This is a genomic window from Cupriavidus sp. CER-90 (genome assembly GCF_057652055.1).
Map to the genome: position 1 here is coordinate 681,883 of NZ_JBYGYM010000001.1, position 111,906 is coordinate 793,788.

Annotated in this window: 103 protein-coding genes and 2 pseudogenes (2 of these 105 cut by a window edge); 54 read left to right on the forward strand and 51 right to left on the reverse strand. The window is 66.8% G+C overall.

Annotation, left to right across the window (positions count from 1 at the left end; genetic code table 11):
• Nucleotides 1-625, reverse strand: the 5' portion of a protein-coding gene (locus AC24R4_RS03035) for a dihydrolipoyl dehydrogenase (RefSeq protein ID WP_487522196.1). It extends 782 nt beyond the left edge of the window; only the first 625 of its 1,407 coding nucleotides appear in the window; its start codon is at nucleotides 623-625; its stop codon lies beyond the left edge, outside the window.
• Nucleotides 626-840: 215 nt separating this feature from the next.
• Nucleotides 841-1,575, reverse strand: a complete 735-nt coding sequence (locus AC24R4_RS03040) for a glutathione peroxidase (RefSeq protein ID WP_400394840.1) — start codon at nucleotides 1,573-1,575, stop codon at nucleotides 841-843.
• A 236-nt stretch (nucleotides 1,576-1,811) separates the two neighbouring features.
• On the opposite strand from AC24R4_RS03040, the gene AC24R4_RS03045 reads away from it, so the two are divergent.
• Entirely contained in the window at nucleotides 1,812-3,557 is a 1,746-nt protein-coding gene (locus tag AC24R4_RS03045) for a dipeptidase (protein WP_400394837.1), read from the forward strand.
• 80 nt (nucleotides 3,558-3,637) lie between these two features.
• Here the strand turns inward: AC24R4_RS03045 and AC24R4_RS03050 are convergent, their stop codons facing one another.
• The 3 genes from AC24R4_RS03050 to AC24R4_RS03060 all read right to left on the reverse strand — a co-directional run bounded on the left by AC24R4_RS03050 (nucleotide 3,638) and on the right by AC24R4_RS03060 (nucleotide 5,957).
• On the reverse strand, nucleotides 3,638-4,117 hold the full coding sequence (locus tag AC24R4_RS03050; RefSeq protein ID WP_101682206.1) for a nuclear transport factor 2 family protein: 480 nt from the start codon (nucleotides 4,115-4,117) through the stop codon (nucleotides 3,638-3,640).
• Between the two features lie 166 nt (nucleotides 4,118-4,283).
• On the reverse strand, nucleotides 4,284-5,360 hold the full coding sequence (locus AC24R4_RS03055; RefSeq protein WP_400394844.1) for an alpha/beta fold hydrolase: 1,077 nt from the start codon (nucleotides 5,358-5,360) through the stop codon (nucleotides 4,284-4,286).
• Nucleotides 5,361-5,654: 294 nt separating this feature from the next.
• Nucleotides 5,655-5,957, reverse strand: a complete 303-nt coding sequence (locus tag AC24R4_RS03060) for a hypothetical protein (protein ID WP_487522197.1) — start codon at nucleotides 5,955-5,957, stop codon at nucleotides 5,655-5,657.
• 438 nt (nucleotides 5,958-6,395) lie between these two features.
• Here AC24R4_RS03060 and AC24R4_RS03065 point away from each other — a divergent pair, with 438 nt between their 5' ends.
• A complete protein-coding gene (locus tag AC24R4_RS03065) occupies nucleotides 6,396-7,373 on the forward strand; it encodes a hypothetical protein (RefSeq protein ID WP_400394603.1) in 978 nt (325 codons plus the stop codon).
• 120 nt (nucleotides 7,374-7,493) lie between these two features.
• Here the strand turns inward: AC24R4_RS03065 and AC24R4_RS03070 are convergent, their stop codons facing one another.
• Complete coding sequence (locus AC24R4_RS03070; RefSeq protein ID WP_400394601.1) at nucleotides 7,494-8,486, reverse strand: tripartite tricarboxylate transporter substrate binding protein; 993 nt, start codon at nucleotides 8,484-8,486, stop codon at nucleotides 7,494-7,496.
• A 176-nt stretch (nucleotides 8,487-8,662) separates the two neighbouring features.
• Nucleotides 8,663-10,417, reverse strand: a complete 1,755-nt coding sequence (locus AC24R4_RS03075) for an FAD-dependent oxidoreductase (protein ID WP_400394599.1) — start codon at nucleotides 10,415-10,417, stop codon at nucleotides 8,663-8,665.
• Between the two features lie 427 nt (nucleotides 10,418-10,844).
• On the opposite strand from AC24R4_RS03075, the gene scpC reads away from it, so the two are divergent.
• The 8 genes from scpC to AC24R4_RS03115 all read left to right on the forward strand — a co-directional run bounded on the left by scpC (nucleotide 10,845) and on the right by AC24R4_RS03115 (nucleotide 17,897).
• Complete coding sequence (scpC, locus tag AC24R4_RS03080; protein WP_400394597.1) at nucleotides 10,845-12,371, forward strand: succinyl-CoA:acetate CoA-transferase ScpC; 1,527 nt, start codon at nucleotides 10,845-10,847, stop codon at nucleotides 12,369-12,371.
• 298 nt (nucleotides 12,372-12,669) lie between these two features.
• Nucleotides 12,670-12,942 (forward strand): hypothetical protein, encoded by a 273-nt coding sequence (locus AC24R4_RS03085; protein ID WP_153948771.1) that lies wholly within the window; start codon nucleotides 12,670-12,672, stop codon nucleotides 12,940-12,942.
• 9 nt (nucleotides 12,943-12,951) lie between these two features.
• The gene (locus tag AC24R4_RS03090; protein ID WP_487522198.1) at nucleotides 12,952-13,476 is read left to right on the forward strand and encodes a helix-turn-helix transcriptional regulator; all 525 of its coding nucleotides are present in this window, start codon (nucleotides 12,952-12,954) and stop codon (nucleotides 13,474-13,476) included.
• 112 nt (nucleotides 13,477-13,588) lie between these two features.
• Nucleotides 13,589-14,548 carry a patatin-like phospholipase family protein gene (locus AC24R4_RS03095; RefSeq protein ID WP_487522199.1) on the forward strand — a complete coding sequence of 320 codons (960 nt, stop codon included), beginning with the start codon at nucleotides 13,589-13,591 and terminating at the stop codon, nucleotides 14,546-14,548.
• A complete protein-coding gene (locus tag AC24R4_RS03100) occupies nucleotides 14,532-15,371 on the forward strand; it encodes an AraC family transcriptional regulator (protein ID WP_487522200.1) in 840 nt (279 codons plus the stop codon). Before AC24R4_RS03095 ends, AC24R4_RS03100 begins: the two co-directional genes overlap by 17 nt.
• An 81-nt stretch (nucleotides 15,372-15,452) precedes the next feature.
• Nucleotides 15,453-15,851, forward strand: coding sequence for a cupin domain-containing protein (locus AC24R4_RS03105; protein WP_487522201.1), 399 nt, complete (start codon nucleotides 15,453-15,455; stop codon nucleotides 15,849-15,851).
• 220 nt (nucleotides 15,852-16,071) lie between these two features.
• Nucleotides 16,072-16,440 (forward strand): hypothetical protein, encoded by a 369-nt coding sequence (locus AC24R4_RS03110; protein WP_487522202.1) that lies wholly within the window; start codon nucleotides 16,072-16,074, stop codon nucleotides 16,438-16,440.
• Nucleotides 16,441-16,661: 221 nt separating this feature from the next.
• Nucleotides 16,662-17,897: a BON domain-containing protein gene (locus AC24R4_RS03115; RefSeq protein WP_487522203.1), complete on the forward strand. Its 1,236-nt coding sequence runs from the start codon at nucleotides 16,662-16,664 to the stop codon at nucleotides 17,895-17,897.
• An 87-nt stretch (nucleotides 17,898-17,984) separates the two neighbouring features.
• Here AC24R4_RS03115 and AC24R4_RS03120 read toward each other — a convergent pair whose 3' ends face one another.
• Nucleotides 17,985-19,928, reverse strand: coding sequence for a methyl-accepting chemotaxis protein (locus AC24R4_RS03120; protein WP_487522204.1), 1,944 nt, complete (start codon nucleotides 19,926-19,928; stop codon nucleotides 17,985-17,987).
• A 216-nt stretch (nucleotides 19,929-20,144) separates the two neighbouring features.
• Nucleotides 20,145-20,914: pseudogene (locus AC24R4_RS03125) on the reverse strand (SDR family NAD(P)-dependent oxidoreductase).
• Nucleotides 20,915-21,075: 161 nt separating this feature from the next.
• On the opposite strand from AC24R4_RS03125, the gene AC24R4_RS03130 reads away from it, so the two are divergent.
• Nucleotides 21,076-21,702 (forward strand): TetR/AcrR family transcriptional regulator, encoded by a 627-nt coding sequence (locus AC24R4_RS03130; RefSeq protein WP_487522205.1) that lies wholly within the window; start codon nucleotides 21,076-21,078, stop codon nucleotides 21,700-21,702.
• A gap of 72 nt (nucleotides 21,703-21,774) precedes the next feature.
• Complete coding sequence (locus AC24R4_RS03135) at nucleotides 21,775-23,073, forward strand: MFS transporter (protein ID WP_400394932.1); 1,299 nt, start codon at nucleotides 21,775-21,777, stop codon at nucleotides 23,071-23,073.
• A gap of 24 nt (nucleotides 23,074-23,097) precedes the next feature.
• Here AC24R4_RS03135 and AC24R4_RS03140 read toward each other — a convergent pair whose 3' ends face one another.
• On the reverse strand, nucleotides 23,098-23,964 hold the full coding sequence (locus AC24R4_RS03140) for a LysR family transcriptional regulator (RefSeq protein ID WP_400394929.1): 867 nt from the start codon (nucleotides 23,962-23,964) through the stop codon (nucleotides 23,098-23,100).
• Nucleotides 23,965-24,083: 119 nt separating this feature from the next.
• On the opposite strand from AC24R4_RS03140, the gene AC24R4_RS03145 reads away from it, so the two are divergent.
• The 4 genes from AC24R4_RS03145 (at nucleotide 24,084) to AC24R4_RS03160 (ending at nucleotide 26,922) form a co-directional block, all read left to right on the forward strand.
• Nucleotides 24,084-24,506 (forward strand): VOC family protein, encoded by a 423-nt coding sequence (locus tag AC24R4_RS03145; RefSeq protein WP_029050737.1) that lies wholly within the window; start codon nucleotides 24,084-24,086, stop codon nucleotides 24,504-24,506.
• Nucleotides 24,507-24,549: 43 nt separating this feature from the next.
• Nucleotides 24,550-25,245, forward strand: a complete 696-nt coding sequence (locus AC24R4_RS03150) for a fumarylacetoacetate hydrolase family protein (protein ID WP_400394927.1) — start codon at nucleotides 24,550-24,552, stop codon at nucleotides 25,243-25,245.
• 392 nt (nucleotides 25,246-25,637) lie between these two features.
• Nucleotides 25,638-26,087: a copper resistance protein CopQ gene (locus tag AC24R4_RS03155; RefSeq protein WP_400394926.1), complete on the forward strand. Its 450-nt coding sequence runs from the start codon at nucleotides 25,638-25,640 to the stop codon at nucleotides 26,085-26,087.
• Nucleotides 26,088-26,316: 229 nt separating this feature from the next.
• Nucleotides 26,317-26,922, forward strand: a complete 606-nt coding sequence (locus AC24R4_RS03160; protein ID WP_400394925.1) for a TetR/AcrR family transcriptional regulator — start codon at nucleotides 26,317-26,319, stop codon at nucleotides 26,920-26,922.
• A 338-nt stretch (nucleotides 26,923-27,260) separates the two neighbouring features.
• On the opposite strand, the pseudogene xth reads toward AC24R4_RS03160, so the two are convergent.
• Nucleotides 27,261-28,037, reverse strand: a pseudogene (gene xth / locus AC24R4_RS03165) (exodeoxyribonuclease III); the annotation flags it as partial.
• 116 nt (nucleotides 28,038-28,153) lie between these two features.
• Here xth and AC24R4_RS03170 point away from each other — a divergent pair.
• Both AC24R4_RS03170 and AC24R4_RS03175 read left to right on the forward strand, forming a co-directional pair.
• The gene (locus tag AC24R4_RS03170; protein ID WP_400395841.1) at nucleotides 28,154-30,487 is read left to right on the forward strand and encodes an ATP-dependent DNA helicase; all 2,334 of its coding nucleotides are present in this window, start codon (nucleotides 28,154-28,156) and stop codon (nucleotides 30,485-30,487) included.
• Nucleotides 30,488-30,566: 79 nt separating this feature from the next.
• Nucleotides 30,567-30,893, forward strand: coding sequence for a thioredoxin family protein (locus AC24R4_RS03175; protein ID WP_153948749.1), 327 nt, complete (start codon nucleotides 30,567-30,569; stop codon nucleotides 30,891-30,893).
• A 103-nt stretch (nucleotides 30,894-30,996) separates the two neighbouring features.
• Here AC24R4_RS03175 and AC24R4_RS03180 read toward each other — a convergent pair whose 3' ends face one another.
• The gene (locus AC24R4_RS03180) at nucleotides 30,997-31,518 is read right to left on the reverse strand and encodes a hypothetical protein (protein WP_487522206.1); all 522 of its coding nucleotides are present in this window, start codon (nucleotides 31,516-31,518) and stop codon (nucleotides 30,997-30,999) included.
• A gap of 294 nt (nucleotides 31,519-31,812) precedes the next feature.
• Nucleotides 31,813-32,286 carry an Lrp/AsnC family transcriptional regulator gene (locus AC24R4_RS03185; protein ID WP_153948748.1) on the reverse strand — a complete coding sequence of 158 codons (474 nt, stop codon included), beginning with the start codon at nucleotides 32,284-32,286 and terminating at the stop codon, nucleotides 31,813-31,815.
• Between the two features lie 206 nt (nucleotides 32,287-32,492).
• On the opposite strand from AC24R4_RS03185, the gene hppD reads away from it, so the two are divergent.
• The 3 genes from hppD to AC24R4_RS03200 all read left to right on the forward strand — a co-directional run bounded on the left by hppD (nucleotide 32,493) and on the right by AC24R4_RS03200 (nucleotide 36,411).
• Nucleotides 32,493-33,566: a 4-hydroxyphenylpyruvate dioxygenase gene (gene hppD, locus AC24R4_RS03190; RefSeq protein ID WP_400395316.1), complete on the forward strand. Its 1,074-nt coding sequence runs from the start codon at nucleotides 32,493-32,495 to the stop codon at nucleotides 33,564-33,566.
• A 193-nt stretch (nucleotides 33,567-33,759) separates the two neighbouring features.
• Nucleotides 33,760-35,148 carry an amino acid permease gene (locus tag AC24R4_RS03195; protein WP_400395318.1) on the forward strand — a complete coding sequence of 463 codons (1,389 nt, stop codon included), beginning with the start codon at nucleotides 33,760-33,762 and terminating at the stop codon, nucleotides 35,146-35,148.
• 66 nt (nucleotides 35,149-35,214) lie between these two features.
• Nucleotides 35,215-36,411: an amino acid aminotransferase gene (locus AC24R4_RS03200; RefSeq protein ID WP_400395320.1), complete on the forward strand. Its 1,197-nt coding sequence runs from the start codon at nucleotides 35,215-35,217 to the stop codon at nucleotides 36,409-36,411.
• A 106-nt stretch (nucleotides 36,412-36,517) separates the two neighbouring features.
• Here the strand turns inward: AC24R4_RS03200 and AC24R4_RS03205 are convergent, their stop codons facing one another.
• Nucleotides 36,518-37,273, reverse strand: a complete 756-nt coding sequence (locus AC24R4_RS03205) for an SDR family NAD(P)-dependent oxidoreductase (RefSeq protein ID WP_487522207.1) — start codon at nucleotides 37,271-37,273, stop codon at nucleotides 36,518-36,520.
• 161 nt (nucleotides 37,274-37,434) lie between these two features.
• Here AC24R4_RS03205 and AC24R4_RS03210 point away from each other — a divergent pair, with 161 nt between their 5' ends.
• Nucleotides 37,435-38,355: a LysR family transcriptional regulator gene (locus AC24R4_RS03210; protein ID WP_487522208.1), complete on the forward strand. Its 921-nt coding sequence runs from the start codon at nucleotides 37,435-37,437 to the stop codon at nucleotides 38,353-38,355.
• A gap of 127 nt (nucleotides 38,356-38,482) precedes the next feature.
• Nucleotides 38,483-39,172 (forward strand): hypothetical protein, encoded by a 690-nt coding sequence (locus AC24R4_RS03215; RefSeq protein WP_487522209.1) that lies wholly within the window; start codon nucleotides 38,483-38,485, stop codon nucleotides 39,170-39,172.
• Between the two features lie 15 nt (nucleotides 39,173-39,187).
• Here the strand turns inward: AC24R4_RS03215 and nfsB are convergent, their stop codons facing one another.
• The 3 genes from nfsB to AC24R4_RS03230 all read right to left on the reverse strand — a co-directional run bounded on the left by nfsB (nucleotide 39,188) and on the right by AC24R4_RS03230 (nucleotide 42,123).
• Nucleotides 39,188-39,841, reverse strand: a complete 654-nt coding sequence (gene nfsB / locus AC24R4_RS03220) for an oxygen-insensitive NAD(P)H nitroreductase (protein WP_487522210.1) — start codon at nucleotides 39,839-39,841, stop codon at nucleotides 39,188-39,190.
• 174 nt (nucleotides 39,842-40,015) lie between these two features.
• A complete protein-coding gene (locus AC24R4_RS03225) occupies nucleotides 40,016-41,452 on the reverse strand; it encodes a heavy metal sensor histidine kinase (RefSeq protein WP_487522211.1) in 1,437 nt (478 codons plus the stop codon).
• On the reverse strand, nucleotides 41,449-42,123 hold the full coding sequence (locus AC24R4_RS03230) for a heavy metal response regulator transcription factor (RefSeq protein ID WP_400394420.1): 675 nt from the start codon (nucleotides 42,121-42,123) through the stop codon (nucleotides 41,449-41,451). The genes AC24R4_RS03225 and AC24R4_RS03230 overlap by 4 nt, the downstream gene beginning before the upstream one ends.
• Before the next feature lie 185 nt (nucleotides 42,124-42,308).
• On the opposite strand from AC24R4_RS03230, the gene AC24R4_RS03235 reads away from it, so the two are divergent.
• From AC24R4_RS03235 to AC24R4_RS03245, 3 genes are read left to right on the forward strand one after another with little or no spacing between them, the layout of a single operon-like run.
• Nucleotides 42,309-45,527 carry an efflux RND transporter permease subunit gene (locus tag AC24R4_RS03235; protein WP_400394421.1) on the forward strand — a complete coding sequence of 1,073 codons (3,219 nt, stop codon included), beginning with the start codon at nucleotides 42,309-42,311 and terminating at the stop codon, nucleotides 45,525-45,527.
• On the forward strand, nucleotides 45,524-46,708 hold the full coding sequence (locus AC24R4_RS03240; protein WP_400394423.1) for an efflux RND transporter periplasmic adaptor subunit: 1,185 nt from the start codon (nucleotides 45,524-45,526) through the stop codon (nucleotides 46,706-46,708). Before AC24R4_RS03235 ends, AC24R4_RS03240 begins: the two co-directional genes overlap by 4 nt.
• Nucleotides 46,709-46,728: 20 nt before the next feature.
• On the forward strand, nucleotides 46,729-48,198 hold the full coding sequence (locus AC24R4_RS03245) for an efflux transporter outer membrane subunit (protein ID WP_487522212.1): 1,470 nt from the start codon (nucleotides 46,729-46,731) through the stop codon (nucleotides 48,196-48,198).
• A gap of 176 nt (nucleotides 48,199-48,374) precedes the next feature.
• Here AC24R4_RS03245 and AC24R4_RS03250 read toward each other — a convergent pair whose 3' ends face one another.
• The 4 genes from AC24R4_RS03250 to AC24R4_RS03265 form a co-directional block, all read right to left on the reverse strand.
• Complete coding sequence (locus AC24R4_RS03250; protein ID WP_487522213.1) at nucleotides 48,375-48,920, reverse strand: hypothetical protein; 546 nt, start codon at nucleotides 48,918-48,920, stop codon at nucleotides 48,375-48,377.
• A 1,397-nt stretch (nucleotides 48,921-50,317) separates the two neighbouring features.
• On the reverse strand, nucleotides 50,318-52,684 hold the full coding sequence (locus AC24R4_RS03255) for a chitinase (RefSeq protein WP_487522214.1): 2,367 nt from the start codon (nucleotides 52,682-52,684) through the stop codon (nucleotides 50,318-50,320).
• 294 nt (nucleotides 52,685-52,978) lie between these two features.
• Complete coding sequence (locus tag AC24R4_RS03260) at nucleotides 52,979-53,632, reverse strand: response regulator transcription factor (protein WP_400397505.1); 654 nt, start codon at nucleotides 53,630-53,632, stop codon at nucleotides 52,979-52,981.
• The gene (locus AC24R4_RS03265) at nucleotides 53,629-54,045 is read right to left on the reverse strand and encodes a response regulator transcription factor (RefSeq protein WP_400397502.1); all 417 of its coding nucleotides are present in this window, start codon (nucleotides 54,043-54,045) and stop codon (nucleotides 53,629-53,631) included. Before AC24R4_RS03265 ends, AC24R4_RS03260 begins: the two co-directional genes overlap by 4 nt.
• A gap of 312 nt (nucleotides 54,046-54,357) precedes the next feature.
• On the opposite strand from AC24R4_RS03265, the gene AC24R4_RS03270 reads away from it, so the two are divergent.
• Together AC24R4_RS03270 and AC24R4_RS03275 are read left to right on the forward strand one after the other, a co-directional pair.
• Nucleotides 54,358-55,368: a helix-turn-helix transcriptional regulator gene (locus AC24R4_RS03270; protein WP_487522215.1), complete on the forward strand. Its 1,011-nt coding sequence runs from the start codon at nucleotides 54,358-54,360 to the stop codon at nucleotides 55,366-55,368.
• The gene (locus AC24R4_RS03275) at nucleotides 55,361-55,837 is read left to right on the forward strand and encodes a DUF3331 domain-containing protein (protein ID WP_400397614.1); all 477 of its coding nucleotides are present in this window, start codon (nucleotides 55,361-55,363) and stop codon (nucleotides 55,835-55,837) included. The genes AC24R4_RS03270 and AC24R4_RS03275 overlap by 8 nt, the downstream gene beginning before the upstream one ends.
• 112 nt (nucleotides 55,838-55,949) lie before the next feature.
• On the opposite strand, the gene AC24R4_RS03280 is transcribed toward AC24R4_RS03275, so the two are convergent.
• Complete coding sequence (locus AC24R4_RS03280) at nucleotides 55,950-56,423, reverse strand: Dps family protein (RefSeq protein ID WP_487522216.1); 474 nt, start codon at nucleotides 56,421-56,423, stop codon at nucleotides 55,950-55,952.
• Nucleotides 56,424-56,667: 244 nt separating this feature from the next.
• Here AC24R4_RS03280 and AC24R4_RS03285 point away from each other — a divergent pair, with 244 nt between their 5' ends.
• On the forward strand, nucleotides 56,668-58,194 hold the full coding sequence (locus AC24R4_RS03285) for a sensor histidine kinase (RefSeq protein ID WP_487522217.1): 1,527 nt from the start codon (nucleotides 56,668-56,670) through the stop codon (nucleotides 58,192-58,194).
• 87 nt (nucleotides 58,195-58,281) lie between these two features.
• On the opposite strand, the gene AC24R4_RS03290 is transcribed toward AC24R4_RS03285, so the two are convergent.
• Together AC24R4_RS03290 and AC24R4_RS03295 are read right to left on the reverse strand one after the other, a co-directional pair.
• On the reverse strand, nucleotides 58,282-58,419 hold the full coding sequence (locus AC24R4_RS03290) for a hypothetical protein (RefSeq protein ID WP_487522218.1): 138 nt from the start codon (nucleotides 58,417-58,419) through the stop codon (nucleotides 58,282-58,284).
• Nucleotides 58,420-58,427: 8 nt separating this feature from the next.
• Nucleotides 58,428-58,691 carry a hypothetical protein gene (locus tag AC24R4_RS03295; RefSeq protein ID WP_487522219.1) on the reverse strand — a complete coding sequence of 88 codons (264 nt, stop codon included), beginning with the start codon at nucleotides 58,689-58,691 and terminating at the stop codon, nucleotides 58,428-58,430.
• 713 nt (nucleotides 58,692-59,404) lie between these two features.
• Between AC24R4_RS03295 and AC24R4_RS03300 the strand changes: the two genes are divergently transcribed.
• On the forward strand, nucleotides 59,405-61,528 hold the full coding sequence (locus AC24R4_RS03300) for a di-heme oxidoreductase family protein (RefSeq protein WP_487522220.1): 2,124 nt from the start codon (nucleotides 59,405-59,407) through the stop codon (nucleotides 61,526-61,528).
• 83 nt (nucleotides 61,529-61,611) lie between these two features.
• Nucleotides 61,612-62,598, forward strand: a complete 987-nt coding sequence (locus AC24R4_RS03305) for a glycosyl hydrolase (RefSeq protein WP_487522221.1) — start codon at nucleotides 61,612-61,614, stop codon at nucleotides 62,596-62,598.
• Between the two features lie 32 nt (nucleotides 62,599-62,630).
• Here AC24R4_RS03305 and AC24R4_RS03310 read toward each other — a convergent pair whose 3' ends face one another.
• A complete protein-coding gene (locus AC24R4_RS03310; protein ID WP_487522222.1) occupies nucleotides 62,631-63,635 on the reverse strand; it encodes a hypothetical protein in 1,005 nt (334 codons plus the stop codon).
• Nucleotides 63,636-63,879: 244 nt separating this feature from the next.
• Here AC24R4_RS03310 and AC24R4_RS03315 point away from each other — a divergent pair, with 244 nt between their 5' ends.
• Nucleotides 63,880-64,587, forward strand: a complete 708-nt coding sequence (locus AC24R4_RS03315) for a glutathione S-transferase N-terminal domain-containing protein (protein WP_400395124.1) — start codon at nucleotides 63,880-63,882, stop codon at nucleotides 64,585-64,587.
• A gap of 29 nt (nucleotides 64,588-64,616) precedes the next feature.
• Here the strand turns inward: AC24R4_RS03315 and AC24R4_RS03320 are convergent, their stop codons facing one another.
• The gene (locus AC24R4_RS03320; RefSeq protein ID WP_400395122.1) at nucleotides 64,617-65,435 is read right to left on the reverse strand and encodes an IclR family transcriptional regulator; all 819 of its coding nucleotides are present in this window, start codon (nucleotides 65,433-65,435) and stop codon (nucleotides 64,617-64,619) included.
• Between the two features lie 101 nt (nucleotides 65,436-65,536).
• On the opposite strand from AC24R4_RS03320, the gene AC24R4_RS03325 reads away from it, so the two are divergent.
• Complete coding sequence (locus AC24R4_RS03325) at nucleotides 65,537-66,508, forward strand: Bug family tripartite tricarboxylate transporter substrate binding protein (RefSeq protein ID WP_400395120.1); 972 nt, start codon at nucleotides 65,537-65,539, stop codon at nucleotides 66,506-66,508.
• Between the two features lie 29 nt (nucleotides 66,509-66,537).
• The gene (locus AC24R4_RS03330) at nucleotides 66,538-68,901 is read left to right on the forward strand and encodes a cytochrome P450/oxidoreductase (RefSeq protein ID WP_400395118.1); all 2,364 of its coding nucleotides are present in this window, start codon (nucleotides 66,538-66,540) and stop codon (nucleotides 68,899-68,901) included.
• A 49-nt stretch (nucleotides 68,902-68,950) separates the two neighbouring features.
• On the opposite strand, the gene AC24R4_RS03335 is transcribed toward AC24R4_RS03330, so the two are convergent.
• Both AC24R4_RS03335 and AC24R4_RS03340 read right to left on the reverse strand, forming a co-directional pair.
• Nucleotides 68,951-69,952, reverse strand: a complete 1,002-nt coding sequence (locus tag AC24R4_RS03335; RefSeq protein WP_487522224.1) for a class I SAM-dependent methyltransferase — start codon at nucleotides 69,950-69,952, stop codon at nucleotides 68,951-68,953.
• 214 nt (nucleotides 69,953-70,166) lie between these two features.
• Nucleotides 70,167-71,231: a VWA domain-containing protein gene (locus tag AC24R4_RS03340; RefSeq protein ID WP_487522225.1), complete on the reverse strand. Its 1,065-nt coding sequence runs from the start codon at nucleotides 71,229-71,231 to the stop codon at nucleotides 70,167-70,169.
• A gap of 72 nt (nucleotides 71,232-71,303) precedes the next feature.
• Between AC24R4_RS03340 and AC24R4_RS03345 the strand changes: the two genes are divergently transcribed.
• Genes AC24R4_RS03345 through AC24R4_RS03360 form a run of 4 tightly spaced genes read left to right on the forward strand, consistent with a single transcriptional unit; the run spans nucleotide 71,304 to nucleotide 75,317 of the window.
• Nucleotides 71,304-72,245, forward strand: coding sequence for a S1C family serine protease (locus tag AC24R4_RS03345; RefSeq protein ID WP_487522226.1), 942 nt, complete (start codon nucleotides 71,304-71,306; stop codon nucleotides 72,243-72,245).
• Between the two features lie 12 nt (nucleotides 72,246-72,257).
• Nucleotides 72,258-73,271 (forward strand): AAA family ATPase, encoded by a 1,014-nt coding sequence (locus tag AC24R4_RS03350; RefSeq protein WP_487522227.1) that lies wholly within the window; start codon nucleotides 72,258-72,260, stop codon nucleotides 73,269-73,271.
• Entirely contained in the window at nucleotides 73,249-74,247 is a 999-nt protein-coding gene (locus tag AC24R4_RS03355; protein ID WP_487522228.1) for a DUF58 domain-containing protein, read from the forward strand. Before AC24R4_RS03350 ends, AC24R4_RS03355 begins: the two co-directional genes overlap by 23 nt.
• Nucleotides 74,244-75,317, forward strand: a complete 1,074-nt coding sequence (locus AC24R4_RS03360) for a VWA domain-containing protein (protein WP_487522229.1) — start codon at nucleotides 74,244-74,246, stop codon at nucleotides 75,315-75,317. Before AC24R4_RS03355 ends, AC24R4_RS03360 begins: the two co-directional genes overlap by 4 nt.
• Nucleotides 75,318-75,338: 21 nt before the next feature.
• Here AC24R4_RS03360 and AC24R4_RS03365 read toward each other — a convergent pair whose 3' ends face one another.
• The 3 genes from AC24R4_RS03365 to AC24R4_RS03375 all read right to left on the reverse strand — a co-directional run bounded on the left by AC24R4_RS03365 (nucleotide 75,339) and on the right by AC24R4_RS03375 (nucleotide 78,186).
• On the reverse strand, nucleotides 75,339-75,812 hold the full coding sequence (locus tag AC24R4_RS03365) for a PaaI family thioesterase (RefSeq protein ID WP_092598502.1): 474 nt from the start codon (nucleotides 75,810-75,812) through the stop codon (nucleotides 75,339-75,341).
• 122 nt (nucleotides 75,813-75,934) lie between these two features.
• Nucleotides 75,935-77,176, reverse strand: coding sequence for a GGDEF domain-containing protein (locus AC24R4_RS03370; protein ID WP_487522230.1), 1,242 nt, complete (start codon nucleotides 77,174-77,176; stop codon nucleotides 75,935-75,937).
• Nucleotides 77,177-77,412: 236 nt separating this feature from the next.
• Nucleotides 77,413-78,186 carry an IclR family transcriptional regulator gene (locus AC24R4_RS03375; RefSeq protein WP_487522231.1) on the reverse strand — a complete coding sequence of 258 codons (774 nt, stop codon included), beginning with the start codon at nucleotides 78,184-78,186 and terminating at the stop codon, nucleotides 77,413-77,415.
• A 192-nt stretch (nucleotides 78,187-78,378) separates the two neighbouring features.
• Between AC24R4_RS03375 and AC24R4_RS03380 the strand changes: the two genes are divergently transcribed.
• Complete coding sequence (locus AC24R4_RS03380; protein WP_400394452.1) at nucleotides 78,379-79,605, forward strand: MFS transporter; 1,227 nt, start codon at nucleotides 78,379-78,381, stop codon at nucleotides 79,603-79,605.
• Here AC24R4_RS03380 and AC24R4_RS03385 read toward each other — a convergent pair whose 3' ends face one another.
• The 5 genes from AC24R4_RS03385 to AC24R4_RS03405 form a co-directional block, all read right to left on the reverse strand.
• Nucleotides 79,606-80,373, reverse strand: a complete 768-nt coding sequence (locus AC24R4_RS03385; RefSeq protein ID WP_400394453.1) for a class I SAM-dependent methyltransferase — start codon at nucleotides 80,371-80,373, stop codon at nucleotides 79,606-79,608.
• Nucleotides 80,374-80,440: 67 nt separating this feature from the next.
• Nucleotides 80,441-81,310: an ABC transporter permease gene (locus tag AC24R4_RS03390; protein WP_400394455.1), complete on the reverse strand. Its 870-nt coding sequence runs from the start codon at nucleotides 81,308-81,310 to the stop codon at nucleotides 80,441-80,443.
• A gap of 19 nt (nucleotides 81,311-81,329) precedes the next feature.
• Nucleotides 81,330-82,202, reverse strand: coding sequence for an ABC transporter ATP-binding protein (locus AC24R4_RS03395; protein WP_400394457.1), 873 nt, complete (start codon nucleotides 82,200-82,202; stop codon nucleotides 81,330-81,332).
• Nucleotide 82,203: 1 nt separating this feature from the next.
• Nucleotides 82,204-83,229, reverse strand: a complete 1,026-nt coding sequence (locus tag AC24R4_RS03400; protein WP_400394458.1) for an ABC transporter substrate-binding protein — start codon at nucleotides 83,227-83,229, stop codon at nucleotides 82,204-82,206.
• A 42-nt stretch (nucleotides 83,230-83,271) separates the two neighbouring features.
• Complete coding sequence (locus tag AC24R4_RS03405) at nucleotides 83,272-84,150, reverse strand: TauD/TfdA dioxygenase family protein (protein ID WP_400394459.1); 879 nt, start codon at nucleotides 84,148-84,150, stop codon at nucleotides 83,272-83,274.
• 210 nt (nucleotides 84,151-84,360) lie between these two features.
• On the opposite strand from AC24R4_RS03405, the gene AC24R4_RS03410 reads away from it, so the two are divergent.
• From AC24R4_RS03410 to AC24R4_RS03430, 5 genes are all read left to right on the forward strand, one after another.
• Entirely contained in the window at nucleotides 84,361-85,344 is a 984-nt protein-coding gene (locus AC24R4_RS03410; protein WP_487522232.1) for an aliphatic sulfonate ABC transporter substrate-binding protein, read from the forward strand.
• 171 nt (nucleotides 85,345-85,515) lie between these two features.
• Nucleotides 85,516-86,607, forward strand: a complete 1,092-nt coding sequence (gene pdhA, locus AC24R4_RS03415) for a pyruvate dehydrogenase (acetyl-transferring) E1 component subunit alpha (RefSeq protein ID WP_400394107.1) — start codon at nucleotides 85,516-85,518, stop codon at nucleotides 86,605-86,607.
• A complete protein-coding gene (locus AC24R4_RS03420; protein WP_400394106.1) occupies nucleotides 86,600-87,580 on the forward strand; it encodes an alpha-ketoacid dehydrogenase subunit beta in 981 nt (326 codons plus the stop codon). The genes pdhA and AC24R4_RS03420 overlap by 8 nt, the downstream gene beginning before the upstream one ends.
• 23 nt (nucleotides 87,581-87,603) lie before the next feature.
• Complete coding sequence (locus AC24R4_RS03425; protein WP_400394104.1) at nucleotides 87,604-88,737, forward strand: dihydrolipoamide acetyltransferase family protein; 1,134 nt, start codon at nucleotides 87,604-87,606, stop codon at nucleotides 88,735-88,737.
• Between the two features lie 155 nt (nucleotides 88,738-88,892).
• The gene (locus AC24R4_RS03430) at nucleotides 88,893-89,549 is read left to right on the forward strand and encodes a peroxiredoxin (protein ID WP_153946026.1); all 657 of its coding nucleotides are present in this window, start codon (nucleotides 88,893-88,895) and stop codon (nucleotides 89,547-89,549) included.
• Nucleotides 89,550-89,904: 355 nt separating this feature from the next.
• On the opposite strand, the gene AC24R4_RS03435 is transcribed toward AC24R4_RS03430, so the two are convergent.
• Nucleotides 89,905-90,867: a chemotaxis protein gene (locus tag AC24R4_RS03435; protein ID WP_400394102.1), complete on the reverse strand. Its 963-nt coding sequence runs from the start codon at nucleotides 90,865-90,867 to the stop codon at nucleotides 89,905-89,907.
• A 489-nt stretch (nucleotides 90,868-91,356) separates the two neighbouring features.
• On the opposite strand from AC24R4_RS03435, the gene AC24R4_RS03440 reads away from it, so the two are divergent.
• A complete protein-coding gene (locus tag AC24R4_RS03440; protein ID WP_400394101.1) occupies nucleotides 91,357-92,739 on the forward strand; it encodes an NCS2 family permease in 1,383 nt (460 codons plus the stop codon).
• A 573-nt stretch (nucleotides 92,740-93,312) separates the two neighbouring features.
• Nucleotides 93,313-93,627 (forward strand): H-NS histone family protein, encoded by a 315-nt coding sequence (locus AC24R4_RS03445; RefSeq protein WP_092598452.1) that lies wholly within the window; start codon nucleotides 93,313-93,315, stop codon nucleotides 93,625-93,627.
• Nucleotides 93,628-93,655: 28 nt separating this feature from the next.
• On the opposite strand, the gene AC24R4_RS03450 is transcribed toward AC24R4_RS03445, so the two are convergent.
• A complete protein-coding gene (locus AC24R4_RS03450; protein ID WP_487522233.1) occupies nucleotides 93,656-94,225 on the reverse strand; it encodes a hypothetical protein in 570 nt (189 codons plus the stop codon).
• 269 nt (nucleotides 94,226-94,494) lie between these two features.
• Nucleotides 94,495-95,424: a LysR family transcriptional regulator gene (locus tag AC24R4_RS03455; protein WP_487522234.1), complete on the reverse strand. Its 930-nt coding sequence runs from the start codon at nucleotides 95,422-95,424 to the stop codon at nucleotides 94,495-94,497.
• A 128-nt stretch (nucleotides 95,425-95,552) separates the two neighbouring features.
• Here AC24R4_RS03455 and AC24R4_RS03460 point away from each other — a divergent pair, with 128 nt between their 5' ends.
• Both AC24R4_RS03460 and ahbB read left to right on the forward strand, forming a co-directional pair.
• Nucleotides 95,553-96,785, forward strand: coding sequence for an MFS transporter (locus tag AC24R4_RS03460; RefSeq protein ID WP_487522235.1), 1,233 nt, complete (start codon nucleotides 95,553-95,555; stop codon nucleotides 96,783-96,785).
• Nucleotides 96,786-96,939: 154 nt separating this feature from the next.
• Nucleotides 96,940-97,938: a siroheme decarboxylase subunit beta gene (gene ahbB, locus AC24R4_RS03465; protein ID WP_487522236.1), complete on the forward strand. Its 999-nt coding sequence runs from the start codon at nucleotides 96,940-96,942 to the stop codon at nucleotides 97,936-97,938.
• 1 nt (nucleotide 97,939) lies between these two features.
• Here ahbB and ubiT read toward each other — a convergent pair whose 3' ends face one another.
• From ubiT to AC24R4_RS03485, 4 genes are all read right to left on the reverse strand, one after another.
• Nucleotides 97,940-98,392: a ubiquinone anaerobic biosynthesis accessory factor UbiT gene (gene ubiT / locus AC24R4_RS03470; protein ID WP_400397288.1), complete on the reverse strand. Its 453-nt coding sequence runs from the start codon at nucleotides 98,390-98,392 to the stop codon at nucleotides 97,940-97,942.
• Nucleotides 98,389-99,315, reverse strand: coding sequence for a U32 family peptidase (locus tag AC24R4_RS03475; RefSeq protein WP_487522237.1), 927 nt, complete (start codon nucleotides 99,313-99,315; stop codon nucleotides 98,389-98,391). Before AC24R4_RS03475 ends, ubiT begins: the two co-directional genes overlap by 4 nt.
• Before the next feature lie 72 nt (nucleotides 99,316-99,387).
• On the reverse strand, nucleotides 99,388-100,416 hold the full coding sequence (ubiU, locus tag AC24R4_RS03480; protein WP_487522238.1) for a ubiquinone anaerobic biosynthesis protein UbiU: 1,029 nt from the start codon (nucleotides 100,414-100,416) through the stop codon (nucleotides 99,388-99,390).
• Nucleotides 100,417-100,503: 87 nt separating this feature from the next.
• A complete protein-coding gene (locus AC24R4_RS03485; protein ID WP_487522239.1) occupies nucleotides 100,504-101,349 on the reverse strand; it encodes an IclR family transcriptional regulator in 846 nt (281 codons plus the stop codon).
• 196 nt (nucleotides 101,350-101,545) lie between these two features.
• On the opposite strand from AC24R4_RS03485, the gene AC24R4_RS03490 reads away from it, so the two are divergent.
• From AC24R4_RS03490 to AC24R4_RS03505, 4 genes are all read left to right on the forward strand, one after another.
• On the forward strand, nucleotides 101,546-102,994 hold the full coding sequence (locus AC24R4_RS03490) for an NAD-dependent succinate-semialdehyde dehydrogenase (protein ID WP_400396208.1): 1,449 nt from the start codon (nucleotides 101,546-101,548) through the stop codon (nucleotides 102,992-102,994).
• A 72-nt stretch (nucleotides 102,995-103,066) separates the two neighbouring features.
• Nucleotides 103,067-104,224 (forward strand): iron-containing alcohol dehydrogenase, encoded by a 1,158-nt coding sequence (locus AC24R4_RS03495; protein ID WP_400396210.1) that lies wholly within the window; start codon nucleotides 103,067-103,069, stop codon nucleotides 104,222-104,224.
• A gap of 193 nt (nucleotides 104,225-104,417) precedes the next feature.
• A complete protein-coding gene (locus AC24R4_RS03500; RefSeq protein ID WP_092598422.1) occupies nucleotides 104,418-104,576 on the forward strand; it encodes a DUF3309 family protein in 159 nt (52 codons plus the stop codon).
• 39 nt (nucleotides 104,577-104,615) lie between these two features.
• Nucleotides 104,616-104,804, forward strand: a complete 189-nt coding sequence (locus tag AC24R4_RS03505; protein WP_153946014.1) for a DUF3008 family protein — start codon at nucleotides 104,616-104,618, stop codon at nucleotides 104,802-104,804.
• Between the two features lie 96 nt (nucleotides 104,805-104,900).
• Here AC24R4_RS03505 and AC24R4_RS03510 read toward each other — a convergent pair whose 3' ends face one another.
• From AC24R4_RS03510 to AC24R4_RS03520, 3 genes are read right to left on the reverse strand one after another with little or no spacing between them, the layout of a single operon-like run.
• On the reverse strand, nucleotides 104,901-105,518 hold the full coding sequence (locus AC24R4_RS03510; RefSeq protein WP_487522240.1) for a ParB-like protein: 618 nt from the start codon (nucleotides 105,516-105,518) through the stop codon (nucleotides 104,901-104,903).
• Between the two features lie 17 nt (nucleotides 105,519-105,535).
• On the reverse strand, nucleotides 105,536-106,015 hold the full coding sequence (locus tag AC24R4_RS03515) for a hypothetical protein (RefSeq protein ID WP_487522241.1): 480 nt from the start codon (nucleotides 106,013-106,015) through the stop codon (nucleotides 105,536-105,538).
• Between the two features lie 17 nt (nucleotides 106,016-106,032).
• A complete protein-coding gene (locus AC24R4_RS03520; RefSeq protein WP_487522242.1) occupies nucleotides 106,033-106,890 on the reverse strand; it encodes an SDR family oxidoreductase in 858 nt (285 codons plus the stop codon).
• Nucleotides 106,891-107,142: 252 nt separating this feature from the next.
• Here AC24R4_RS03520 and AC24R4_RS03525 point away from each other — a divergent pair, with 252 nt between their 5' ends.
• Nucleotides 107,143-107,793: a ParB-like protein gene (locus AC24R4_RS03525; RefSeq protein WP_487522243.1), complete on the forward strand. Its 651-nt coding sequence runs from the start codon at nucleotides 107,143-107,145 to the stop codon at nucleotides 107,791-107,793.
• Between the two features lie 48 nt (nucleotides 107,794-107,841).
• Here AC24R4_RS03525 and AC24R4_RS03530 read toward each other — a convergent pair whose 3' ends face one another.
• From AC24R4_RS03530 to AC24R4_RS03540, 3 genes are all read right to left on the reverse strand, one after another.
• Nucleotides 107,842-108,435, reverse strand: coding sequence for a hypothetical protein (locus AC24R4_RS03530; protein WP_487522244.1), 594 nt, complete (start codon nucleotides 108,433-108,435; stop codon nucleotides 107,842-107,844).
• Between the two features lie 106 nt (nucleotides 108,436-108,541).
• On the reverse strand, nucleotides 108,542-109,627 hold the full coding sequence (locus AC24R4_RS03535) for a DNA topoisomerase IB (protein WP_487522972.1): 1,086 nt from the start codon (nucleotides 109,625-109,627) through the stop codon (nucleotides 108,542-108,544).
• Between the two features lie 4 nt (nucleotides 109,628-109,631).
• Nucleotides 109,632-109,832, reverse strand: a complete 201-nt coding sequence (locus AC24R4_RS03540) for a hypothetical protein (protein ID WP_487522245.1) — start codon at nucleotides 109,830-109,832, stop codon at nucleotides 109,632-109,634.
• 88 nt (nucleotides 109,833-109,920) lie between these two features.
• Here AC24R4_RS03540 and AC24R4_RS03545 point away from each other — a divergent pair, with 88 nt between their 5' ends.
• Complete coding sequence (locus tag AC24R4_RS03545; protein WP_487522246.1) at nucleotides 109,921-110,484, forward strand: DUF4142 domain-containing protein; 564 nt, start codon at nucleotides 109,921-109,923, stop codon at nucleotides 110,482-110,484.
• A gap of 7 nt (nucleotides 110,485-110,491) precedes the next feature.
• On the opposite strand, the gene AC24R4_RS03550 is transcribed toward AC24R4_RS03545, so the two are convergent.
• Both AC24R4_RS03550 and AC24R4_RS03555 read right to left on the reverse strand, forming a co-directional pair.
• The gene (locus AC24R4_RS03550) at nucleotides 110,492-111,427 is read right to left on the reverse strand and encodes an alpha/beta hydrolase family protein (protein ID WP_400397259.1); all 936 of its coding nucleotides are present in this window, start codon (nucleotides 111,425-111,427) and stop codon (nucleotides 110,492-110,494) included.
• Nucleotides 111,414-111,906, reverse strand: partial view of a DUF3182 family protein gene (locus AC24R4_RS03555; protein WP_487522247.1) — the final stretch only. Its footprint extends 698 nt past the window's final position; 493 of the gene's 1,191 nt are visible here — the last part of the coding sequence; the start codon falls outside the window, past its right edge; its stop codon occupies nucleotides 111,414-111,416. Before AC24R4_RS03555 ends, AC24R4_RS03550 begins: the two co-directional genes overlap by 14 nt.

A 111,906-nucleotide genomic window follows, 5' to 3' on the forward strand; every position in this document is an offset into this window, starting at 1 on the left:
GGCCCACGCCACCGCCGACGCCGAACACGCGCACCCGCACGCCCAGCCGGGACAGCGCCTGCCCCAGTTCCAGCCCGATCACGCCGGGGCCGAACACGGCCACGCTGGCGGGCAGGTCCTGCCACGAGAACACGTCGTCGTTGATGATCAGACGGTCACCGAACACCGTGAACGACGGCGGCACGGCCGGACGCGATCCGGTGGCGATCACCACGCGGCTAGCCCGCACCACGGTATTGGCGCCCACCTGCAGCACCGTGTTGTCGATGAACTGTGCATAGCCGCGCAGGCGGTCTTCCTCGGGAATGTTGTCGACGCCGCGCACCACAAAGCCGACGAAGCGGTCACGCTCGCTGCGTACGCGGTCCATGACCTGGCGGCCGTCGATGCGGACCGGCCCGTCCACGTGTACCCCGAATGCGGCGGTATGGCGCGCCTCGTGGGCCGCCTCGGCTGCCGCGATCAGCAACTTCGACGGCATGCAGCCCACACGGGCGCAGGTGGTGCCATAGGCGCCGCCCTCGATGACCACGGCACGCTTGCCCGCGGCGATGGCCGCGCGATACGCTGCCAGCCCGGCGGTCCCTGCGCCAATCACTGCCACGTCGGTCTGAATCGTTTTCATGTGCGTTTCCTGTTCGTGAGTCTGCTTTGCGTCAATCGGCGGATGGGATGACACCGTCCTCGCCATGGCGCGGCCAAGGGCGATGCCATCGGGTCCGGCGACTGCCGGCCCGCACCGCCGCCGGCTGGCCGGCGGAAGGTTGCGGGGGGGCGTTGCGGGGGGCGATAAAAGGTGCCCAGGACACCGGCCGGGGGAGCCGGGCCCGGGCGGGAGGATCAGGCGGCCGCCAGGTACTGTTCCAGCGCGGCGGCACCGCCAACGAGCTTGCCGTTGATGAACACCTGCGGCGCGGTCATCTCGCCGGACATGGCGCCCAGCACCTTGCCGCGGATCTTGTTGTCCAGCGGCACGTCGATGTACTCGTAGCCCTTGTCCTGCAGCAGTTGCTTGGCCTTTGCGCAATGCGAGCAGCCCACCTTCGAGAACACCACCACCTGGTCGGGACGCTTCGCGTTCGGCGCGATGTAGTTCAGCATCGTGTCGGCATCGGACACCTTGAACGGGTCGCCCGGTTCTTCCGGCTCGATGAACATCTTGTCCACCACGCCGTCCTTCACGACCATCGAATAGCGCCAGCTGCGCTTGCCAAAGCCCAGGTCGGCCTTGTCCACCAGCATGCCCATGCCGTCGGTGAACTCGCCGTTGCCGTCGGGGATCATCACGATGTTCTCGGACTCCTGGTCCTTGGCCCACTCGTTCATCACGAAGGTGTCGTTGACCGACACGCACAGGATCGCGTCCACGCCGGCAGCGCGGAACGCCGGGGCCAGCTCGTTGTAGCGCGGCAGGTGGGTCGACGAACACGTCGGGGTGAAGGCGCCCGGCAGCGAGAACACCGCAACGGTCTTGCCGTTGAACAGTTCGGCCGTGGTCACGTCCTTCCATTCGTTGTTGTCACGCACACGAAACGTCACATTGGGAACGCGTTGGCCTTCACGGGATTGCAGCATCGAAATCACTCCTTGGGTGAGTTAGGCGCCACGTGTTGTGGCGATGGAGTGGATTGTCGCGGTCTGAATGTGATCCGTAAAATTCATTGTCTCAACCGAGCCGATTGATAATTTCTATGATCAATCGGAGGAATCCGATTGCTTTTGACTATCAAGCACGGTTTGGAATGCTTCCGCTCCCACATCGGCGTCGTTATCATGCGGGCACACAAAAACCATGAAGGGACAACCGCTCCATGACTCGCCTGCCCATCCGGCTACCCGCCGCGACCCTGCTGGCCGCCACCCTGTTCGCCCTCGGCGCCACGAGCGCCACCAGCGCCACGGCGGCCACGCTGGCCAAACCGGAACTCGACCAGCTGGTGGCCAGCGCCACGGCCACCCCGCCCGCCAGTTTCGGCGCGTTCCTGGACGCTGCCGTCAGGGCCGACCCGAAGCTCGCTGCTTCGGTACGCGCCTACCGGGCCAGGCGGCCGCTCAAGGGCGACGACCTGGTCAACATCGGCCGCCTGCTGGGCGTCTACAACCGCGTGCACAACCAGCAGGCGGTGCTGGACAGCATCACCGAAATGGTGGCGCTGCGCACCGTGCGCGACGACAAGGTGCCGCAGCACGAAAACCCTGCCATCGTCGCGTTCGGCAAGCTCGTCGAGCGCATGGCGAACGACTTCGGCCTGCAGTTCCGCAACGTCGACAACCGCGTGTTCGAGGTGACGCTGCCGGGCCAGGGCAAGGAGACGTTCGGCATCCTTACGCACGCCGACGTGGTGCCCGTGGTGGCCGACGAATGGGTGCTCGACGACGGCACGAAGCTGGACCCGTTCCGGGTCACGCGCGTGGGCGATTACCTCTACGGCCGCGGCACCATCGACGACAAGGGATCGATTGCGGCGGCGCTCTTCGCCATGAAGACCGTGCGCGAAAGCGGCGTGCCGCTGGCGCGCACGATCCGCCTGATGATCGAGACCACCGAGGAAACCGGCGGCGACGGCATGAAGTACTACCGCGACAAGACCGCCCTGCCCGAGTACAACATCGTGCTCGACAGCAAGTACCCGGCCGTGGTGGCCGAAAAGGGCTCTGGCGCGCTGACCGTGCGCTTTCCGGACCAGCCCGCCGACGGCAAGCAGGCGGCCATCGTCGCGATGGCCGGCGCCGCATCGGCAAACGCGATTCCGCAGACGGCCACCGCCCGCATTGCCGGCGGCGACCTGAACGCCGTGGCCGCCACGCTGGAGCAGGCGCGGGCGGCCTTCATCGCCCAGCAAGCCGCGCAGGGCAAGTTCACGATCGACATCGCACGCAACGGCGACGCCATCGACGTGAAGGTCACTGGCTCGTCGGCCCACGGGTCGCGTCCCGAAGAAGGCGTGAACCCCGTGCCGCGCCTGGCGATGTTCCTGCAGGCGTCGGGCGTGCCATTCGCGGACAACCAGTACGCGCGCGCCACGCGCTACCTCACGGACCTGTACGGCACCGGCTACCTGGGCGAGAAGATGGATGTGGGCTATCGCGACGACTTCATGGGCCCGTTGACGATGTCGCCGACGCTGATCCGCGAGCGCAACGGCAAGCTCGAGGTCACGGCCAATGTGCGCATGCCGCGCGGGTCCACGCCCGACGCCCTGCGCGCGAAGATCGCCGAGCGCATCCAGGCCTGGGGCGCGCAGACGCACACCGCGCTGGAGATCCAGCACGAACAGGGCGACTGGATGGCCCGCGACCCCAAGGGCGCCTGGCTCTCGACGCTGCTGAACATCTACGGCGACACCACGGGGCTCGAAGCCAGGCCGGTGCCCACGGCCGGCAGCACGACGGCCAAGCTGATGCCGAACGCCATCAACTTCGGCCCGGCCATGCCCGGCAAGAAGTACACCGCGCACAACGCCAAGGAGTACAAGGAAGTCTCCGACCTGAACCTGGACATGCAGATGTTCACGGAGATGCTGGTGCGCGTGGGCAACCTGCTGAAGATGCAGTGATGCAATAAGCCGTGATGCAAGGCGCCCTCTCCCGCCAGCCGGGAGAGGGCCGCCACCGCGCGCGCCCGGTGGGCGGCGCCTCAGAACCCCAGATCGCTCAGGCCCGGATGGTCATCGGGCCGGCGGCCCAGCGGCCAGTGGTACTTGCGGTCCGCCTCGCGGATCGGTGCGTCGTTGATGCACGCGAACCGGCGGCGCATCAGGCCGTTTTCGTCGAATTCCCAGTTCTCGTTACCGTACGACCGGAACCAGTTGCCCGAGTCGTCGTGCCATTCGTACGCAAAGCGCACCGCGATGCGGTTGCCGTCGTGTGCCCAGAGCTCCTTGATCAGCCGGTAGTCGAGTTCCTTCTGCCATTTGCGCGTGAGGAAGGCCACGATATCGTCGCGTCCGTTCACAAATTCGGCACGGTTGCGCCAGGCGCTGTCGACCGTATAGGCCAGCGCCACGCGGTGCGGGTCACGCGTGTTCCAGCCGTCTTCGGCCGCGCGCACCTTGGCGGCGGCGGTCTCCAGCGTGAACGGCGGCAGGGGCGGACGAACTTCGGGTTGGCTCGACATGGGAAGGCTCCTTGGGAATCGGAAAAAACTGAAAATCAATCGGAAATCGGTGACGAAGCTGGCAGATCCGTATGTAGACAGATCTGTATCATAGTGTTGAGTAGACAGACCTGTATGTCAAGCGGCAATTCGTCGCAGCGCCCGGCTCGTGTGCGATCCGGGGCCGCTAGACACGCTGCCGGTCAAACCCCGATTCGCGCGCCAGGACAATCGCCTGCGAGCGATTCTCGACCTCGAGTTTCGAGAAAATGCTGGTGATGTGGTTACGCACGGTTTTTTCGCACAGCCCCAGGTGGGCGGCGATCTGCGCGTTGTCGCGGCCCTGCGCGATCAGCACGACGATGTCGCGTTCGCGCCGCGTCAGGGCGCCGAAGGCCGGGTCGGTGGACGGCGCCGGCGCCGGCAGGAAGGCGCGCACTTCCTCGATCCAGCGGTCCCACGCCGGCTCGGTTTCCAGCAGCAGGTGGTTCCCGCTGTCCAGCGGCACGAAGCGGGCGTTGGGAATCATGCTGGCGATCAGCCGCCCTTCGTCGAACGGCACCCGCGCATCGCGTACGGCATGCATCACCAGCGTCGGGCAGCTGACCCGCGGCAGCAGGTCCACCACATCGATCTCGTTGAAGACGCGCATGAAGCGCGCGGCATTGACCGGCGATGTGGACACGCGTTCCAGTTCATTGAACCAGCGGTGTTGCTCGGCGGTGCCGCCCGGAATGAACTGTGTGGTGAAGAACTGCCGGAACGCCGGATTTTCCTGACCCCAGCCAATCTCGGCCAGCCGGATCATCAGATCGGCCTCTTCGCGCATGGCGTCGCCCTGGTTGCGCTTGAGCCGCCCCCGCGCGTAGCCGCCGTGCAGCACCAGATGGCTGACGCGCTCGGGATGCGCCACGGCGTAGGCCACGGCGATCGACGCCCCCTGCGAGATGCCCAGCAACGCAAACGGCTCCACGGCCATGGCATCGACGATGGTTTCCAGGTCGCGCAGCCAGGCATCGAACGACAGGTCTTCCACGTGGCGATCGGAAAGGCCGCAGCCGCGTTCGTCATAGCGGATCAGCGTGTGCTGCTCGGACAGCGCGCACAGCATATGGCTCCACACCGGGCTGCCCACGTCGAACTCGAGGTGGCTCATCCAGTTGGCGGCCTTCACCAGCGGCGGCCCGCTGCCCGTGATGGCGTACGCCAGGCGTACGCGGTCCGGGCTGGTGCATAGGCGAATCTGCTGCTTGAGCATCGGCATGGGCGGGTCGCGCACGGGGCAGGATACGGCAGACGCGGCGCGCCGCCGTGCAACGTCCGGCAACAGATCGCCGCGTCCGGCCGAGCCGGGCGACTCACCTATCTTAGACAACGATCTCCAGCGCGCCGACATCAACACCGACTGCCGGCCCCGCCATGTGCGGAAGGCCAGACGCGGTGCATGGATGGTGCGCCGGATGCCGTACACCAGGGGCGGTGTCTCGCGACGGAAGTTGAAAGGCCCGGCACTGCGGCAGGTGGTCTGCCGCGGCTAGGCGAAGCGCGCTAGCGCACGTCAGGCCGCGCGCATCGCGCAGTCCCCCGGGGCGCCGACGCTGCGCGCGCCGTCGGTGTACGCGTCGCGCGAACCGATGCGGTTGCCGCCATCGCTGAAGGCATCACGCGGGCCCATTCGCGCGCCATCCGCATAGGGATCGAAGGTGCCACGCAGGCACGATGACGTGCTGACGTGCAGCGTCGATCCATTCGACGGAACGAATACTTCGCTCCACGCGGCGTGGGCGGTCTGGGTAATGCCGATGGTCAATGCGGAAACGGCTGAAACGGCAAGCAGGGTCTTGGCAACTTTCGTACACATCTCGACGACTCCAATCTTTCGAACTCCAATCAGAAGAACAACACGGAGGGCTGTGGGCCGGAATGGCATTGGCCGATCCGTGGAGTCATTGTCGGAAATCGCTGGCGAGCGTGTAGGTGACCGGTGTCCCGGTTTTTGCCCGCTTCGGGGGAAAACCCGGTGCCCGCGCGTGGGACTTCGGTCCCGTGCAGGCGAACGGAGCGGGCCGGTGGCGCACAGCGGCGGTCTGCAGGCCGCGTCCAGCATGGCATGGCAGGTAGTCCTATCGTAATTCCCCGAGTAAACCCGCGCCAAGGACGCACGTCCCGCTTTCCGGTGCCGATTCCGATGAAAACGATTGCAGTCGGGACACCGGCCTCACGCGCGACACCCCGAAACGTCCGAGTATCCGCCCCACGTCCTCCATGGGACGGATTTCACGTATCAAGGAGTTTCGCAATGCAAGCTGTATCCCTTTCCGCCGACACACAACGCTATGCCCGCTGCATCGCCGCTTCACGCCGCATCCGATGGGACATCGACCAGGACGTGATTCGCGGCCGCACGTTCGACCTTTCGCACAAGTTCATGCCCGACGGCCTGTCGCTCGTCGACGAACTGCCCTTCCTGAGTGCCTCGGAGCAGCGATTCCTGAGCCAGGTGCAAGGCCGCACCTACGCCAACATGTTCGGGCTGGTGGAGCGCTTTGTCAGCGCCAAGGTACTGGAGTTGACCGGGCAACACGCGCTGGGCGACCAGGTCGCGCTGGAGGCCCTGATCCGCTTTTCCGACGAGGAACTGAAGCACCAGGAACTGTTCCGCCGCATCGAACGGCTGGCCGCGCAGGACATGCCGGAAGGCTATCGCTTCGACGCCCAGCCCAACGACGTGGCCGCGTTCGTGCTCGGCAAGCGCACATGGGCCGTGCTGGCCGTGATCTGCCAGCTCGAACTGTTCTCGCAGGCGCACTATCGCGCCAGCATCGGCACGGCGCCGGACGTATCCGAGCTGTTCAAGGACGTGTTCCTGTACCACTGGCGCGAGGAATCGCAGCACGCGATCCTGGACGAACTGGAGTGGATCCGCGAGAACACCCGCGTCAGCGACGCCGAGCGCGATGCGGCGATCGACGACATGCTAGCGATCGTGGGCGGCTTCGACGCGATCCTGCAGGCACAGGCCCACGCCGATGCGGCCTACTTCATGCGCGTGATCCGCGGCGCGCAGGATGCCCCGCATGCGCCGGACGTGGAGGCGGTGATCCTGAAGGCGTACCGCTGGACGTACATCGTGACCGGCATGTTCGAACCGCGCTTCTCCCGGCTGCTGGAGGAGATGACGACCGAGGCACAGCGCGCACGCATCCAGGCCGGCGCCGCGCCGCTGATGTACGCGATGCCGGCCAACGGCGCGCCGATGCCGGCGATGGCGGCCTGAGCCAGCCGGCGGTCCGCCAGTCTGGAGATCCGGCTATCTGGCGGACCGGCGCCCCGCGATGCTTCCCCGGGGCGCGTTACCCAGGCGCTACGCGTGCATTACGCGTGCGTTACGCGCGCGTTACTCGGGCGTGATCCCGGCCTGCTTGATCTGTGCGGCCCAGCGAACCATTTCCTTGCGCAGCATGGCATCGGCCTGGGCCGGGCTCATCGTCAGCGGCTCGAAGCCTTCCTTGAGTAGCCGCGCCTTGAGTTCGGGCTGGGCCAATGCCGCATTGAGCGTCTGGTTCAGCTTTGCCAGCACGTCCCTGGGCGTACCGGCCGGCGCACTGACGATGAACCACGTCTCGAACACGTAGTTCGGCAGGCCGGCTTCGGCCATGGTGGGCACGTCGGGCATCAGCGGCGAACGCCTGGGCCCGGTCACGGCCAGCGCGCGCAGCTTGCCGGCCTGCACGTGCGGCAGCGCCGCGGACAGCACCGGGAAGCTCATCTGCACCTGGCCGGCAATCGTATCCACCAGGGCCGGGCCACCGCCCTTGTAGGGCACATGCAGGATGTCGGTGCCGGACTCGGTCTTGAACAGTTCGGCCGCCATATGGAACGTGCTGCCCGACCCGGCCGATCCGAAGCTCAGCTTGCCCGGCTGCGCCCGGGCCAGGGCCACCAGCTCCTTGACGCTCTTCACCGGCAGCGCGTTGTTGACCACCAGCACGTGCTGCGACGTGCCCATGGTGCCGACCGACGCAAAATCCCTGGCCGTATCGAATGGCAATTTGGCGAATAGCGACGGATTGACCGCCAGGGCCACGTTGTTGATGGCCAGCGTGTAGCCGTCGGGCTTCGACTTGGCCAGCTGGTCCATGCCGATATTGCCCGAAGCGCCGGCACGATTGTCGGCCACGATCGACTGCCCCAGCTGCTTGCCCCACGCATCGGTGATCAGCCGGCCAGCGATGTCCACGCTGCCGCCGGGTGCGAATGGCACGATCAGGCGGATGGGACGGTTGGGAAAGCTGTCTGCGGCCAACGAAGGCACGGCGGCAAGCGTGGCAGCCATCGCCGCAACGGCAATGCCCGCACGCCTGGCAAGGCTGGCGAAGGAAATACCCATGATGATCTGTCTCCTGGTTGGTGCGCCGGGCTTGGGCCCGGTCGAATACCTGAATCGCCCTGTCCGGCACGGTTTCGGACAAGGCGCAGGCAGTGTAACCATGAAACAAAGCGCAGGGTTATCGTCTTCAGAACGACATTGATGCCCTCAACTCACGAATCGGACATCGTTCGCGATCAAACCCGGGCGTGTTCCAGCGTGGCCAGGTAGTGGTGGATCTGCGCTACCACGGCCGCGCCCTCGCCCACCGCCGCGGCCACGCGCTTGGTCGAGCCCGACCGGACATCGCCGATCGCGAACACGCCGGGCACGCTGGTTTCGAGCGTGTAGTCGGCCCGTTCGGTACAGGAGTGGTGCGCGTCGTAGCCGGTCAGGATGAAGCCCTTGTTGTCGGTCTCCACATGGCACGAGCGCAGCCACTCGGTGTTGGGCGCGGCGCCGATGAACAGGAACACGTGACGCATCGGAACGGCCACGCACTCCGGCCCTTTGGCGCGCTCCTTGTACCGGACCGTGGAAAGCCAGCCATCGCCCTCCATCGCCGTGATTTGCGCATGGGTGTGCAGATGCACGTTCGGCAGGCCATTGAGCCGGTCGATCAGATAGCGCGACATGGTGGCCTCCAGCCCTTCGCCGCGCACCAGCATGTGCACTTCGGCCGCGTGCGACGCCAGGTACACCGCCGCCTGGCCAGCCGAATTGCCGCCGCCCACCAGCATCGCGTGTTCGTCCTTGCAGAGCTTGGCCTCCACTGGAGACGCCCAGTAGTACACGCCGCGTCCCTCGTAGCGTTCTAGCGAGTCGATCTCGGCACGCCGGTATTGCGCGCCGCTGGCGATCACCACGGTGCGCGTGGGAATGCGGCGGCCATCCTGCAGTTCGAGTTCGATCGGATTTTCGCCACAATGCAGTGCCTTGGCTTCTAGCGGAATGGCGATGTGGGCGCCGAACTTGAGCGCCTGCACGAACGCGCGGCCGGCCAGCGCCTGGCCGGAAATGCCGGTCGGAAAGCCCAGGTAGTTTTCGATGCGGGCACTGGCGCCGGCCTGGCCGCCCGGCGACCGGCAATCGAGCACGGCCACCGACAGCCCCTCGGACGCGGCATAGACGGCCGTCGCCAGGCCGGCCGGACCGGCCCCGACCACGATCACGTCATAGACATGGTCCGGATCGAATTCGGGCACCAGCCCCAGGCAACTGGCAAGCTGGCCTTCGTCCGGCGCGCGCAGCACGCTGCCGTCGGGGCAGATCACCATCGGGAAATCGCTCTGGGGCGCCTTGCTGATGTCGAGCAGGCAGGTGGAATCGGTATCGGTCTCGATGTCGATGACCCGGTGCGGATGGCCGTTGCGGCGCAGGAACGCCTGCAATGCCAGCAGCAACGGCTCGGTGCCCTTGCCGACCAGCACCGGCCCGCCCCCCTGCTCGATCAGCCCCACCCGACGCAGGATCAGCGCGCGCATGATGCGCTCGCCCAGGTCGGCCTCGGCCACCAGCAGCGCCCGCAGGCTGGGTGGCGGGACCACCAGGATGGTCACATCCTCCAGCGCCACCGCATCCACCAGCGCCGGCTTGCCGGTCAACTGTCCGACTTCGGCCAGGAACTGGCCCGGGCCTTCCTCCGTAATCGGCGTACGGTGGCCCAACCCGTCACGACGGTCGATCCGCACGCGCCCGGCCAGCACCACGTGCATGCCGCGACCCGCATCGCCGACCTGGAAGATCAGCTCGCCGGCCCGCCATGTGTGAACCTCGCCAAAACGCCGGATACGGTCGATCTCGGCTTGCGTCAACGTGGGGAACATCTGGTGCCGGCGCGTTTCCAGGTTCGAGAACGGCGCCTCGAGTTCGGTCAGCGTTGGCTGCGCAGCCGGTGCGTCATCGGTGTCAGGATGGGCGTCGAGTTCCGACGTCGCCTGGGTCATCTCCATGCTTTCCCCCGTTGCTGTGAAGCGGCCGGCCACGCCGGCGCGTGATGCATCGATCGAAGACTGCGAAGACTGCCTGGCCGGGCATGCCGGCCGCGCTGGAAAGCATAGTAGCCCCGCCAGCCCGGAAACACAGCCGCGATGTTCGCGCCCCCGAAAACGGTTCGGCATGCACCACTCTTGCGCAGGATCATGAAGCCAGGACAAGGCTCCATGTATGGTTCTCGCCGCCCTCTCCTTGCCACACGCTACGCCGGTAGCGTGCCATCTGCATGACTATGAAAAATCCGACTGAACTTCAGAGCTTTAAATCATGGTGAGAATATTAAGCGGTCGCTACACTGTGCTACGCGCCTCCAAGACGCACCGTCCGTCATGGACCCACGAGGCCCCTGGCGGCAGATCAGACAGCCCCCAGCAAGGAGACTAGATGTACCGCGATCGCATTCGCCTGGCCGCCCTCCAGGACAGGATCATGTCGGCCGATGAAGCCGCAGGCCTAATCCGGGACGGCATGACCGTCGGCATGAGCGGATTCACGCGTGCCGGCGACTGCAAGGCCGTTCCCGTCGCGCTGGCGCGCCGCGCCGCCACCGATCCGCTCCAGATCACGCTGATCACCGGCGCCTCGCTGGGACACGATACCGACAAGATCCTGGCCGACAGCAACGTGCTGGCGCGCCGCCTGCCGTTCCAGTCCGACGCCACGCTGCGCCGCAAGATCAACGGCGGCGAGGTCATGTTCATCGACCAGCATCTGGGCGAGACCGCCGAACTGCTGCGCAGCGGCCAGATCGGCCCGGTGGACATCGCGGTCATCGAGGCCACCGCCATTACCGAATCGGGCGGCATCGTGCCTACCACCTCGGTCGGCAACTCGGCCAGCTTCGCCAAGATGGCGAAGCAGGTCATCATCGAGCTGAACCTGAGCATGCCGAGCGGGCTGGAAGGCCTGCACGACATCGCCTTCCCCGTGCAGCGGCCGTATCGCCAGCCCATCCCGCTGATTGCCGTGGAGCAGCGCATCGGCCTGCCCTACATCCCCGTCGACCCGTCGCGCATCGCGGCCATCGTCATCACGCAAGCCGACGACAGCCCGTCGAACGCGCTGCCGCCCGATGCCGAGACGAGCCAGATTGCCGGCCACCTGAATGCGCTGCTGGAGCGCGAAGTGCGCGCCGGCCGCCTGTCGCCAACCCTGCAGCCGCTGCAGGCCGGCATCGGCACCATCGCCAACGCGGTGCTGCACGGCCTGGCCGATTCGCCATTCCATGATCTGACGATGTATTCCGAGGTGCTGCAGGACAGCACCATCGCGCTGATCGACGCCGGCAAGATGCGCGTTGCCTCGGCGGCGTCGATGACGCTGTCCGCGCCGGTGTATCGCCGCGTGCTGGACAACATTGAGCACTACAAGAGCAAGCTCGTATTGCGTCCGCAGGAGATCAGCAACCACCCCGAGGTGCTGCGCCGGCTGGGCCTGATCACAATCAACACGGCGCTGGAATGCGACATCTACGGCAACGTCAACTCCACGCACGTGGGCGGCACGCACATGATGAACGGCATCGGCGGCTCGGGCGACTTCGCGCGCAATGCGTATTTGTCGGTCTTCGTCACCAAGTCGGTGGCCAAGGACGGCAAGATCTCCAGCATCGTGCCGATGGTGACGCACGTGGACAACAGCGAGCACGACGTGGACATCCTCGTCACCGAGCATGGCCTGGCTGACTTGCGCGGCCTGGCGCCGCGCGAGCGTGCGCTGCAGGTCATCAACAACTGCACCGACCCGGCCTACCGCGACGGCCTGCTCGACTACTACCGCCGGGCCTGCCTGCGCGGCGGGCAGACGCCCCATGTGCTGGAAGAAGCGTTTGCCTGGCACACCCACTACCGCGACCACGGCACCATGCTGACGGCCGCGGGCAAGCCGGCAAACGAACCGCTGGCGGCCTGACCGCCCGTCCGCGCCAGCCGCCCCTCCGGACCCGCAGCATGTGTTGCGGGTCCGATGGCGCTTCAGGCCCCGCGCTCGCGGCGGCCGGTTCCAAGGCGTCGTCGCCACCCTCCCGTTGGATCTCCAGTCCGTGTCCCGGACGCTCGCCGACACATGTTCGTGCGAGTTTGTGTCTTTTGTGTCCAAATCGCCATTTTCCCGGCGCGGCCTGATAGGGTCTCTCCCACTGCTTTTCGTCAACCGTCTCGCAGATTGTCAGTTGACAACTCGCGAGCTGCCGCATATCGTGGGAGGCCTGATGGGTCGGGATAAACATCCAAGAAAGGAAATCGAAGCCGCAGTCCAGTACGCCGAGGGCGAATTCTGGCGTTGCAAGCTGGGCGGATCGCATGCCTGGGGCAAGCTGTACTGCCCCTATCACTGCGCCGCCTGCCGCTGCGGAGAATTCTGCATCGTGTCGATCTGGAGCACGCCGCGCAACCCGGAACTGCATGCCCGGTTCCTGCGTCGCGTGGTGGACCACTGCGCCATCCATCAAGACCGCAAAGCGCCCCCTGGTGTCTCGCACTGACAGGACAACATGGAATACAACTTCACCCTGAAATACCAGCTCCCCGATTCGGACAACGACCACGACGACGTGGTGGAGCGCCTTGGGGCCAGCGGCTGTGACGATGCGCTGGTCGGCATCGGCATGCCGGGACGCATTGCGCTGATGTTCGCGCGCGAGGCTGACACGGCCCATGGCGCCATCGTCAGCGCGCTGGCCGATGTGCGGCGCGCCGCGCCGCACGCGCGGCTGATCGAGGCCACGCCGGACCTGGTCGGCCTGACCGATGTGGCCGAGGCCGTCGGGGTCTCGCGGCAGAACATGCGCAAGCTGATGACCAGCTATCCCGCGTCGTTTCCGCTGCCGGTGCACGAAGGGTCCGCGTCGGTCTGGCACCTGGCGGACGTGCTGCGCTGGCTGGCGCAGCGCGGCAGCTATGACCTGGACCCCGCGCTGGTCGATGTGGCCGAAGTCACGATGCAGGTGAACCTGGCACGCAGCGCCACGCGCCTGGTGCCGGAAATCCGGCAGCAACTCGAGCCGCTGGTGGCCTGACGGGTCATTTCCACCCTGCCGGCCCTTTTTGCCGGACCGGAAGTGGCCTATCCTCTCCACACCACAATCTGTTCAAACCCCGACGGGCGAGGCTGCCCAGATCCTGAAGACCATGGAAAAGACTGCATTCGTGTTCGCCGGCGGCGGCAGTTTGGGCGCCATCGAAGTCGGCATGCTCCGCGAGCTGGTGAGCTGGGGCGTCGCGCCGGATCTGGTCATCGGTGCCTCCGCCGGTGCCATCAACAGCGCCTACTTCGCCAGCAACCCTCACCCCGATGGCATTTCGAAGCTGGAAGGCCTGTGGCGCAGCATCACGCGGGCCGAGGTGCTGCCGTGGTCGTGGCGCAGCATGCTTGGGATGATCATTGGCAATCGCGGCCATCTGGTGGAGTCGATGGCGCTGAAGCGCCTGCTGAAGCGCCATCTGGGGGACGCACGCGTGGAGGACGCGGCCCTGCCGCTGCACATTGTCGCCACCGACATGCATAGTGGCGCGGAAGTCCTGCTGTCGTCGGGCAATATCGTCCAGGCCGTGCTGGCCAGCGCGGCCATCCCGGGCGTCTTCCCGCCCGTGGAAATCAACGGCCAGAAGCTGATCGACGGCGGCGTGGCGAACAATACGCCCGTGTCCACGGCCATCCGGCTTGGCGCCACGCGCATCATCGTGCTGCCGGCGGGCTTTGCATGCGCCGAACGGCGTCCGCCCAAGGGCGCGATCGAACATGCGTTCAATGCGCTGTCGCTGCTGGTGGCGCGGCAACTGGTGCATGACCTGGAACGCTGGGGCGAGCATGCCCACATTGCCGTGGTGCCGCCCCTGTGTCCGCTCGATGTCTCGCCGTACGACTACAGCCGATGCGGCGAGCTGATCGACCGCGCGGCCGCGGCGACGCTGGCCTGGCTGCGCGCCGACGGTCTGTCGAGCCGCCGGGTGCCCGGCGCGCTGGAACCGCACGCGCACGATGCCGAAAACCCGAGCTGCAGCGCCGACATCGGCCTGCCCCCGGCCGGCGCCCCGCATGCCCACCCCCACACCCATGACCACTCGACCACGCATGGCGGCGTCCACTGACGCCGGCATTGCGCTGCCGGGCAAGCGCGACTGGGTGCAACGCGACGCGTCGGCGCGCCAGATGGAACGTATCGAGGCGTTTTTCGGCGGCCATGGCTATGACATGCACCGCCATGACACCTATGCCATCGGCTGCACGCTGGCCGGCGTGCAGAGCTTTTCCTATCGACGGGGCATGGTTCATAGCCAGCCAGGTGGCACCATCGTGCTGCATCCGGACGAGCCGCACGATGGCCATGCCGGCACCGACGCGGGATTCCACTACCGCATGCTTTACATCGAGCCTGCGCTGATCCAGCGCGTGCTGGGCGGCAGACCGCTGCCATTCGTGGCCGGTGGCCGTTCCGACGATCCGCGGCTGTTTGCGGCGGCCGGCACCTTGCTTCAGGCCATGGACAGCACCCTGGACCCGCTGGAGGAGGACGACGCGATCTTCGACCTTGCGCACGCGCTGGCCGCGGCGGCCGGGGCGGCGCGCGGACGCCAGGCGGTGGACTACCGCGCCGCCGAGCTGGCCCGGACCTGCCTGCAGGACAACCTGGAGCGTCCGGTGACACTCGACGAGCTGGAGCAGGCCACTGGCCGCGACCGCTGGAGCCTGTCGCGGGACTTCCGGGTGCTCTTTGGCACCAGTCCGCATCGCTATCTGGTGATGCGCAGGCTGGACATGGTCAGGCGGCTGGCAGCGGCCGGGCAGTCGCTGGCCGACGCCGCCGTCTGCGCCGGGTTCACCGACCAGAGCCATATGACCCGCCATTTCACACGCGCCTTCGGGCATTCGCCGGGCCGCTGGCTGCGCGCGTTGCGAGGCGCCGCGACCTGAGCCTGCACGATCGTACAAGACCGTGCGCCGACACAGGCGCAGACTCGGCCGCCTGTCCCATACGCCACAAGGAGCCTTGTCATGCAGCCATCGCCCGTCGCAGTCCCCGCCCATCGCGCTGCCAGCGCGGTCAATTTCACCCAGAAGCTGAGCCTGTTCACCGACCACTGGCAGCCGCGCGTCATTGCCGAAATGAACGACTACCAGTTCAAGATCGTCCGGATCGAGGGGGAGTTCATCTGGCACCAGCATGCCGATACCGATGAGACGTTTATCGTGCTCGACGGCCAGTTGCGCCTCGACTTTCGCGATGGCCACGTGATCGTCAACGCGGGCGAAATGTACGTGGTACCCAAAGGCGTCGAGCACAGGCCGGTCGCGGAGGCGGAAGTCCGCATGCTGCTGATCGAGCCGCGCGGCGTGGTCAACACTGGCGACCAGGGCGGCGACCGCACGGCGCGGAACGACGTCTGGATCTGACGCGCCGGCGGTCTGGTCGTTGGCATTTCCCCAACGCATCGCGAGGCCAGGTGTTGGAATGACGTAGCAGTTTGCCTAGTTTTATCCGCCGAATGTGACGGGCGCCAGGCGCCCAGCCGGCATTTGGCGATGGCATGTTCCCTGCAATCAGACGCATCGAGCGCGGCGCCGCGTCTCGACCCTGATCCGGAGCGTATTGCTCCTTTCCCGGAGAACTGCCATGTTGATTCCGCCACAGTTGCGGCCGGGCGTCGTCGCGCCGCCTCCCCCCTGCCAAGTCCACCTCATCCGCTACCGGATTCGCGACGTTATCCTGCTGCTGCGCGTCCTGCTGCTCTGCTTCCACACGGCCGCCCATGCGGACAAGGCATTACCCGCACCCGCCACGCCGCGTCCCACGAATTTTCTGGAAGCGGTGGCCACAGACTACGCGAACAGCCACCCGTTCAACACGGTGGAGGGCATTGCCCCGGTGCGCCAGCCCCATGCGGTGCCCGGCGATCCTGTGCCTGCGCCGCCGGCCCCCGCTTCGCCCGCCACGAGCGTTCCGCCGCCGGCCACGAACATCCGCCGCGTGAACACGCAGTGAGCCAAAGCGCACCCTCCGGGGGCGTGCAGTCTTTACACGCAGCCGCGCAAGGCTTGCATGGAACGGGGTGGTTTCCCGAGCGCCCGGCCGCCCGCCATGCCAGTCCACACAAGGCGTAGCCGCCACGGTACGGAACTTGCCAGATTGTACGAATGGCCAGCGGTGCGACGCGGCACGCCGCATTGCACGCATGGCGATCCCGCAACCTTCAGGAGCGCAATATGGGCGACTACCACAGCGAGCGCAATCGCCGGAACACCCCCTGGCGAGCCGATGACAACCGTCGCGACGACGACCTGGGCGATCCCTGGGACGATGGCCGCGGCTCACGCTGGCAGGATCAGGACTGGCAGCCCGAATCGTTCGGTAACGACTGGGACGACGCGCGGCGCCGCCAGCGGCTGACGCCGGGGCAGCTAAGCGAAGGCGGACCGGCACCATCGGGCTATCGCGGCCGGCAGGATCACGGCAGCGATCTGCAATACGGACTGAACGGCGGCTATGGCGAGTCCCCGGAAGACGACCAGGACTGGCGCCAGCGAGAGCAATACCGCAGCCGCCAGTACGCCAGCGAATATGGCGATTACGGCGATCTGGGCGATGAGCACAGGCGCGCCGACTATGGCGTGCACCGCCGGCAGGGCGAGTTTGGCCAGTATGGCTCCGGCGGCAACTACGGCAATGACGAAGAGGACGACCGCGGTCGCGGTGACCCCTGGCAGCGCAGCCAGCCGGGCCGGGGGTCGGGCGAACGGCGCGACGAACGCGGCTTCGGCAGTGCCGACCAGGCCTGGCTGCGCACGGCAGAGCAACGCGCCCCGGCATATCGGGGCCAGGGCGGCGGCCAGCACAGCGGTCAGGGCAGCGGCCACACCGCCTACTTCAACGACCTGCGCAGCGATACCCGCTACTGGACGGAGCCGCGCGACGAGTGGGGCGAAAGCCGTCCCGACTACCACGCGCAACGCTACGGGCGCGACTACATGGGCGGCGGCAGCGATGACCGGGAGCGCGGCTATTCCCCATCCGGACGCGACGCCGGCGCACGCTGGCGCGATGCGCGGCGGGACCATGACGACGACCGCGAAACGGAGCATGGCGCGCTCTACAACCTGGGCCACCGCATCGGCCAGGCCGTCAGCGACTGGTTCGGCCCCGGCGCCATGGAAAAGCGCACCGGCCCGCGCGGCTACACGCGCACCGACGAGCGCATCCGCGACGAGATCTGCGAACGGCTGACCTTCACCACCGGCATCGACGTGCGCGAGGTGTCGGTCGACGTCGACAAGGGCAAGGTCACGCTTGGCGGCACGGTGCAGACGCGCGGCCAGAAATACGATATCGAGGATCTGGCCGACAACACGTTCGGCGTGACGGAAGTGGAAAACAACATCCGCGTCCAGCGCCAGGACGTGGATGCCGCCGTCACCGGCGCCGGCGGCTTCAACGGCTGGTAAGGCCGGTCAAGCCCGCCGGAAAGACGCGCCCGCTGCGAAGCGGGCGCTTTGCTTCCAGGGGCTTCCGTTTTACGCGTTTTACGCGATCTATGCCGCGAGCCGGAACACGCTCACCGTCTGCTCCATGCGCTCGGCCTGTTCCTGCAGGGCCCGGGCCGCCGCCGCGGCCTCTTCCACGAGCGCGGCGTTCTGCTGGGTGACCTCGTCCATCTGGGTGACCGCCTGGTTGACCTGCGCAATGCCGCCGCTCTGCTCGTGCGACGCGCGGCTGATCTCGTCCATCATCGTCGTCACGCGCTGCACCGCCGTCACCACTTCGCTCATGGTGGCAGCGGTATCGACGGCCAGCGCCGTGCCATCGGCGACACGGCCTGCCGACTGCGAAATCAGCGTGCGGATTTCCTTGGCCGAATTGGCGGCGCGCTGGGCCAGCGTGCGTACCTCGCCCGCCACCACCGCGAAGCCTCGCCCTGCCTCGCCGGCGCGGGCAGCCTCGACGGCCGCATTGAGCGCCAGGATATTCGTCTGGAACGCAATGCCGTCGATCACGGCGATGATATCGACGATCCGGCGCGAATCGGCCTCGATCTCGCTCATGGTCTGGCGCATGCGGCCTACCGACTCGCCACCCGCCACGGCAATGCCGGCGGCTTCGGCAGCCAGCGTGCTGGCCTGGCTGGCGTTGCCGGCGTTCTGCTGCACGATCGACGTCAGTTCCTCCATGCTGGCCGCGGTCTGCTCCAGCGACGACGCCTGCGCCTCGGTGCGCTGCGACAGGTCCGCATTGCCTTGCGCGATCTGCCCGGCCGCCACCAGCACGTTCTGCGCGCTGTCGCGCGTATCGCCGATGATGCCGCGCCATGCCTCCACCAGCGTCATAAGGTGCCGCTTGACGTCGCTGAGTTCGTCCCGGCCGCGCGCCGCGATCTGCACGCCCAGGTCGCCGTCGTTGATGCGTGCCACCAGGTCGGCCACATCGCGCACGTCGTCACGCATGCCACGGCTGAATCCGGCAAACAGGTAGAGCGCGCCGCCCACGGTCAGCAGCGCAATGGCGGCCAGCACAGCCAGCTTGCGCTGCTCGGCGGCCACGCGCCGCGCCAGCATGACGTCCGCCAGGGCCGTGAACTCGCGGCTGACCGCTGATACGGCTTCGATGGCGGCGGTGCCCTCGGCAAAGTACGACTTGGCGTCGATCGTGATACCGGCCGAGCCCAGCATGCTGACCTTGAGCGTGCGATAGAAGTTGTCCACGGCCGCCAGCTGCTTCATCGCCGCACCCACACGGGCCTGATACTGCGGCGCGGCGCGTTCCACGCGCGCCATGTCGCGGCGCGCCGCCTCCAGCCCGTCCAGGATCTGGTCGGCCAGCGCGGCCAGCTCGGCCTGCTGCGCGGCGTCGGAATAGCCGCCCTGCGCGATGATGCCGGCGCCCCGCCCGCGTGCCAGCGCGCTGACTTCGGCCAGCTTGGGCATCGGACCCACCGCGAGGTTGATCAGGTAGTAGGAGCCGGCCTCGGGGTCAAGCGCCAGCGACGAATGGTCGGCCACGTCGCCGATGAACAACCGCGTCTGCCTGACCAGCGCGGTATGGCGCTCGAATAGCGGCGCGGCAGGCGTGTCGAAGCCAAGCTTGCGGATCTGCTGCCAGGATTCGTCCAGCTTCTGTACGTCGGGCGCGATGCCAAACGATTCGATGGCGGCCGATTCCCCCAGCAGGCCGGCCAGATGCTGCGCGGCCTTGGCGTCGGCCGCCTCGAAGGTGGGCCGGAAACTGGCGTTGCCGAGCAGCACGCCATTGGCGGCGCCCCGGCGTACCTGCGTTTCGCGCATGAAGTCCAGCGCGATGCCGACGAGCTTCAGGCCGCGCTGCTCGTCCTGCGTGTCGCGGATCGACTGCACCGACTGGTTCAGCACCGCAAACAGCGCCCCGCCCAGCGGGATCAGGAACAGTACGGACAGCAGCACCAGCTTGCGCGTGATGGTCAGGCGGGACATCAGCCCGATGGCGGGGGTCAGGAATGCGGTCACGATCGTCCTGGTTTCAAGGGTCTCATAGCCCGCTGTAACGGCTTCAATTCATAGGAATAAAGCCATTTTTCCCGCTATTTCGCTGACTTTTTGATGTCGCACAACTTCAGTGCGTTCGGCGCACAACGCCAGTGCCGAATGCCCAGGAAAAGCGCGGGCCGGCCGCCCATGCATGCAGCCGGCCGCGCGCTGGTGCGCTGCGCGGAGGACGCGGTGCTACGCCGTGGCGCCGCCGTCCAGGCCGATGGTCTGCCCCGATATATAACGGCCCGCCGGCGATGCCAGCAGCACCGCCAGGCCGGCGACGTCGCTGGCCTCGGCGATGCGGCGCATCGGGATATTGGCCGACAACGCCTTCTCGCGTTCGGGGTCGCCCCACAGCGCGTCGCGCGAGAAGTCCGTGCGCACCGGACCCGGGTTGATGCTGTTGACGTTGATGTTGTACTGGCCCAGCGTCTGCGCCAGGTTGCGCATGGCCAGATCGGTGGCGCCCTTCGAGATGCTGTACAGGGCCAGCATGGCCGAGCCGAGCCGCGCCGCGCGGCAATGCTCGACATGAAGATGATCGAACCGTCCTTGCGTTCGATCATCTGCGGCGCCAGCGCGTTCACCAGCACCAGGTTGCCGCGCACGTTGCCGGCCATCACCTCGTCGAACTGCTCCGGCCCCTGCCCCAGCATCGAACCGACCGCCGTGCTGCCGGCGGCGTTCAGGACCAGCGCATCCACGCGACCGAACCTGGCCAGCACCTGGTCGGCAAAGGCGCGCACGCTGTCGAGGCTGACGATGTCGCAGGCAATGCCCGTGGCATCGATGCCCTGTTCGCGCAAGCCGGCCGCCACCTTGTCGGACACCGCGGCGTCGCGGCCCGACACCACCACGCGGGCGCCGGCCTGGCCCAGGGCGCGCGCCATTTCCAGGCCCATGCCCTTGGTGGAGCCGGTGACGACCGCGACGCGGCCAGACATATCGAACAGTTTGAACATGACAGGTTCTCCTTTGGGGATGAGGAACAGGTTGCAACACTTCCATTGCCGGCCGTCCGCTGCTCTTTTGCATGACGACCAACATTTATTGAATAAAGTATGGACATCATCTAAAATCCGGTCAAGCTCGTTTTTCAAGAATTTGCGACAAGGAGATCGACATGGCACGCGCATCACGGGCAGTCGCCGATCAGCATAGGACAGCCATCGAGGCCGCGTCGGCACGATTGTTCCGCCAATACGGCCTGCACGGCGTCACGGTGGCACAGGTGATGGCGGATGCCGGGCTGACCCATGGCGGCTTCTACGGCCATTTTTCGTCGAAGGACGACCTGGCGGCGGCAGGCTGCGCGCGGGCATTTGCCGATTCTGCGGCGCGCTGGCGGCAGCGGATCCAGCAGGCCGGCGGCGACCACCATGCCGCCCGGCGCTGTCTGGTGGAGCAGTACCTTAGCGAAGTGCATCGCGATGCACCCGAACATGGCTGTCCGGCGTCGGCACTGGTGGGCGACGTGGCGCGCGAACCGGCTGGCAAGCCCGTACGCGGCGCCTTTCTGGATGGCATCCGGCAGTTGCTGGCCGCGTGGAAGACGCTGGCCCCCGATGCGACAGCCGGCGAGCCGGGCGCCGACGACACCGCCGCGCACCGCACTGCCCTGCTGGAAATGGCCACGCTGGTCGGTGCCGTCACGCTGGCACGCGCCACGGCCGGCGACGCCCTTTCCGACGACATCCTCGACGCCGCGCGCGCCTGGCTGCTGCACGCCGGCGAGGTGGCCCCCGCCTGATCCCCCTTGGCATCGCGCCAGAACCCGTCGATGCCTTTCTTCCTTCCACCCCATCGCCCCCAACGGAGCCCCATGTTTGCGCAAGCCCTATCCCGCCGGCTGGACCGGCGCGGCATCCACTACGCGTGGATCGTCGCCGCCATCACGTTCTGCGTGATGCTGACCACTTCCGCCGCGCTCGGCCTGCCCGGCGCCTTCCTCAAACCGCTGACCACCGAGATGGGCTGGAGTACCGACCAGGTGTCATCGATCCTGGCCTTCCGCTTTGCGCTGTTCGGGCTGATGGCGCCATTCTCGGCCATCCTGATGGAGCGATTCGGTGTCCGCAACGTGGTCTGTGCGGCCCTGGCGCTGATTGCCGGTGGCATGGCACTGGCGACGATCTCCACACAGATCTGGCAGCTGTTCGTCGCCTGGGGCCTGATGCTGGGCATCGGCTCGGGACTGACGGCCCTGGTGCTGGCCGCGCTGGTGGCCAACCGCTGGTTCACGGCGCGGCGCGGGCTGGTGATCGGCGTGCTGACCGCCAGCTCCGCCACGGGGCAACTGGCCTTCCTGCCCGTCGCGGCATGGCTGATCGAGCATATGGGCTGGCGCGTGGCAGTGCTGCCGGTACTGGCGGCATGTGCCGCGCTGGCAGTGGTGGTGCTTGGGTTCCTGCGCGGCCGGCCAGCCGACGTTGGCCTGGCGCCCTATGGCGAAGTGCCGGCGGCGGTTGCCGCGGCGCCGGCGCAGGCCGCACCCGTGTCATGGTCGGGTCCGTTCGTGGTGCTGCGCGAGGCGGCCCGCACGCAGACGTTCTGGATTCTGGCCGGCACGTTCTTTATCTGCGGACTGTCCACCAACGGGCTGATCCAGACCCACTTCATCGCGCTGTGCGCAGACTTTGGCATGTCGCCCGTACCGGCCGCTTCGGCGCTGGCGATGATGGGCGCGTTCGACTTCGTCGGCACCATCATGTCCGGCTGGCTGTCGGACCGCTACGACAGCCGCAAGCTGCTGTTCTGGTACTACGCGCTGCGCGGCCTGTCGCTGTTCTGGCTGCCGCACTCGGAATTCACGCTCTATGGCCTGTCCGTGTTCGCCATGTTCTACGGTCTGGACTGGATCGCCACGGTACCGCCCACCATCAAGCTGGCAGGCAGCACGTTCGGCCGCGAGCGCGCCCCGATGGTGTTTGGCTGGATCTTCGCCGCGCACCAGATCGGCGCGGCCACGGCGGCATTTGGCGCCGGGCTGTCACGCACGCTGTGGCTCACCTACTCGCCGGCGCTGTACGTTGCCGGCAGCGCCTGCCTGGTGGCCGCGCTGCTCGCGCTGATGGTCCGCCGCAAGGCGCCGGCAGCCACGCCTCAGCCTGCACGGGCCTGAGACGTCCCGGTCCTTCCTTGCCCCTCAGCGTTCGCGGCTGGCCGCCACGAACGCGTCGATCAGGGCGGCAGCCGACGCACGCTTGAGCGCCGACTGCCGCACCAGCACGCCGATCTCGCGATACAGCGGCTGGCCCGGCATCGGCACTTCCTTGATGTGCGGGGTCTGCCGCAGCGGCACCAGGGCCGACGGAATGATCGCGCAGCCCAGCCCTTCGCTCACCATCTGCAGGATCACGGCAGGCTCGTCCAGCTCCATGCCTTCGCGCACCCACAGCCGGTGGCGCCGCAGGTAGCGATCCACCAGCTGCCCGCCCGTGGAATGGCGGTTGTAGCGGATGAACGGCACGGTCTCCAGCAGGGTCTTCAGATGGTCCGGCGCGTCGGGCGGCGCCACGGCCACGAACCGTTCGCGGATCAGCGGCACCCATTTCAGTTCTGGCGGAATGCCGAGGCGTGGCTTCACCAGCACGGCGATATCGAGTTCGCGGGCATCCACCTGGGTCAGCAACTGCGTCGACATGCCCGGCACGATGTTCACGTGGGTGTCCGGGTGCGCCACCCTGAAACGCTGCATCGCCTGGGGGAGCAGGCTCGATTGCACGGTGGACACGGCGCCCAGGTCCAGCGGCGCCATGTCGCGCTGGGCCCGCGCACCTTTCATCGATTCGTAGAGGCCGACGATCCGCGCGGCATCGTCCAGCATCTGGCGGCCTTCGTCACTCAATGCCACCGACTTGCCCGACCGATCGAACAGCGTGCAGCCCAGATCCTCTTCCAGGCGGCGGATCTGCGTGCTCACGGCCGATTGCGTCAGGCCCAGCCGCGTGCCCGCAGCGGAAAACGAGCCGGTTTCGGCGGCCACGAGGAAAGTCTTGAAGTAGCGCAGCAAGGGGATGCAAGCATCGAAATTTTCGATACTTAGTCAAAAAATGATTCGTTTCATATTACGAGTTCTGCTGATTACAATCAACGACACACTCCACAACCGCCTTGCAAAGAGTCACAGCGATGAGCGCCATTCCCCTGTTCCACCTTGCTTTCCCGGTGCACGATCTCGCCACCGCACGCCAGTTCTATGGCGACCTGCTCGGCTGCCCCGAGGGGCGCAGTTCCGACGCCTGGGTCGATTTCAATTTCTACGGCCATCAGGTCGTGGCGCACCTGTCGCCCGACGAATGCGGCCATCGCGCCACCAGTGCCGTGGATGGCGACGACGTGCCGGTGCGCCATTTCGGCGCGATCCTGCCGATGGCCGAATGGGAACGCCTGGCCGACAAGCTGCGCGCCGCCGGCACGAAGTTCGTGATCGAACCGCACGTGCGCTTCAAGGGCCAGGTTGGCGAGCAGGCCACGATGTTCTTCCTGGACCCGTCGGGCAACGCCCTCGAATTCAAGGCGTTTGGCGACCTGAGCCAGGTATTTGCGAAGTAATCCGCGGCAATCCCTCCCCACTGATAGCGAGACAGAGCGAGACATGACCGATTTCGTGATCCAACCCGCGCCGCAGGCCAGCGTGGCCGTCGCCGGCAGCCAGGCCCGTTTTCCGATCCGCCGCGTGTTCTGCGTGGGCCGCAACTACGCCGCGCACGCCCGCGAGATGGGCAAGGACCCCGACCGCGAGCCGCCGTTTTTCTTCACCAAGCCGGCTGACGCCGTGGTGGCGGCCGAAGGCGTCGTGCCGTATCCGCCGCTGACCGAAAACCTGCATCACGAGATCGAACTGGTGGTGGCCATTGGCAAGGCCGGCGCCAATGTCAAACCCGAGCAGGCGCTGGATCTGGTGTGGGGCTACGGCGTGGGGGTGGACCTGACGCGCCGCGACCTGCAGGACGTGGCCAAGAAGATGAGCCGCCCGTGGGACTGGTCGAAGTCGTTCGACGCGTCGGGCCCGTGTGGCCCGTTGCAACCGGCGTCGGAAATCGGCCACCCGGCCAAGGGCGCCATCTGGCTCAAGGTCAACGGCGAAACGCGCCAGCAAGGCGACCTGACCGAACTGATCTGGCCCGTGGCCGACGTGATCGCGTATATCTCCGAAGCCATGACACTGCAGCCGGGCGACCTGATCTTTACGGGCACCCCGGCAGGCGTGGGTGCGCTGAACCCGGGTGACGCCGTGACGGCTGGCGTCGAAGGTGTCGGCGAGATCGCTTTCACGATCGGCAAGCGGTAAGCCGGGCCCTACGGCTGACCCAAGGCGGGGATGTCGGCGCAACCGGCATCCCCGCTTTTTCTTTTGAATTCAGCAAGTTAGCCTCGTGAGCCGTCTTGCCTAGAGCAAACCCTCCACCCGGCACATCGGAATTTCTTCAAATTCTCCTTGCTTATCTATCTAGTAGTAGATAATATTCGAGCCATGGACGACGCAACGCAGCAAACGCAACAAGCAGCGCAGCCGAATCCAAGCAGGTTATTTGTCAGCACCGGAAGCGGTCTTTTTTTTAGCGCAGCGTATCTATCTAGCAGTAGATAGCAGCAAGAAAAAAGACCGCTGATTCGCAGCACAGACATCGGCCAGCGATCCACACACGAACCGGAATCGCCGACCTTGCCAAGGAGAGCATCATGAACGCCAAGACCCTCGTTACCGCCGCCGCCCTCGCCGCCGCCTTTGTGACTGGCGCTGTCCAGGCCGCTCCCGCCGCGCAAAAGACCGGCGAAGTCTACGGTTACAGCTATCGCGTGCAAGACCAACGTAACGCATTTACCGATGGCGCCCGCCAGGGCAAGTTCGATGCCTTCAGCGAAGGCGCCCGCATTGGTAACCGCGACGCCTTCACCGACGGTGCCCGCGTGACCAACCGCGACGGCCTGGTGGCCAGCATCGGCAACCGCGACGCCTACACCGACGGTGCGCGCGTCGGCAAGGCCGACCCGTTCACCGACGGCGCCAAGATCGACAAGTTCGACCCGTACACCGATGGTGCCCGCACCGTCGCCGGCCTGGACCGCACGGGTGTCTCGTCCGAACCGTCGCGCAGCTTTGACGTGTACACCGACGGCGCCCTCGCCTGAGCCCCCGCCACGGCCATGTCCCGGGAGATCCCCGGGACATGGCCGGAACAGATACCTGGAGCTTCATCATGACCTTGCGTGACACAGCCCTGATCCTGGGCGGCTGGGTGGTGCTCTGCCTCACCAGCGGCGCAGTCCTCTCGCTGGTTGCGCAGAACCTGTCCATCTGAAAGGCCGGGCGGGCGAACAACCGGAGGGTCCATCGCCACAAAAGGCGCGGACAGCTGACATGAAAACGCATTCCGTACGCGATCAATTGCTCGAGCACGCCTCCGTGCTGATCCGGCAACGGGGCTACAACGGTTTCAGCTACCGCGACCTCGCGGAGCTGGTAGGCGTGAAGACATCGAGCATCCATTACTACTTCCCGGCCAAGGACGATCTGGTGCTGGAAGTGGTGCGCCTGTACCGTGAACGCTCGCAGGCCCGGCTGGCGGCCATCGACACATCGCTGCCGCTGATCGAGCAGGCCGAGCGATATGTGGGCCCGCTGCGCAACGATATCGAGCTGAACCAGATCTGCCTGGCCGGCATGTTGTCCGCCGAGGTGCTGGCACTGCCCGATGCGATCCGCAGCTACCTGCAGGCACATTTCCAGGCAAATGAAACCTGGATCGCGAACCTGCTACGCCGCGCCGAAGCCGAACGCGGCCAGCCGTACCCGGTGCCGCCGCAGTTGCTGGCCAAGGTGCTGTATGGCGCGATCCAGAACGGCATCATCACCGCGCGGATGTCAGGCTCCAGTGACCGGCTGGACGCCGCGGCCGACATGCTGCTGGGTGCCGTGCGCGGTTCGATGTGCGCAGTGACCGAGCACGAACCGGCGATGGCCTGATGATGACCAGCCTGGCCTGAACAGTTTTCTGGGCGCCCCGGTTCAGGCGCCCGACGCCCGCCGTCCGCTCTCGCGACGGGCGTCACCCAATTTCTCCGACGCCGGGATCGTCCTCCGGCGATTTTTTTCGTTTACGTTTTTTCGTTTGTTTACGAGGCGCCTTTCCCGGTTGCAGCCTTCTTCGCGGCCGCCCTCTTTGCGGGCGCCTTCTTTGCGGGCGCCTTCTTTGCGGGCGCCTTCTTCGGGGCCGCCTTCGTCGCCGCCGCCTTCGCCGCCGCCTTCCTCGTGGTGGATGTCTTCGCCGCCCCCTTCGTCGCCTTCCCGGCCGGCTCCCCGCCGCCAGCGTCGATCACCACCCATGCCGGCGCATGATCGCTGGCCTTCTCCTCGCCGCGCACCCATTTGTCGACGCCGGCATCGCGCATCCGCAGGCCGGGGCTCAGCAGCAGATGGTCGATCCGCAGCCCCGAATTGGTCTGCCAGTGCTGGCGAAAATAATCCCAGAACGTGTAGATCTTCTCGTCGGGATAGCGCGCACGCAGCGCATCGGTCCAGCCCTGCGCCAGCAGGCGCCGGTAACATTCGCGGCTTTCCGGCTGCAGCAGCGCGTCCTTGAGCCATGAACGCGTGTTGTAGATGTCGTCATCGGTGGGCACCACGTTGTAGTCGCCAGCGATGACCACCGGGTGGCCGCTCTCCAGCAGCGTCTGCGCATGGCGGATCAGCCGTTCGAACCATGCCAGCTTGTAGTCGAACTTCGGGCCCGGCTGCGGATTGCCGTTGGGCAGGTACAGGCACGCGATCAGCACGCCCTCGACGGCGGCTTCCAGGTAACGGCTCTGCGAGTCCTCGTCGCCGCCCGGCAGCCCGCGCCGCACCTCAACGGGATCGGCGCCCCTGGCCAGGATCGCCACGCCATTCCACGACTTCTGGCCGTGCCAGATCGCCCCGTAACCGGCCGCGCGAATCTCGTCGATCGGAAACCCCTCGTCCACCGTCTTCAGCTCCTGCAGGCAGGCCACGTCGGGCGCCTCGCGTTCCAGCCAGTTCAGCAGCGCCTGCAGGCGCGTGCGTACCCCATTGATATTGAAGGTGGCGATCTTGAGCGGATGCATCGGAACGTTCTCCTTTCAGGCCGGTTTCCATCTTAGATTCGCGCGCCAGAATTTCCTGTCGGTGTCCGATCACTGTATATTCATACAGTCCCGCGATCCTTGCCCCCATTTGCGTCTTGTCCGCCACATCCAACAGCCCGCCCCGCTATACAGTCGCCGTGCGCACCTTGTGCGACTTCACGGCCAGGGCGGGCGACCTCGACCTGCGCTTCACACCTTCGCCCACCGGGCAGGAAGGCGTGGCCGGGCATGGCGTGGTGACAAGCCGGCGCGGGCCGGGCTATGAGGCCGAGGTCGCCCTGTCGGGCGATTTCGAGGGCCTGCGGGTGCGCGGGCGGGCCGACGGCTACAACCCCGTGACCAACCGTGTGGAAGAAATCAAGACGGTGCGCGGCCAGAAGGTGGAGATTCCGCAGAATCACCAGGCGCTGCACTGGGCCCAGGCCAAGATCTACGGCTGGTTGCTGTGCCAGTCGCGCGAACTGAAGCAGATCGACGTGGCGCTGGTGTATTTCGACATCGTGAGCCAGCAGGAACGCGTGCTCAAGGAACGGTTCGAGGCCGAGGCGCTGCGCGCATTCTTCGAGGACAGCTGCCGCCGCTTCATGCACTGGGCCGAACGCGAGGCCGCGCATCGCACGGGCCGCGACGCCGGGCTGGCCGCGCTGGCCTTCCCGCACGGCACGTTCCGCGAAGGGCAGCGCCTGCTGGCGGAATCGGTCTACAAGGCCAACGCGTCGGCGCGCACGCTGCTGGCGCAGGCGCCGACGGGCATCGGCAAGTCGATCGGGACGGTGTTCCCGGCACTCAAGGCCATGCCGACGCAGCGTATCGACAAGGTGTTCTTCCTGTCGGCCCGATCCACGGGGCGCGCCGTGGCGCTGCATGCCACACGGCAGCTCAGGCAGAACGCCGACGAGACGCCGCTGCGCGTGCTGGAGCTGACCGCCCGCGACAAGGCCTGCGAACACCCCGACCTGGCCTGCCACGGCGAATCGTGCCCGCTGGCGCAGGGCTTCTACGACCGCCTGCCCGCCGCCCGCGACGCCGCCAGTCGCGCGCCGCTGCTGGACCGCGCCACCACGCGCGACATCGCCCGCGCGCACCAGGTCTGCCCGTATTACCTGGCCCAGGAGATGATCCGCTGGAGCGATCTGGTGGTTGGCGACTACAACTACTACTTCGACCGCAGCGCGCTGCTGTACATGCTGACCGCGATGAACGAATGGCGCGTCAGCGTGCTGGTGGACGAAGCGCACAACCTCGTGGACCGGGGCCGTGCGATGTACACGTCCACGCTTGACCATGCGGCGTTCCGGGGTGTGCGGCTGGCCGCGCCGGCGGCGCTGAAGCGGCCGATGGACCGCGTCTACCGGCAGTGGCATGCGCTGGCCAAGTCCGGCGATGCCCCGTACGAAACGCGCGACGCGGAGCCCGCCGCGTTCGTCGAGGCGCTGGTGCAGCTTTGCACGGCCATCATCGACGACATGAGCGACCATCCGCAGCGGCACGACGCCGCGCTGGAACGCTTCTATTTCGACGCCATGCATTTCCTGCGGCTGGCCGAGCAGATGGCCGAATACGGCGGCAAGCATTCGCTGTTCGACATCACGCGCACGCCGCGCAAGCGGACTGGCTTCGACGCCGACCTGTGCATCCGCAACCTGCTGCCCGCGCCCTACCTGGCCCCGCGCTTCGCGGGCGCGCATTCGACCACCCTGTTCTCGGCCACGCTGCAGCCCGCCGACTACTACCGCAACCTGCTGGGGCTGCCCGCCAGCGCGGTAGGCGTGGAAGTGCCGTCGCCGTTCCGGGCCGAGCAGCTCGATGTACACGTCGCGCGCCATATTTCCACGCGCTTCGCACAGCGCCGGCGCTCGCTGCCCGCCATCGTGCAACTGATGGCCGACCAGTTTGCGCGGCGCCCGGGCAACTACCTGGCGTTTTTCAGCAGCCACGACTATCTGCAGCAGGCGGCGGCGCTGCTGGCCGAGCAGCACCCCGGCATTCCTGCCTGGTCGCAGGCGCGTGGCATGACCGAAGCTGGCCAGGCAGCGTTTCTGGATGCCTTTGCGCCCGGCGGCCAGGGCATCGGCTTCGCGGTGCTGGGCGGGGTGTTCTCCGAAGGCGTGGACCTGCCCGGTGACCGCCTGATCGGTGCCTTCGTGGCCACGCTGGGCCTGCCGCAGATCAATCCGGTCAACGAGCAGCTGCGCGAGCGCATGGAAACGGTGTTCGGACAAGGCTACGACTACGCCTACCTGTATCCGGGCCTGCGCAAGGTGGTGCAGGCCGCCGGCCGCGTGATCCGCACCCAGCAGGACCGCGGCGTGGTCTGGCTGATCGACGACCGCTATGCGCGCGCCGAAGTGCAGGCGCTTTTGCCGGCATGGTGGGAAATTCTTACCGGGCCGCCGGCGCACGCGCGCCCGCTGTCGCTGGCAGAATGACGGCTACGCCGCTGGCGCGGAAATCGCGTGTCGGGCATCAGACCATCACCAGACCCATGTATCGACGGAGCCCCAACCGATGAGCATGACCCACACTTTTGCCACGACGGAGCCGTCGCGCGACGAGATCGATGCGCTGCGCGGCGCCACCATCCTGGAGTTCGGCACCCCCTGGTGCGGCTTCTGCCAGCGCGCGCAACCGCTGATCGAATCGGCCTTCGGCCAGCACCCGGCCATCGACCACATCAAGGTGGAGGACGGCAGCGGCCGCCCGCTGGGCCGCTCGTTCCGCGTGAAGCTCTGGCCCACGCTGGTGTTCCTGCGCGACGGCAAGGAGGTGGCGCGCCTGGTGCGCCCGAACGACACCCGGGACATCACCGAGGCCATGCGCAAGATCGACCAGTGATTGCCCAAAGCCCCCGACACCGGGTTCGCTTTGTCCCGCTGAACGGGATCGACAACAAACAGCCCGCACTACGGCGGGCTGTTTCTACTCGGCAACCGCAAAATCAATCTGACTTGAATCCCTTGAACGTCTTGGTGTCCGCTACCGCATAGTAGAGTTGTATGGCCTTATCCTTGGCTGGTACAAATTGGCCGATGTACCCGGCCATGAGGAAAGCTGCGGAGCCCTGTCCAGTGGCTTCCACCACGCATGCGTAGCGGCTTTTTCCCTGTGTCACGACGCCATATTCTGCGCGCAATGGGTTTTCCAATGGCGCAGGCTGCCATTGCGTCAGCGGAATGGCCCGTCGGACATACCCACGGCGGCGGCCCACAAACACATAATCGTTATCCCCGTCCTGGCTGATGGCATATCCGACGCGAATCCCGGGCAATCGCTCTGGCCACGTCCGGCGGTAGCCAGGAACGTCTTCAATAACCTGATGCCCGCTCGCGCCCATCGCGACAGAAATTCCGGCAGTGGTTGAATGCCCGAGAAGACAACTTTCGACGACAGCTTGCGGCGGCTGCGCCTGGGCAATGGAATGAAAACCGACGAGAAACAGTACAGCCGGGGCGATTCGCATTACCTGTACTCCTTTCCTCTGGAAACTTTCAACCATTCATTTCCGAGTTTCCAAAAATCGAATCTCTCTCATCGTTCCACCTGAACCTTGTCCAGATTGATCATCCGCCCATAGGGCCGATTTTTTGTGCTGCGAGCGTGTGACATTTCTGACCTCCGAGAGATTTTGGAAAAGCCCCACATCTCTAGCACGAGGTGCCGCTCACAAAAAATCGCATATCTCTGATTTTCACAGCCCAACGAAACAAGAAGCCCGCACATGGCGGGCTTTTCAGGCGTGCATCCGCGGCCCTACTTACAAATCCAGCGGCATCGCGCTGGTGCACTTGATTTCGTCCAGGCATACGCTTGATTTCACGCCGCTCACGCCGGGGATGCGCATCAGGGTGTCGAGCAGGAAGTCGGACAGCGACTTCAGGTCCTTGGCCACCACCTTCAGCACGTAGTCGATGTCGCCGGTCACGGAGAAGCACTCCTGGATCTGGGCCAGTTCCGCCACCAGCCCCTTGAATTTGGACAAATCGCGAATATGGCCGCGTTCCATCGTCACGTGGATGAACGCCGTCACGCCGAACCCGAGCGCCGTGCTGTCCAGCCGCGCCTCGTACCGCTTGATGATGCCGCCCTCTTCCAGGCGGCGGTGGCGGCGCAGCGTCTGGGCCGGTGACAGGTTGATCGCCTCGGACAGTTCCAGGTTGGTGGCGCGCCCATGTTCCTGCAGTTCGGCCAGCAAGCGGCGATCAATGCGGTCGAGGTCGGTTTGCTGCATGTTGATTTCCTGAGATGGCGGTTTGACGAAATCTTATCTCATCTTTCAGGGTTTCCCTGCGTGCCTTACGAAATCCTATTTAGCGGGGCGGGTTCTACAATTTCCTCACGTCATGCAGCGCGCCAAGCGTCCCCCAAGCCACTCGCGCGGCTGCCTCACCGAAATAATATTTCCATCCCCTCTCTCGCCCCCGAGGTGCTCCGATCATGGCCGACCTGTTTGAAAACCCGATGCAACTGATGGGCTTCGAGTTCGTTGAATTCGCCTCGCCCACCCCCAACGTGCTGGAACCGCTGTTCGAGAAGATGGGCTTTACGCTGGTGGCCCGTCACCGCTCGAAGGATGTGGTGCTGTATCGCCAGGGCGACATCAACTTCATCGTCAACAACGAGCCGCATAGCGAAGCCGCCTATTTCGCCGCCGAGCATGGCCCCAGCGCCTGCGGCATGGCCTTCCGCGTCAAGGACTCGCACAAGGCGTACAACCGCGCGCTGATGCTGGGCGCCCAGCCGGTCGAGATCGCCACGGGCCCGATGGAACTGCGCCTGCCGGCCATCAAGGGCATTGGCGGCGCGCCGCTGTACCTGATCGACCGTTTCGAGGACGGCAAGTCGATCTATGACATCGATTTCGAATACATCGACGGCGTGGACCGCCATCCCAAGGGCCACGGCCTCAAGCTGATCGACCACCTGACGCACAACGTCTACCGTGGCCGCATGGCTTACTGGGCCAACTTCTACGAACGCCTGTTCAACTTCCGCGAAATCCGCTATTTCGACATCCAGGGCGAGTACACGGGCCTGACCTCGAAGGCGATGACCGCGCCGGACGGCAAGATCCGCATTCCGCTGAACGAGGAATCGTCCAAGGGGGCCGGCCAGATCGAGGAATTCCTGATGGCGTTCAACGGCGAAGGCATCCAGCACATCGCCTTTGCCGTGGACAACCTGATCGACGTCATCGACAGCCTGCAACTGGCCGGCGTTGAACTGATGACCGCCCCGAACGACTATTACTACCAGGCCCTGGACACCCGCCTGCCGGGCCACGGCCAGCCGGTGGACCAGCTCAAGGCCCGCGGCATCCTGGTGGATGGCACCACCGAAGGCGGCCGGCCGCGTCTGCTGTTGCAGATTTTCTCGAAGACCGTGCTGGGCCCGGTGTTCTTCGAATACATCCAGCGTTCCGGGGACGACGGCTTCGGCGAAGGCAACTTCAAGGCGCTGTTCGAATCACTCGAGCGCGACCAGATCGAGCGCGGCACGCTGAAGGTGTGACGCATCCGGCCCGGCGCTGAACCGGGCTGACCCGTTTCTTCTGCGTTTCCAAGCGTGTGCCGGTAAACTCTCGGGTTTTCGCCGGCGCGCACCCCCGCGTCCGGCGTTACCCGCGCCGGCGTTTTTTCAAAGCGCCCAACCCCAAAGAGGCGCGCCGCCATTCCACAAGAATGGGTAGAGGATAGACACCCCAATGCATGCTTCCGATAGCCAAGGCACGCTCAAGCGTGGCCTGAAGAATCGCCATATCCAGCTGATTGCGCTAGGCGGCGCCATCGGCACCGGCCTGTTCCTGGGCATTGCCCAGACCATCAAGCTGGCCGGCCCATCCGTGCTGCTGGGCTACGCGCTGGCCGGCATCGTCGCGTTCTTCATCATGCGCCAGTTGGGCGAGATGGTCGTCGACGAACCGGTGGCCGGCTCGTTCAGCTACTTCGCCAACAAGTATTGCGGCCACTTTGCCGGCTTCATGTCCGGCTGGAACTACTGGGTGCTGTACATCCTGGTCAGCATGGCCGAACTGTCGGCGGTGGGCATCTACGTCCAGTACTGGTGGCCGGGCATCCCGACATGGGTATCGGCCCTGGGCTTCTTCGTCGTCATCAACGCCATCAACCTGGCCAGCGTGAAGTCGTTCGGCGAGATGGAATTCTGGTTCTCGATCATCAAGGTCGCGGCCATTGTCGGCATGATCGGCTTTGGCGGCTACATGCTGGGCACCGGCGGCGCCGGCCCCGAAGCCGGCGTAGCCAACCTGTGGCAGCACGGGGGCTTCTTCCCGAACGGGCTGGGCGGACTGGTGATGGCGATGGCCGTGATCATGTTCTCGTTCGGCGGTCTGGAGCTGGTGGGCATTACCGCCGCCGAGGCCGACAACCCGGGCAAGAGCATTCCCAAGGCCACCAACCAGGTGATCTACCGCATCCTGATCTTCTACGTTGGCGCGCTGGCCGTGCTGCTGTCGCTGTACCCGTGGCAGAAGGTGGTCACCGGCGGCAGCCCGTTCGTGCTGATCTTCCATGCGATGAACAGCGACATCGTGGCCACGGTGCTGAATGTGGTGGTGCTGACGGCAGCGCTGTCGGTCTACAACAGCGGCGTCTACTGCAACAGCCGCATGCTGCTGGGCCTGGCGCAACAGGGCAACGCCCCGCGTGCGCTGATGAAGGTGAACCGTCGTGGCATTCCGCTGGCCGCGCTGGGCGTATCGGCCCTGGCCACCGGCCTGTGCGTGCTGGTCAACTACTTCATGCCGGGCGAAGCCTTCGAACTGCTGATGGGTCTGGTGGTGTCGGCCCTGATCATCAACTGGGCCATGATCAGCATCATTCACCTGATGTTCCGCCGCGCCAAGCGCGCCGAAGGCAAGACCACGGCGTTCCAGAGCCTGGGCTATCCGCTGACCAACTACGTGACGCTGGTCTTCCTGGCCGGCATCCTGGGGGTGATGTTCCTGACCCCGGGCCTGCGCATTTCGGTCTACCTGATTCCGGTCTGGCTGGTCATTCTTGGCGTAAGCTATCGCCTCCGGCAGAAGAGCGCCGGTTCGGCCATGCCCGCCGCGAGCGCCCAGATCCAGTAACCTGCCTGAGCGGCCCGTGCGCACACCGGGCCGCCCTCCACTGAACCCGCAAGCCAGACGCATCCCATGTTCGAACACATCGAAGCCTTTCCCGGTGACCCGATCCTCTCGCTCAACGAGGACTTCCAGCAGGACCCGCGTACCAACAAGGTCAACCTGAGCATCGGCATCTACTTTGACGACGAAGGCCGCCTGCCCGTCATGCAGGCCGTGGCCGAAGCCGAAGCCGCGCTGCTGTCGGACATGGGCCCGCGCCCCTACCTGCCGATGGCCGGCATCGCCGCCTACCGCCAGGCCGTGCAGGCGCTGGTGTTCGGCGAGGACTGTGCCGCCCGCGCCGAAGGCCGTATCGCCACGCTGCAGACACTGGGCGGCTCGGGCGCGCTGCGCGTGGGCGCCGACTTCCTGAAGCGCTATTTCCCGACGGCGGAAATGTGGATCAGCGATCCGAGCTGGGAAAACCACCGCGTGGTGTTCGAGCGCGCCGGCTTCCAGGTCAATACCTACCCGTACTACGACGCCGAAACCGGCGGCCTCAAGTTCGACGCCATGCTGGCGGCCATCGACGCCATTCCGCAGGGCGGCATCGTGCTGCTGCACGCCTGCTGCCACAACCCGACCGGCGTGGACCTGAACGAAGACCAGTGGCGCCGGGTGATCGGCGTGCTGAAGGCCCGCAAGCTGCTGCCGTTTGTCGACATGGCCTACCAGGGCTTTGGCTCGGGCCTGGATGACGACGCCTTTGCCGTGCGCGAACTGGCCCGCCAGAACGTGCCCGCGCTGGTGGCCAATTCGTTCTCGAAGAATTTCTCGCTGTACGGCGAACGCTGCGGCGGTCTCTCCGTGATCTGCCAGAGCGCCGACGAAGCCAGCCGCGTGCTGGGCCAGCTGACCGGCGCCGTGCGCGCCAACTACAGCAACCCGCCCACCCACGGCGCCCGCGTGGTGGCCCGCGTGCTGACCACGCCGGCCCTGCGCCAGAGCTGGGAAACCGAACTGGCCGCCATGTGCCAGCGCATCACGCGCATGCGCCAGGCCATCCACGACCAGCTGCGCGAGCATGTCAGCGGCGAGAAGCTGTCGCGCTACATCAAGCAGCGCGGCATGTTCACCTACACCGGCCTGTCGGCCGACCAGGTGGACCGCCTGAAGAACGAGCACGGCGTCTACGTGCTGCGCTCGGGCCGCATGTGCGTGGCCGGCCTGAACGAACGCAACGTCGGCGTGGTGGCGAACGCCATCGGCCAGGTGCTGAAGGGCTGATAGCTGGGCCGCCCCCTTCGACGCGCCTTCGCGTTTTACGCAAACAGCCACCCTCGGGTGGCTGTTTGCGTTGCCCGGACGATATCGTCCGAACCATGCCTGCCGCTCAGACCTGCGCCTGACCGCCATCGGCGGCAATTTCGGCGCCGTTGATGAAGCTCGAATCGTCGGACGCCAGGAACGTCACCACGCGGGCGATTTCCTCCGGGGCGCCCAGGCGGCCCATCGGTACCAGCGAGGCCAGGTAGCCCAGCAGCCCGTCCTGGCCCGCCTTGGTGTCGCCGCCCAGCTCGGCCAGGCCCACCGTGTGCGTGGAGCCGGGGCTCACCACGTTCACGCGGATGCCGCGATCCTTGAGGTCCAGCACCCAGCTGCGGGCCAGGCCGCGCACCGCCGCCTTCGAGGCGCTGTAGATGCTGAACGCCGGCGTGCCGGTCGATCCGGCAATCGAGCCGGTCAGGATGATGGAACCGCCCTTGCCCATCAGCGGCAGGGCCTTCTGCACCGTGAACACCACGGCGCGGACATTGCGATGGAACGTATCGTCGAAATGCTGCGCCGTGATCTCGCCCAGCGGCGCCATGGTGCCGCCGCCGGCATTGGCGAACAGCACGTCCAGCCGCCCATCGCCCTCGCGGATCGTCTTGACCAGCGCATCGAGATCGGCCTCGCGGGTCACGTCGCCCTGCACGCCCACCGCGCCATGGCCGATGGCAGCCACGGCCTTGTCCAGTTCCGCGGCGCGGCGGCCCGTCACATACACCTTCGCGCCTTCCCGGGCCAGGTCCTGTGCGGCGGCCAGGCCGATGCCGCTCGTGCCGCCAGTTACCAGGGCGATCTTGCCTTCCAGTCGCTTGCTCATGATCTGTTCCTTTCGTGTTGAAGAGTGGATGGCGCAACTGTATGCATTAATGATTCACGAATAAACATCGAGTAAATTAAATCATTATTCATCCGCATGAATAATCAGGCATACTGCGGGCGGTGTGATCGCCCTGGCCGTTTTCTGCCTTCTCCTAACCCATGGATCAACTGCAAGCCCTGCGTGTATTCATCCGCATCGCCGAATCCGGCGGTTTCAGCAAGGCCGCCGACACGCTCAACATTCCGCGCCCCACCGTCACCAAGCTGATCCAGGACCTGGAATCGCACCTGCGCATCAAGCTGTTCCAGCGGTCCACCCGCAAGGTGGTGGTGACCGACGAGGGCCAGGCGTACTACCGCCGCGCGGTCAAGCTGCTGGCCGATGTGGATGAGATGGATACGCTGTTTGCCGATGCCCGCGGCGCACCGCGCGGGCGGCTGCGCGTGGACATCGGATCATCGCTGGCCAACCTGATCCTGCTGCCCAACCTGCCGTCCTTCCGCGCGACGTATCCCGAAATCCAGCTCGAAGTCGGCGTTGGCGACCGCCATGTCGACCTGATCGGCGATGCCGTCGATTGCGTGATCCGGGGTGGCGACCTGACCGATACGTCCCTGATCGCGCGGCATGTCGCCAGCCTGGACTGGGGCACCTACGCCGCCGCGCCGTACGTTGCCGCGCGCGGCAAGCCGACGCACCCGGCCGCGCTGCAGACCGACCACGACGTGGTGGGCTACTTCTCGTCGCTCACGGGCCGCGTGATGCCGCTGCGGTTCGAGCGCGACGGCGAGCGCATCGACGTGGACGTGCGCAGCCGGCACGGCGTGTTCGTCAACGAGAGCACGGCCCACCTGACGGCCCTGGTCAGCGGCCTGGGCGTGGCACAGACCTTCGGCTTCATGGCGCGGCCACATGTGGAAACCGGCGCGCTGGTCCCACTGCTGCCTGAATGGAGCCGGCCGCTGCATCCGTTGCATATCGTGTTCCACCCGTCGAGGCACCAGAGCGCCAGGCTGCGGGCGTTTGTGGACTGGGTGGTGGCACTGTTCGCGCCGTACGACTGCACGGGCAGGCGCTAGGCCTGCGCCACGTGGCGGCCCCGCGTGGGCCGGCGTTACACTGCCGGCCATGCCCGATGACCGCCATCCCACTTCCCCACCGCCTTCGCCGCAATCCCTGACCGCCTGTTTCCGGAGCGGCGACGCCATGCGCAGCCGGCGCGTGAGCGAGGTGATCCTGTCGGATACGGTGGACATTCCCGCCCCGCCGGCGCGGCTGCTGGCGGACTGGGCGCGCGAGATTGCGTCGCGGATGACGCTGGCGCCCGGCGATGTCGAGGTCATGCCGCTGGCCCGTGCGCGGATGCGCTGGCCCGACTACGCGCGCTGCGTGCAGGCCGTGGCCGACTGGACGGCGTCGCTGGGCCTGCCCGGCCTGCTGGCCCAAAGCGATATCGCGTTGATGGTCTGCCGGGGCGCCCGGTATCACCATGACGGCGACCAGTACGGCGGCGCGGCCTTTTGCAATCTGTTCCTGAGCGACGACAAGGGACAGGACGCACATTTTCCATCGCTGGACCTGCGCATCCCCCTGCGTCGCGGCACGGTGCTGCTGTTCGATACCTGCCAGCCCCACGGCGTGGTGCCGCGCGGCGCGGACCGCTTCGATCCCGCCGATTTCCCGGCCAGCCAGGACGGACACGACAACACGCAACTGTTCCTGACCTGGGAACTGCCTATCGAAGCGGCCCGGGTGGCCCGCGCGCTACGCGTGACGTTCGACCACGACCGGGCAGCCGCGGCGCAGGTCGAGGAGGAGCAGGTGCGGCGCGATGGCCGGCGAGTCTGGGTATGCCCGGTCACCGGCCAATGGCTGCTGGCCGACCCGCAGACCTGACGGCCCCCGCTGACTTCAGATATGCGTGAACACCGCCTCCTTCGGCAGGCGGGACTTCGGCAGGCCGGCATTGAAGTCCTTTTCGCTGCGACGGCCCAGCGACACCAGCACCACGCTGGTCAGGCCGCGCTCACGCAGGTTCAGCGCCGTGTCCAGCGCGCCCGCGTCGAAGCCCTCCATCGGTGTGGCGTCGATGCCAAGCATCGCGGCACCCAGCAGCAAGCCGCCCAGCGCCAGGTAGACCTGCTTTTCCATCCATTGCGGCACGTCGCGCAGCGCGTAGCGGTGCAGGTCCACATATGAGCGGCGGCTCTTGTCCTGGCCTTCCCGGGCGCCTTCCACCTTGAACCGGCCGTCGCGTTCCTCCTGGTCCAGCACGGCGCGCAGGTGGGCTTCGTCCAGGTCGGCACGCATGCACAGCGCAATCACGTGCGACGCATCGACGATCTTCGGATGGTTGTACGAAAACGTGCCGGTGGCCGCCCTGGCGATGGTCTCGCGCCCTTCCGGCGTCGATGCCACCACGAAATGCCACGGCTGCGAGTTGACCGACGACGGGCTGTTGTGCAGCCACGCCAGTAGCATGTCCACCTGCTCCTGCGGCAGGGTCTGGCCCCCTTCGTAGGCCTTGACGGTGTGGCGGGACAGGATGGCGTCGGTGAAATTCATGAGGGGCTCCGGATCGTGGATAAGTAAATCGACTATGCGTCGCATTATCGCAGCCGCGATGCTATCGAAAAACCGGGGAAATCTGTCAGGACTTTCACTTCGAGAGTGAAAATGACCAGGGTTCCATGGTGCCCGGAGCGGCGGGCGGGGGGTGCCCGGAGGGCGATCCCCCTCTCAGCGGCCAGGAAACACCAGCCGGAACGTGGTCAGGCCGTCGGGCACCGATTCCACCTGCACCGCGCCATGGTGCAGTTCCATGATGGTCTTCACGATGGCCAGCCCGATGCCCGACGATTCCCCGGAATTGGCGCGGGCGGGATCGCCACGGAAGAACCTGTCGAACAAGCGCGGCAGGTGCTCGGGCGCGATGCCGGGCCCGTGGTTGGCCACTTCGATCACCACCGTGCCGGCTTCATGCCGGCTCCGCAGCGCAATCACCGCCGCTTCTGGCGAATGATGCACGGCGTTGGACAGCAGGTTGCCCAGCGCCCGCCGGAATAGCGTGGCATCGGCGTAGAGCCTGCCCCGCGCGTCCACCTGGATGGCGATGCCGCGCGCATCGGCCAGCAGCTCGAAATAGTCGGCCTGACGGGCGAGTTCGGACGGCAGGTCGAGTTCCACCCGGTGCATGGCCACCTGCGCATTGTCGGCGCGCGCCAGGAACAGCATGTTCTCGATCATGCGCGACAGCCGCTCGTATTCCTCGACGTTGGATGCCAGCAGCGCCTGGTATTCCTCCACAGTCCGCTCGCTCGACAGCGCCACCTGGGTCTGGCCCAGCAGGTTGCCGATCGGGGTGCGGAAATCATGGGCCAGGTCGGCCGAGAACTGCGACAGGCGCTCGTAGCGTTCGCGCAGGCGGTCGATCATGCGTTGCAGCGCGCTGGCCAGTTCGTCCAGTTCCGCCGGCAGCCGCGACGGATCGACCGGCAGCACGCCGCTGGCAAACGTCACCGACGCCGTGCCGGCCGCAATGCGCCGCAGCGGCGCCATGCCTGCGTGCAAGGCCGCATAGCCCAGCAAGCCCGCGCCGAGCGCCCCCAGGCACACGGCGATGCAGAGCTTCAGCCGATAGTCGCGCAGCAGCACCACGCGCGACGCCGCCACCTGGTAAATCTCCGCCCGCACCGTCCGCGCGCCCGCGCCCGCGCCGGTGCCGGGGCCCACGCGCGCCTGCATCGCCAGACCGCGCGCCGGTATCGCGCCCGGCGTCTCCCATGACTGGATGGCCGCTGCCGATGGCGGCGTGTCGGCGCCAATGGCGTCCACCGCCGGCATGTTGCCCGGCTGCGCGCCCGCCTGCGTCAGCAGCGCCCCATCGGGCGCCAGCAGCCGCAAGCCGAATTCCTCGTTGCCCGCGACAATGCCGCGAATCTCTTGCCACCGGCCGGCCTGGGCGTCGGCGGCCGGCAATTCGGCCAGCTCGGCGCGCGCGCGAACGGCCTTGCGCAGCAGTTCCGAATCGTCGCGCTCGATGATCTGCGTGGCCAGCGCCCGGTACAGGTACAGGCCCACGCCCGCGAAGGCGCAGCCAGCGATCAGCGCGAATGCCACCGCCAGCCGCGCGGTCAGCGAGCGGGGCAGCAGGCGGGGTTGCCGGCGCGCCGTCACGACGCGCGCAGTTCCAGCACGTAGCCGATGCCGCGCACGCTGTGGATCAGCTTGGGCGCGAAATGGTCGTCCATCTTGGCGCGCAGGCGCCGGATGGCCACATCGACCACGTTGGTGTCGCTGTCGAAATTCATGTCCCAGACATGCGATGCGATCTGCGTGCGGCTCAGCACCTCGCCGCTGCGGCGTGCGAGGAAATGGAGCAGCGCAAATTCGCGCGGCGTCAGGTCGATGCGCTGGCCGGCGCGCATCACGCGATGCCGGATCAGGTCGATTTCCAGGTCGGCCACGGCGATGCGGTCGGCCTCGCGCACCGGCCCGCGCCGCAGCAGCGTACGCACGCGCGCCAGCAGTTCCACGAACGCGAACGGCTTGGCCAGGTAGTCGTCGCCGCCCAGCTCCAGGCCGCGCACACGGTCTTCCACCTCGTCGCGCGCCGTCAGGAACAGCACGGGCGTGTCCTTGCTTTCGCGCAGCCGGCGCAGCACATCCCAGCCGTTCATGCCGGGCAGCATCACGTCAAGGATGATCAGGTCGTAGTCGTCTTCCATCGCGTGGTGCAGGCCATCGGCGCCGGTGCGCGCCAGATCCACCACAAAGGACGACTCGGCCAGCCCCTTGCGCAGGTATTCCCCCGTTTTCGGTTCGTCTTCGACCACCAGGATCTTCATCGGTCCAGTCCTCAGCCCTCGGCGGCGCCAGTCCGCCGCATTGCCAGCTGGATGGTAGCGAGCGGCGCCGCCGGTTTGGATGACAAGACTGTAATCGTTTTGACCGGAATTCACAGGGCGGCCGGTTTCTAGAATCGGCTCCGTTCCTTACGATTGCCGCGCCATCGGGCGCCGGGAGAGAAAGCATGTGGATTGTCAGGCTCGCCCTGCGCAGGCCCTATACCTTCATCGTGCTCGCCATCCTGCTGTTGCTGGGCGGCGTGGTGGCCATCCTGCGCATGCCGACCGACATCTTCCCGTCGATCGACATCCCGGTGGTCAGCGTGGTGTGGAGCTACAACGGCCTGTCCGCGCAGGACATGGCCCAGCGCATCGTCACCGGCTACGAGCGGTCGCTGACCACCGATGTCGACAACATCGAGCACATCGAGTCGCAGTCACTGCCGGGCGTGGCCGTCATCAAGGTCTTCTTCCACCCCGGCGCCGACATCAACCGTGCGATTTCGCAAGCCACGGCGGGCGCGCAATCGATCCTCAAGCAGATGCCGCCGGGCGCCACGCCGCCGCTGGTGCTGAGCTATAACGCCTCGACGGTGCCGATCCTGCGCCTGGCGCTGGGCAGCGACACGCTGCCCGAGCAGGAACTGTACGACCTGGGCAACAGCTTTATCCGCACGCAACTGGCCACGGTGCAGGGGGCGTCGGTGCCGCTGCCCTATGGCGGCAAGGTGCGCCAGGTGATGGTGGACCTGAACGTGCCGGCGCTGCAGGCGCGCGGGCTGGCGCCGCTGGACGTGGTCAACGCCATCAACGCCCAGAACCTGGTGCTGCCCGGCGGCACGGCCAAGATCGGCGCGCTCGAATACCGCGTGGACCTCAACGGCAGCACCCAGACCGTGGCCGCGCTGAACGACCTGCCGGTACGCAGCGGCCCCGACGGCACGGTTTATGTGCGCGACGTGGCGCAGGTGCACGATGGCTACGCGCCCCAGACCAACGTGGTGCGCCACGACGGCAAGCGCGCCGCGCTGCTGGAAATCGAGAAGACCGGCAGCGCGTCCACGCTGACCGTGGTGGCGCAGATCCGCGCCCTGCTGCCGCATATCCTGTCCGGCCTGCCGAAGTCGCTGCAGGTGCAGCCGCTGTCCGACCAGTCCGTGTTCGTCACCTCGGCCATCGACGGCGTGCTGCACGAGGCGCTGGTGGCCGCCTGCCTGACGGCCATGATGATCCTGCTGTTCCTGGGCAGCTGGCGCGCCACGCTGATCATCGCCATCACCATCCCGCTGTCGGTGCTGGCCGCGCTGATCGGGCTGGCGGCGCTGGGGCAGACGCTGAACATCATGACGCTGGGCGGGCTGGCGCTGGCCGTGGGCGTGCTGGTGGACGACGCCACCGTGGCCATCGAAAACATTGCCCACCACCGCGAAACGGGCAAGCCGCTGGAGCAGGCTATTCTCGACGGGTCGGGCGAGATCGCGCTGCCCACCCTGGTGTCCACGATGTGCATCTGCATCGTGTTCCTGCCGATGTTCCTGCTCAGCGGCGTGGCGCGCTACCTGTTCGTGCCGCTGGCCGAGGCGGTGGTGTTTGCGATGATGGCTTCGTACTTCCTGTCCCGCACCCTGATTCCCACGCTGGCGCACTACCTGCTGCGCGGCGAGTCGGATGCGCGGACAGCCAAACGCCCCGCAACGGGGCGGCTGGCGGGCCTGACCCGCTGGTTCGGCGCGGCCCACCGCCGCTTCGAGGCCGGCTTCGAGCGGGTGCGCGGCGCCTACGGGCGCATGCTGTCCGCCGCGCTGGCCAGGCCGCGCCGGACCATGACGATCTTCGCGCTGGCCTGCGCCGGGTCGATGACGCTGGTGCCGTTCCTGGGCCAGGACTTCTTCCCGGCCGTCGATAGCGGCGAGATCCGCCTGCATATGCGCGTTCGCACCGGCACGCGTATCGAGGAGACCGCCCGCATCACCGATCAGGTCGAAGCCGACATCCGCCGCGTGGTGGGGCCGCAGCACGTGGCGGGCATCGTCGACAATATCGGCCTGCCGGTCAGCGGCATCAACCTGACCTACGATTCGTCGCTGCCGATCGGCCCCGGCGACGCCGAGATCCTGGTGTCGCTGAAGCCTGACGCCGGCCGCTCCGGCGTGCTGGTCGAACAGCTCGACGCCACGCTGCAGAAGGACTTTCCGGGCGTCAGCTTCTCGTTCCTGCCGGCCGACATGGTCAGCCAGATCCTGAACTTCGGCCTGCCCGCGCCCATCGACATCCAGATCGTCGGCAAGGATCTGGCCGGCAACCGCAAGGTGGCAGACCAGTTGCTGCGCAAGCTGGCCGGCGTGCCGGGCCTGACCGATCTGCACCTGCAGCAGCCGGCCGACCAGCCCGCGCTGACCGTCGACGTGGACCGCACGCGGGCCCTGCAGGCCGGGTTGTCGCAGCGCGAAGTGGCGCAGAACCTGCTGATCGCGCTGTCCGGCAGCGGCCAGACCGCACCCAACTTCTGGCTCAACCCGAAGAACGGCGTCAGCTATCCGCTGGCCGTATCGGTGCCCCAGTACGCGATGGATTCGCTGCAGCGGCTCTCCAACATCCCGCTGGGGCTGGGCGCCGACACCGCGCAACAGGGCGGCGCCGGGCAACTCGGCCAGTTCGGCACCATCGCGCGCGGAAGCCAGCAAGGCGTGGTGTCGCACTACAACGTGCAGCCCGTGCTCGACCTGTTCGGCGCGGTGCGCGGCCGCGACCTCGGCGCCGTGGCCGGCGACGTGCAGCGCATCGTCGATCAGGTGCGCCCGCAACTGCCGGCCGGGTCCGACATCGTCGTGCGCGGGCAGGTGCAGACCATGCAGGCATCGTTCACGGGGCTGCTCACGGGCCTGGCCGCCGCCATCGTGCTGGTCTACCTGCTGATGGTGGTGAACTTCCAGTCGTGGCTCGATCCGCTGGCCATCGTCGGCGCCCTGCCCGTGGCGCTGGCGGGCATGGCGTGGATGCTGTTCGCCACCGACACCACCATCAGCGTGCCGGCGCTGACCGGCGCCATCATCTGCGTGGGCATCGCCACGGCCAACAGCATCCTGGTCATCAGCCATGCGCGCGACAGCCTCTTGGCAGGCAAGCCCTCCATCGACGCCGCCTGGGACGCCGGCTTCAGCCGTTTCCGGCCCGTGGCCATGACAGCGCTGGCCATGCTGTTCGGCATGGTGCCGATGGCGCTCGGCTCGGGCGGTGCCGGCGCACAGAACGCCCCGCTGGGCCGCACCGTGATCGGTGGCCTGGCCTTCGGCACCGTGGCCACGCTGGTGCTGGTGCCGGTCTTTTTCGCCGTGCTGCATGGCTGGATGGCCCGCCGCGCCCGATCCGATCACAACACGCCCCTTCAGGAGCGCCTGGCATGACCCGAACCGATCTCGATCCCAAGGCCGCCGCGCCGCGCCGCAATCCCAGGCCGGCCATGCTGGCCCTGGCCGGCGCCGCCGTGGCGCTGGCCCTGACGGCTGGCATCGTGCCGCGCTGGCAAGGCCACGCCGTCTTGCAGCAGCGCGCGCAGGCCGCACAGACGCCCATCGTCAGCGTGGTACAGCCGCGCGCCGCAGCGGCCGCGCACGACATCATCCTGCCGGCCGACGTCCGCGCCTACGAGGACGCCGCCATCCACGCGCGCGTCAACGGCTATCTGCGCCACTGGTACGCCGATATCGGCACCCCGGTCAAGGCCGGCCAGTTGCTGGCCGAGATCGACGCGCCAGAAGTGGCCGACCAGCTGCGGCAGGCACGCGCCGACGAAGCCACCGCCGCCGCCAACTACCAGTTGGCGAGCACCACGGCCAAACGCTGGCAGGACCTGCAGGCGACGAACGCCGTCGCGCAGCAGGAAACCGACCAGAAGGTGGCCGACATGAACGCCAAGGCGGCGCTGCTGGCGGCGGCGCGCTCGAATACCTCGCGGCTGGCCCAGCTTGCCAGCTACACGCAGATCCGCGCGCCATTCGACGGCGTGATTACCGCACGCAATGTCGATACCGGAGCACTGATCGATGCCGGGAGCGCGCCCGGCCAGGGTCGCGAACTGTTCCATATCTCGGCCGGCACGCGGCTGCGCGTCTATGCGCAGGTGCCGCAGGACGTGAGCGCGGCAATGGGGCCCGGCACGCAGGCCTGGCTGACGCTGCCGCAAGCGCCGGACAAACGCTACCCCGCCACGGTGGCGCGCACGGCAGGCGCCATCGATCCCGTCACACGCAGCCTGCGCGTGGAACTCGATGTCGATAGCCAGGACGGGCGCATCCTGCCCGGCGCCTACGCACAGGTGCATCTGGAGGTCGGCGCCGAGCACGCCGGCCTCGACCTGCCCGCCAATACGCTGATGTTCCCCGCCGGCGGCCCGACCGTGGCCGTGGTCGGCCCGGACAACACACTGACGATCCGCCACGTGGCGCTGGGCCGCGATTTCGGCACCCATGTGGAAGTGCTGGACGGACTGCAAGCCAGCGACCGCGTCGTGGTCAACCCCGGAGACGGCATCGTGGCCGGCATGACGGTACGCGTGGCCGCGCCGGCAAAGCGAGATCCGGCATGACGCCCACCATGAAACCGCCAATGAAGCGCACCTTCCATCGCACCTTCCACCGCACCGTCATCGTGCTGGCCTGCGTATGGCTGGCCGGCTGCGCCAGCGTGCCCTATGACGTCCCGGCGATGCCGCTGCCGACCACCTACCACGAAGCCAAGGACGGCGACGCCCATGGCGCGCAGCCGGACGACGCCATCGCGCCGGACTGGTGGCGCGCGTACGACGATGCCACGCTCGACGCCCTGCTGGCCCGCATCGACGTATCGAACCAGAGCCTGCTGAAGTCGATGGCCCTGCTGCGCGATGCCCGCGCCCAGGTGGATGCCGCCCGCGCCGACTACTTTCCGACCGTTGGCGCCACGGCCAGCGTCACGAGTACGCACCTGTCGGCCAACGTACTCGGGCACTCGCGGGCGGGAAAAACAACGCCCGACCACCTGCTGGGCCTCGGCGCCAGTTGGGAACCCGACCTGTTCGGACGCATCGGCAACAACGTCGATGCCGCAAAAGCCCGCCTGCAGGCCAGCGCCGACGACGTGGCCGCGGTCCGCCTGAGTCTGCAGGCCGAAGCCGCGATCGACTACTTCGGCATCCGCTCGCTGGACCGCGAAGCCGCATTGCTTCAGCAGACCGTGGACGCCTACGCGTCGGTGCTGCAACTGGTGACCAACCGCTACAAGGGCGGCATCGCCGCCGAAGGCGATGTCGCGCAGGCGCAGGCTCAGTTGGAAAGCACACGGGCGCAACTGGCCGACCTGCAACTGGCCCGTACCCAGCTGCTGCATGCACTGGCCACGCTGGTGGGCGAACCCGCCAGCACGTTTGCGCTGCCGGCACTGCCCGCCGACGCCGCAAACAGCGCCGGCACCGCAAGCGCCGATATCGCCCTGCCCGCCACCCCGGCCGCCGTACCAGCCACCCTGCTGCAGCGCCGCCCCGACATCGCGGCCGCCGAACGCCGCGTCGCCGCCGCCAACGCGCAGATCGGCGTGGCCCGCGCGGCCTTCTTCCCGACGCTGATGCTGAACCTGAACGGCGGACTGGAAAGCTCCGGACTGGCCGGCTGGCTGACCGCGCCAAGCCGCTTCTGGGCCGTCGGCCCCGCGCTGGCCGCCACGATATTCGACGGCGGCAAGCGCCAGGCGGGCGTGGACAGCGCCCGCGCCCAGTTCGACGCCAGCGCCGCCGACTACCGCGACACGGTGCTCAAGGCCGTACAGGACGTGGAAGACAACTACGCCGCGCTACGGCTGCTGGACCATGAAGCCGCCAGCCAGCAAGCCGCCGTCACCGCATCCCGCCGCGCCCTGCAACAGGCCACCGACCGCTACCGCAAGGGCGCCGCCGCCTACCTCGACGTCAACATCGTGCAAGCCGCCGCCCTGACCGACGCCCGCGCGCTGGAAGCCGTGCACCGGAGGCAGCTAACGGCAAGCGTGTCGCTGTTCCGGGCGTTGGGTGGGGGGTGGGAAGGCGCGGGCGCTGGACTCCAGTAGAACTGGTTGTTTCTCACCCGATTACTTCGGAGCAGCATCATCAACCATGCAAAGCGCTTAAGCTGCCACGCCGAAAATCCCGAAAATCCCGAAAATCACGCTAATAATTACGCTGTTCATATATACGCCGCCAACCAAGTAGCCTTGTGCCTTCTAGCGGCTTTCCATGAACATTATCATTCAGTCCAGATCTTCGCGATCTTCCGCCTGAGCGAAGTGGCGTCCTTGTATTCGAAAACGACTGACTCTCCATTTTTCCATTCGCCATCCCAGCCCTCTGGAAATTTACTCATCAGCGTACAATCTTTCACAAAGGCTTCGGCGTCGGTCAATTCAATACGGCGATAAATGAATACACGATAGTAATCGCCTGAGAAATCCGCGGCGCGCGAACTGACCCGCCACCTCACCAACACCACTATTCCTTTGCGGTTCCAGATAATCGCATCCACCACCTCAGGAGAACCGCCATTTATTTCATATCTATCGATAAGCAACCGTTGATCGTCACATTGCCAAACGGGAAAAAGAAAAAAAGGAGGCACGTCGCCCGAACCCTTCTTCTGATCGAGATACTCTCGCTCAAAGACGACCGAGCACCCTGGGTGCAAGGCACTTCCGTCGATAGGCGCATGGCTAGCTGCATCGCCGATTGCAGGCTTGGATATAATTAAAATTACAGCAACACCTACCCATTTAAGATACCGCAGCGGTCCGCTCACCGTCCATTCCCCTTCGCCGGTGATGCAACCGAGTTATCAAAAACAGTAATCACTTAAGATCTCCGGGGTGTCACTTCGCGATTCCCCATAAAAGTTTCTCGACCACTTCCTGCCGAAGCATGGCCGCGTCGAGCTTCGAAAATGATTCACCCGATCAGTCACATCCTTGATATTGGGAGATGCTTTGGAAAATTTCGTCGCCCGTATCGGCCAGCGTATTGACGACAAGCATCATTCTGTTTTTTTCCACAGCCAACCACAGGGCCCTAACTCCACGCCCGAACACGCGATCATCTCTGGGCGGCCCTTGCAGCGCAAATCATATGATTCACATGGAAGCGCATGGGATGCTTTATATGGCGTCCAGCCGGCCGAGATTAGTTGTTGCCGCACTTTCGAGTATTTTTCGCCAACCCTCATCTCTGGATAATCGCGAATTTTTTCGACCGTACAGGTAGCTCCCGCATTAACATGCAAGAAGCATAAAGAAACAAGAAAAATTGATCGCATCAAAACCCTCCATTGGTGCCAGCATGTTGACAACATTGCTGCTTTCACAGCAGATCAAAATCTCATCAAGATCACCGCTCCAACCACATTTTCATTATTTCAATGAACGAATTTCGTGATAAACCCCGATGCTATTAAATCGATTGGCAAGCGTGTCAACGATGAGTATCATTCTATTTTTCTTCCAGAGCCAGGCGCAGGGGCCCATCCCAACACCAGAACATGCAAGCATTTCCGGACGATTCGCGCAGCGTTTATCGTCGATTTCACATGGAAGCGCATTAGGAGCGCGATACGGTCATCCCGAGGAAAGTAGTTTTTGGCGCACATTGGAATATGCTTGATCAATCGCGATGTGGGGCACGACTCGAATCGGCTCGATCTCACATTCTGCGTAGATTTCCGTTTGAAACACGATCGCCAATATCGAAATGAGCTTTCTTTTCATCGGAGATTTTTCCTGACTTCAATATGGCGAGATCTCGTCAAAGCGCCATAGCCAAATCTATTCCGATGGCAAGCACTCGCGATAAACGCCGACGCCTGTAAATCGCTCATCCTCTACTTCGTAAATCGTACCTACCACTATAAATACCTTATTTTTCTGCCACAGCCACGCGCACGGCGCCAACTGAACTCCGGAACAGGCGAGCATTTCCGGTCGATCTTTGCATCGTTCGTCTTCGGCCGCACAGGGCAGCGCTTCAGGAGATCGATATGGCGTCCACCCCGCCGAAAGTAGTTTTTCGCGGACTGATGAGTAATTTTCCTGCTGCATGAACTGAGGCAAAGTTGGGGGAGTACTATCGATGACGCAGTCGGTCGCGCGGGGACACCGAACAGTCCGATGGTTACGCAAATCATGAACTTTCTTTTCATATGCGCACCTACTCTTTCCAATACTCTGATATCTCTTCTAATATCTCACGTAACATTTTTGTGGACTCCGGATTGGCAAAGTTCGGCGGCTCATCGTAGTAGGATTGGTTTCCGTCAGAGACGGCCTTCCTCAATCGTACTCGCCCCTTTGGCGTCGCAATAGAAGCCCACTCCTGTGACGCCCCATATTGCGCCTCATCGGCGGATCCAACCCCGCGCTTTATAAAGTTCGCCAGCTTTCCTTTACCCGCCTTCTCAATGAGAAACTCCCTGAAAAAGTACTCCTGCGTCTCAGCATCGAATATTTCATCTCCAGTCAACTTCAATGCAGCTTTTCCTTGCGTCAGAGTTGTTTCTATCACCTGATATTTTCCTGCCGCAAATATTCTATCTGTATCTGTTGGATGTAGTTTAGCCGCCTCGAGTATGGCGTTGATCGATTTCTTGGTTATCGTGCCTTCGGGCGGATTTACGAACGAGTGAACCACTTTGTGGTTGATAGTGCCGGTGTTGTAAGACTCATAATTTCCTTCCCCGTGCGCGATAACATCGCCGATTCTTCGGATGAAATCATGCACACGCATATCCACGAAGAAATTCCCAACCACCCCCACCGGATGCATATGAAACACCGCCGGACCAGGTAAATCAGGCAGTCTCGCCTTGACCTCTTCCCACCACACCAGTTTCTCGATACGCCGTAGCTCGGCTGCGTATTGGGCATTCGCACCCGTTTCCTTTTCGAGTTCCGCGGTCAGCGATTTCCATTTGGACGGGTTGGCCCATTCGCTTTCGTGCCGAATAATCAGGCGCGACGCGCGCAGTGACTGCCATCTGTCTTTCGCGGCCACGCATAGTTCGTCGATGGCGCGGTCGCCGTTACTGCCAGGGCAAATTGCCTGATAGACGCTTTTCATTAGCGGACTAAGTTTGTCCAGCGCAGCGGCGGCCGGCATGTCCTTGTCGCAGGCATAGTCGACGTACGCTTTTGATTTGGCGCATAGCGTATGGGCGGGGTCATGCGCACCCTCGATGGTCTGGAAGTCCACCCAACCCTGCGGATACTCGCGCGTGACGCGACCGCCCGCGAAATTCTGTTCTCGTACCCAGCCACTGATTTCGTTGCCGAGCATATTGGCGCTGTGCACTTTCCACCAGTTCAGCTTCAGGTTGTCCGCGCCTGGGCTGGTCTCCTTGAACTTGTGTTCCTTTCGCCGGGCCAGTTCCGCTAACGACAGCATTAGGACGACATCGGTGCGCGGAGCGTCCTTTCCCTCCTGATGGGCCGCCTTGTAGAGCTTTGTTCGCGTGTCGATACGCAGCAGGGTGGGTTCGGCAGGCAACCCAAGTGCCTTCCAGCGCGCGGTGTGCGGCGAGTGTTCCTGGATCCAGGCTCGGCTCGTCTGCAGGAATACCTTGATTTCGTCGCCACAGAAGATCTCGATATGGACCATTCGGGTCGGCACTGCGTTGCTGAGCGAGTCATACCGGCCGAGGTGGCCGAGCAACTGGCCCGCTTTGACCTTGATCGGTTTTGGAGGAACGACTACGCAGTCGAGCGCGGTGTCGGGTATGAATTCCTCGACCACCTGTCCACCATGCTCGCGCCCAAGAAATACCCAGCCGCCGACCGCAGTATCGGGCGCCACGAAGTCTCCAACGCGGGCCGGAATCGGCGGGCCGCTGCGTGCGATCTTTCCCCAATTGCCAGTGCGCTCGCTGATGCTGAACTGTGTGCCCTGCGGCAGGATGCCAAGCGCTGTGCCGCCGGCCCGTGCGGACCGCACGCGCAGGCCCTTCTGCTTGGCGGGCGCAGCGCGCAGGCCGGGCCTGGCGCGTTGCTGATCCCGGGCGAACGTCGTGACCTTGAACTCCGGTGACCAATGGGCCGGGCGGGACAACGCCTTCCTGTCCTCGTAGCCAGCCAGGTCCTGCAGGTCCATGTACAGGCTGTAGAAGGTCAGCCAGGTCCCGCGTGGAAACTCCATCTTGTGGCGCACCAGGGCGAAACCCGTGCTGTAGCAAGCCTGGATGGCGGACTGCTGGCCCTTGCCGGGAAGTTCTGTCACCGGACAGGTTCGATCCAGTCGCCACGCGACGACCTCGCCGTCGGCCATCGCCAGCACACCACCGATCAGGTCGAGGAACTGGCCAGCGCCAGCTTCGGTGATATGGATGCCGCCGTGCCACATGCCGTGGGCGCTGACGGCAAAGGCGCCACCGGGCTCGAGTCGGAGCAGGCGGTGGAACTCGTGCTCGTCGGTGATCTCGACGCCGGGCCCGCCTTCTTTTGCAGCCTTTTTTCGGAGGGGGAAGGTAAAGCGGAGGGGTTTCAGTGGGCGCTGCGGCTTGTTGGGTACGCCGGTCGACTTCATGGCCGCCCACTCCGGCACACACTGGGCAATACTGGACAACAGACGCAAAGGCCGATCAAAAGCCCTGCCCGGCCGGGACGCTCGGCCTCGAATTCGTTTGCTGACATGGGATCGTTGCAACGCACGTGACTGTGCGTCGCACGCTACCCGTGTTCGTCTCTTCGCAAAACAGAAAAAACCATTCCATCTGGCGTATCGCAAATGATCGCCAGCTTTCCCGAAAGATCGTGGATTACCGATGTCCGAAAGGAGCGAATGGTGCGCTAAGCGCATCGCCTGGCGCAGAGCATCTGCCTACCCCCCGTTCCGCGCCGAATCGATGAGGCCCAGCGCCTCGGCCTTGAGCACGAAATCGGCCAGCGAGCGGGCGCCCATTTTCTTCATCGCCTGGGCGCGGTGGATCTTGATGGTGATTTCGCTGAGCGTCAGTTCGGCGGCAATCTGCTTGTTCAGCAGGCCGCGTACCACGTAGGCCATGACCTCTTTTTCGCGGGGGGTCAGTTCGTCGTAGCGTTGGCGCAGGCCGGCGTCGCGCGTGTCGGTCTGGCGTCGGGCGGCGTCGCGGGTCAGGGCGCTTTCGACGGCGTCCAGCATGTCCTGGTCGCGGAACGGTTTGGCCAGGAAATCCATCGCGCCGGCCTTCATGGCCTTGACCGACATGGCGATGTCGCCGTGGGCCGTCATGAAGATGATCGGGATCGGCATCTTGCTGGCGGCGAACTGTTCCTGCACCGCCAGGCCGCTCTGGCCCTTCAGCCGGACGTCGAGGATCAGGCAGCTGGGGATGTCAGGCCGGGGCGCCGCAAGAAAATCGGTGGCCGAGGCGAAGGTCTCGACCTGGTAGCCGACCGAGCGCAGCAGCATCGACACCGCACGGCGCATGGACTCGTCGTCGTCCACCACGTAGACCACCGACACCCCTTCTCCGGACGGGATCGCTGTATTCATGGATTCACATTTGTTCCGGGTGCGGTCCCGGGGCGCGGCGCAAGCGCGCCGGACGCAACATCTTCCAGGAACCGCTGGACCGCCGCGCCATCGACAGGTTTGCACAGACATGCCTGCGCGCCAGCACGCAAGGCTTCGCGGCGAATGGCATCGGTGCAGAACGCGGTGATGAATATTACCGGAACCTGGCTGCCCTGCGCGTTCAGGGTGCGCAGCATCTCCAGCCCGCTGATCCTGGGCATCTGGACATCGGACAGGATGCAATGCGCCTCCGCCGCCCCGCCAGCCTCCAGAAAGACCTGAGCCGATGCGTAAGTGCGCGCCTCCCAGCCCAGCGAACGGACCAGCCGGGAAGTCGCCGCGCGAATGGAATCGTCGTCGTCGATGATGGCGACAACCAGTTTCTTGGCCAAGGCCGGTACCTCACAACAATCTTATGGCGTAATGGTAGCGGCCCGCATCGGCGGCCAACACTATGCCTTCGTATAGGCGTCGGCCCGCCGCGACACGGCGGTCGCGCCACGCGACCGCACCTTTTTTCGGATGGCACTACCGGATGGCGGGACCGTCCCTATCCGCGCGATTCGCCCCTATCCGGTGCATGACGCTGGCCCAGCCTATACCTTCGTTTAACACCGCCCCACCTACTCGGCAATTGTGGGCATCCGTCCCCGGCTCCTAGCATTCCAGTCAGCCTCAGACTGCTTCCAACCCGGAGCCCCGCCATGAAAGATGTAGCGACCACCGTCCTCGACGCCCCTGACACCGCTTGCGCCGCGCCTGCCAGGGCAGCGCCCCAGCTGCGCGTGGCCGCCGCGCAGGCGCCCGGATTCGTCCAGTGCGAAACCCGCTGGCGCCACGCGCCCGAGGCCGTGGCCACGCCCGGCCACCGTGACGCGATCGTGGTGTCGCGCTGGACCTGCGACGGCGAGCCGCCCGACATGGTGTCGCACGCCGGCGATCCCACCCGGCACTGCATCGCCATCAACCTGCGGTCCAGCTCGATCCGCTTCCTGTGCGGCGGCATGCCGGTGTTTGACGGACGACTGGGTGCCGGGGCGGTCCACGTGACCGCGCCGGGCACCGCCACCAGCGCCGTGTACGCATCGGCCAGCGACGTGCTTCACCTGTTCGTGCCCCAATCGGTGCTGGCGGCCTGCTATGCCGACCAGTTCGGCCACGACCACGACGGCGAATTGCGGCTCGACGATCCGTTCTTCCATGCCGACCCGGCGCTGGAACGCCTTGGCCAGGCCCTGGCGGTGGCGCATTCGCAGGACCCGGGCCTGGGCCGCATCTTTGCCGACAGCGTGGCGCTGGCCATCGTGGCGCGCGTGGTGGCCAATCATTTCCAGCGCGTTGCGTCGAACACGCGCGCGGTGACCACGCTGCCCCAATGGCGTCTGCGCCGCGCCATCGCGTTCATCGACGCGAACCTGTCCGCGCCCATCGGGCTGGCCGATATCGCGCGCAGCACCGGGCTCACGCGCATGTACTTTGCCGCCCAGTTCCGGCGCACCACGGGCATGCGCCCGCACGAATACCTGGTGCGCCGCCGTATCGAACACGCGCAGGATCTGCTGCGTGGCGGCGACGGCAGCGTGCTGGAAGTGGCCATGCGCTGCGGATTCCGCTCGCAAGCCCATTTCACCACTGTCTTCAAGCGTTTCGTCGGCGACACGCCGCACTGCTGGCGCGTCAAGGTCACCGCTACGTCCGGGAGCGCCCATGGCTGAAACCCTGTACCCCGCATCCGCTGACACCCGCGATCTGGCGGACGTGCGCGACAGCGCCTGCGACACGTGGCTGCGCACCATCGCGCTGCTGGATCCGAAGCGCCAGACGCTGGCGTCCCCGACCTACACGGCCGAGGACAACGCGCTGCGCGCGCATGCCCCGATCGTCAGCATCATCGAACGGCCCAGCGGCGCCCTGGCAGTCGTGAGCTGGCGCGACGCCACGCACTGCCGCTACGGGGCGCAGGTCTGGACCCTCGGCTCGGCCCGCGACACCGGCGTCTGCGCATTGTCCGGCCAGCCCATCGACAAGAGCGACCTGGTGTTTCGCCCGCAGCGTTCGCGCCCGCCCGCGCTCAATGCCGACGCGATGATCCTGGCCTCGGCCATGGACAGCGCCGGCGTGGCCCTTGCGCCCGCGCTGGACGACGCGCAACCCACCATCGCCTACCGATCCAACGCCAGGTAACGCGCCATGTTGTTGCGCGGCATGGTAGCCGTCAGACATGCATGCGGCACCGCCTGGCCATGACAAAAGCCCTCTCCAGCGGAGAGGGCTTTGGCGTTGGGCGGCGGCAACGTTACCTGACCGACTCCGCCAGGAACCACGCGCGGCGTTGCGCTTCGTCGATCCAGTTTTCGAGCAGGCTGGCCGTGGCCACGTCGGCGTGGTCGTCGCATACCGCGTGGGCATCGAGCATGGCTTCGACCAGCGTGAGGTTGTCGGCATGCAGTTCACGCAGCATGGCCTTGGGCGAGACGTCCTCGGCGTCGTTGTCGCGCACGCGCTGGAGCCGTGCGATGGCGCCGATCGAGCGCAGCGTCGTGCCGCCGAGCTTGCGCACACGCTCGGCCACGTCGTCGGTCATCGCGAAGATCTGGGTGGCCTGCTCGTCCAGCATCAGGTGGTAGTCGCGGAAGTGCGGGCCGGACATGTGCCAGTGGAAGTTCTTGGTCTTCAGGTACAGCGCGAAGACGTCGGCCAGCAGCCGGTTCAGGTGATCCGAGATTTCGGTGACGGCCAGGCCGGGATCGTCAAGCTGGGTAATGGTCATGATGGGCTCCAGTAAGACATGACAAAGGGCTATGCGCCCCGATTCTGTGCACTCGCGGGCGCCTGCGGCGCGGGCGGGTGTCCATCTCGACTGTGCACCTGCGGCGCAGACGCGGATTGTCCCCAGATCAACCGCTTGCAAAAACGCACCCATGGTTCGGAAGGGGCGACGAATGCATGGACATCTCCTATACCTTCATATGATTCCTCGACCAGTCATTCAGGACTAATATCAGCGTCGGGCCATGCTGCCGGCCGTGGGCATGGGCATACCGATAACCAGCGATACGGGCGACAGGATGTACAACACCACCACCAACCGGCTGTTGATGGGCGCGGCAGGCCTGCTGGGCCTGTGTGTCTTCGCGATCGACGCCCTGACGCCGCTCGATTTCGCCATCGCGGTGGTCTATGTGCTCGTCATCCTGCTGGTGGCGCTGACCGGATCGATCCGCGCCACCCGGGTCACCGCTGCCACGGCGCTGGTGCTGACAGTGGTGGCCTTTGCGTTCTCGCAGAACCCGGACCCCGATCACGGCCAACTGGCACGCTTTGTCTTTGCCTTGCTGGCCATTGGCACCACTACGCTGCTGGCGCTGCGCAACCTGGCCGACATGGCGCGGCGGCGCCGTACCGAAGCCGCCCTGGCGCGCAGCGAGGCATTCCTGGCCGAAGCCCAGCGGCTCAGCAAGACCGGCAGTATCGCGCTGCGGCTGCCGGCCAACACGATGACGTGGTCGGACGAGGCGTTCCGTATCCTCGGCTACCCGCAGGGCGAAGCGCCGCATTTCGGCATGGTGCTCACGCGCGTGCATCCGGACGATCTGGCCGAAGTGCAGCGCGTGCATGCGGCCATGCTCGGCGGCATGGACAGCGTGGATCTGCGGCACCGGCTGCTGCTGCCCGGTGGTGCGATCCGTCACGTGCATCTGGTGGCGCGCCGCAGCGCCACGGCCGGTGACCAGCACGAGTACGTGGGCGCCCTGATGGATACCACCGACGCCATCGAGACGCAGCAGGCACTGCATCGGACCATGACCGAACTGGCGCATGTGTCGCGTGTGACCACGCTGGGCCAGCTGGCCGCGTCGATCGCACACGAGGTGACGCAGCCGATGGCCGCCATCGTCACCTGCGGCAGCTCGGCACTGCGCTGGCTGCAGCGCGACGAGCCCGAGATCGCCGAAGCCACCGAATCGATCGAACAGGTGATTCGCGATGCCAGCCGCGCGAACGACATCATCCGGCAGATTCGCGCCATGGCGCAGAAGTCGGAACCCAAGTACGTGGATATCGGCGTCGACCACCTGGTGACGGCTTCGCTGGAACTGGTGCGGCGCGAGTTGCAGGACAACCAGGTATCGGCCGACCTGGACCTGGATGCCGACGGCGTGCAGATTCATGGCGACTGGACGCAACTGCAGCAGGTGCTGGTGAACCTGATGGTGAACGCCGCGCAGGCCATGTCGCACGTGTCCGGCCGGCGCCGGCTCACGCTGGCCAGCCGCGTCATGCCAGACCATGCGGTGCTGCTGGTGGTCAGCGATACGGGTCCGGGCATTCCCGACAAGGACATGGATCGCCTGTTCAACGCGTTCTACACGACCAAGCCGGACGGCATGGGCATGGGGCTGTCCATTTGCCGGAACATCGTGGAATCCCATGGCGGCAGCATCGCGGCGGAATCGTTGCCGGAAGGCGGTGCGAAGATGATGGTACGGCTGCCGCAACGGATGGCCGATGGCGGACAGGCGACCGAGGAAGCGGCCTGATCGCGGTCCCCGGAGCGACTGGGGGCGAATATTGCGTAGCCCTCTGAACCCCGACCGAGCGTAAAAGAACGGCGCCTGGGCGCCACCTCAGACGCCTGCCCAGAGCGCCGTGACCAGCGCCATGCCGCAACTGGCGGCACAGACGCCCAGCCATGCCAGCGCCAGCCTGACACCCCCGACGGCCGCGCTGGCGGCCCGGCCGTCGATCTCGACATTGGCGATCATGCCGGCGCTCAAGCGGGCGTGTTGCCCGGAGGCGCCGATACGCCGGTCAGGTCCTGCCCAACCTGGATGAAGCGGCCCTGGTCGGCCGGCGACACATTGAAGCGCGCGCCCTGCGTGTAGACATCACGCGGCTTGTCAATGTTGTACTGCGGATGCGACTGCGTGGCCGGGTGCTTGCCGGTCTCGGCGGCATTGGCCATGCCGGTACCAAGGGCGCTGACGGCGGCCACGCCGCATGCCACGAGAACGGGGACGATGTGCTTGCGAATCATGATGGACTCCTGGTTGACTTGCGTTGCAGACGGAAAAACCATCCGGCTTCCCGCCGGGGCCCGCGTCGCAAGCCCGTGAATCCATCGTAGGCGGCACCGCCCTGCGGCGCATTCGTACGTGGGTTGCCTCGCGCTAGTCAATTTGTAAAGCACCATCATCCTTTGGTTTGCATGGCGCATCGCCTGACGTGCAAAACCGAAAGCCCCACCGCCAGCGGCAACGCCCGCCACCGTGCCGCCGATTCGCTCGGCCTCGGCGACCGGCAAGTGCGTGACGCTCGCGGCTGCATCGCGCCAGCGCGGTCACCGTATCTCTTTGAGCGTCAACGCATTGCCGCCGCCGTGGCAATGTCTGCGGCTTTTGCGCAACGAAATCTGCACCAGATTCGCGCACGCGGCACGCACCCTGCAAGACCGGAAGCGCCGTCCCCTGGCAGAAAACCTCCGGTTTCCGTCATGTGCATGTCATCGACCCGGCTGTATCCGGCGTCCCGTCGAGCGGTGACGATCCTCGTCACCGCCAGGCGCAATTTTTGTCACCCGATGCGCCAGATAATGACAATTGACATCTATTTGAGCGCCTCACGATAATCGCCGCGGCTACAGGGAATGGGCCGTTTCGCGGCGCAAGGCAGATGTCCGTGCCAAGCCGGGAATAAAAAAATCGAGAACGGAGCCCGGCGCGGCTCGGATAAGAACGAAGGGTCAATACAATGAAGAAAATCGCTCACCATCGTGGGCCGGCACTGCTGCTGGCCGCCGTATTCCTGGCCGCTGCGTGCGGCGGAGGGGGCGGTGACGGCAGTCCGGCACCCGCGCCGACTGTCACGCCATCGCTCTACGAACCGTTGTACGGTGCCGATACGCCGGTCATGGAACAGATCCAGTACCGGGAGCCCGACGGCACGCTGGTCACGATGATGGGCTCGCGCCCGACCGAGCGCCACGCGCGCGAGCGCGGCGAACCCTGGGACGCCCCGGACGCGGGTCCGGGCCGCTACCTGACCTTCCCCACGTTCTACTTCCAGAACCGCACGTTTGGCCTGGAAATCCGCGACCACGTACCCGCCGGCAAGCAGCTAATCGAGGTCTATCTGCGCGTGAACCAGGGCATCTTCGACGGCACCACGTTCAGCCTGTTCCGCAACGTGCTCGATCCCACCGTGCGCGACTATGGCTGGTCGCTGAACTACGGTTTCAACAATCCGAAGGAAGGCGGCCTGCCGATCTGCCGCGAGCGCCAGCCGCGCGAAGACTGCATGATGACCTTCGACTCGAACTGGCGCACCGACCCGCACAGCCCGCTGAAGATTGGCGACAAGGTCGAGCTGGCCCCGGCGCCGCGGCTCAAGCGCGACCCGGTGGTGGACGGCGGCGGCAGCCGCTACTACTCGTTCGAGCAGCTCTACATCGTAGGCGTGGGCATGCGCCCATGGTACGGCATCGCCCCGAACCTCGATTCCGAACCGCTGCCCGACGACGCCCTGCTGGGCGGCCAGGCCAGTCTGTCGTACAACTATTCGGAAGAGCCGATGCGCGTCTTCCAGCAGATGGCCAACAACATCGGCATCACCAATACGCAGCGATTCGTCGAAGGACGCCGGCTGTTCCACACATCGTTCGCCGACGGCACGCACTCCGAACACGATCGCGACAACCCCGTGTTCGCGGCCCATATCGGCCAGCTCGGCGCGCGCTACAACCAGCCGCGCTGCATCGAATGCCACACCAACAACGGCCGCAGCAAGCCGCTGGCGCTTGGCGCGAAGCTGGATACGATGTCGTTCCTGACCGCCAACGGCGACGGCACCGGCCCGGACCCCGTCTACGGCCATAACGTGCAGCAGCACGCGCAGGATGCCAAGGCGGCCGCCTACGACGTCACCGTGCAGTCGTTCGACACCACCGTGCGCACCTTGCCCGATGGCGAGAAGGTGGAACTGGTCAAGCCGGTCTTCGCGTTCAAGGGCCCGGCTCCGGGACGCTACTCGGCGCGCCAGGCCGCGCAGGTGATCGGCATGGGGCTGCTGGAGGCCATTCCCGAGTCCACCATCCTGGGCCTGGCCGATCCCGATGACGCCAACGGCGACGGCATCCGCGGCGTGGCCAACCTCGTGGTGGACCCGCAGACGGGCAAGACCCACGTCGGCCGCTTTGGCTGGAAGGCATCGAAGGGCAGCATCCGCCAGCAGGTGGCCGACGCGCTGATCAAGGACCTCGGCGTGACGTCGCCGATGTTCCCCGACTACGGCTGCCAGCGTGGGGCTGCGAACTGCCATACGGTCACCACGCCGACGTCGATCAGCGAGAACGAACTGCAGCGCATGACGCACTACCTGTCGCTGATCGCCGTGCCGGCCCAGCGCAAGCTGCGCAGCGGCTTCCCCGACGGCGTCCGGGTGTCGCCCGAGCATGATGTGGATCCGGCCCAAATCGCACGCGGCACCGACCTGTTCACGCAGGTGCGCTGCGCGGCCTGCCATACGCCAACGTTGAAGACCGGCGCCACGCATCCATTTGCCGAGCTTCGCGAGCAGACCATCCATCCGTACACCGACCTGCTGCTGCACGACATGGGGCCCGACCTGGCCGACACGCTGTCCGAGGGCCGCGCGTATCCGAGCCAGTGGCGCACGGCGCCGCTGTGGGGCCTTGGCTCGCTGCGCTTCGTGCAGGGTGGCGACGCCAGCGTGCGCCTGCTGCATGACGGCCGCGCCCGCACCATCCCGGAAGCCGTGCTCTGGCATGGCGGCGAGGCCACCGACAGCCGCAAACGCTACGAAGCCCTGCCGAAGGCCGACCGCGACGCGATTACGGCGTTCCTGCAGTCGCTGTAGCGCGCAGACGCCAGCAGCTTCCCTCTCCCGTGGACGGGAGGGGGACGGCACCCAATCCGACCTTGCTTCACACGGAAACTCATATGCTGATGCACACCCTACGCAGCCGTGCCGTGGCGCCGCTGCTCATGGCTTTCGCGCTGGCCGCCTGCGGTGGCGGCGGCGACGGCGGCACCCCGGCGTCCGCGAACGGCGGCTCCGGCGGGTCTGGCGGCTCCAGCGGCTCCGGCGGCCACCTCTCGCCAAGCACGCCGACCGCGCCCACCACGCCGCCGTACGCCACGCCCGGCGTGACCAAGAGCGCCAAGCGCGGCATCGCCTACGACCTGGCCAGCAAGGCCGACCTGGCGGCGCTGGCTCCCGGGGTATCGTGGTGGTACAACTGGTCGCCCCGGCCCAGCGCATCGGCACCCGCCGACCCGCGCGCCGCCTATGGCATGGACTTCGTGCCAATGCTCTGGAACGACTACGCGTTCGATGCCGCCACGGTGGAGACCTGGCTGAAGGACCACCCGGAGGTCAAGTACCTGCTGCTGATGAACGAGCCGAACCTGACGGACCAGGCCAACCTGTCGCCTGCCGCGGCCGCCGCCGCATGGCCGCAGTTCGAGGCCATCGCCGGCCGTACCGGCGTCAAGCTGGTCGGTCCGGCCATCACGTGGGGCACCATGCCGGGCTACAGCGATCCCGTGGTCTGGCTCGACGCGTTCTACAACGCGTATCGCGCCGCCAACGGCAACCGCGATCCCCAGATCGATTACCTGGCCTTCCACTGGTACGACTATGGCCTGGGCGGGCAACTCGACCGCCTGGCCAAGTATGGCAAGCCGTTCTGGGTCACCGAATTCGCCAACTGGCACAGCAATGCCGACGGCGCGCAGGTCGATACGCTGGAAAAACAGAAGACGCAGATGCGCGACATGGTGGCCATCTGCGAGCAGCGCACCGATGTCTTCCGCTACGCATGGTTCACGGGCCGCTGGAACCCCGATCCGCATTTGACCAGCCTGCTGGGCGCCGATGGCGAACTGTCGGAACTGGGCCGCTATTACCTGAGCCTGCCGTTCTGACAACAGGCCCGGATCGGGTTGGACTGCCGCGCCTAGCGGGACAGATGGCGCTCCGATCCATGGGCCAGCGGCGTCACGGCCGGTGCCGTCAGGGTTGGCATCCCCGGCACGCGCGCCGCAGCCACCGCCTCGCGCTCCACGCGGATCTGGTCGATCTCGGCACCCACATCGCCCGCCTCGCTGACGCCCATCGCGAGGACCACGGTGCCCCGCGCCACCGGCACCGGCACCGGCGGCGACATGCCGCTGCATTGCGCCGTGATGCATGGCATGCCGTCGCCGCCCAGCGGCACCCGGGCGATGGTGGTGGCCGCCGAACCCAGTTCGGCAAACGTTGCCGCGCCTTCGCCATTGACCACGAGCTGGCGGGTCACCAGCGCGAACGACACCGCGATCTGCGCCGGTTGCGCCCCGTTGCCCGCGGCCGTCTTCGAAATCGTGTTCGCCGCCCGGATATACAGTGGACGGAAGCGGAAGTAGTCGGTGAACTTGCCGTCCTGCAGCCGTTGTTCGATGGCCAGCACGGCCACCAGCCCGGGGCGCGACGGCGCATCGGCCAGCGCATAGCGTGCGTACACCGCGCAACGGACCCCACGAAATCCGGCCGCCGAAAAGCTTACATCGACAGTGCTGGCGTCGATCGCTTCGCGCTTCAGTTGTTCTGGGCTGCCCTGGTCCTTGTCGGCGTAGAGGTCGGCCACGAGCCGCGTACCGCTGGCCACGAACGCGGTGCCGGCTGCGGTGGCGGCCCGGGCGGACGAAGCCGATGCGTTCGAGGAAGATTTCGACGAGGGCTCGGCGCACTGCGACGAGGCCAGCAGGTCCTTGATTTCGCGGTTTTCGGGCAGGGCCAGCAGGGCCCCCAGATCCTTGTCCGCCGACCAGTCCTTGCCGGCGGCCACCCAGGCCTGCGCCGCGCGCTTCGGTTTGCCACTGAGGTCGTCGGCCTTGAAGGCCAATACCGGCGGCGCTTTCGGTGTCGATGTGCAGCCGGCGGCGAGCATGCAGCCGGCAGCGAGTCCCAAGAAGGTCCTCATGCTGCCCTCCCTTGAAAGAAGCTAGAGGATATGGCCCGCCCGTGCGCGGCGGATACCATCCAGATGACTGAACAGCCAAATGGAGAGTAGTCATCGGGGCGCATCGATGCCAGTGCGTGTCAGGCAGGCGCAACAGTCTGGCGTGGCCCCGCGGTGTCAGTGGTATTTGCCTGCTGCCAGGCGAAACTGCGCCAAAGCCATTACCATGGCCGTTTTCGCCCACACAACGACAAAGCTCATCACGATGACCGTTCTGTCCGACTTTCCGATCACCGGCAAATGGCCGGCACAACATCCCGACCGTCTGCAGCTGTATTCGCTCAATACCCCTAACGGCATCAAGGTATCGCTGATGCTGGAAGAAACCGGGCTGCCCTACGAGCCGCACCTGGTGCGCTTCGACAAGCACGACCAGACCTCGCCCGAATTCCTGTCGCTGAACCCCAACAACAAGATCCCCGCCATCATCGACCCCAACGGCCCCGGCGGCCAGCCGCTGGCGCTGTGGGAATCGGGCGCGATCCTGGTGTACCTGGCCGACAAGACCGGCAAGTTCATGCCGGCCGACCCCGCGCTGCGCTACGAGACCCTGCAGTGGGTCATGTGGCAGATGGGCGGCATCGGGCCGATGTTTGGCCAGGTGGGCTTCTTCCACAAGTTCGCGGGCAAGGACTACGAGGACAAGCGTCCGCGCGACCGCTATGTGGCCGAATCGAAGCGCCTGCTGAACGTACTGAACGACCGCCTCAAGGGCCGCCAGTGGATCATGGGCGATGACTACTCCGTTGCCGACATCGCCACGTTCCCGTGGGTGCGCAATCTGCTGGGTTTCTACGAGGCAGGCGACCTGGTGGGCATCCAGGACTTTCCGGAAGTGTCGCGGGTGCTGGCGGCCTTTGTGGCGCGGCCGGCCGTGCAGCGCGCGGTCGATATTCCGAAGCGGCCGGACTGACGCGGGCGGCATCGGGCCGCCCCCCGGGATCAGCCCGCGAACCCCAGCAAGACGCTGATGGCCGCGGCTTCCTCGCGCACCGCGCGGCCGATTGGTCCGTCGATCGACGGATCGAAGCCGCCGGTGGCGCCCAGCGCGGTCAGCACCGCGCAAACGCGGCCCGTGGCATCGCGCACCGGCGCCGCCACCGCGCTGATACCTTTGAGGTTGGTATCGCGCACCGCCGCGCAGCCTTGCGCCCGCACGGGGTCGCGCAACGCCCCCAGCGGGTTCTTCGCATCCAGGTCGGCGCGCTGCGCCGGCGTCAGCGCATCGAGTTCCGCGCGCGCCAGCGCCTGCACGTTCGAATCGTCGAGCATGCCCAGGAACACGCGGCCCGTGGCCGACCACAGCAGCGGCATCACCGACCCCACCCGCACGTTCACCGTCACCGGCAGGCCCGGCTCCTCCATCCGTACGATGGTGGGCCCCTTGTTGCCCATCACCGCGATAAAGCACGTCACTTCCAGCCGCTCGCGCAGCCGCACCAGCGAGGCTTCGGACAGCCGGATCGGGTCGGCCTGCCGCATCGCGGCCAGCCCGATCTGTAGCGCCTCGATGCCCAGGTGGTACTGCTGGGTGTTGGCTTCCTGTGCGACGAATCCTTCCTCCATCAGGCTCACCAGGTAGCGGTGCACCTTGGCCGGGCTTTCGCCGATCTGCCCCGCGATGGCCGTCAGGCTGGCGCGCCCGCCCAGGCGGGCCAGCGTCTTGAGCACGGCCATGCCGGTTTCGGCCGCCTGCACGCGCTGGCGGCGTTCGCGCGGACGGGGGCTGGGATCCGGAGTGCGTTCGGTAGCGGAAGTCATGGCGCCCGAGGTTAACCCTCATTCATTGATTACGCAATGCGTATATGATTTACGCAAAACAGGCCCACCACTATCCGGCCAAATACCGAGGAGACAACCCCATGCCCCGATTCCACCCCATCGCGCTGCTTGCGCTGTCCTTTGCAGTGGTCACCGGCGCACATGCCGCCGATGCCTGGCCTGCCAAGCCGATCCGGTGGATCGTGCCCTACCCGGCCGGCGGCGGATCGGATTTCCTGGCCCGGACCATCGGACAGGGGCTGTCCGCGCGCGTCAGCCAGCCGGTGGTGGTGGACAACAAGCCGGGCGGCAATACCGCGATTGGCGCTTCGGAGACGGCCCGCTCGGCGCCCGACGGCTACACGGTGCTGTCGGCCGACAACGGCACGCTGGTGTTCAATCCGGCGCTGTACAAGACGCTTTCGTACAACCCCACGCGCGACCTGGCGCCCGTGACGCTGCTGGGCCGCTTTCCGATGATCCTGGTGGTCGGCCCCGGCACTCAGGCCAAGACCGCGCAGGACTTCATCGCCCAGGTCAAGGCGACGCCGGGCGGCGTGAACTACGGATCGGCCGGCGCCGGCAGCCCGCACCATCTGGCGATGGAGCTGCTCAAAACCGAAGCCCACCTGACCATGACCCACGCGCCGTATCGCGGCGCGGCGCCGGCCCTGTCCGACGTGGCCGCCGGCCAGATTCCCGCGATGATGGTCGACTACGCCGCCGGTGCGGGCTTCATCAAGGGCGGGAAGGTGCGCCCGCTGGCGGTGGCCAACGCCACGCGCCTGCCCCAGTTGCCCGACGTGCCAACCTTCGCCGAACTCGGCTACAAGAACGTGGAAGCCGCCGCGCTGGTGGGCATGGTGGTGCCGGCCGCCACCCCGCCCGAGGTCATCAACACGCTGAACCGGCAAGTCGTGGCGTCCGTGAAAGACCCCGCCATCCACAAGAAGCTGGTCGACTTCGGCGTGGAGCCCGTGGGCAACACCCCGGCCCAGTTTGCCGACCTGTTGCGCAGCGAGACCGCGCGCTGGACCCGGCTGATCCAGGACCTGAAGATTTCGCTCGACTGACGCACCATCGCCCGTAGCTGGAGTTCCGCATGACGCAGTCCACCCCACCCGCGCACGGCGCGGGTTGCCCGATCGACCACACCGCGCTGCGCGCCGCCGGCGCGTCCCCTGTTCTGGCGCCGAACGGCTGCCCGGTCAGCCACAACGCCGCGGCGTTCGATCCGTTCGAGGACGGCTACCAGCAGGACCCGCCCGACTACGTGCGCTGGTCGCGCGAGCAGGAGCCCGTGTTCTACAGCCCCAAACTGGGCTACTGGGTGGTGACCCGCTTCGACGACATCAAGGCGATCTTCCGCGACCACCTCACGTTCAGCCCGGCCATCGCGCTGGAGAAGATCACGCCCACCGGCGACGAAGCCAATGCCGTGCTGGCGTCGTATGGCTATGCGATGAACCGGACACTGGTCAACGAGGACGAACCGGCCCACATGCCGCGCCGCCGCGCGCTGATGGAGCCGTTCACCCCGGCGGAGCTGGTGCACCATGAACCGCTGGTGCGCCGGCTGGCGCGCGAATACGTCGACCGCTTCATCGACGACGGCCGCGCCGATCTGGTGGACCAGATGCTCTGGGAGGTGCCGCTGACCGTCGCCCTGCACTTCCTCGGCGTGCCCGAGGAAGACATGGACTTGCTGCGCCAGTATTCGATCGCCCACACGGTGAACACCTGGGGCCGGCCGAAGCCCGAGGAACAGGTGGCCGTTGCCCATGCCGTGGGCAACTTCTGGCAACTGGCGGGCCGCATCCTCGACAAGATGCGTGCAGACCCGTCGGGGGCGGGCTGGATGCAGTACGGCATCCGCAAGCAGCAGGAACTGCCCGAGGTCGTCACCGATTCGTACCTGCACTCGATGATGATGGCCGGCATCGTGGCCGCGCATGAGACCACGGCCAATGCATCGGCCAACGCGATCAAGCTGCTGCTGCAGCACCCCGACGTCTGGCGCGAGATCTGCGAAGACCCGGCGCTGATTCCCAATGCCGTCGAGGAATGCCTGCGGCACAACGGCTCGGTGGCCGCCTGGCGGCGGGTGGTGACGCGGGACACCGAGGTGGGCGGCATCCCGCTGGCGGCCGGCAGCAAGCTGCTGATCGTGACATCGTCGGCCAACCATGACGAGCGGCATTTTTCCGATGCCGACCTGTTCGACATCCACCGCGACAACGCCAGCGACCAGCTCACCTTCGGGTACGGTGCGCACCAGTGCATGGGCAAGAATCTGGCACGCATGGAGATGCAGATCTTCCTCGAAGAACTGACCAGCCGCCTGCCGCACCTGCGGCTGGCCGACCAGCATTTCACGTACGTGCCCAACACGTCGTTCCGCGGCCCCGAGCACCTGTGGGTGGAATGGGACCCCGCGCAGAATCCGGAACGCACCGACCCCGCCGTGCTGGCACCCCGCGACGCGGTGCGCATCGGCGAGCCCACCGGCAATATCGGCCGCACGCTGGTGGTCGAGGCGGTCGAGCCGGCTGCGCAGGACGTGCTGCGAATTCGCCTGGCGTCGCAGGACGGGCGTCCCCTGCCGCGCTGGACGCCCGGCGCGCATATCGACGTCGAATGCGGCCACACCGGCATCTCGCGCCAGTATTCGCTGTGCGGCGACCCGGCCAATGCCAATGTGTTCGAGATCGCCGTGCTGCGCGAGACGGAAAGCCGTGGCGGCTCCGCCTGGATCCACGCCAATCTGCGCGTCGGCGACAAGCTCAAGGTACGCGGCCCGCGCAACCACTTCCGGCTCGACGAAAGCTGCCGCAAGGCCATCTTCGTGGCCGGCGGCATCGGCGTGACGCCGGTCAGCGCCATGGCGCGCCGCGCGCGCGAACTCGGCATCGACTACGTATTCCACTACTGCGGCCGGTCGCGCCAGGCCATGGCTCTGCTCGATGAACTGGCCGCGCTGCACGGCGACCGCCTGCAGGTCCATGCGGCCGATGAAGGCCACCGTGCCGACTTTCCCCGACTGCTCGCGCGCCCGGACGCCAGCACGCAGATCTATGCCTGCGGCCCGGCGCGGATGATCGAGGCACTGGAAACCTGCTGCGCCAACTGGCCCGAGGACACGCTGCGCGTCGAACACTTCAGCTCCACACTCGGCACGCTGGACCCATCGAAAGAACAGGCGTTCACCGTCGAGCTCAAGGATTCGGGCCTGACGCTCGACGTCCCGGCCGACCAGACCCTGCTCACCGCGCTGCGCCGCGCCAATATCGACGTGCAGAGCGACTGCGAGGAAGGCCTGTGCGGATCGTGCGAGGTACGCGTGCTGGATGGCGACATCGACCACCGCGACGTCGTGCTCACCCGCACCGAGCGCGACGCGAACAACCGCATGATGTCGTGCTGCTCGCGTGCCGCGCGCGGCGGGAAGATCGTACTGGCGCTATGACCAGCCCAGCCATCCCTTGATGGTCTGCCGCATCACACCGGCCGAAATGCTACCTCGGCATCGGCGTGGAAGACGGCGCCCGGGCGACGCAGAACAGGCTCATCGCCGCCTGCGGTGTGCCCGGCCGGATGCCTGACAGGCACTGCGCCATGCGAATCTTCCATGGCGACGGGCCGATCTGCCCGTCAAATACTTCGGCCCCCACCATGTGATTGTGCGGAAGCACCCTCACCTGCCATCCGCGTGGCTCCAGCACGCCGCGCATAAAGGTCTCGGTCACACCATCGCCGGGGCGGTGATGCAGCTCGGTCGCCAACGCCCAGTACTGTTCGTTATCGGCGGCCGCGTGACCGCCGCGCTTGAGCCAGCGGTAGACCGGCACGCGCAGCCGCCACATCAGCATGGCCAGGCCGCGGAAGTTCCACGCGGTGAACTGGGGATCATGGTCGGTGATCAGCATCCCGCCCGGCTTGACCAGCCGCGCGGCTTCGACGAGCACGGCGGCCATGTCGTCGCAGTGGTGCAGCGACCCGTTGATGGCCACGATGTCGGCAATGCCCGTGGCCAGCGGCATGTCGTGCGCATCGGCTTGCAGCGGGACATAGCCAACGCCGGCCGCGCGCTGCAGGCTGCCCTCCGCGACGTCCACGCCAATGGCCACGCGCGGCGCGCCGCCCAGCGTGGCCAGCACGTTGCCGGGGCCGCAACCCACGTCCACCAGTACCTTGCCGTCGAGCGGTCCCGTCGCGGCATGCCAGCGTTCGCGCCATTGCGGATAGCGATGGACATTGGCCAGCCAGTCGTCCATCCATCTTGGATGACTGAAGTAGTGTGCATTGGCGAGCATGCCGCGCGTATACCGGATCGGCGCCCGGGGAAGCCAGCCATCCTGCACGCAAGCCCCCGCCTTCAGATAGGGCCGGAGGCGTTGCAGGTAGTCATGGCCACGACCATCCCGTGCTTCGGGATGCCGCCGTGGCGTGGCCATCGGCGAGCCGGCCGCCGTCACCGGTTCCCGCCCGGCTGCCGCAAGCGTATCGGACTGCTCCATGTCTCCCCCACCAAGGCAAAAAAAGAACATTCCCGGCGTCGCGCTGCTGCGCAATCGTCGGCGGAAAATTCCGGGTATGGGACTGGGTCGGCCAGTGCGCTACGGCACAGCCGTTGACACATTTCGGAAAAGTTAAGCAGTCATGCCGCAATGCAGCACTGTCCGAAAAGCCGCCATTTGTGCACAGTTGGTGCGGTAGCCCACATAACGCGGGTCAGCGCCGGAACCAGAGGATGGAAAGCGCACATGCCGCCACCAGCAGAAGGCCGGCGACCGCCGCGAACAGCGCGCCGACCTCGGTCTCCCTGCGCTCCAGCGCAAAACGTGCGCTGAGCTGGCGGTACACGCGGCTCAAGTCGGCCGCAGAGCCGGCCTGGAAGTATTCGCCGCCGGTGATATTGGCGACGGCGCGCAAGGAGGGCTCGTCCAGCTGCATGAAGTAGGACAGCACCGGCTCGCCGGCGACGCCGCCCTGCGCCGATCCAAAGCCCACGGTGTACACGCGTACGCCCCGCTGGGCGGCCATGCGCGCCGCGTCGAGCGGGTCCGGGCCGGTGGTACGGCGGCCGTCGCTGAGCAGGATGACCGCGCCGTGCCGGTACGAGCCCGGCTGCACCGGTGGCCGCTCCTTCGCCCGCTTGCGCGCGGCGTCTGCCGCGGCGGCTTCGTCAAGTGACGGGGCGGGCCTGCCCAGCAATGGTGCGCCGTCGTTGAACAGGACGGCTTCGAGGTCGATGCCATCATTGGGAAACAATACGGCCAGGGCCTGTATCAGGCCGCTGCCGGTGGCCGTGCCGCGCTGCAGCTGGAAGCGGTCGAGCGCGTCGAGCATGTCCTGGCGGTTATCGGTCGGGGCCAGCACTTCCGCGGCGGTGGCGGCGAACGAGACAATGCCCAGCCGCACACTCGACGGCAGCCCCACCACCAGGTCACGCGCGGCCTGCTGGGCGGCGGCGATGCGCGTGGGCGCCACGTCGGTGGCCTCCATGCTGCGCGAGACATCCATCGCCAGCACCAGCGTGATGGTGTCGGAAGGCAGCGTGATGGTGGCGCTGGGCCGCGCGCAGGCCAGCAAGGCGGCGCCGAGTGCCAGCAGGAACAGAACGGGGGGAATGTGGCGCCGCAGGCGTTGGCCGGGCCCCAGCGCGGCGCGCGGCAATGCAAGGCTGGCATAAAGCAGGGCTGCCTTCTTGCGCCGTGCGATCAGATACACGTAGGCGGCTGCCAGCAGTGGGAGCAAAAGCAGCAGCCAGAGCATTTGCGGCCAGAGAAACTGCATGCCCTGCTCCTTGGCGCGTGAGTAAGAGGATGGTACTGTATTTTTTAAGGCGCGACGGAACCGGGGGCTGCGATGAAACGGGTGACGATCTACGGGTTGGTTTCAGTGGCCGTCGCCCTGGTATTTGCCGCAGGCGCATCGGTTTCGTGGCTGGCTCAGCCGCCGCCGCGCAAGCTCACGCAGGCCGACATCGACGCCGCCGTGCTGCACACGCTGCAGACCAAGACGCTGCCATCCCAGGCCGCCCGGGCCGCCGAATCCATCCGCGAATCGGTGGTCGAGATCCGCAGCTACGCGCCCGACAAGGCACCCGATCCGCCGCCCGCCGCCAAGGCAAAGCGCGATCCGCCCGACGCCAGATCAAAAGCCGCCCAGAAGGCCGCGCCGAAGGCGGCCCCCAACGCCAGCCCGCAGCGCGATGAGGCCGCCGCGACCGATCCCCCCCGGCGCAGCGAGCAGCCCGAAGCCCGGTCGGAAGCCCGCCACATCGGGTCCGGCGTGGTCGTCACCGAAACCGGCACGATCATCACGAACTACCACGTGGTGGCCGACGCCAGCCGGCTGGAGGTCACCTTCCACAACGGCCAGACATCGGAAGCCTCGCTGCTGCAGGCGATGCCCGAGAAGGACCTGGCCATCGTGCAGCCGAAATCGATCCCCGACGACCTGCCGGCTGCCACGCTCGGGTCCAGCCAGAACCTGGCGCCGGGCATGGAGGTGGTGGCCGTGGGCTTTCCGTTCGGCATCGGCCCGTCGGTGTCCGCCGGCGTGATCTCCGGGCTTGACCGGCAGTTCGTGTCGCCGGACCGCAAGCAGAAGCTGGACAAGCTCATCCAGTTCGATGCGGCGGCCAATCCCGGCAATTCGGGGGGGCCGCTGGTGAACATGAATGGCGAGGTGGTGGGCATCGTCACCGCCATCCTCAACCCCAACCCGAGCGGCACCTTTCTCGGTATCGGCTTTGCCATCACGATCGAAAGTGCCGGCATGGCCCTTGGATCATCTCCCTTCTAGACGCGGAGGCCCATGAACGACCCAGCCCGCGGCGCCATCGACAGCGCCAACCTGATGGAACGCCTGCTGTACGAGGTGAAGCGCGTGGTGGTGGGACAGGACCACTTCCTGGAACGGGTGCTGGTGGCCATGCTGGCCGGCGGGCACCTGCTCGTGGAAGGCGTGCCCGGCCTGGCCAAGACGCTGACGGTCAACACGCTGGCACGGACCATGAGCGGATCGTTCAAGCGCATCCAGTTCACACCCGACCTGCTGCCCGCCGACCTGATCGGCACCCGCATGTACAACCAGGGCACCGGCGAGTTCTCCACGGTGCGCGGGCCGGTCTTCGCCCACCTGCTGCTAGCCGACGAAATCAACCGCGCGCCGGCCAAGGTGCAGAGCGCACTGCTGGAAGTGATGCAGGAGAAACAGGTGACCATTGCCGGCGAATCGCATCCGGTGCCGGCACCGTTCCTGGTCATGGCCACGCAGAACCCGATCGAGACCGAGGGCACCTACCCGCTGCCCGAAGCCCAGGTGGACCGCTTCATGATGAAGGTGCTGGTGGGCTATCCCACCGAGGAAGAAGAGGTCGTGATCGTCAACCGCGTGACCGGCCCGCGCATCGGCGTGAACGCGATTGCCACGCCCGAGCACCTGGCCGGACTGCAGGATGAGTGCCGCAAGGTGTACGTGGACCCGGGCCTGATCCAGTACGCGGTGCGCGTGGTGGCCGCCACACGCAAACCCGCCAGCCATGGCCTCGACGATCTGGAGCGTTATGTGTCGTTCGGGGCCAGCCCGCGCGCCACGATCGGCCTCATCGAAGGGGCGCGCGCGCTGGCGTACCTGCGCGGCCGCGACTATGCCCTGCCCGAGGACGTGACCGACCTGGTGCCCGACGTGCTGCGCCATCGCATCGTGCTGTCGTACGAGGCGATCTCCGATGCGGTGACGGCCGACCAGCTGATTGCCCGCATCCTGAAGGCGCTGCCGGTGCCGGAACGGCCCATGGAATCCCATGTTCGGGCGGCTGCGCGCTAGGCGGCGCCAAAGCGGCCCGACAGGCGTCGTCGCCGGAGACGGCGTGGCGCGCGTGGGCGCCAGCCAGACCGACGCGCTGCTGCGCCGGCTGGAATGGACCGTGGTCCGGCGGCTCGACGGCCTGCTGCAGGGCGACTACCGCACGCTGTTTCGCGGCTTCGGGCTCGATCTGGCGGACCTGCGCGAGTACCACCCCGGCGACGATGTGCGCCATATCGACTGGAACGTCACGGCCCGGCTGCAGACGCCGCATGTGCGCGAGTACCAGGAGGATCGCGAGGTGGCGGCGTGGTTTCTGCTGGACCTCAGTGCATCGGTCGATTTCGGCTCCGGCACGGTGCGCAAGCGCGACCTGCTGGCCGATTTTTCCACCGTCATGGCGCTGCTGCTGACCCGCTACGGCAATCGCGTTGGCACCGTGCTGTACGGCGGCGCGGCCGATGCCTCGGCCGCGGTGGTGCCGGCGCGCGCCGGCCGCCGCCACCTGATGCATCTGCTGCACCGCATGCACGCCACGCCAGCCGCATCGCCGGGCGACACCCGCCTGCGCGACCTGCTGGAGCGTGCCCGCGCCGTCGCGAAGCGCCGCTCGGTGATGTTTGTCGTCTCGGACTTCATCAGCGCGCCCGGCTGGCAGGCATCGTTGGCGATGCTGGCGCGGCGCCACGAAGTGGTAGCCGTGCGGCTGGTCGATCCGCTGGAGCAGGCACTGCCCGACCTGGGCGTGGTAGTGATGCAGGACGCCGAAACCGGCGAGCAGATGGTGGTGGACACCCACGACAAGGGCTTTCGCAAGCGTTTCGCGGCGATCGCCGAGGCCCGCGAGGCCGAACTGCGCCTGGGCTTCACCCGTGCCGGCGTGGACTGCCTGACCCTGTCCACCGACACCCGCCTGGACCTGGCACTGCTGCAGTTCGCGCGCCAGCGCAGCCGCCGGCTTGGCGCCGTGCGCGACGCCATCAGGGGCATCGCATGATCGATGCGCTGAACCGGATGCCGGTGCTGAGCTTTCTGTGGCCCGCCATGCTGTGGCTGCTGGCGCTGGTGCTGCTGCTGGGCGCGGGCTACCTGTGGCTCGATGCTCGCCGGCGCCACGCTGCCGCGCAATACCCGGCCTTGCGCGTCGCCGGCATGGCAGGCGCGGCCCACACCGCCGGCAAGGCTCCGGCGAACTGGCGCCGCCATGTGGCCCCCGTGTTCGCGCTGCTGGCGCTGACCGCACTGGTAGTGGCCATCGCCCGCCCTCAGGCGGTGACGGTCTTGCCGTCACGGATCGAGACGGTCGTGCTGGTGATCGACCTGTCGGGCAGCATGCGCGCGCAGGACGTCAAGCCCAGCCGCCTGCGCGCCGCGCAGGGCGCGGCCAAGGTGCTGCTCGATGCGCAGCCGTCCGGCGTCAGTACGGGCGTGGTGGCGATGGCGGGCACCGCGGCCGTGGCGCAGGCGCCCAGCCGCCGCAAGGACGACGTGGCCGCCGCCATCGACAAGCTGCAGCCACAGGGCGGCACGGCGCTGGGCAACGGGCTGCTGATTGCGCTGACCACGCTGATGCCGCAACTGACGGAAGACGCGGCGCGGCTGATGAACGAGGACGGACCCGTTCCGAAATCGGGGCCGGTCGATACGGACGAGCCGGTCGCGCCGGGCTCCTACGCGGCCGGTGCGATCGTGCTGTTCTCCGACGGCGAGAGCAATGCCGGCCCGGCCGCACTGCAGGCCGCCCAGCTGGCTGCCGCCCACGGCGTGCGCATCTACACGGTGGGCGTGGGCACCGTCGAAGGCGTGGTGCTCAAGGCCGACGGCATGTCGGCCCGGGTCAAGCTCGACGAACAGGTGCTGAAGCAGGTGGCCGACGCCACCGGTGCCGAGTACTTCCGGCTGGAAGACGCGTCGCGGCTCAAAACCGTGTACCGCGCCATCAACGCCCGGCTGGCCCATGGCAAGCGCGACCAGATCGAGGTCACCGCGTTCTTTGCCGCGCTGGGCGCCTTGCTCGCAACCTGCGCGGGGCTGCTGTCGCTATGGTGGTTCGGGCGCGTGCTGTAGCGTCAGGCCGCCGCCGGCCCGCTAGCGCGGCTGCAGTACCAGCAGTGTGGATGTGCCATGCGCCAGCACGCGCCCCGAGGTATCGGTCACGCGGCAGTCCGCGGTGATGATCTGGCGGCCCTGCGTGATGACCCGCCCTTCGGCACGCACGCGCCCGGTATCGGGCTTGATGGCGCGCGAGAAATTGCCCCGGGTTTCCACGGTGGTGTAGCCGGTGCCCGCGGGTAGTACGGAATTGGCCGCGCACCCGGTGGCGCTGTCGATCAGCGTCAGCGCCCAGCCGCCATGCACGGTGCCCATCGGATTGAGAAGATGCGCGCCCGGATCGCCCTCGAACGCGGCAAACCCGTCGCCCACTTCGACCAGCCAGAAACCCAGCGCCTGGCCAATCGGCGGCTGCGGCAGCCGGCCTTCGACAATGGCCTCCAGCACGGCCTTGCCCGTCATGCCCGCAATGTCGGCGGGGTTCGCCACGCCATAGTGATAGTCGGTCACGCACGTCTCCGTATTTTTTGTGGGGGGATCAGGATGCTTGCAGCGTAGCGGGCAAGCTTATCCCAATATCCCGGCAGCTGCCGGCGGAGGACGTCCGGACCCGGCGTGGCGTCAGGCCGCCATCACGCCGCGGTGACGCAGTCCTGTCCGGCCGGGACGGCGGGCTCGGGGGGGTCGTCGGGCCGCATGCTGGAGGCCAGCACGAACTGGTCGCGGCCGCGCTGCTTGGCCATGTAGAGCGCACGGTCGGCTTCGGCGAACAGGCTGCGCCACAGGCCGTCGCGGCTCGACGGTCCGCCATGCAGCTGTGCCACGCCGATGCTGACGCTGGCATGGCCGCAGCCGGGGCCGTCGCCATCGGGCAACGCAATCGCCCTGACCTTGCGCAGGATACGGTTGGCCAGCGCCGTGGCCTGATGCTCGTCGGTATGCGGGCAGAGGATGCAGAATTCCTCGCCGCCGTAGCGCGCGGCAATGTCCGACGCGCGCCGCGAGTTGTCCAGCGCGGCGGCGATATCGCGCAGCACCTGGTCGCCGGCGTGGTGGCCGTGCCGGTCGTTGACACGCTTGAAATGGTCGACGTCGATTACCAGGCACGACAGCGGGTCGCCCTCGCGCTGCCAGCGCGCCACCAAACCCATCGCGGTCATGTCCAGCGCGCCGCGGTTGAGCAGGCCGGTCAGCGCATCGAGGCGCGCGCCGCTTTCATTACGGGCGATGATCTGTTCCATCGCCATCAGGCTGAAGCCGAACAGGCCCAGCAGCACGGCCACCAGCGGCGCCAGCGGCCAGATCGACGCACTGGTCTGCAGGAAGAACGGCGTGATGGCCAGTCCCTTGAACGCGGCGCCGTAGCTGAGCGCCGCCACCTGCGAGCCAAGCAGCACAAGGTGCGATGCCAGCACCAGCGGCCCGCCGATGCTGGTGCGGCCGCGGCGGCTGCGCAACAGCGTGACGATGGTACTGAACGAGATCATGGCCAGCATGCCGTACGCCACGCCGTGCAGCAGCACGCGGCCGTCCGACAGGCCGGACATCAGCACCAGCAGCACCAGCGTGATCAGGCCGACGATGCGCAACGGTAGCGCACGGTCCGCCAGTCCGTAATAGACACGCACGCCGCGATAGATGGTCAGCCGGCCAATCAGATAGGCCCCGGCGCCCAGCGCCGATAGCTGCAGCGATTCGCCGGCGACGCTGGCGGCCACGACCAGGCCGGCGCCCGATGCCACCACATGCCCGACCGCCCAAAGACGCCCTGCCTCGCTGGCGCGCAGCGCGAGAACCAGCCCCGCGGCCATGACCAGCGTGCTGGAAAACACCACCATCATGACGACCAGAATCGTCTGCTGAGCCAGGTGCACGGGAATCCGTTTCCTCTTAAAGCTACCGGGGGCGGCTGCCGTTATGCACGTTAACCCTTGCTGGGTGACCGGACGTGAAGAACAGCGAATGGGAACGCCGCGCAGGGACAGCAAAAGAAGCGGCGAAAGCACGCATCATAGCCCGCTCACCGGCCCGGGCGCACCCCCGGCAAGCCGGGTACCCGTCGCATTTTTGCAATGGTTTGCCCCCTGCGGATCGCCGCTGGGCGGAATGCTCAGTCGTCCTGCGGCGGGGTGGTCGTCAACGATCCGGCGCTGGCCGGCCTGACCTCCGGGAACGTGCCGCCCAGTGCCTGCGTCAACGCGCGGGCGGCATCCAGCACCTGGTCGCGGAAGGTCTCGCTGAAGCGCGGCGTCGGGCAGGTGAGGGTCAGCGCCCCCTTCAGTTCGCCACCGGGGCCGAACACCGGCGAGGACACGCCGGCGATATCGGGGCTGCGGTCGCCCACCATGGCGATCACGCCTTCGTCGCGAATCCGCTGGTAGATCTCGCCACGCGCCCCGGCAAAGGCCCGCAGCACGCGCCCGCCCGCGCCGCGGTTACGCGGCAGCAGGTCGCCGGCGCGGATATGGTCGCGCACCGGCTGCGGCGAATCGACGCGATACAGGCACAGCCGGTGCTCGCCCTGCTCGACGTGGAACGCGGCCGATTCCCGGGTCACGCGCACCAGCTCGCGCAGGGCCGGCATCACCACCCCCTCCAGCGAGAACGACGCCGCGTAGACCGCGTTGAGCCGTGCCACTTCGGAACCCAGCGCATAGCGGCCGTCGGGCAGCCGCTGGATCAGCCGTGCATGTTCCAGCGAAGCCAGCAGCCGCAGCAGCGTGCTCTTGTACAGGCCGCTGCGCTGCGCCAATTCGGCCAGGCCCAGCGACGTGTCGCCCTCGCGGAAGACCGACAGCACGAAGAGCGCCCGATCGACGGCAATCGCACCGCCATCGGCGGCGTTCTTGTCGGCTTCGGACAGCTGGGCGGCTTTGCGTGGCATGGGCAGGCAGGACACATTGGAACGGGCGTCCACCGTATAGAACGGCCCGGCTGTTGTCAATGCAACCACACGGCCGCGTCAATGCCCGGCGCGATGGCCGCAATGCCGGTATGATGGCGCCTTCCGGGTTTTCCCTAGGTCGTCGTACCAGGCGATCCGCAGCCCGGCCCACCCGCGCCTCCTGAATCACCCATGTCCGCCCCGAGTAATCCATCGATCACGCCACCGCATGGCGAATCCGCTGCTGGCGATGTGACCCGCCGCATTCTTGCCGTCGTGTTCTTCAACTTCATCGCCTATCTGGCAGTTGGCCTGCCGATCGCCGTGGTGCCGGGCTTCGTCCACGGCGACCTGGGCTACAGCGCCGTCCTGGCTGGGCTGGCGGTGAGCATCCAGTACCTGGCCACGCTGATGAGCCGCCCCTGGGCCGGCACGCTGTGCGACACGCAAGGCCCGCAACGCTCGGTGCTGACTGGCCTGGCGCTGGTCACGGGCAGCGGCGTGCTGACTCTGGTGGCTTCGCTGTTCGCCGGAAGCGACTGGCTGGGGCTGGCCTGGCTGCTGGCGGGACGCCTGATGCTGGGCGCGGGCGAAAGCCTGGTCACCACGGGCACCATCGCCTGGGGCATCGGGAGCGCCGGCGCGCGGCATACCGCCAAGGTGATCTCGTGGAACGGCATCACCACGTATGGCGCGCTGGCCGTGGGCGCGCCGGCAGGCGTGGTGCTGGCCAAATGGGGCGGCCTGGGCACGATTGGCGTGGTCACCACGCTGATTGCCGGCGCGTCGCTGCTGCTGGCGCGACGCCGCCCGCCGGTGCCGGTGCTCAAGGGCGACCGCCTGCCGTTCCGCCGCGTCTTCCGCGCCATGACGCCTTTCGGCCTGTGCCTGGCGCTGGGCTCGGTTGGCTTTGGCGTGATCACGGCGTTCATCACGCTTTACTACAACAGCAAGGGCTGGGACCACGCCGCGCTGGCGCTGACCGCGCTGGGCACCTGCTTCGTGCTGACGCGCCTGGTGATGGCCGACGCCATCGCGCGGTTCGGCGGCTATGCCGTGGCGCTGGTGTCGTTTGCCGTGGAAGCCGCGGGCCTGGGCATCATCTGGATGGCCCACGCGCCCTGGCAGGCGCTGGCGGGCGCGGCCGTGGTGGGCTTCGGCTTTTCGCTGGTGTTCCCAGCGCTGGGCATGGAAGCGGTCAAACGCGTGCCGGCCACCAATCGTGGCTCGGCGCTGGGCGCCTATGCGCTGTTCCTCGATTTCGCGCTGGGCCTGACCGGCCCGGTGGCCGGCTGGATCGCCGCGCAGGGCAACTACCCGGGCGTCTACCTGTTTGCCGCGCTGAGCGCCGTGCTGGCGCTGGTGCTGAGCCAGTTGCTGGCCGCGCGGTATCGCGGCCAGCTCGCCCCGGCCACCTGATTACAGACGTTCGCAGCAATACGCTTCGGTGCTGTAGGGAAACGACACCTGGTCGCGGCCCTGCAGCGCCGGATCGCCGTCGATCACCGCATGCAGGCGCGCACGCACGGCGTCCTGCTCCGGCTGCGGCAGCGACGCGATAAAGCTGACCGACATCACGCGGTCGACGATCACCTGCTCTGGCGCGCCGGTATGCGTATAGGGAAAGCGCGTCAGGCCAAGCGGCCCGAAGCCATCGGCCGGGAAGACCTTCTTCCAGTCGCCCTTGTAGAAGCGCGGCGCATCGCCCTCGTAGGGCGTCATGATTTCGGTCAGCCTGGCCACCCAGCCCACCGATTCGTCGCGCACATTCCAGATCAGCCCCAGCCTGCCGCCCGGCTTCAGCACACGGCCGATTTCGCGCATGGCGGCGGCATTGGCAAACCAGTGAAAGGCCTGCGCGCAGACCACGGCGTCCACGCTGGCGTCGGGCAGCGGCATCGATTCCGCGCTGCCCTGCACGGCGCGCACCGCCGGCAACTTGCCCGAAAGCTGGGCCCGCATGGCATCGACCGGTTCCACGGCAATGACGCTGGCGCCGGTGGGCAGCAGCAGGCGCGTGAACTTGCCCGTGCCGGCGCCCAGGTCGACCACGGTCTTGCCGGGCGCCAGGCCCAGCGTGTCGCGCAGCCAGGTGGTGAGTTCGGCGGGATAATCGGGACGCCCGCGGGCGTAGGTATCGGCCTGGGACGAGAAGCCCTGGGCGGCGGCATGATGGATTGTCGTCATGACCCCGCACGATACGCCGGCGGCGTGACATCGACAAGTCGCACCGCCGCGGGCGGCTCGGCTTCTTTCAGTGCTGCAGGCCCCAGCGGCGTACCGTCAGGCGTTCCAGCGTGGTGAAGACCAGCCCTTCCACCGCCAGCCCGATCAGGATCACCGTGGCCAGCCCGGCGAAGACGCGGTCGGTGTAAAGCTCGTTGCGGTTCTGGAAGATGTACCAGCCCAGTCCGCCCTTGCCCGACGATGCGCCAAACACCAGTTCGGCCGCGATCAGCGTGCGCCAGGCAAACGCCCAGCCGATCTTGAGGCCCGACAGGATGGCCGGCAGCGCCGCCGGCACGAGGATCAGCACCACATAGCGCAGGCCGCGCAGCCCATAGTTGCGGCCGGCCATGCGCAGCGTTTCGGGCACGCCGCGAAACCCCGCGTAGGTATTCAGCGCCAGCGGCCACAGCACCGAATGAATCAGCACGAACACCAGGCTGCCGGTACCCAGCCCGAACCACAGCAGCGCCAGCGGCAGCAACGCGATGGCCGGCAGCGGGTTGAACATGGCCGTCAGCGTATCGAGCAGATCGCGCCCGATGCGCGTCGACACCGCCACGGTGGTCAGCGCAAACGCCAGCACGATGCCCGCCGCGTAGCCCTGCAACAGGATCGACAGCGACACCACGGCCTTGCCCGGCAGCTCGCCGCTGGCGATGGCCGCCACGAACGCGCGCGCGGTGGCCAGGAAGGTCGGCAGCAACAGGTCGTTGTCCTGCACGCGGGCGATGGCTTCCCAGGCAACGGCCAGCACCAGCAGGATCAAGGCCTTGCGCAGCCAGCCCTGCTGCCACAGCTGCCGGTACCACGGCAGCGCACGGGACAGCGGCACGGCCGTGAAGGGTTCGAGTTCGCGCTCGTATTCGGGGCGCAGGGTGGGGAGGATCGTCGACATGATCTGGCAGTGGGAGCGTTCAGTGCGTGGCGGCGTGGCGGGCGCGGCCCGAAGCGGAATCGGCCCCGGCCGGCGTGTCGAACAGCATCGCGTGGATGCGCTGGGCAGCCTGCTGGAATTCCGCGCTGCCCTGGCTGGCCAGCGAAAACTGGTGGCTGTTCAGTTCGGCACGAACGCGGCCCGGATGCGGCGACAGCAGCAGGATGCGGCTGCCCACCACCAGCGCCTCTTCGATCGAATGGGTCACGAACAGCAGCGTGAACGCGGCCTCGTCCCACAGCGCCAGCAGTTCTTCCTGCATGCGCCGGCGCGTCAGCGCGTCCAGCGCGGCGAACGGTTCGTCCATCAGCAGCACCTTGGGCCGCGTGGCCAGCGCACGGGCAATCGCCACGCGCTGCTTCATGCCGCCGGACAGCGTGTGCGGATAGGCATCGGCAAAGGCCGCCAGGCCAACCTTGTCCAGGAAATGCATGGCCACGTCGCTGGCCTCGGCCTTCGACAGGCCGCGCGCCTGGCGCAGCGGGAACATCACGTTCTGCCTGACAGTCTTCCACGGCGGCAACTGGTCGAACTCCTGGAACACGACGATACGGTCCGGGCCCGGTGCCTGCACACGCTGCCCTTCGAGCCGGATCTCGCCCTCGGCGGGCGGCACGAAGCCGGCCACGGCCTTGAGCAGCGTCGACTTGCCGCAACCGGACGGCCCCAGCAGCACGAAGCGGTCCGACGCATGCACGTCGAAGCTCACGCGGTGCGTGGCACGCACCACGCGCGTCGGCGTGCGGTATTCGAGCGACACGCCATCCACCTGCAGCAGCGGCTGCGGATGGGGCACCACGCGCAGGTGCGGGTTGCCGTGATTGCCGTGGTTGCCGTGATATCCGTCTGCCATGTCAGCTCCCCTGCGCGGTGGCCGGGTCCTGGAAGAAATAGTCCTGCCAGGACGCCGGGCGGTTCTTGATGGCGCCCACGCGGTGCATGAAATCGGCAAGCGGATAGGTGTTCTGCGGCGTCACCTTGAACTGCACCTGCGGGTTCTTGAGGATCTTCACCAGCAGCGCGCGGTCGATCTTCGCCTTGTTCACCCGGATGTAGAGGTCGGCGGCCGCCTCGGGGTTCTTCGTCGCAAACGCGGCGGCCTCGCCCAGCGCATCGACAAACGCGCGATAGGTCTTGGGGTTCTCGTTGCGGAATTTCTCGGTGGCGTACAGCACCGTGGCCGAACTGGGGCCGCCAAGCACGTCGTACGAGCTCAGCACGATGCGCGCGTTCGGGTTGCCGGCCAGTTCCTGCTCCTGGAACGGCGGATTGCCGAAGTGGCCCGTGATCTCGGTGCCGCCCGCAATGATCGCGGCGGCGGCATCGGGGTGCGGCACGGCCACGGTCCATTTGTCGAGGCGGTTGAACTCCTTGTCGCCCCACTGCTTGGCGGCGGCCAGTTGCAGCACGCGCGACTGCACCGATACGGTCACCGCCGGCAGCGCGATGCGGTCCTTGTCCGAGAAGTCCGCAATCGACTTCACCTTGGGATTGTTCGAAACCAGGTAGTACGGGAAGTTGCCCAGCGACGCCACGCCTTTGACGTTCTGGCGGCCGTGCGTGCGGTCCCACAGCGTCAGCAGCGGGCCCACGCCGGCACCGGCGATGTCGATGGCGCCCGACAGCAGCGCGTCGTTCACGGCCGATCCGCCCGACAGCTGCGTCCATTCCACCTTGACGTCGACACCCTGCTGCTTGCCGTGCTTTTCGATCAGCTGCTGGTCACGCGCCACGTTCAGCAGCAGGTAGACCACGCCGAACTGCTCGGCAATGCGGATCTTGCCCTCCGCGTGCGCGGTGCCGGTCAATGCCAGGCCGGCGGTCAGGACGGCCAGCGCGGCACGCCGGGCGAAGGGGGTGGCGAACGAAAATACTGACATGCGTAAGGCTCCGGGGACGCTTGGATGGAATGTGGGTGAGGCTCAGAACGGCGTATCGCCTTCGATCGTGGTGCGGAACATCACGCGGCGCAGGTGGTCAGGCGTGCCGGCCGCCAGGTGCAGCAGCGAGCGGTTGTCCCAGAACACCAGGTCGTGCTCGCGCCACTGGTGGCGGTAGACGTACTCGGGCCGCACGCTGTGCGCGAACAGTTCGTCGAGCAGCGCGCGGCTTTCGTCGTCGGGCAGGCCGACGATCTTCGTCGTGAAATGCTCGCTGACAAACAGCGCGCGGCGGCCGGTCTCCGGATGGGTGCGCACCACCGGATGCACCACGGGCTTGACCTGCGCGATCTGCTCGGGCGTCAGGTTCGGCCGCCAGGGGCTGCGCTTCTGCAGCTCGGCGTAGCGCGCCAGGTAGGTGTGTTCGGCGGTGAGCCCGTCGATCTTCTGCTTCAGCGCCGCCGGCAGGCCATCGTACGCGGCGTGCATGTTGGCGAAGAGCGTGTCGCCGCCTTCGGCCGGCAGTTCGATGGCATGGAGCAGCGAGCCCAGGCTCGGCGTTTCCTTGTACGACAGGTCCGAATGCCAGAAATGGCCCGCGTCGCCCAGCCCGATCGGCTTGCCGTCCTTCAGCACGTTGGACACGATCAGGATCTCGGGATGATCGGCCAGCTGGAACTGGTGCAGCACATGGATCTGCAGCGGGCCAAAGCGACGGCTGAACGCGATCTGCTGGGCCGGCGTGATGCGCTGGTCGCGGAACACCACCACGTGGTGGTCCAGGTGGGCGCGATGGATGCGCCGGAAGTCTTCGGCGGACAGCGGCCGATCGAGGTCGAGCCCGATCACTTCCGCACCGAGGGCGGCATCCAGCGGGCGGATCTCGAAATCCTGCACGGTATCTACGTCGGCAATCGTCATGGCAATTCTTGGCCTTGGGGGAAGCACAAGCCTTGCACTCTAGGGAGCCTCGACGCCGCACACAACGAATCAAATCGCGCGCCGTTATGCGGCCAGCGCATATGACCCGTCGTTGTGCGGCCGGCGCATAAGCAAGCGCACTTTCCTTCGTTCCAGTGCCGCACCGCACTCCGTACGCTGACGGGTTGGTTCTTTCGAAGGATTGCCGCAATGTCATCCCCCAACCCCACCCGCCGGCGCATCGTGCTGGCCGGCATGGCCGGCCTGGGCGCCGGCGTCGCGCCCGCCATCTGGTCCACGGCGGCGCTGGCCGCCGACGCGCCCGAGACGCTGCGTATCGGCTACCAGAAGTCGTCGACGCTGATGATCTGGCTGAAGTCGCGGCAGGTTCTGGAACAGGCGCTGGCGCCGCGCAAGGTCAGCGTGCAGTGGCACGAATTCACATCGGGGCTGCCGCTGCTGGAATCGCTCAACGTGGGGAACCTCGACCTGACCGCCGACGTGGCCGATGCCGTGCCGCCGTTCGCACTGGCCGCCGGCGCCAGCATGACGTACTACGCGATCGAATCGCCGTCGCCCACGGCGCAGGCCATCGTGGTGCGCAGCGACTCGCCGATCCGGTCGGTGGCCCAGCTCAAGGGGCAGCGCGTCGCGTTCTCCAAGGGTGCCGGCGCGCACTACCTGCTGCTGGAGGCCCTGAACGAAGCAGGCCTGTCGATGCGCGACATCGAACCCGCATACCTGACCCCGGCCGATGCCCGCGCGGCGTTCGAGCGCGGCAGCGTGGCCGCCTGGGTGATCTGGGACCCGTTCCTGGCGGCGGTGCAGCGCCAGGCCAACGCGCGCATCCTGCGTGACGGCGTGAAGCTGTCGAGCTACCGGCGCTTTTACCTGGCCGCCACGCCCTATGCCAGGCGCCGGCCCGACGTGCTGTCCACGGTCTATGGCGAACTGCGGCGCGCCGGCGAATGGATCAAGGCCAACCCCGCCGAGGCCGCCGCATGGCACGCACCGCTGATCGGCCTGGACGCCGCCACCGTTGAAGCCGCCAACGCACGGCGCACCTACCAGGTACTGCCCGTGGACGGCGCCGCGCTCGACGAACAGCAGCGCATCGCCGACGCCTTCGCCGGCCAGGCCATCCTGCCGCGCAAGGTCACCGTGGCCGCTTCGCCGGTGTGGAAGCCCGCCTGACCATGCCCGATACCTGACCGCGCCCGCCACGGGAGCGGTTGAACGCGCGGCACGTCCTGCCGTGCGCCACCGCACGCCCCGTCCCCTGTTCCGTGCCCTATAGTCGAAGGCAGCAGCGTCCACAAGATGCTGCGCCGCACAGGACACAGCGAACCACAAGGGGACCACCACATGGGCACTGTTGCGCGCTTTGACATCGGCTTCACCCGCTATCTTTCGCCCGAGGGCGCGCCCGCCCCGGACCTTCCCGCCTTCGCCCGCGACCCCGCCGCCCTGCTGCCGCTGTACCGCGCCATGGTGCTCACCCGGCAGTTCGACCTTAAGGCCATCGCCATGCAGCGCACGGGCCAGATCGGTACGTTCGCGTCGGCGCTGGGCCAGGAGGCGATCGGCGTGGGCGTGGCCACGGCCATGCGGGCCGACGACGTACTGATCCCGTCCTACCGGGACCATGCCGCGCAATTTGTGCGGGGCGTCACCATGACGGAGAGCCTGCTGTATTGGGGCGGCGACGAACGGGGCAGCGGATTTGCGGCAGTGCCGCACGACTTCGGCAATTGCGTACCGATCGGCACCCAGGTCGGCCATGCGGCCGGCGTGGCATACGCGTTCCGGTTGCGCCGCCAGCCGCGCGTGGCGGTCTGCATCATCGGCGACGGCGGCACGTCCAACGGGGCGTTCTACGAAGGCATGAACATGGCCGGCGCGTGGCAGGTGCCGCTGGTCATCGTCATCAACAACAACCAGTGGGCCATCTCGATGCCGCGGGCCAAACAGACCGCGGCGGCCACGCTGGCGCAGAAGGCCATTGCGGCCGGCATCCCGGGCGAGCAGGTGGATGGCAACGACGTCATTGCCGTGCGCGAACGCGTGGGCGACGCCATCGAACGGGCGCGCGACGGGGCCGGCCCGGCGCTGATCGAGGCCGTCACGTACCGGCTGGGCGACCACACCACGGCCGACGATGCCTCGCGCTATCGCGACGACGCCACGGTCAAGGACGCGTGGCGGCACGAGCCCATCAAGCGGATGCGCGACTACCTGGCCAGCGTGGGTGCCTGGGATGCCGGCCAGGAAGAGGCGCTGGTCCGCGAATGCCAGCAGGCCGTGGCCGCCGCCGTGGAAGCCTATCTGCAACTGCCCCACCCCGACGTCTCGGCGATGTTCGATTGCCTCTACGAGACGCTGCCGGCCGCGATGGCCGACCAGCTCGACACCGCGCAACGCTACGCCGCGCAGGACCAGGAGACCCATCATGGCTGAACTGCATATGGTGGAAGCGGTCAACCTGGCGCTGGCCCACGCGCTGGAACACGACCCCGACGTGGTACTGCTGGGCGAGGACATCGGCGTCAACGGCGGCGTGTTCCGCTCGACGGTGGGCCTGCAGCAGCGTTTTGGCGACGCGCGCGTCATCGACACGCCGCTGGCCGAAGGCGGCATCGTCGGCGCGGCCATCGGCATGGCGGCGATGGGCCTCAAGCCCGTGGCGGAGATCCAGTTCGCGGGCTTCATCTATCCGGCCATTGACAACATCCTGAACCACGCCGGCCACCTGCGGCACCGCACGCGCGGCCGGCTCAGCTGTCCGCTGGTGGTGCGCGCGCCAAGCGGGGCCGGCATCCACGCGCCCGAGCACCACTCCGAAAGCCCGGAGGCGCTGTTCGCACATATCCCGGGCCTGCGCGTGGTCATGCCGTCGTCGCCGGCCCGCGCCTACGGCCTGCTGCTGGCCGCGATCCGCGACCCCGACCCGGTGATCGTCTTCGAGCCGACGCGGCTCTATCGCCTGTTCCGGCAGGAGGTGGAGGACACCGGCGAGGCGCTGCCGCTCGATGCCTGCTTCACGCTGCGCGACGGCACCGACATCACGCTGGTCAGCTGGGGCGCGATGGTTCAGGAAACGCTGGCCGCCGCCGACCTGCTGGCCGACGAGGGCATTGCTGCCGCCGTGATCGACGTGGCCACGCTCAAGCCGCTGGACATGGAGACGATCCTCGAATCGGTGGCGCAAAGCGGCCGCTGCGTGATCGTGCACGAGGCGCCACGCACGGCCGGCGTCGGCGCCGAGATCGCGGCGAACCTGGCCGATGCCGGGCTCTATTCGCTCAGCGCGCCGGTGCAGCGCGTGACCGGCTACGACACCGTGGTGCCGCTGGCGCGGCTGGAACACCGCTACCTGCCGTCGGTGGCGCAGATCGTGGACGCGGCTCGGCGCGCACTGGACGCCGGCTAGGCACCGCCCATCAGGAGACAACGATGCGGATCTTCAAGCTGCCCGACCTGGGCGAAGGCCTGCAGGAAGCCGAGATCGTGACGTGGCACGTCAAGCCCGGCGACACCGTGCAGGCCGACCAGCCGCTGCTGGCGGTGGAAACCGCCAAGGCCATCGTCGAGATTCCGTCGCCGTTCGCCGGCCAGGTGGCCAGGCTGTACGCGCAGCCCGGCGACATCGTCCACCTGGGCGCCCCGCTGGTGGGCTTCGAAGGCGCGGGCGCGGCCGACGATGCGGGTACCGTGGTGGGCAACGTCAAGGTGGGCACGCACGTGGTGCGCGAAGGCGAAACGCGCGTGGGCGCCGCCGGCATCCAGGGCGGCCACGGCCTCAAGGCCACGCCCGCGGTGCGGGCGCTGGCGCGCAAGCTGTCGGTGGACCTGGCCATGGTGACGCCTTCGGGCCGCGACGGGGTGATCACCGCCACCGACGTGCAGCGGGTGGCCACCACGCTGGCCGAAGTCGGCCCGGCGGAGGTGGTGCGCGGCGTGCGGCGCGCCATGGCCCAGAACATGGCGCGCGCGCAGAGCGAGGTAGCCGCCGCCACCGTCATGGACGATGCCGACCTGCACGCGTGGCAGACCGTGGGCAGCACGGCCAGCGGGCATGACGTCACGATCCGCCTGGTGCGGGCGCTGGTGGCCGGGGTACGCGCCGAGCCCGCGCTCAACGCCTGGTACGAGGGCCGCACCGGCCGCCGCCATCTGCTTGATCGCATCGATGTGGGGATTGCGGCGGACCTGCCCGAAGGGCTGTTCGTGCCGGTGCTGCGCAACGTGGGCAAGCGCGATGCGGCCGACCTGCGCCACGGGCTCGACCGGATGCGGGCCGACATCAAGGCCAGAACCATCGCCCCCGAGGAAATGCGCGGCAATACCATCACGCTGTCGAACTTCGGCATGATCGCGGGCCGCTACGCGGCGCCGATCGTGGTGCCGCCCACGGTGGCGATCCTTGGTGCCGGGCGCATCCGCGACGAAGTGGTGGCCGCCGGCGGCCAGCCGGCCGTGCATCGCGTGATGCCGCTGTCGCTGACGTTCGACCACCGCGTGGTCACCGGCGGCGAGGCGGCGCGCTTCCTGCGCGCGGTCATCACCGACCTGGAACGGCCGGACTAGAGGCGAGTGACGCCCGCGTTACCGGGAAAATTCCGCCATCGGAACGAGGGCATTCGCGCGCCGGCTTCCTATACTGGATAGCCCCGGCCATGGCGACTGCCGCGCGTGCCGGACATCCCATCCGACAACTGCATACCACCTGAAGGAGCCTGACCATGGCCATCCGCATTGGCGAGACCGCCCCGGACTTCACCGCAGAGACCACCGAGGGCAAGATCAATTTCCACGAATGGATCGGCGACAGCTGGGCCATCCTGTTCTCGCACCCCAAGGACTTCACGCCGGTCTGCACCACCGAACTGGGCTACATGGCCAAGCTGAAGCCCGAATTCGACAAGCGCAATACAAAGATCATCGGCCTGTCGATCGACCCCGTGGGCGACCATTCGCGCTGGGCCAAGGACATCGAGGAAACGCAGGGCACCGCCGTGAACTTCCCGATGATCGGCGACCCGGACCTGACCGTGGCGAAGCTCTACGACATGATCCACCCGGAGGCCAGCGGCGGCGGCCCCCGCACCGCCGTGGACAACGCCACGATCCGCTCGGTGTTCTGGATCGGCCCGGACAAGAAGATCAAGGCCATGCTGGTCTATCCGATGAGCGCCGGCCGCAATTTCGACGAAGTGCTACGCCTGCTGGATTCGCTGCAGCTCAATGCCAAGCACACGGTGGCCACGCCCGTGAACTGGAAACCCGGCGACGACGTGATTATCCCGACTTCGGTTTCCGACGAGGACGCGAAGAAGAAATATCCGGACGGATTCAAGACGCTGAAGCCGTATCTGCGTACGGTGGCGCAACCGAAGTAACCCGTGGCCGGGGTCACTCGATGGGATGAGTCAATGGCGCGGTATACCTGTTTGAGTTAGTCCATCTGGCCTGTGGAACTATCCACAGGTTGCGTGGATAATCGCCCTCTTGACAGCCCGCAAACCCGCGCCAGCCTTGAGATGAGCTGGACTGCCTTTTTTTTGTGCAAACGCCGTTGCGGGGGTTTTATTGCCTTCGGCGGCGATTTATGCAGGGCGTCCCAGAACCCATAAACGACGCGCCCCTCGCCCGCATGACGGGAGAGGGGCGCAAGTTTCCGGTACGTCCGGCCGCGGTATTTCCGGCTCCGGTATTTCCAGCTCCGGTATTTCCGGCTTGTTTCCGATTATTCGCTTACGGATGCCGCGCCAGCACGCCGCGGATCGTATCGGCCAGGTCCTTGGCCAGGAACTTCGACACGTAGGCGTCGGCCCCCACCTTGCGCACATGCTCTTCGCTGGCCTCGCCCGACAGCGACGAATGGATGATGACGGGCAGCGACTTCAGCCGTGCATCGGCCTTGATCTTGCGGGTCAGCGTGAAGCCGTCCATCTCCGGCATTTCCAGGTCGGTCAGTACCAGCGCCACTTCGTCGCGGATCGGCCGGCCCTGGGTGGCGGTCAGTTCGGCGATCTGGCCCAGCATCTCCCAGGCTTCCTGGCCGGTCTTGGTCATCACCACCTGCACGCCCATGGCCTTGAGGCCGTTCTCGATCAGCCCGCGCGCCAGCGCCGAGTCGTCAGCGCACAGGATCTTGCTGCCCGGGCGCAGGTTCAGCTGCGGGCCCACCGTGGCGGGGTCGACGTCGGGCTGGCGGGTCGGCAGTACGTCGCGCAGGATCTGCTCGACGTCCAGCACCTGCACCAGGCGCGGGTTGTCGCCGCCGACATCGAGCTTGGCGATGCTGGTCACCAGCCCGCCCTTGACGCTGTTCTCGGCCGAAATCACCTGGCTCCAGTCCAGTCGTACGATCTCTTCGACGGCCTCGACCGCAAAGCCCTGCGTCGAACGTGCGTACTCGGTCACCAGCATGATGTTCAGGCCCGACTTCGGCTTGCATTCCAGCAGGCGCGGCAGGTCGATGACCGGAATCACCTGGCCGCGGATATCGGCCATGCCCAGGATCGAAGGCTCGGCGCCCACCACCGTGGTGACCGGCGGCATGACCAGGATTTCCCGGACCTTGAAAACGTTGATGCCGAACAGTTCGGACTGTCCGCTATGCGTCGCATCGCCAAGTCGGAACAACAGCAACTCGAACTGGTTGTTGTTGGTCAGGTTGGTGCGCTCGTCGATGTCTCTCATCGCGCTGGTCATGCTGTGGCTCCGCTTCGGCTCGGTATGTGTGGATATGGGTGTTGCCAAGGGGCTATCGGCGCCCCTGCCGTGACCTTTAGCCCGACATGTGCCACGGCGGCCGGGTGTGACGCATCGGTGGCCCCTTTCTCTGCACTTCCCGGCACTTCCAGGCATCGGCACGGCGGACTGCGGCGATTGCGGGAAATCCCTGAGCCGTCCCAGGCACCGCCCGGCCGTGGTTATTCAGGCGACGGCATGTTCCGCATGCGGCGCCAATGATGAACCTGGCGGATGGCTCGCCTACCTTTGAGCCTCGCCGGATCCCGCCCGCCAGAGGCATCGGACCGGCACCCGGCCCAAGTGGTCGGACACCGAGGAACGAGACGCCCGCACCCCTTGCCCGATGCCAGCGGCAACTCCGCCCTCGCACCCCCGGAACCACGTGAGACGAGGCTGACGCCCGATCCGTACGCGGACGCGCGCAGCGCCCCAGCAAGGAGACAGACCATGATCGAACAGCCGTATCCGTCCGTGACGGACGTGGACGCTGCACCGCCGCAGGCCGGCGGCAAGCTCGACCAGTATTTCGAGATCCGTTCACGCGGCAGCACCCAGCGGCGCGAAGTGCTGGCCGGCGTGACCACTTTCATGGCGATGGTGTATGCCGTGTTCGTCGTGCCCGGCATGCTGGGCAAGGCCGGCTTCGACACCAGCGCCGTATTCGTGGCCGTCTGCCTGACCACGGCATTCGGCTCGCTGCTGATGGGGCTGTGGGCCAGGCTGCCGATTGCCATCGGCTGCGCCATTTCGCTGACCGCCTTCATGGCCTTTGGCCTGGTGCTGGGTCAGAAGCTGTCGCCTGCCGTGGCGCTCGGCGCGGTATTCCTGATGGGCGTGGTGTTCACGGCCATCTCGGTCACGGGCGTGCGCTCCTGGATTCTGCGCAACCTGCCCGCGGGCGTGGCGCACGGCGCGGGCATCGGCATCGGGCTGTTCCTGCTGCTGATCGCCTCCAACGACGTGGGCCTGGTGGTCAAGAACCCCGGCCCCGGACTGCCGGTGGCGCTGGGCCACATCACGGCGTTCCCCGTGATGATGTCGGTGCTGGGCCTGGCGGCAATCTTCGGCCTGGAACGCCGCCGCGTGCCGGGCGGCATCCTGCTCGTGATCGTCGCGATCTCCGCGCTGGGGCTGATGTTCGACCCGGCCGTGAAGTACACCGGCGTGTTTGCCCTGCCGTCGCTGTCCGCACCGGGCCACGCGTCGCTGATCGGCGCGATGGACATTCGCGGCGCCCTGTCGGCGGCCGTGCTGCCCAGCGTGCTGGCGCTGGTGATGACCGCGGTCTTCGACGCCACCGGCACGATCCGCGCCGTGGCCGGCCAGGCCAACCAGCTTGACGCCACGGGCCGCATCCACAATGGCGGCCGGGCACTGACCGCCGACTCGGTCAGCTCGATCTTCTCGGCGTTCTTCGGTGGCGCACCGGCCGCGGCCTATATCGAATCGACCGTGGGCGTGGCCGCCGGCGCGCGCACCGGCCTGGCCGCCGTCACCGTCGGCCTGCTGTTCCTGGCCGTGATGTTCTTCTCGCCGCTGGCCGGCCTGGTGCCGTCGTACGCCACGGCGCCCGCGCTGATGTACGTGGGCCTGCTGATGCTGTCCAGCGTATCGCGCCTGCATATGGACGATATGGTCGATTCGCTGTCCGGCCTGGTCTGCGCCGTATTTATCGTGCTGACCTGCAATATCGTCACCGGCATCATGCTCGGCTTCTGCACGCTGGTCATTGGCCGCATCGTTGCCGGCGAATGGCGCAAGCTCAATGTCGGCACGGTGGCCATTGCGGTGGCGCTTGCCGCGTTCTACGCCGGCGGCTGGGCCATCTGACAAGCGTCCTCCCGGAACATCAGAAAAATTCCGCCGTGGCGATCGATGGCCATCGATTGGCCACGGCGCAGGCAACGGCGTCTCCTCCACCTGGGATGACCGGTGGATTTCCAGGCCCACGGGACTTTCCCCCGGGGCCTTTTTTTATATCCACATCCGGCCATTCCCCCGCCTGACAAAAATACCAATACTGTCAATCGTGCAGGCGGGCTGGCCGCCCCGAGAATGAAAGGCCAGCGAAAGCAACGGCCTTCGCTGGATAAAAATCGACATCGATTTGCCGCGATTGCCGCCGGCGCCTACCCGAATATCCAACGTTTGCGGTTGCCTCGCATTACCAATTCTGGTTAGGATGCAGACCGGCGCCATTGACCGCCAAATAGATTCCGGGACATTCCGATAAAAGCCAGGGCAATCCGATTTGACGCCCGGACAGTGACGAATGTTTTCGCGATTCACGTTGGAATTCGCGTTTGAATCGTGCTTTTCCGGATAATTCTTGTAATATTTTTGTTATGCGGATCGTTTTGCAGCCCTACGCAATGCACCGCCAATCTGAACGGGGATCCAAAAATGCCAACTTACAAGCAACTGCTGGCTGAAAAAGAAGCACTGGAAGCAAAGCTCAGCGAAGTGCGCGCCAATGAAGTGGCCAGCGTGATCGAACAGATTCGCCAGTTGATGGCCGATTATGATCTGACCGTCGAAGACATTGCCCCGAAACGCCGTCGCGGACGTCCGGCCGGCAGCGGCGCGGCACACAAGGCCGCCGCGGCCCTGCCGCCCAAGTATCGCGATCCGAAGACCGGCAAGACGTGGTCCGGTCGTGGCCGCGCCCCGGCATGGCTGGGCAAGCGTCCCGAGCGATTCCTGATCGAACAGGCCTGATCTCCCACCGATTCGCGGGACGTGCGATCTAGCGCGTCCCCGCCCCCGCCTTCACGTCCGCCCCGGCCTCGCACAGGTATTCCGGCCGCAGCGCCCTGAACCCTTGCTGCGTGGGCTCCTGGACCACCGTTGCACCGCCTTGCGCATCGGGCTGCAGCCGCAGCACGCGCGCCGTGCAGTGCGTCGCGGCCTCGTCCCGCATATACCGGATTTCATATTGGCCATTGACCTGGGGGACGAACGACACCCCGGCGGCGCAGCGCGCCTCGTCGGCCGGCGGCGCGGCGTACGACGTCACGGCGACATAGATCCGCTTGCCCGGCAGGACCTTGCGCTCGCGCGTGCGCGACGGCGGCTCGGGCGGAATGCCGGCCATGTCCAGCGTCGAATCGCGTCCCATCGAGGCCAGTTGGCGGCCCATGCCGGCCAGCACCTGCGGACGCGGCGACGGACACCGGGCGGGGTCCAGGACGTTGAATGTCGTCCGGTCGTCGGTACTGGTCAGCAGGCGTACGCTGGCGTAGGGCACGTCCGACGGAACGCGGTAATATGACACGCAGCCCCCCAGCGGCAAGGCCACGGCGACGACAACAGGCAAGGCGGCAATCGGAATCCTGCACATAGCGGGCGCGAAGCTGACAGTTGACCGAGGTTGATGCCAGAGCATAGCCTTTCAGCGATCTTGCCGACGTGGGCCGGACCACGTTGAGGATATCCACAGTTTCTGTGGATATCCTGCCATGTCGCCCCGGCGGGGCCCAGTCTGTGCGGTATCGCACCGGACTGCTCAAGAAATAGGCAACCGGGGCGCTCAAGGACGGTCTGCCGCCCCCCCCCGCCACACGGCCCGCAACGGATGAATGTAGGTCAGGTTCGGCCCGAACCCAAGCCGGGCATGCCCGGCGGCGCCACGCTCCAGTGTTCGGCCAGGTAGTCCACGAACGCGCGCACGCGCGGCGGCACCAGCCGGCGCTGCGGCATGACCGCGTAGATGCCGGTGACCGCGATGGCATGGTCTGGCAGCACCTGCACCAGCCGGCCTGCCCGCAGGTCGTCGCAGACATGCCAGGTGGAATGCATGGCGATGCCAAACCCCGCCAGCGCCGCGTCGGCCAGCAGCTCGCCCGTATTGGCTTCCACCCTGCCGCGCACCCGCACCGCGATCTCGCCGCCCTTGCCGTCGTCGAACCGCCAGACATCCGCGCGTCCCTGCGCGCCCACCAGCACCAGGCACTGGTGCCGGGCCAGATCCTGCGGCGTCTGGGGCCAGCCGTGGTCGCGCAGGTAATCGGGCGACGCGCATAGCAGCCGCTGGTTGTCCGCCAGCTTGCGTGCCACCAGCGTGGAATCTTCCAGCGACCCGATCCGGATCGCCAGGTCGAAGCCGCTGCTGACCAGATCCAGCACATGGTCGGTCAGGTGGACGCTGACGTTGACCCCGGGATATCGCCGCAGGAACGCGGTCAGCAGCGGCGACACGTACTGGCGCCCGAACGAGGCCGAGGTGGTCACGCGCAGCGTGCCCGTGATGCCGGACCCCGACTGCCGCAGCGAACCCGACAACGCCTCCAGGTCTTCGACCAGCGCCCGCCCCTGGTCCGCCAGGACAGCCCCCTCTGGCGTCGCATGCAGACGCCGCGTGGTGCGATGCAGCAGCCGGACGCCGAGATCGCGCTCCAGCCGCTGCAGGCGCTGGCTGGCCACGGCCACCGAGATGTCCAGGCTGCGCGCCGCCGCGCTGATCGATCCCTGATCCAGAACCCGCAGAAAAAGCCCGATGTCCGCAATGCGATCCATGATTCTCAATGAAATCTTGAAAGTGATTATCGATATTGCCCGTTTTTAAGAAGATGGGAAAGGCCGACACTGCTGCCTTCCCCGCCATCCCACCGTCGGCCCCGCGCCGGCTTCCAATGGAGATTTCCATGGCTGCGTCCCCCTCTTCCCCTTCCGCCGGCCCGCGCACGCGGATGCCCGCCGCCCTGTATGCGCTGACGGCCGGATCGTTCGGCATCGGCTGCGCGGAGTTCGTCATCATGGGCCTGCTGCTGCAGGTGTCGGCCGACCTGGGCGTGACCATCGCCGCGGCCGGCATGCTGGTGTCGGGCTACGCGCTGGGCGTATTTGCCGGGGCGCCTGTCCTGACGCTGCTGACCCGCCGCATGCCGCGCAAGGCCGTGCTGATGGCGCTGATGATGATCTACACCGTCGGCAACGCGGCCTGCGCGCTGGCGCCCGACTACACCACGCTGATGATTGCCCGCGTGGCGACATCGCTGACGCACGGCACGTTCTTCGGCGTGGGCGCGGTGGTGGCCACCGGCCTGGTGCCGGCCAACCGTCGTGCTTCGGCCATTTCCGTGATGTTCTCCGGCCTGACGCTCGCCACGCTGCTCGGCATGCCGGCCGGTGCGTGGCTGGGCCTGCAGTTCGGCTGGCGCTCGACGTTCTGGGCCATGACGGCGATCGGCCTCGTGTCGTTGACGGTGATCGCGCTGCTGGTGCAATCCAGCCGCGACGACACCGCGCCCGTACGGCTCGTCGACGAACTGAAAACCATCGGTCGCCCGCAGGTGCTGCTGGGTCTGCTGATGACGGTGCTGCAGGCGCTCGGCACGTTTGCCGTGATCACCTACATCCAGCCGATGCTGACGCGCGTCACCGGCTTCGCCGAAAGCGCGGTGTCGCCGATCCTGCTGCTGTTTGGCGGCGGCATGATCATCGGCAATATCCTCGGCGGGCGCATGGCCGACCGGCGACCCACCGGCGCCCTGCTTGGCGCGCTGCTCGCGCTGACGGTGGTGCTGGCCAGCATGACGCTGTCGCTGCACCATTCCGTGGCCGTGGTGGTCTTCGTCGGCGTACTCGGCATCGCGGCGTTCTCCACGGTGTCGCCGCTGCAGTTGCGCGTCCTGCGCCACGCCCAGGGCGCCGGTCAGAACCTGGCATCGAGCTTCAACATCGCCGCCTTCAACCTTGGCAACGGACTCGGCGCCTGGCTGGGCGGTGCGGTGGTAGATCACGGGCCGGGACTGCAGGCCCTGCCGTGGATCGCGGCCCTCGCGCCGCTGGCGGCACTGGGCATTGCCCTGGTGGCCGTGCGCATGGCGCGCAGTGCATCGGACAAACCCGGGACGTACCATCTCGACCCTGCTTGACAACCGTCAACAAGGCCGCGACCGAACTTCACGATCATGCCCGCATGCTGCGGGCGTGCTCCGGTTCGTCGCAATACATGGCGCCTGCGCATCGACCCCGTGCGTTCCCCTCGCACCGATCCGACAGCACAACCCGCTCGCCGCGTACGACGCCATGTTCGACGAAAACGATCTCTACAACCGCATCCAGGACGACTTTCCGCTGCACGCGCGGCCCTACCAGGCCGCCGGCGAAGCCTTCGACCTTTCGGAACACACCTTGCTCAGCCTGCTGGCGCGCGACGTCGGCAACGGACGCGTCAGCCGCATCGGCGCGGTCTTCGCGCCCAACACCATCGGCGCCAGCACCGTCGCCGCGCTGTCGATCCCGCCGGCACGCATCGATCGCGTGGTCGAGCGCATCAACAGCGATCCCGATATCAGCCAGAGCCACGCCCGCGAAGGCCATCGCTACAACCTCTGGTTCGTGGCCGGTGCGCGCGACCGCACCATGCTCGATGGCGTGCTGTCACGCCTTGCCATAGATATCGGCCAGCGGCCCATCGACCTGCCCCTGGAACGCGAATACCGCACCGACCTGGGCCTGCCGCTGGGCGTGACGCGCAGCCCGCGCCGCGCGCCGCTGCAGCCGTCGCAGGTGTTGAATACCCCGGTACGGCCCGACCTGGACGAGGCGGACTGGCGGCTGGCCGCCGCGCTGGAATCGGGCCTGGCGCTGACGCCGCAGCCGTATCACGCGCTGGCGCGGCGTACGGGACTGGCCCTGTCGGAAACGCTGGCACGGCTGGCCCGGTGGCGAAAGTCGGGCGTGATCCGGCGCTTTGGCGCCATCCTGCGGCACCGCCCCTTCGGCTATACCCACAACGTGATGTGTGTCTGGAACGTGCCCGATGCACGGGTGGACGCGGTCGGCCTGCGGCTTGCCCATGTGCCGCACGTGACGATGTGTTTCCGGCGCACGCGGCGGCTGCCGGCGTGGCAGTACAACCTGTTCGCGATGATCCACGCCCGCAGCGCCAATGAACTGCATACCACGCTGGCGCGCTTTGACGCCGTTGGCGGCCTGGCCGACGCGCCGTGCGCGGTGCTGCGGGCCAGCCAGTGCTATAAGCAGCGCGGCACCCGCTTCGGTGGCGCCATGCCCGAGTTCTGATTCAGGCGCCACGCGGCTCGGGGAACAGCAGCGACAGCCGCTGGGCCAGCGCGCCCAGCCACTCGGGCCGGGGCGCCGCATCGAGCCAGTATTTGACTTCGAGGCCGAGCGCCGTATCGCCACGGATCGACAGGCGGCGCTGGAAGAACAGCGTATCGGTGTCGGCATCGCCGCTGATCAGCCGCAGATAGCTCAGCGCCGCCGCGTGCAGCGTCAGGTCGGTTTCCCGGCCGTCGAACGGACCCGGCAGGAACCGTCCATTGACGCACTGGAAGCGCACTTCCAGCCCCATGTCATCCACCGTCAGCGAAAACGTGCGGCCATCCAGCGCCGCCGGTGGTTCCAGCCACCCCGCGCGGCGCATGGCCTCCAGGGCCACGACCAGCGGCGCGGCACGCATCGGCGCGGGCATATGGCGATGCACGCGCGTCATCATCGATGTCAGAATCGTCATGCCTCAGTCCCTTCCTCCGACAGCCAGCGAATGCCCGGCTTGCCGCTCCAGTAGCCATTGCTCGGCGCCGCGCCGGCCGGCAGCACGGCGCTTGGCGATGCGGCGCGTTCCCCGCGCCGGATGGCATCGAGATGGGCAATCGCTTCGTGCGTGCCCGTGGCGTGCGGGCTGACCCGCACGTAATCGATGCCGGCCGCCGCCATCTGCGAAACCTGCGCGCAAAGATCAAGGCAGGTAGCCGATTGGGTCTGGATGCCGTTGAGCGTGAAAAAGTCCTGGCCGTCTCCGGTTTTGGCCACCAGGCCATCGGGATACGCCATGCAGCGGTAATCGCAAGCGTCCTTGCGCAGCCGGTGATGCCGCGCGGTAAAGCACCGCGCCGAGAACGCCAGCGGCATGCGCCCCCAGACCATGGCTTCCAGCGCCAGCCCCGCCGGGCGACCCGCCGCCAGCGCCGTCATCGTCGTGCCATCCATCTCCACCGGCACCACGCAGCCCTGCGCGCCCAACCCGGCCAGCCACGCCAGCGTGTCGGCGTGATAGACATTCAGATGCGGGCCGCCGACAAAGGGCCGACCGCGCATGCCATGCACGGCGCCCAGGTCGTTGGCCTCCACCGGGAAGTCCTCCTGCGCGCAGACTCGCCGCATCACCGCGATATCGCTGTCCGACTCGACCAGTACCGGGGTGGAGAGCACCACCTGCTTGCCGGCATCGCGCAACATCTGCCCGATGTCGATCCAGTCGGCCAGGCGCATCTCGTGCCGGCGCGTGCAGACGGCCTCGCCCAGATAAACGCGATCAACCGCCGTGTCGGCGACCGATGCATAGAACGCCAGCACCGTCGTGCGTGGCCAGTAGTACAACAGCGGGCCGAGCGCGATGCGGAACGGCTCGGAATTCAGTCGGGTCATGGTGGCCATGTGAGGCTGGATTGGGGCAGGTCTGGAAGCGGAGCGGGCCGGCGGCGCCGGGGCCGCTCCGGGAGGATGGCATTACCGCCAGGGCCGGTCGTACGCGCCCTGCGTCACCTGGTCGCCCTCGGCATGACGGCCCAGCGTGGCCTGCCAGTCCTGGCGTGGGACAAACCGCTTCGGGTCGCGGCACGCATCGTCGATGGCCGCACGCAGCACGCCCACCACATCGGCCACATAGCGCGGGCTGCGCTGGCGGCCTTCGATCTTGATGGCCGCGATGCCGATATCGATCAGCGACGGCAACAGCGACACCGCGTTGAGGCTGGTCGGTTCCTCCAGCACGTAGCCGCGCTCGTCTTCCACGGTGAAGCGGCCCTTGCATAGCGTGGGGTAGCCGGCCGGCTCGCCCGGCGCATAGCTGTCGATCAGGATGCCCGACAGCCGCGCATGCATGGTGCCGTCCTGCTCGTCCCACCGCACCGCATGGGCCGGCGAACAGACGCCCTTGTTATTGGGGGAATCGCCCGTGGCATACGAGGACAGCAGGCAGCGGCCCTCGGCCATCACGCACAGGCTGCCAAAGCCAAAGACTTCCAGTTCGACATCGGTCTGCCGGGCCAGGCGGGCAATCTGGGGCACGGACAGCACCCGGGGCAGCACCACCCGGCGGATGCCGAACTGCTCGCGCATCAATTCGATGGCGTCGGCATGCGTGGCCGAGCCCTGTACCGACAGATGGATGCGCAGCGACGGGTGCCGCGTCGCGGCGTAGGCGATCAGCCCGGCATCGGCCATGATCACGGCATCGGCGCCCAGGGCGGCAGCGGCGTCCACGGCATGGTGCCAACGCTCCACGTGGCCCATCTGGGCAAACGTGTTGATGGCGAACAGCACCTCGGCGCCACGCGCATGCGCTTCGGCAACGCCGGTGCGGATATCGTCCTCGCTGAAGTTCAGGCCGCCGAAGTTGCGGGCATTGGTGGCATCGCGCAGGCCCAGGTAGACCGCGTCGGCGCCGTGCTGGAGCGCCATGCGCAGCGCCGCGAGCGATCCGGCCGGCGCTACCAGTTGAGGGCGGCGAACAGCGGTCGCCGTAGATTGTGTCATCGCGTGATGATCCGGGAAGGGGAACCCCCGGATGCTAGCGATTCAGCGAGATTGGGCCTTTGACCCTACGCAAACGTTTGAGAACGATCAACGCGCCGCCACGGTGTGCGTAGCCAATGCCGGCGCGCCCAGCCTGGCCGAAAGCCGGTCGGCCAGCGCGCGCACCTGCTGGCCGATGCGCTCGCCCGTGACCGTATCGATCTCGCTGGTCAGATAGCTGACGGCAATGGCGCCGGCGGCGCGGGCGGCCTGGGCGTCGAACACCGGCGCGCCGAAACAGGTCATGCCCTCGCGCATCTGGCCGTTGTCGACCGAATAGCCCATCGCCCGCACCTGCTGCAGTTCGGCGGCCAGCGCGTCCGCCGAGGCCACGCTCGCCCGGGTGAGCGGCGCCGGCAGGCCGTCGGCGAACAGCCGCTGCACCTCCGCGGCCGGCAGCGTGCTGAGCATGGCCTTGCCCGTGGCCGTGTATGGCGCCGGCAGGCGCATGCCGATGCGGAAGGTCACGCCCAGCGGGCGGTCGCCGTTCTGGCAGGCCAGATAGACCACTTCGTCCCCTTCCAGCATCGACAGCGTGACCGTGGCGTCATGGAACGCGTCGGTCTGATCCCACAGCGCGCGGAATTCCTCGGTGATCTGCGTCTGCGCCAGGAACGCGCTGGCCCAGGTCATCACATGCGGACCCAGCGCCATCGCCCCGCCGGGCAGCCGCTTGACCAGTTGCAGTTGCACAAGCGTGTCGCACATGCCATGCAGCGAACTCTTGGGCGCCCCGGTCAGCCGGGTCAGATCGGCCAGCGTCAAGGGATCGGACGACGCGGCGATGGCATCGAGCACCTGCACGGCCCGTACCACGGCAGGCGACGTGGGCCGGCTGGCGGCGTTGCCGAGGGCATCGGAATCGGTGGCGGTGGCGTAGGCGGATTTGGGCATGGATGACACTCGCTGGCAGGGCGCGCAGACGGCACGCGCCTGCACCATACGGAACGCGAACGCCCTACTGGCGGTCTGCCCGGCATGGGCGTATGATCGGGGCATCGTTCGACATACAGAATATAGTTCAATCTATTGAACGCAGGCAAGCGATTTCATCGGCCAGCCTGTATTCGTGACTTCGGGGAAATTCGCCATGCAATTCAAGGATCCTTCACTGTTTCGCCAGCAGGCCTATGTGGACGGCCAATGGCTGTCTGCCGATTCGGGCGCCACGTTCGATGTGACCGATCCGGCCACGGGCGAGGTCATCGCCAAGGTGGCCGACCTGGGCGCCGACGAAACGCAGCGCGCGGTCGCGGCCGCCGAAGTGGCCCAGAAAAGCTGGGCCGCGCTGACCGGCAAGGCACGCGCCAGCATTCTGCGCCGCTGGTTTGACCTGATGGTGGCCAATACCGACGACCTGGCCTACCTGATGACCCGCGAGCAAGGCAAGCCGCTGGCCGAGGCCAAGGGCGAGATCGCCTACGCCGCGAGCTTTATCGAATGGTTCGCCGAGCAAGCCAAGCGCGTGGACGGCGAGGTGCTGGCCAGCCCCGCCGCCGACAAGCGGCTGGTCACGCTGCGCCAGCCGGTGGGCGTCTGCGCCGCCATCACGCCCTGGAACTTCCCCGCCGCCATGATCACGCGCAAGGCGGCGCCGGCCCTGGCCGCGGGCTGTGCCATCGTCATCAAGCCCGCCGAACTGACGCCGCTGTCGGCGTTTGCGCTGGCCGAACTGGCCCATCGCGCAGGCGTGCCGGCCGGCGTGCTGCAGGTGGTGACCGGCGACGCCAAAACCATCGGTGCCGTGCTGACGGCCAGCCCGATCGTGCGCAAGCTGTCGTTCACGGGCTCGACCGAAGTGGGCCGCATCCTGATGGCGCAGTCCGCCCCCACGGTCAAGCGCCTGTCGCTGGAACTGGGCGGCAACGCGCCGTTCATCGTGTTTGACGACGCCGATGTCGATGCCGCCGTCGAAGGCGCCATCGCGGCCAAGTACCGCAATGGCGGCCAGACCTGCGTCTGCGCCAACCGCTTCTATATCCAGGACGGCATCTACGATGCCTTCGCCGCCAAGTTCGCCGAGCGCACCAGCCAGCTGCGCGTGGGCAATGGCCTGGAAGACGGCGTGGTGATCGGACCGCTGATCGAGGACGCCGCCATCGACAAGGTGGTGTCGCTGATGGACGACGCCACGTCCAAGGGCGCCCGCGTGCTGACCGGCGGCGGCAAGCACAAGCTGGGCGGCACGTTCTACACGCCCACCGTGATCACGGGCGCCACGGCAGACATGCGCGTGGCGCGCGAGGAAATCTTCGGGCCGGTGGCGCCGCTGTTCCGCTTCAAGACCGACGCCGAGGCCGTGGCCGCCGCCAATGACACCGAGTTCGGCCTGGCGGCCTACCTGTACACGCGCGACATCGCCCGCGCGTGGCGTACCGGCGAGGCGCTGGAGTACGGCATGGTGGGTCTCAACACCGGCCTGATCTCGAACGAGGTGGCGCCGTTCGGCGGCATCAAGCAGTCGGGCGTCGGCCGCGAAGGATCGCGCCACGGCATCGAGGAATACCTCGAGATCAAGTATCTTTGCCTGCAGATGTAAGGTTGCCACGCGTGGCTCCCCTCACCCGCGGCGGGAGAGGGAAGCCCCCAAAAGACTCATACCGGAGACATCATGAACCCGTTTCGCTTCCAGACCGTCCCGACGGTCGTCGTCGAATCCGGCGCGGCGCGCCGGCTGGGCGCGCTGCTGTGCGAGGCGTTCCCGCAGGCGCGGCGCCTGTGCGTGATCACCGATGGCTTCCTGGCCAGGAGCGGGCTGCTGACGCCGGCGCTGGAAGACCTGGGCAAGCATGACTGGCAGGTGACCGTGATCGACGACGTTGTTGCCGATCCGCCCGAGCATGTCGTGCTGGAAGCCACCGAACGGGCCCGGCAGGCCGATGCCGAAGTGGTACTTGGCCTGGGCGGCGGCTCCTCGATGGACGTGGCCAAGCTGATTGCCGTGCTGCTGCCGGCCACCCAGTCCATCAAGGACATGTATGGCGTAAAGAAGGTCACCGGCACGCGGCTGCCGCTGGTGCAGATGCCCACCACGGCGGGCACGGGGTCCGAAGTCACGGCCGTGTCGATCGTCACCACGGGCGAGACCACCAAGATGGGGGTGGTGGCGCCGCAGCTGTTTGCCGACCTGGCCATTCTGGATGCGGAACTGACGCTGGGCCTGCCGCGCGGCGCCACGGCGGCAACCGGCATCGACGCGATGGTCCATGCAATCGAGGCCTACACCAGTGCGCACCTGAAGAACCCGGTCTCCGACATGCTGGCCGTACGGGCGCTGGAACTGCTGTCGCAGAACCTGATGCGCGCCTGCGACAACGGCCACGACCTGGCTGCGCGCGAGGCCATGCTGCTGGGCGCGATGTTCGCCGGCCAGTCGTTCGCCAATGCTCCGGTGGCGGCCGTGCATGCGCTGGCCTATCCGATTGGCGGCATCTTCCACGTGGCGCACGGCCTGTCCAACGCGCTGGTGCTGCCGCACGTGATGAAGTTCAATGCGCCTGCGGCATGCAAGCGGTATGGCGAACTGTGCGACGTCGTGCTGCCCGGCACCACCGGCAGCGACGAGACCAAGACGGCCGCCCTGATCGCCCACATCGAGGGCCTGGTCGAGGCCACCGGCATTCCACGCACGCTGCGCGAGGTGGGCGTCAAGGCGCCGGACCTGAACCGGCTGGCCAGCGATGCCATGCTGCAAACGCGCCTGCTCGTCAACAATCCGCGCGAAGTCACCGAGGCCGACGCGTTCGCGATCTACCGCGCGGCGTACTGAGCCAGCCCCGCGCCGGCCCGCCAGATGGCGCCTCGCAGGCATGGGCCGCAGGCGTCGTCTTATTCCTACACCCATATCAGCCCCTGCCCGCCTCTGGCGCGAGTGGTGCTGTCCTAACCTGCAAATAACAGGGACAGCCGCGCGGCGGCCCCAAAGCCGCAGCGTCGGTAGCACCACAACAAAGGAGCGCACTATGGGTATCGGCACCATTCTTCTGATCGTCCTCGTCCTGCTATTGATTGGCGCACTGCCAACGTGGCCCTACAGTTCCGGCTGGGGCTACGGGCCAAGCGGCGGCCTGGGGCTGATCGTCATCATTGTCGTGCTCCTGGTTGTGTTGGGCCGGATCTAGCCGATCCGGGGCATTCACCGCGAACCGAAGGAGATCGACATGCCAGCCAAATCCAAGGCACAGCAGATGGCGGCCGGAGCCGCCTTGTCAGCAAAGCGCGGCGAGCGCAAGGCCAGTTCGCTCAAGGGGGCATCGAAGTCGATGGCCAAGTCGATGAGCGAAGGGGAACTGAAGAAGATGGCGAGTACCAAGCAAAAGGGCAAGCCCACGCACAAGACCAAGAGTTAGGCCTGGCCGGCCTTCGGCACACGCCGCGGCGGGCGCCCCCTTCGGCAGGACAAGGGGGCGTTCCCCTCGCGGCGTTTTCACGTCTTCCGCCTGCCCTCACCCCGTCCGCTGGCACTTGCCCACAAAGCCCGGCAGGCGCCTGGCCTTGCTGCTTCGCGCAAGCTGGATGGCCTGGATCATCGCGCGTGCGAAGCCTGGAATGCTCTCCATGTCTTCCGCCACGTGCCGGCGAAAAAACCCCGCCCATTGAAAATCGCCATAAGCGTTGCCCGGCTTGCGGTAGGCGCCGGCATTTCGCGTAAACGCCGCCAGGCTGCGATATGGGTCGTCGCGCATGCCCATGACCGTGGGGGGCAGGTCCTTGGACGACAGGTGTTCGCCGTGTTCGTCGTAAGGATGCAGATGGCCCAGTTCGCGCATCCGCTTCCAGAACTTGCCCGGCGCCAGGTGGCTCAGATCGTCGATGATGGCCACGGGGGCCTCGTGCCAGCCAAGCTCTAGCCACGCGCGGGCCCAATGGTGGTGGTCGGCGATATACAGCGCGCCGCCCGGACCGGCGATGGTCTGGATGCGGTGCGCTTCCAGAAAACGCTTCTGCGCCGCGTTGCTGCGCGGCCGGGCCGAAACGTCCATCTTCTCGTGCACCTGATACATTCCCAGCGTGATCTGGGTGGGCCGGAGCGTGTCGAGCTCGGCCGTGGCATGCGTCACCATCGGCGCGTCTTCCAGGGTCAGTTATGACTGGCGACCTGCCGGTCGACGTAGTGTTCGAGTTCGCTGCCCGGGTCCTCGTTGCCCGTGCTGTCCTCGGCCACGGCTTCCTGCGCCACCGGCGCGGCGTGCGCGGGACGCGCATCGCCATCGGCACCCTTGGCTGCGCCCTGACCCGGGATCGGCCAGCATTCGCCCTCGGCCGCATCCAGCAGCGCAGGGGCACGTGCGGGATCGAAATCGGCCCACTGGCCGCCTTCCCACTTGCCCTTGGCCTCCTCGCAGTCGCACGCCCCGCCTTCACGCAGCACGTCCAGCGCCTCGTCGCGGCGCTCGCCCTTGGCGCGGGCCGCCAGCAAGACGCCCGGCGGCCGGGCGCCGCCCGGGTCCACGGACATGATCGACACGTCCCACACGGAAAAGCCGCGCGCATACAGCTTCTGCGCAGCCTGCTCGGCATCGGGGATGGACGCGAAGCGCCCGGCAACAATCGAAGACATGAAGTTTCTCCCTGTGTTCAGGCGTTGACGACTTCGCCGCCGTTGATATGGAGGATCTGTCCGGTGATATAGCTTGCCGCATCGGACGCCAGGAATACGTAGCCCGCCGCCACTTCGAATGGCTGCCCCGGACGACCCATTGGCGTTTTCTTGCCAAACTCGGCCACTTCCTCGGCGGTAAAGGTCGAGGGAATCAGTGGCGTCCAGATCGGGCCCGGCGCCACGCCGTTGACGCGGATGCCGCGCTCCACCACCTGCAGCGCCAGCGACCGCGTAAAGGCCACGATGGCGCCCTTGGTAGCAGAGTAGTCCAGCAGATGCGCACTGCCGCGATACGCGGTGACCGATGTCGTATTGAGGATCACGCTGCCCTGCCCCAGGTGCGGCAGGGCCGCACGCGTCACATGGAACATCGCGAACACGTTGGTCCGGAACGTGCGCTCCAGTTGGGCGGCGCTGACGTCTTCCAGCGATTCCTGCGGATGCTGCTCTGCCGCATTGTTGACCAGTACATCGAGCCGGCCGAACGTCTTCAGCGTGTCGGCCACCACCTTGTCTGCGTGTTCCACCTCGCCAATATCGCCGGCGATGGCCAGCGCGCGCTGCCCGGCCTCGGTGACCAGCCTCTCGGTCTCTCGCGCATCGGCCTGCTCGTCAAGGTAGGCGAAGGCAACATCGGCGCCCTCGCGGGCGAATGCCACGGCGATGGCACGGCCGATCCCGCTGTCGCCGCCGGTTACCAGCGCAACCTTGCCCTTCAGGCGCCCGCTGCCGACATAGTCGTCGGCGCCGCTGTCGGGCTTGGGCACCATTTCGTTTTCAAGGCCGGGCTGGCGGTCCTGATGCTGGGGCGGGAGTTTGCTTGGGGTGGACATGGGCGCTTCCGGTGCGATGATCAATGCAGACATGCGGCGCAAATTCCGTGCCGCGTCGCCGAACGTTGGCGGCCCTTTCGCGGCGCGCGTCTGGCGGACCTCCGGCGAACGCGTCGGCGCGGCTGGCGCCCCGGAGATGCGTAACGGTTACAAGGCGTGGCAACGATTGCCAAGGCCACGCACGGTCGAGCCGGGGCACGGCACAAACCTTGCTGCTTCCCGGCCAGTTCCTGCTCCGGAGGCCCGATACCCATGGCAAAACGCACGAGGCGGCTTGGCAAGGATGCGGCACTGATGGTGCCCATCGCTCACCTGCGTCCCACGCAGATCACCGTGGGCGCGTACCACGTCGCGCAGAAGATGCATGTCACCCGCCGGCTCGACCATGCCGACTTGCCGGCCTTTCTGGACCAGCACCGCGTGCATGTCGTGATCGGTCCCGAGCAGACGCTGTATATCGTCGATCATCACCACTGGGTGCGCGCATGGCTGGACATGGGCATCGACATGGTGCCGGCCCTTGTGCGCAACGACTTGAGCCACCTGTCGGTCCGCAAGTTCTGGAAGCGGATGACCGACGACCACATGGTCCACCCTTACGATGAACGCGGGCGGCGCCGGCCGATCAGTGAATTGCCGGTCGACGTCCACAGCATGCGCGACGACCCGTACCGCAGCCTGGAAGCATTCGTCCAGCTGGCCGGCGGCTATCGCAAGGTCAAGACCGCCTATTCCGACTTTCGCTGGGCCGACTTCTTCCGCAATCACATCAAGGGCCCGCTGGATACCCACCACACGTTTGCGGCCGCCCTGGCCAAGGGTCTGCAGCTCGCGACGAGCCCGAAGGCGCGCGACCTGCCCGGCTATCTCGGCCCCTGCAAAAAGACGCGTGGCAAGGCGTGATGCCGATCCGTCCGCGGTCGTCGGGAGGCAGCCGTCAGACGCCAGACGTCATTCGGCCGCCCTGCGCCCCGCGCCGACCCGTGCCTGCGCCCGCGCATTGTCGCGTGCCAGCGTGAGCACGCAGCACAGCAGCAGGTAGGCGCGCTTGAACTCGCCTGCCGCCTCGCGCGGGTTGCCCCGGCGAGCGTGGCGAAAGCCTGCGTCCAGGCGCGCCTCGATGCTGCGTTCCACATCGGGCTGCGTGTACAGCGACCGCGTACGGTTCTGCCACAGCGCCATGGTCGCGGTATGCCGGCCGTCGAGCGCGGCGGGCGAAAGCGCCTCGTCGTCCTTGCCCAGCACCAGCCGCATCTCGCACAACGCCTGCATCAGCACGCGTGCCTGGCGCAGGTCGTTGCCGCGCGGCGCGCGCACCGAGGCGCCTTTGCCATGCTGCGCCTTGGCGGCGAGCCGGGCTGGGGAGATCCGCCGCGCCATACGGCCGGAACCGGCTGCGCTGAGGTCGCCGGCAACGTCGGCGACATCGGCGACATCGGATGTGAGGGAATTTCCAGCAGTGGAAAGCGACTGACGCGTTTCCGTGAGAAAGGTTGCCGGGCTGCTGCTGTCAGCCTCGAGATAACCGATGACTGCGTGTTCCACCTTGCGCCTCGATTGCTATGCGTGTTCTGCTTGTTGTCGGTACAAGGAATCAATGCAATTGCCGTGCCGGTTGAAGCCGCGCGGCTGCGCGCCCCTTGGCTCCCCGCTACGCCGCCCGGCGGGCCGTCCCCGCGAGCGTGGCGGTACTTTCCAGCAGCGCCAGCAACCGCGCCTCGTCGGTACGGAGGCGCGCCGCTGTACGCGGTGCCGGTAAAGCCTGCAATGCGTCGGCCATGAATGCAGCCAGCACGTCAGGATGCACATAGCACTTGCGGCAGACCGCCACCGTGTTGCGCAGCCGCTGCGCCACGCTGCGAATCACCTCCACCATCGCCTTCTTGCGTGCCGCCTCGGTATCGGCGCGGGTCTTGCGCAGCAGCGCCAGCGCATGCACGCTGCCCGCCCAGGTGCGGAAGTCCTTGGCCGTGAACTCGCCGCCCGTCACCTCGTGCAGATAGGCGTTGACATCGGCCGAGCCGATCTCGCGTACCTCGCCGTCGCTGTCCTTGTACTTGAACAACTGCTGGCCCGGCAGGTCCGCGCAATTGCGCACCACCCGCGCCAGCCGCGCGTCGTTGACCGACACGTCATGCGTGACGCCGCTCTTGCCGGTGAACTGAAAGCGCAGGCGGCTGCCTTGCACGGCCACGTGCTTGCGCTTGAGCGTGGTCAGCCCGTAGGTGCGGTTCTGGGCTGCGTAGCGCGGCGTCCCCACGCGCACCAGCGTGGCGTCCAGCAGCGTCACCACGGCGGCCAGCACCTTCTCGCGCGGCATGCCATTGCGTGCCAGGTCGCGGGCCACGCGGCGGCGCAGATGGGGCAGCGCCTGCCCGAAGGCCATCAGCCGCGCGTACTTGTCGGCGTCGCGCAGCGCGGCCCAGTCGGGGTGATAGAGATACTGCTTGCGGCCACGCGCGTCGCGGCCCGTGGCCTGCAGGTGGCCGTCGGGGTCCAGGCAGATCCAGACCGATTCGTAGGCGGGCGGAATCGCCAGCGCATCGATGCGCGCCTGTGTGACGGCGTCCACGCGTTTGCCGTCAGGCAGGACATATGTGAAGCCCTTGCCTGTACGCCGCCGGGAGATGCCCGGCTCCCTGTCGTCGACGTGATGCAGCCCCGCCTTGCGCAAGGCTGCATCGAGCGAAGGGGTCTGGGTGTCGGGCTTGGCGACGGTGGTCGGGCTCATGTGCATGCGCCTACGCATGAGCCATGCCATCAAGGGCCGGGCCGCCGAACAGGGTGACGGCCCCAAGGCTTGAACTTTTTACCGATCGAAACTGACGCAGCCAGCCTGCTTTGCAAATTTCGTCGCCGAACGGGAATGCTTCTTGCGCGCCTGGCTTGCGTACATGCCGCCCATCCATCTCGCCGAAAGGCAAATGAAGGAGCCCCGTCATGCCCGAACATCGCAAGCCAGAACACCCACCCCGGCGATGGCCACGCCACGTGGCCGCCGCTGTCATCGCCCTGTGCGGCGCCGCAGCAATGTCGTTGGCTCTTGCTGCACCCCCGGGCGCGCCCCCGGCCGCACCCCCCGCCGCACGGTCCGCCCCCGATACACCGCTGGCACCGACCCCGCCCACACCGGCCAAACCGCCCGCCGTGTCGCTGTCCACCGACGACCTGCGCTTTGTGGATGAAGCGCAGATGACGAGCCACATGGAGATCGCGGCCAGCGAAATGGCGCTCGAAGTGTCGAAGGATCCGAAGGTCCACGCCTTCGCGCAGCAGATGTTGAAAGCCCACAAGGAGGCGCTGGGCACATTGCGCCGCATCGCCGCCGACAAGGGCATCACGCCGCAGGATCGCGTGCCGGAGGCGCCGGAGTTGACCCGGCTGAAATCGCTCAAGGATGAAGAATTCGACCAGGCCTATATCCGGACCATTGGCATCGACGCGCACGAGCAGGCCGTGCTGCTGTTCCAGAACCAGGCTACGCGCGGCAAGGACCCTGCCCTGCGCGCCTTTGCCGCCCGCATGCTGCCGGCGCTGCGCGACCACCTGAACCAGGCGCGTGCGATGGACCGGCGCGTGACGGCCCGCCGGTGATCCGCGGTCAGGCGCCGCGCCCAGCGGGCGGCTGCGCGGCAATGACCTGAGGGTCGTTCTCGTCGTCGTCGCCGCTGGCCAGCATCGCCTCGCGCGCCTTGTCCTCGCCGCCGTCACCGTTGCGCTCGGGCTCCAGCCCGTCGTCGTGATGCGGGGTCTTCGGCGCGGTCGATGCCTTCGACGGCCGCGCCGCCACAGCGGGCCCGGTACGGGCCTCGGTCACCATCTCGCGCAGCCAGCCCAGCAGCAGCTTGGTATAGGCACGCTGGCTGTCCTCGCTGGTCAGGCCGTGGTCGGCGCCCTTGAGCACGCGGTAGGTGATCGAACTGGCCTGGATGCAGGCATCGACGTAGCTCAGCACCGCCGTGTGCGGCACGATATTGTCGTGCTGCGAGGCCACCACCAGCACATCGCCCTTGAAGTTGGTGCAGGCACGCAGCGCGCGATTGGTGTCGGCGGCCACCACCTTGCGGCGGTAGGCCACCAGGTCCTGATCGCGGTGCAGCTGCCGTTTGGGCGACTCCCAGCCTTCGTCCATGTACAGCGCCGGGGCACGAAACGCGAGCCAGCGCACGGGCCTGAGTTCGCACAGCACCGCGGCCAGGTAGCCGCCGTAGCTGCTGCCCACCACCGCAATGGCGTTGCGGTCCACCTCGGGATGCCGCACCAGCATGTCATAGGCGGCCAGCACATCGGCCAGGTTGCGCATGCGGCTGACCGTCTCGTATTGCGAAGACGTGCCGGCGTGTCCGGTCAGGTCGAAGGTCATGCAGACCGCGCCCAGGCCGGCCACCTCGCGGGCGCGGGCCAGGTACTGCTGCTGGCTGCCACCCCAGCCATGCACGAACAGCACGCCGGGCAGCTTGGTGGCGGGCGAGATCACGGTACCTGCGATCATCCCCCCTTCGGTATGGATCTGTATCGATTCTTCATGCGTGGCCATCGGATGTGGACTCCAGTCTTGCGTATTTGGTCAGTGCGCCGACACTGCGGTCTTCTCCCTGAAAATAGACGTCCGCGTCGTCGGGCACGGTGGCGTCCTCGCCGTAGATCTCGCGTGTACACGCCGTCGCGCGCACGCATTGCGGATCGTCGCGGAACGCGGCCAGCGCCGCCAGTTCCGCGCCCGTGGCGCCGCCCACGCGCCACGACTGTTCCAGCACGCCCAGCCGGGGCCGGCCGTTGTCGGTGCCGAACGCCACATCGTAGTTGCAGCGCGACATCACCGAACCGGGAAAGCACTCGATGGCCGCCGCGTGATAGGCCAACGCGGCCTGCACGGCGTCGCGCTGGTGGACTTCGAGCGGATGGGTCAGCAGATCTTCCAGCGTGCCACGGACCACACGCAGCGTGGACCCGCCATAGACCTTGCGGCCGGTATTGTCGGGAGTCAGGTCCTGCGTGCCGCAATAGCTGGCGCAC

What these genes read in the sequence shown, in the direction of transcription:
- AC24R4_RS03040 (WP_400394840.1), bottom strand. Translation starts at nt 1,575, where the DNA reads ATGCTGCAATCCCGTGAAGGCCAACGCGTTCCCAATGTGACGTTTCGT.
- AC24R4_RS03045 (WP_400394837.1), top strand. Translation starts at nt 1,812, where the DNA reads ATGACTCGCCTGCCCATCCGGCTACCCGCCGCGACCCTGCTGGCCGCC.
- AC24R4_RS03050 (WP_101682206.1), bottom strand. Translation starts at nt 4,117, where the DNA reads ATGTCGAGCCAACCCGAAGTTCGTCCGCCCCTGCCGCCGTTCACGCTG.
- AC24R4_RS03055 (WP_400394844.1), bottom strand. Translation starts at nt 5,360, where the DNA reads ATGCCGATGCTCAAGCAGCAGATTCGCCTATGCACCAGCCCGGACCGC.
- AC24R4_RS03060 (WP_487522197.1), bottom strand. Translation starts at nt 5,957, where the DNA reads ATGTGTACGAAAGTTGCCAAGACCCTGCTTGCCGTTTCAGCCGTTTCC.
- AC24R4_RS03065 (WP_400394603.1), top strand. Translation starts at nt 6,396, where the DNA reads ATGCAAGCTGTATCCCTTTCCGCCGACACACAACGCTATGCCCGCTGC.
- AC24R4_RS03070 (WP_400394601.1), bottom strand. Translation starts at nt 8,486, where the DNA reads ATGGGTATTTCCTTCGCCAGCCTTGCCAGGCGTGCGGGCATTGCCGTT.
- AC24R4_RS03075 (WP_400394599.1), bottom strand. Translation starts at nt 10,417, where the DNA reads ATGGAGATGACCCAGGCGACGTCGGAACTCGACGCCCATCCTGACACC.
- scpC (WP_400394597.1), top strand. Translation starts at nt 10,845, where the DNA reads ATGTACCGCGATCGCATTCGCCTGGCCGCCCTCCAGGACAGGATCATG.
- AC24R4_RS03085 (WP_153948771.1), top strand. Translation starts at nt 12,670, where the DNA reads ATGGGTCGGGATAAACATCCAAGAAAGGAAATCGAAGCCGCAGTCCAG.
- AC24R4_RS03090 (WP_487522198.1), top strand. Translation starts at nt 12,952, where the DNA reads ATGGAATACAACTTCACCCTGAAATACCAGCTCCCCGATTCGGACAAC.
- AC24R4_RS03095 (WP_487522199.1), top strand. Translation starts at nt 13,589, where the DNA reads ATGGAAAAGACTGCATTCGTGTTCGCCGGCGGCGGCAGTTTGGGCGCC.
- AC24R4_RS03100 (WP_487522200.1), top strand. Translation starts at nt 14,532, where the DNA reads ATGGCGGCGTCCACTGACGCCGGCATTGCGCTGCCGGGCAAGCGCGAC.
- AC24R4_RS03105 (WP_487522201.1), top strand. Translation starts at nt 15,453, where the DNA reads ATGCAGCCATCGCCCGTCGCAGTCCCCGCCCATCGCGCTGCCAGCGCG.
- AC24R4_RS03110 (WP_487522202.1), top strand. Translation starts at nt 16,072, where the DNA reads ATGTTGATTCCGCCACAGTTGCGGCCGGGCGTCGTCGCGCCGCCTCCC.
- AC24R4_RS03115 (WP_487522203.1), top strand. Translation starts at nt 16,662, where the DNA reads ATGGGCGACTACCACAGCGAGCGCAATCGCCGGAACACCCCCTGGCGA.
- AC24R4_RS03130 (WP_487522205.1), top strand. Translation starts at nt 21,076, where the DNA reads ATGGCACGCGCATCACGGGCAGTCGCCGATCAGCATAGGACAGCCATC.
- AC24R4_RS03135 (WP_400394932.1), top strand. Translation starts at nt 21,775, where the DNA reads ATGTTTGCGCAAGCCCTATCCCGCCGGCTGGACCGGCGCGGCATCCAC.
- AC24R4_RS03145 (WP_029050737.1), top strand. Translation starts at nt 24,084, where the DNA reads ATGAGCGCCATTCCCCTGTTCCACCTTGCTTTCCCGGTGCACGATCTC.
- AC24R4_RS03150 (WP_400394927.1), top strand. Translation starts at nt 24,550, where the DNA reads ATGACCGATTTCGTGATCCAACCCGCGCCGCAGGCCAGCGTGGCCGTC.
- AC24R4_RS03155 (WP_400394926.1), top strand. Translation starts at nt 25,638, where the DNA reads ATGAACGCCAAGACCCTCGTTACCGCCGCCGCCCTCGCCGCCGCCTTT.
- AC24R4_RS03160 (WP_400394925.1), top strand. Translation starts at nt 26,317, where the DNA reads ATGAAAACGCATTCCGTACGCGATCAATTGCTCGAGCACGCCTCCGTG.
- AC24R4_RS03175 (WP_153948749.1), top strand. Translation starts at nt 30,567, where the DNA reads ATGAGCATGACCCACACTTTTGCCACGACGGAGCCGTCGCGCGACGAG.
- AC24R4_RS03180 (WP_487522206.1), bottom strand. Translation starts at nt 31,518, where the DNA reads ATGCGAATCGCCCCGGCTGTACTGTTTCTCGTCGGTTTTCATTCCATT.
- AC24R4_RS03185 (WP_153948748.1), bottom strand. Translation starts at nt 32,286, where the DNA reads ATGCAGCAAACCGACCTCGACCGCATTGATCGCCGCTTGCTGGCCGAA.
- hppD (WP_400395316.1), top strand. Translation starts at nt 32,493, where the DNA reads ATGGCCGACCTGTTTGAAAACCCGATGCAACTGATGGGCTTCGAGTTC.
- AC24R4_RS03195 (WP_400395318.1), top strand. Translation starts at nt 33,760, where the DNA reads ATGCATGCTTCCGATAGCCAAGGCACGCTCAAGCGTGGCCTGAAGAAT.
- AC24R4_RS03200 (WP_400395320.1), top strand. Translation starts at nt 35,215, where the DNA reads ATGTTCGAACACATCGAAGCCTTTCCCGGTGACCCGATCCTCTCGCTC.
- AC24R4_RS03205 (WP_487522207.1), bottom strand. Translation starts at nt 37,273, where the DNA reads ATGAGCAAGCGACTGGAAGGCAAGATCGCCCTGGTAACTGGCGGCACG.
- AC24R4_RS03210 (WP_487522208.1), top strand. Translation starts at nt 37,435, where the DNA reads ATGGATCAACTGCAAGCCCTGCGTGTATTCATCCGCATCGCCGAATCC.
- AC24R4_RS03215 (WP_487522209.1), top strand. Translation starts at nt 38,483, where the DNA reads ATGCGCAGCCGGCGCGTGAGCGAGGTGATCCTGTCGGATACGGTGGAC.
- nfsB (WP_487522210.1), bottom strand. Translation starts at nt 39,841, where the DNA reads ATGAATTTCACCGACGCCATCCTGTCCCGCCACACCGTCAAGGCCTAC.
- AC24R4_RS03230 (WP_400394420.1), bottom strand. Translation starts at nt 42,123, where the DNA reads ATGAAGATCCTGGTGGTCGAAGACGAACCGAAAACGGGGGAATACCTG.
- AC24R4_RS03235 (WP_400394421.1), top strand. Translation starts at nt 42,309, where the DNA reads ATGTGGATTGTCAGGCTCGCCCTGCGCAGGCCCTATACCTTCATCGTG.
- AC24R4_RS03240 (WP_400394423.1), top strand. Translation starts at nt 45,524, where the DNA reads ATGACCCGAACCGATCTCGATCCCAAGGCCGCCGCGCCGCGCCGCAAT.
- AC24R4_RS03245 (WP_487522212.1), top strand. Translation starts at nt 46,729, where the DNA reads ATGAAGCGCACCTTCCATCGCACCTTCCACCGCACCGTCATCGTGCTG.
- AC24R4_RS03255 (WP_487522214.1), bottom strand. Translation starts at nt 52,684, where the DNA reads ATGAAGTCGACCGGCGTACCCAACAAGCCGCAGCGCCCACTGAAACCC.
- AC24R4_RS03260 (WP_400397505.1), bottom strand. Translation starts at nt 53,632, where the DNA reads ATGAATACAGCGATCCCGTCCGGAGAAGGGGTGTCGGTGGTCTACGTG.
- AC24R4_RS03270 (WP_487522215.1), top strand. Translation starts at nt 54,358, where the DNA reads ATGAAAGATGTAGCGACCACCGTCCTCGACGCCCCTGACACCGCTTGC.
- AC24R4_RS03275 (WP_400397614.1), top strand. Translation starts at nt 55,361, where the DNA reads ATGGCTGAAACCCTGTACCCCGCATCCGCTGACACCCGCGATCTGGCG.
- AC24R4_RS03280 (WP_487522216.1), bottom strand. Translation starts at nt 56,423, where the DNA reads ATGACCATTACCCAGCTTGACGATCCCGGCCTGGCCGTCACCGAAATC.
- AC24R4_RS03285 (WP_487522217.1), top strand. Translation starts at nt 56,668, where the DNA reads ATGCTGCCGGCCGTGGGCATGGGCATACCGATAACCAGCGATACGGGC.
- AC24R4_RS03290 (WP_487522218.1), bottom strand. Translation starts at nt 58,419, where the DNA reads ATGATCGCCAATGTCGAGATCGACGGCCGGGCCGCCAGCGCGGCCGTC.
- AC24R4_RS03295 (WP_487522219.1), bottom strand. Translation starts at nt 58,691, where the DNA reads ATGATTCGCAAGCACATCGTCCCCGTTCTCGTGGCATGCGGCGTGGCC.
- AC24R4_RS03300 (WP_487522220.1), top strand. Translation starts at nt 59,405, where the DNA reads ATGAAGAAAATCGCTCACCATCGTGGGCCGGCACTGCTGCTGGCCGCC.
- AC24R4_RS03305 (WP_487522221.1), top strand. Translation starts at nt 61,612, where the DNA reads ATGCTGATGCACACCCTACGCAGCCGTGCCGTGGCGCCGCTGCTCATG.
- AC24R4_RS03310 (WP_487522222.1), bottom strand. Translation starts at nt 63,635, where the DNA reads ATGAGGACCTTCTTGGGACTCGCTGCCGGCTGCATGCTCGCCGCCGGC.
- AC24R4_RS03315 (WP_400395124.1), top strand. Translation starts at nt 63,880, where the DNA reads ATGACCGTTCTGTCCGACTTTCCGATCACCGGCAAATGGCCGGCACAA.
- AC24R4_RS03320 (WP_400395122.1), bottom strand. Translation starts at nt 65,435, where the DNA reads ATGACTTCCGCTACCGAACGCACTCCGGATCCCAGCCCCCGTCCGCGC.
- AC24R4_RS03325 (WP_400395120.1), top strand. Translation starts at nt 65,537, where the DNA reads ATGCCCCGATTCCACCCCATCGCGCTGCTTGCGCTGTCCTTTGCAGTG.
- AC24R4_RS03330 (WP_400395118.1), top strand. Translation starts at nt 66,538, where the DNA reads ATGACGCAGTCCACCCCACCCGCGCACGGCGCGGGTTGCCCGATCGAC.
- AC24R4_RS03335 (WP_487522224.1), bottom strand. Translation starts at nt 69,952, where the DNA reads ATGGAGCAGTCCGATACGCTTGCGGCAGCCGGGCGGGAACCGGTGACG.
- AC24R4_RS03340 (WP_487522225.1), bottom strand. Translation starts at nt 71,231, where the DNA reads ATGCAGTTTCTCTGGCCGCAAATGCTCTGGCTGCTGCTTTTGCTCCCA.
- AC24R4_RS03345 (WP_487522226.1), top strand. Translation starts at nt 71,304, where the DNA reads ATGAAACGGGTGACGATCTACGGGTTGGTTTCAGTGGCCGTCGCCCTG.
- AC24R4_RS03350 (WP_487522227.1), top strand. Translation starts at nt 72,258, where the DNA reads ATGAACGACCCAGCCCGCGGCGCCATCGACAGCGCCAACCTGATGGAA.
- AC24R4_RS03355 (WP_487522228.1), top strand. Translation starts at nt 73,249, where the DNA reads ATGTTCGGGCGGCTGCGCGCTAGGCGGCGCCAAAGCGGCCCGACAGGC.
- AC24R4_RS03360 (WP_487522229.1), top strand. Translation starts at nt 74,244, where the DNA reads ATGATCGATGCGCTGAACCGGATGCCGGTGCTGAGCTTTCTGTGGCCC.
- AC24R4_RS03375 (WP_487522231.1), bottom strand. Translation starts at nt 78,186, where the DNA reads ATGCCACGCAAAGCCGCCCAGCTGTCCGAAGCCGACAAGAACGCCGCC.
- AC24R4_RS03380 (WP_400394452.1), top strand. Translation starts at nt 78,379, where the DNA reads ATGTCCGCCCCGAGTAATCCATCGATCACGCCACCGCATGGCGAATCC.
- AC24R4_RS03385 (WP_400394453.1), bottom strand. Translation starts at nt 80,373, where the DNA reads ATGACGACAATCCATCATGCCGCCGCCCAGGGCTTCTCGTCCCAGGCC.
- AC24R4_RS03390 (WP_400394455.1), bottom strand. Translation starts at nt 81,310, where the DNA reads ATGTCGACGATCCTCCCCACCCTGCGCCCCGAATACGAGCGCGAACTC.
- AC24R4_RS03395 (WP_400394457.1), bottom strand. Translation starts at nt 82,202, where the DNA reads ATGGCAGACGGATATCACGGCAACCACGGCAATCACGGCAACCCGCAC.
- AC24R4_RS03400 (WP_400394458.1), bottom strand. Translation starts at nt 83,229, where the DNA reads ATGTCAGTATTTTCGTTCGCCACCCCCTTCGCCCGGCGTGCCGCGCTG.
- AC24R4_RS03405 (WP_400394459.1), bottom strand. Translation starts at nt 84,150, where the DNA reads ATGACGATTGCCGACGTAGATACCGTGCAGGATTTCGAGATCCGCCCG.
- AC24R4_RS03410 (WP_487522232.1), top strand. Translation starts at nt 84,361, where the DNA reads ATGTCATCCCCCAACCCCACCCGCCGGCGCATCGTGCTGGCCGGCATG.
- pdhA (WP_400394107.1), top strand. Translation starts at nt 85,516, where the DNA reads ATGGGCACTGTTGCGCGCTTTGACATCGGCTTCACCCGCTATCTTTCG.
- AC24R4_RS03420 (WP_400394106.1), top strand. Translation starts at nt 86,600, where the DNA reads ATGGCTGAACTGCATATGGTGGAAGCGGTCAACCTGGCGCTGGCCCAC.
- AC24R4_RS03425 (WP_400394104.1), top strand. Translation starts at nt 87,604, where the DNA reads ATGCGGATCTTCAAGCTGCCCGACCTGGGCGAAGGCCTGCAGGAAGCC.
- AC24R4_RS03430 (WP_153946026.1), top strand. Translation starts at nt 88,893, where the DNA reads ATGGCCATCCGCATTGGCGAGACCGCCCCGGACTTCACCGCAGAGACC.
- AC24R4_RS03435 (WP_400394102.1), bottom strand. Translation starts at nt 90,867, where the DNA reads ATGACCAGCGCGATGAGAGACATCGACGAGCGCACCAACCTGACCAAC.
- AC24R4_RS03440 (WP_400394101.1), top strand. Translation starts at nt 91,357, where the DNA reads ATGATCGAACAGCCGTATCCGTCCGTGACGGACGTGGACGCTGCACCG.
- AC24R4_RS03445 (WP_092598452.1), top strand. Translation starts at nt 93,313, where the DNA reads ATGCCAACTTACAAGCAACTGCTGGCTGAAAAAGAAGCACTGGAAGCA.
- AC24R4_RS03455 (WP_487522234.1), bottom strand. Translation starts at nt 95,424, where the DNA reads ATGGATCGCATTGCGGACATCGGGCTTTTTCTGCGGGTTCTGGATCAG.
- AC24R4_RS03460 (WP_487522235.1), top strand. Translation starts at nt 95,553, where the DNA reads ATGGCTGCGTCCCCCTCTTCCCCTTCCGCCGGCCCGCGCACGCGGATG.
- ahbB (WP_487522236.1), top strand. Translation starts at nt 96,940, where the DNA reads ATGTTCGACGAAAACGATCTCTACAACCGCATCCAGGACGACTTTCCG.
- ubiT (WP_400397288.1), bottom strand. Translation starts at nt 98,392, where the DNA reads ATGACGATTCTGACATCGATGATGACGCGCGTGCATCGCCATATGCCC.
- AC24R4_RS03475 (WP_487522237.1), bottom strand. Translation starts at nt 99,315, where the DNA reads ATGGCCACCATGACCCGACTGAATTCCGAGCCGTTCCGCATCGCGCTC.
- ubiU (WP_487522238.1), bottom strand. Translation starts at nt 100,416, where the DNA reads ATGACACAATCTACGGCGACCGCTGTTCGCCGCCCTCAACTGGTAGCG.
- AC24R4_RS03485 (WP_487522239.1), bottom strand. Translation starts at nt 101,349, where the DNA reads ATGCCCAAATCCGCCTACGCCACCGCCACCGATTCCGATGCCCTCGGC.
- AC24R4_RS03490 (WP_400396208.1), top strand. Translation starts at nt 101,546, where the DNA reads ATGCAATTCAAGGATCCTTCACTGTTTCGCCAGCAGGCCTATGTGGAC.
- AC24R4_RS03495 (WP_400396210.1), top strand. Translation starts at nt 103,067, where the DNA reads ATGAACCCGTTTCGCTTCCAGACCGTCCCGACGGTCGTCGTCGAATCC.
- AC24R4_RS03500 (WP_092598422.1), top strand. Translation starts at nt 104,418, where the DNA reads ATGGGTATCGGCACCATTCTTCTGATCGTCCTCGTCCTGCTATTGATT.
- AC24R4_RS03505 (WP_153946014.1), top strand. Translation starts at nt 104,616, where the DNA reads ATGCCAGCCAAATCCAAGGCACAGCAGATGGCGGCCGGAGCCGCCTTG.
- AC24R4_RS03510 (WP_487522240.1), bottom strand. Translation starts at nt 105,518, where the DNA reads ATGGTGACGCATGCCACGGCCGAGCTCGACACGCTCCGGCCCACCCAG.
- AC24R4_RS03515 (WP_487522241.1), bottom strand. Translation starts at nt 106,015, where the DNA reads ATGTCTTCGATTGTTGCCGGGCGCTTCGCGTCCATCCCCGATGCCGAG.
- AC24R4_RS03520 (WP_487522242.1), bottom strand. Translation starts at nt 106,890, where the DNA reads ATGTCCACCCCAAGCAAACTCCCGCCCCAGCATCAGGACCGCCAGCCC.
- AC24R4_RS03525 (WP_487522243.1), top strand. Translation starts at nt 107,143, where the DNA reads ATGGCAAAACGCACGAGGCGGCTTGGCAAGGATGCGGCACTGATGGTG.
- AC24R4_RS03535 (WP_487522972.1), bottom strand. Translation starts at nt 109,627, where the DNA reads ATGCACATGAGCCCGACCACCGTCGCCAAGCCCGACACCCAGACCCCT.
- AC24R4_RS03540 (WP_487522245.1), bottom strand. Translation starts at nt 109,832, where the DNA reads ATGACGGGGCTCCTTCATTTGCCTTTCGGCGAGATGGATGGGCGGCAT.
- AC24R4_RS03545 (WP_487522246.1), top strand. Translation starts at nt 109,921, where the DNA reads ATGTCGTTGGCTCTTGCTGCACCCCCGGGCGCGCCCCCGGCCGCACCC.
- AC24R4_RS03550 (WP_400397259.1), bottom strand. Translation starts at nt 111,427, where the DNA reads ATGGCCACGCATGAAGAATCGATACAGATCCATACCGAAGGGGGGATG.